The sequence below is a fragment of the Marinovum sp. 2_MG-2023 genome, from assembly GCF_030548265.1.
In the GTDB taxonomy this organism is placed as follows: Bacteria; Pseudomonadota; Alphaproteobacteria; order Rhodobacterales; family Rhodobacteraceae; genus Marinovum.
The window spans coordinates 56,386-171,728 of record NZ_JAUOSD010000007.1; the positions used below are offsets into that span (position 1 = coordinate 56,386).

At 60.0% G+C, this 115,343-nt stretch carries 100 protein-coding genes and 5 tRNA genes (2 of these 105 only partly in view); 53 read left to right on the forward strand and 52 right to left on the reverse strand.

The annotated features are described in order from the left end of the window. The 3 genes from Q4577_RS10175 to Q4577_RS10185 all read right to left on the reverse strand — a co-directional run. A protein-coding gene (locus Q4577_RS10175; RefSeq protein WP_244689804.1) for a TRAP transporter large permease subunit crosses the window boundary here: on the reverse strand, positions 1–1,400 show its 5' portion. 955 nt of this gene lie to the left of the window's left edge; only the first 1,400 of its 2,355 coding nucleotides appear in the window; the start codon lies at positions 1,398–1,400; its stop codon lies beyond the left edge, outside the window. Positions 1,401–1,412: 12 nt separating this feature from the next. Then, positions 1,413–2,336 carry a TRAP transporter small permease subunit gene (locus Q4577_RS10180; protein ID WP_303467680.1) on the reverse strand — a complete coding sequence of 308 codons (924 nt, stop codon included), beginning with the start codon at positions 2,334–2,336 and terminating at the stop codon, positions 1,413–1,415. A gap of 98 nt (positions 2,337–2,434) precedes the next feature. Further along, positions 2,435–3,517: a TRAP transporter substrate-binding protein gene (locus Q4577_RS10185; protein WP_244689808.1), complete on the reverse strand. Its 1,083-nt coding sequence runs from the start codon at positions 3,515–3,517 to the stop codon at positions 2,435–2,437. A 237-nt stretch (positions 3,518–3,754) separates the two neighbouring features. On the opposite strand from Q4577_RS10185, the gene Q4577_RS10190 reads away from it, so the two are divergent. From Q4577_RS10190 to ilvN, 4 genes are all read left to right on the forward strand, one after another. Continuing rightward, the gene (locus Q4577_RS10190; protein WP_303467683.1) at positions 3,755–5,209 is read left to right on the forward strand and encodes a cache domain-containing protein; all 1,455 of its coding nucleotides are present in this window, start codon (positions 3,755–3,757) and stop codon (positions 5,207–5,209) included. Beyond that, positions 5,206–5,844, forward strand: a complete 639-nt coding sequence (locus Q4577_RS10195; RefSeq protein ID WP_303467684.1) for a response regulator transcription factor — start codon at positions 5,206–5,208, stop codon at positions 5,842–5,844. The genes Q4577_RS10190 and Q4577_RS10195 overlap by 4 nt, the downstream gene beginning before the upstream one ends. Before the next feature lie 301 nt (positions 5,845–6,145). After that, on the forward strand, positions 6,146–7,900 hold the full coding sequence (locus tag Q4577_RS10200; RefSeq protein WP_303467686.1) for an acetolactate synthase 3 large subunit: 1,755 nt from the start codon (positions 6,146–6,148) through the stop codon (positions 7,898–7,900). A gap of 89 nt (positions 7,901–7,989) precedes the next feature. Beyond that, positions 7,990–8,553, forward strand: a complete 564-nt coding sequence (gene ilvN, locus Q4577_RS10205) for an acetolactate synthase small subunit (protein ID WP_303467688.1) — start codon at positions 7,990–7,992, stop codon at positions 8,551–8,553. A 284-nt stretch (positions 8,554–8,837) separates the two neighbouring features. Here the strand turns inward: ilvN and Q4577_RS10210 are convergent, their stop codons facing one another. Next, positions 8,838–9,224 (reverse strand): hypothetical protein, encoded by a 387-nt coding sequence (locus Q4577_RS10210; RefSeq protein WP_244689819.1) that lies wholly within the window; start codon positions 9,222–9,224, stop codon positions 8,838–8,840. A 294-nt stretch (positions 9,225–9,518) separates the two neighbouring features. Here Q4577_RS10210 and Q4577_RS10215 point away from each other — a divergent pair, with 294 nt between their 5' ends. Then, a complete protein-coding gene (locus Q4577_RS10215) occupies positions 9,519–10,280 on the forward strand; it encodes a helix-turn-helix domain-containing protein (protein WP_244689821.1) in 762 nt (253 codons plus the stop codon). A 98-nt stretch (positions 10,281–10,378) separates the two neighbouring features. On the opposite strand, the gene Q4577_RS10220 is transcribed toward Q4577_RS10215, so the two are convergent. Continuing rightward, positions 10,379–12,241, reverse strand: a complete 1,863-nt coding sequence (locus Q4577_RS10220) for a divergent polysaccharide deacetylase family protein (protein ID WP_303467691.1) — start codon at positions 12,239–12,241, stop codon at positions 10,379–10,381. Between the two features lie 184 nt (positions 12,242–12,425). Here Q4577_RS10220 and Q4577_RS10225 point away from each other — a divergent pair, with 184 nt between their 5' ends. The 7 genes from Q4577_RS10225 to lexA all read left to right on the forward strand — a co-directional run bounded on the left by Q4577_RS10225 (position 12,426) and on the right by lexA (position 17,948). Further along, entirely contained in the window at positions 12,426–13,007 is a 582-nt protein-coding gene (locus Q4577_RS10225; protein WP_303467693.1) for an aminodeoxychorismate/anthranilate synthase component II, read from the forward strand. Next, complete coding sequence (trpD, locus tag Q4577_RS10230) at positions 13,004–14,020, forward strand: anthranilate phosphoribosyltransferase (RefSeq protein WP_303467695.1); 1,017 nt, start codon at positions 13,004–13,006, stop codon at positions 14,018–14,020. Before Q4577_RS10225 ends, trpD begins: the two co-directional genes overlap by 4 nt. Next, on the forward strand, positions 14,017–14,670 hold the full coding sequence (locus Q4577_RS10235) for a uracil-DNA glycosylase (protein ID WP_303467697.1): 654 nt from the start codon (positions 14,017–14,019) through the stop codon (positions 14,668–14,670). The genes trpD and Q4577_RS10235 overlap by 4 nt, the downstream gene beginning before the upstream one ends. Continuing rightward, positions 14,667–15,476, forward strand: coding sequence for an indole-3-glycerol phosphate synthase TrpC (gene trpC / locus Q4577_RS10240; RefSeq protein WP_303467699.1), 810 nt, complete (start codon positions 14,667–14,669; stop codon positions 15,474–15,476). The genes Q4577_RS10235 and trpC overlap by 4 nt, the downstream gene beginning before the upstream one ends. Continuing rightward, a complete protein-coding gene (moaC, locus tag Q4577_RS10245) occupies positions 15,469–15,945 on the forward strand; it encodes a cyclic pyranopterin monophosphate synthase MoaC (protein WP_244689829.1) in 477 nt (158 codons plus the stop codon). Before trpC ends, moaC begins: the two co-directional genes overlap by 8 nt. Beyond that, positions 15,942–17,120: a gephyrin-like molybdotransferase Glp gene (gene glp / locus Q4577_RS10250; protein WP_303467701.1), complete on the forward strand. Its 1,179-nt coding sequence runs from the start codon at positions 15,942–15,944 to the stop codon at positions 17,118–17,120. The genes moaC and glp overlap by 4 nt, the downstream gene beginning before the upstream one ends. A gap of 135 nt (positions 17,121–17,255) precedes the next feature. After that, positions 17,256–17,948: a transcriptional repressor LexA gene (lexA, locus tag Q4577_RS10255; protein WP_303467702.1), complete on the forward strand. Its 693-nt coding sequence runs from the start codon at positions 17,256–17,258 to the stop codon at positions 17,946–17,948. Here lexA and Q4577_RS10260 read toward each other — a convergent pair. Next, positions 17,945–19,990 (reverse strand): ComEC/Rec2 family competence protein, encoded by a 2,046-nt coding sequence (locus tag Q4577_RS10260; RefSeq protein WP_303467703.1) that lies wholly within the window; start codon positions 19,988–19,990, stop codon positions 17,945–17,947. The two genes, lexA and Q4577_RS10260, sit on opposite strands and share 4 nt — an antisense overlap. A gap of 76 nt (positions 19,991–20,066) precedes the next feature. Here Q4577_RS10260 and gltX point away from each other — a divergent pair, with 76 nt between their 5' ends. Further along, complete coding sequence (gene gltX, locus Q4577_RS10265) at positions 20,067–21,488, forward strand: glutamate--tRNA ligase (protein WP_303467704.1); 1,422 nt, start codon at positions 20,067–20,069, stop codon at positions 21,486–21,488. 75 nt (positions 21,489–21,563) lie between these two features. Continuing rightward, a complete protein-coding gene (gene gltA, locus Q4577_RS10270; protein ID WP_303467705.1) occupies positions 21,564–22,859 on the forward strand; it encodes a citrate synthase in 1,296 nt (431 codons plus the stop codon). Positions 22,860–23,024: 165 nt separating this feature from the next. On the opposite strand, the gene lpdA is transcribed toward gltA, so the two are convergent. The 5 genes from lpdA to Q4577_RS10295 form a co-directional block, all read right to left on the reverse strand. Further along, the gene (lpdA, locus tag Q4577_RS10275) at positions 23,025–24,419 is read right to left on the reverse strand and encodes a dihydrolipoyl dehydrogenase (RefSeq protein ID WP_303467706.1); all 1,395 of its coding nucleotides are present in this window, start codon (positions 24,417–24,419) and stop codon (positions 23,025–23,027) included. Between the two features lie 93 nt (positions 24,420–24,512). Continuing rightward, positions 24,513–25,088 carry a DUF924 family protein gene (locus Q4577_RS10280; RefSeq protein ID WP_244689837.1) on the reverse strand — a complete coding sequence of 192 codons (576 nt, stop codon included), beginning with the start codon at positions 25,086–25,088 and terminating at the stop codon, positions 24,513–24,515. A gap of 92 nt (positions 25,089–25,180) precedes the next feature. Then, the gene (locus tag Q4577_RS10285; protein WP_303467708.1) at positions 25,181–26,437 is read right to left on the reverse strand and encodes an MFS transporter; all 1,257 of its coding nucleotides are present in this window, start codon (positions 26,435–26,437) and stop codon (positions 25,181–25,183) included. A gap of 102 nt (positions 26,438–26,539) precedes the next feature. Further along, on the reverse strand, positions 26,540–27,589 hold the full coding sequence (queA, locus tag Q4577_RS10290; RefSeq protein ID WP_303467709.1) for a tRNA preQ1(34) S-adenosylmethionine ribosyltransferase-isomerase QueA: 1,050 nt from the start codon (positions 27,587–27,589) through the stop codon (positions 26,540–26,542). 5 nt (positions 27,590–27,594) lie between these two features. Then, positions 27,595–30,948 carry a DUF3971 domain-containing protein gene (locus tag Q4577_RS10295; protein WP_303467711.1) on the reverse strand — a complete coding sequence of 1,118 codons (3,354 nt, stop codon included), beginning with the start codon at positions 30,946–30,948 and terminating at the stop codon, positions 27,595–27,597. Between the two features lie 115 nt (positions 30,949–31,063). Between Q4577_RS10295 and Q4577_RS10300 the strand changes: the two genes are divergently transcribed. The 7 genes from Q4577_RS10300 (at position 31,064) to Q4577_RS10330 (ending at position 37,471) form a co-directional block, all read left to right on the forward strand. Then, positions 31,064–31,537, forward strand: a complete 474-nt coding sequence (locus Q4577_RS10300) for a peroxiredoxin (protein ID WP_244689847.1) — start codon at positions 31,064–31,066, stop codon at positions 31,535–31,537. After that, on the forward strand, positions 31,534–32,367 hold the full coding sequence (locus tag Q4577_RS10305; RefSeq protein WP_303467714.1) for a ferritin-like domain-containing protein: 834 nt from the start codon (positions 31,534–31,536) through the stop codon (positions 32,365–32,367). The genes Q4577_RS10300 and Q4577_RS10305 overlap by 4 nt, the downstream gene beginning before the upstream one ends. 211 nt (positions 32,368–32,578) lie before the next feature. Continuing rightward, entirely contained in the window at positions 32,579–33,892 is a 1,314-nt protein-coding gene (locus tag Q4577_RS10310) for a M23 family metallopeptidase (protein WP_244689852.1), read from the forward strand. Further along, the gene (locus Q4577_RS10315) at positions 33,882–34,379 is read left to right on the forward strand and encodes a polymer-forming cytoskeletal protein (protein ID WP_303467716.1); all 498 of its coding nucleotides are present in this window, start codon (positions 33,882–33,884) and stop codon (positions 34,377–34,379) included. The genes Q4577_RS10310 and Q4577_RS10315 overlap by 11 nt, the downstream gene beginning before the upstream one ends. Before the next feature lie 251 nt (positions 34,380–34,630). Then, positions 34,631–35,482, forward strand: coding sequence for a delta-class carbonic anhydrase (locus tag Q4577_RS10320; protein ID WP_303467717.1), 852 nt, complete (start codon positions 34,631–34,633; stop codon positions 35,480–35,482). A 139-nt stretch (positions 35,483–35,621) separates the two neighbouring features. Further along, on the forward strand, positions 35,622–35,972 hold the full coding sequence (locus Q4577_RS10325) for a hypothetical protein (RefSeq protein ID WP_303467718.1): 351 nt from the start codon (positions 35,622–35,624) through the stop codon (positions 35,970–35,972). Positions 35,973–36,112: 140 nt separating this feature from the next. Further along, positions 36,113–37,471: a PepSY domain-containing protein gene (locus Q4577_RS10330; protein WP_303467719.1), complete on the forward strand. Its 1,359-nt coding sequence runs from the start codon at positions 36,113–36,115 to the stop codon at positions 37,469–37,471. A gap of 62 nt (positions 37,472–37,533) precedes the next feature. On the opposite strand, the gene Q4577_RS10335 is transcribed toward Q4577_RS10330, so the two are convergent. From Q4577_RS10335 to Q4577_RS10355, 5 genes are all read right to left on the reverse strand, one after another. Continuing rightward, the gene (locus Q4577_RS10335) at positions 37,534–38,118 is read right to left on the reverse strand and encodes an HNH endonuclease (protein WP_244689862.1); all 585 of its coding nucleotides are present in this window, start codon (positions 38,116–38,118) and stop codon (positions 37,534–37,536) included. A gap of 251 nt (positions 38,119–38,369) precedes the next feature. After that, entirely contained in the window at positions 38,370–38,672 is a 303-nt protein-coding gene (locus Q4577_RS10340) for a hypothetical protein (protein WP_303467720.1), read from the reverse strand. A gap of 113 nt (positions 38,673–38,785) precedes the next feature. Further along, positions 38,786–39,451: an alpha/beta hydrolase gene (locus Q4577_RS10345; RefSeq protein WP_244689866.1), complete on the reverse strand. Its 666-nt coding sequence runs from the start codon at positions 39,449–39,451 to the stop codon at positions 38,786–38,788. Further along, positions 39,448–40,140: a DNA-3-methyladenine glycosylase gene (locus Q4577_RS10350; protein WP_303467721.1), complete on the reverse strand. Its 693-nt coding sequence runs from the start codon at positions 40,138–40,140 to the stop codon at positions 39,448–39,450. Before Q4577_RS10350 ends, Q4577_RS10345 begins: the two co-directional genes overlap by 4 nt. Beyond that, complete coding sequence (locus Q4577_RS10355) at positions 40,128–40,862, reverse strand: precorrin-6A/cobalt-precorrin-6A reductase (protein ID WP_303467722.1); 735 nt, start codon at positions 40,860–40,862, stop codon at positions 40,128–40,130. Before Q4577_RS10355 ends, Q4577_RS10350 begins: the two co-directional genes overlap by 13 nt. A gap of 127 nt (positions 40,863–40,989) precedes the next feature. On the opposite strand from Q4577_RS10355, the gene Q4577_RS10360 reads away from it, so the two are divergent. Next, a complete protein-coding gene (locus Q4577_RS10360) occupies positions 40,990–42,222 on the forward strand; it encodes an MFS transporter (protein ID WP_303467955.1) in 1,233 nt (410 codons plus the stop codon). A gap of 222 nt (positions 42,223–42,444) precedes the next feature. Here the strand turns inward: Q4577_RS10360 and Q4577_RS10365 are convergent, their stop codons facing one another. From Q4577_RS10365 to Q4577_RS10385, 5 genes are all read right to left on the reverse strand, one after another. After that, complete coding sequence (locus Q4577_RS10365; protein WP_303467723.1) at positions 42,445–43,212, reverse strand: squalene/phytoene synthase family protein; 768 nt, start codon at positions 43,210–43,212, stop codon at positions 42,445–42,447. Continuing rightward, a complete protein-coding gene (cimA, locus tag Q4577_RS10370) occupies positions 43,209–44,822 on the reverse strand; it encodes a citramalate synthase (RefSeq protein ID WP_244689875.1) in 1,614 nt (537 codons plus the stop codon). The genes Q4577_RS10365 and cimA overlap by 4 nt, the downstream gene beginning before the upstream one ends. A gap of 126 nt (positions 44,823–44,948) precedes the next feature. After that, positions 44,949–46,310, reverse strand: a complete 1,362-nt coding sequence (gene cysS, locus Q4577_RS10375) for a cysteine--tRNA ligase (RefSeq protein ID WP_303467724.1) — start codon at positions 46,308–46,310, stop codon at positions 44,949–44,951. 139 nt (positions 46,311–46,449) lie between these two features. Beyond that, a complete protein-coding gene (locus Q4577_RS10380; protein WP_303467725.1) occupies positions 46,450–47,361 on the reverse strand; it encodes a DMT family transporter in 912 nt (303 codons plus the stop codon). Continuing rightward, positions 47,354–47,737, reverse strand: coding sequence for a VOC family protein (locus tag Q4577_RS10385; protein WP_303467956.1), 384 nt, complete (start codon positions 47,735–47,737; stop codon positions 47,354–47,356). Before Q4577_RS10385 ends, Q4577_RS10380 begins: the two co-directional genes overlap by 8 nt. Positions 47,738–47,830: 93 nt before the next feature. Between Q4577_RS10385 and soxR the strand changes: the two genes are divergently transcribed. The 3 genes from soxR to Q4577_RS10400 are packed head-to-tail and all read left to right on the forward strand — an operon-like array spanning position 47,831 to position 49,005. Next, on the forward strand, positions 47,831–48,289 hold the full coding sequence (soxR, locus tag Q4577_RS10390) for a redox-sensitive transcriptional activator SoxR (RefSeq protein WP_244689883.1): 459 nt from the start codon (positions 47,831–47,833) through the stop codon (positions 48,287–48,289). A 36-nt stretch (positions 48,290–48,325) separates the two neighbouring features. Next, the gene (locus tag Q4577_RS10395; protein WP_303467726.1) at positions 48,326–48,679 is read left to right on the forward strand and encodes an MmcQ/YjbR family DNA-binding protein; all 354 of its coding nucleotides are present in this window, start codon (positions 48,326–48,328) and stop codon (positions 48,677–48,679) included. Continuing rightward, a complete protein-coding gene (locus Q4577_RS10400) occupies positions 48,676–49,005 on the forward strand; it encodes a TfoX/Sxy family DNA transformation protein (RefSeq protein ID WP_244689888.1) in 330 nt (109 codons plus the stop codon). Before Q4577_RS10395 ends, Q4577_RS10400 begins: the two co-directional genes overlap by 4 nt. 9 nt (positions 49,006–49,014) lie before the next feature. Here the strand turns inward: Q4577_RS10400 and Q4577_RS10405 are convergent, their stop codons facing one another. Next, a complete protein-coding gene (locus Q4577_RS10405) occupies positions 49,015–49,557 on the reverse strand; it encodes an NUDIX hydrolase (RefSeq protein ID WP_303467727.1) in 543 nt (180 codons plus the stop codon). Positions 49,558–49,637: 80 nt separating this feature from the next. Continuing rightward, on the reverse strand, positions 49,638–50,060 hold the full coding sequence (ndk, locus tag Q4577_RS10410) for a nucleoside-diphosphate kinase (protein WP_244689893.1): 423 nt from the start codon (positions 50,058–50,060) through the stop codon (positions 49,638–49,640). Between the two features lie 278 nt (positions 50,061–50,338). On the opposite strand from ndk, the gene Q4577_RS10415 reads away from it, so the two are divergent. The 5 genes from Q4577_RS10415 (at position 50,339) to Q4577_RS10435 (ending at position 56,199) form a co-directional block, all read left to right on the forward strand. Beyond that, on the forward strand, positions 50,339–52,207 hold the full coding sequence (locus Q4577_RS10415) for an ABC-F family ATP-binding cassette domain-containing protein (RefSeq protein ID WP_303467728.1): 1,869 nt from the start codon (positions 50,339–50,341) through the stop codon (positions 52,205–52,207). A gap of 117 nt (positions 52,208–52,324) precedes the next feature. Next, positions 52,325–52,957, forward strand: a complete 633-nt coding sequence (locus Q4577_RS10420; protein ID WP_303467729.1) for a MarC family protein — start codon at positions 52,325–52,327, stop codon at positions 52,955–52,957. 42 nt (positions 52,958–52,999) lie between these two features. Then, positions 53,000–53,581, forward strand: coding sequence for a TIGR02281 family clan AA aspartic protease (locus Q4577_RS10425; RefSeq protein WP_303467730.1), 582 nt, complete (start codon positions 53,000–53,002; stop codon positions 53,579–53,581). Between the two features lie 124 nt (positions 53,582–53,705). Then, positions 53,706–54,077, forward strand: coding sequence for a VOC family protein (locus Q4577_RS10430; protein ID WP_303467731.1), 372 nt, complete (start codon positions 53,706–53,708; stop codon positions 54,075–54,077). 196 nt (positions 54,078–54,273) lie between these two features. Beyond that, positions 54,274–56,199, forward strand: a complete 1,926-nt coding sequence (locus Q4577_RS10435) for a hypothetical protein (protein WP_303467732.1) — start codon at positions 54,274–54,276, stop codon at positions 56,197–56,199. Between the two features lie 12 nt (positions 56,200–56,211). Here Q4577_RS10435 and Q4577_RS10440 read toward each other — a convergent pair whose 3' ends face one another. Beyond that, positions 56,212–57,249 carry a Gfo/Idh/MocA family protein gene (locus Q4577_RS10440; RefSeq protein ID WP_303467733.1) on the reverse strand — a complete coding sequence of 346 codons (1,038 nt, stop codon included), beginning with the start codon at positions 57,247–57,249 and terminating at the stop codon, positions 56,212–56,214. A 222-nt stretch (positions 57,250–57,471) separates the two neighbouring features. On the opposite strand from Q4577_RS10440, the gene Q4577_RS10445 reads away from it, so the two are divergent. Then, positions 57,472–57,747 carry a hypothetical protein gene (locus Q4577_RS10445; RefSeq protein WP_244689906.1) on the forward strand — a complete coding sequence of 92 codons (276 nt, stop codon included), beginning with the start codon at positions 57,472–57,474 and terminating at the stop codon, positions 57,745–57,747. A gap of 114 nt (positions 57,748–57,861) precedes the next feature. On the opposite strand, the gene Q4577_RS10450 is transcribed toward Q4577_RS10445, so the two are convergent. Together Q4577_RS10450 and Q4577_RS10455 are read right to left on the reverse strand one after the other, a co-directional pair. Continuing rightward, complete coding sequence (locus Q4577_RS10450) at positions 57,862–58,524, reverse strand: L,D-transpeptidase (protein ID WP_303467734.1); 663 nt, start codon at positions 58,522–58,524, stop codon at positions 57,862–57,864. A gap of 198 nt (positions 58,525–58,722) precedes the next feature. Continuing rightward, positions 58,723–58,798: transfer RNA gene (locus Q4577_RS10455), tRNA-Val, on the reverse strand. A gap of 159 nt (positions 58,799–58,957) precedes the next feature. On the opposite strand from Q4577_RS10455, the gene Q4577_RS10460 reads away from it, so the two are divergent. Next, positions 58,958–59,182, forward strand: coding sequence for a hypothetical protein (locus tag Q4577_RS10460; protein ID WP_303467735.1), 225 nt, complete (start codon positions 58,958–58,960; stop codon positions 59,180–59,182). Positions 59,183–59,447: 265 nt separating this feature from the next. On the opposite strand, the gene Q4577_RS10465 is transcribed toward Q4577_RS10460, so the two are convergent. After that, positions 59,448–59,522, reverse strand: a tRNA-Val gene (locus Q4577_RS10465). A 211-nt stretch (positions 59,523–59,733) separates the two neighbouring features. On the opposite strand from Q4577_RS10465, the gene typA reads away from it, so the two are divergent. After that, positions 59,734–61,551 (forward strand): translational GTPase TypA, encoded by a 1,818-nt coding sequence (gene typA, locus Q4577_RS10470; protein WP_244689912.1) that lies wholly within the window; start codon positions 59,734–59,736, stop codon positions 61,549–61,551. A gap of 155 nt (positions 61,552–61,706) precedes the next feature. Here the strand turns inward: typA and Q4577_RS10475 are convergent, their stop codons facing one another. The 3 genes from Q4577_RS10475 to recA all read right to left on the reverse strand — a co-directional run bounded on the left by Q4577_RS10475 (position 61,707) and on the right by recA (position 65,962). After that, positions 61,707–61,991, reverse strand: coding sequence for a DUF1330 domain-containing protein (locus Q4577_RS10475; RefSeq protein ID WP_244689913.1), 285 nt, complete (start codon positions 61,989–61,991; stop codon positions 61,707–61,709). Positions 61,992–61,994: 3 nt separating this feature from the next. Then, positions 61,995–64,655 carry an alanine--tRNA ligase gene (gene alaS, locus Q4577_RS10480; protein ID WP_303467736.1) on the reverse strand — a complete coding sequence of 887 codons (2,661 nt, stop codon included), beginning with the start codon at positions 64,653–64,655 and terminating at the stop codon, positions 61,995–61,997. A gap of 230 nt (positions 64,656–64,885) precedes the next feature. Then, positions 64,886–65,962, reverse strand: coding sequence for a recombinase RecA (recA, locus tag Q4577_RS10485; RefSeq protein WP_303467737.1), 1,077 nt, complete (start codon positions 65,960–65,962; stop codon positions 64,886–64,888). 214 nt (positions 65,963–66,176) lie between these two features. Here recA and Q4577_RS10490 point away from each other — a divergent pair, with 214 nt between their 5' ends. After that, positions 66,177–66,770: a gamma-glutamyl kinase gene (locus tag Q4577_RS10490; RefSeq protein WP_244690407.1), complete on the forward strand. Its 594-nt coding sequence runs from the start codon at positions 66,177–66,179 to the stop codon at positions 66,768–66,770. 86 nt (positions 66,771–66,856) lie between these two features. On the opposite strand, the gene Q4577_RS10495 is transcribed toward Q4577_RS10490, so the two are convergent. From Q4577_RS10495 to guaB, 3 genes are all read right to left on the reverse strand, one after another. Beyond that, positions 66,857–69,178 (reverse strand): ATP-binding protein, encoded by a 2,322-nt coding sequence (locus Q4577_RS10495; RefSeq protein WP_303467738.1) that lies wholly within the window; start codon positions 69,176–69,178, stop codon positions 66,857–66,859. A gap of 120 nt (positions 69,179–69,298) precedes the next feature. After that, positions 69,299–70,450 carry an RsmB/NOP family class I SAM-dependent RNA methyltransferase gene (locus tag Q4577_RS10500; protein WP_303467739.1) on the reverse strand — a complete coding sequence of 384 codons (1,152 nt, stop codon included), beginning with the start codon at positions 70,448–70,450 and terminating at the stop codon, positions 69,299–69,301. After that, entirely contained in the window at positions 70,451–71,899 is a 1,449-nt protein-coding gene (guaB, locus tag Q4577_RS10505) for an IMP dehydrogenase (protein WP_303467741.1), read from the reverse strand. A 143-nt stretch (positions 71,900–72,042) separates the two neighbouring features. Here guaB and Q4577_RS10510 point away from each other — a divergent pair, with 143 nt between their 5' ends. Beyond that, complete coding sequence (locus Q4577_RS10510) at positions 72,043–72,954, forward strand: 3-keto-5-aminohexanoate cleavage protein (RefSeq protein ID WP_303467743.1); 912 nt, start codon at positions 72,043–72,045, stop codon at positions 72,952–72,954. Between the two features lie 22 nt (positions 72,955–72,976). Continuing rightward, entirely contained in the window at positions 72,977–74,419 is a 1,443-nt protein-coding gene (locus Q4577_RS10515; RefSeq protein ID WP_303467744.1) for a carnitine 3-dehydrogenase, read from the forward strand. 185 nt (positions 74,420–74,604) lie between these two features. On the opposite strand, the gene Q4577_RS10520 is transcribed toward Q4577_RS10515, so the two are convergent. From Q4577_RS10520 to pdxH, 5 genes are all read right to left on the reverse strand, one after another. Further along, positions 74,605–78,267, reverse strand: a complete 3,663-nt coding sequence (locus Q4577_RS10520; protein ID WP_303467745.1) for a vitamin B12-dependent ribonucleotide reductase — start codon at positions 78,265–78,267, stop codon at positions 74,605–74,607. Between the two features lie 603 nt (positions 78,268–78,870). Further along, positions 78,871–78,947 (reverse strand) — tRNA-Pro (locus Q4577_RS10525). A gap of 175 nt (positions 78,948–79,122) precedes the next feature. Beyond that, the gene (locus Q4577_RS10530) at positions 79,123–79,575 is read right to left on the reverse strand and encodes a DUF192 domain-containing protein (RefSeq protein ID WP_303467746.1); all 453 of its coding nucleotides are present in this window, start codon (positions 79,573–79,575) and stop codon (positions 79,123–79,125) included. Then, on the reverse strand, positions 79,575–80,105 hold the full coding sequence (locus Q4577_RS10535; protein WP_244689922.1) for a cold-shock protein: 531 nt from the start codon (positions 80,103–80,105) through the stop codon (positions 79,575–79,577). Before Q4577_RS10535 ends, Q4577_RS10530 begins: the two co-directional genes overlap by 1 nt. Before the next feature lie 111 nt (positions 80,106–80,216). Then, complete coding sequence (gene pdxH / locus Q4577_RS10540; RefSeq protein ID WP_303467747.1) at positions 80,217–80,822, reverse strand: pyridoxamine 5'-phosphate oxidase; 606 nt, start codon at positions 80,820–80,822, stop codon at positions 80,217–80,219. 147 nt (positions 80,823–80,969) lie between these two features. Here pdxH and fabI point away from each other — a divergent pair, with 147 nt between their 5' ends. From fabI to trpE, 5 genes are all read left to right on the forward strand, one after another. Further along, positions 80,970–81,776, forward strand: coding sequence for an enoyl-ACP reductase FabI (gene fabI / locus Q4577_RS10545; protein WP_244689924.1), 807 nt, complete (start codon positions 80,970–80,972; stop codon positions 81,774–81,776). Between the two features lie 5 nt (positions 81,777–81,781). Further along, the gene (locus tag Q4577_RS10550) at positions 81,782–82,432 is read left to right on the forward strand and encodes a LysE family translocator (protein ID WP_303467748.1); all 651 of its coding nucleotides are present in this window, start codon (positions 81,782–81,784) and stop codon (positions 82,430–82,432) included. 117 nt (positions 82,433–82,549) lie between these two features. Then, entirely contained in the window at positions 82,550–83,053 is a 504-nt protein-coding gene (gpt, locus tag Q4577_RS10555) for a xanthine phosphoribosyltransferase (protein WP_303467749.1), read from the forward strand. Positions 83,054–83,193: 140 nt separating this feature from the next. Continuing rightward, entirely contained in the window at positions 83,194–85,038 is a 1,845-nt protein-coding gene (locus Q4577_RS10560) for a peptidylprolyl isomerase (protein ID WP_303467750.1), read from the forward strand. A gap of 23 nt (positions 85,039–85,061) precedes the next feature. Continuing rightward, complete coding sequence (gene trpE, locus Q4577_RS10565) at positions 85,062–86,573, forward strand: anthranilate synthase component I (RefSeq protein ID WP_303467751.1); 1,512 nt, start codon at positions 85,062–85,064, stop codon at positions 86,571–86,573. A 223-nt stretch (positions 86,574–86,796) separates the two neighbouring features. On the opposite strand, the gene prfB is transcribed toward trpE, so the two are convergent. The 5 genes from prfB to Q4577_RS10590 form a co-directional block, all read right to left on the reverse strand. After that, positions 86,797–87,924: a peptide chain release factor 2 gene (gene prfB / locus Q4577_RS10570; RefSeq protein ID WP_303467752.1), complete on the reverse strand. Its 1,128-nt coding sequence runs from the start codon at positions 87,922–87,924 to the stop codon at positions 86,797–86,799. 183 nt (positions 87,925–88,107) lie between these two features. Further along, positions 88,108–90,624, reverse strand: a complete 2,517-nt coding sequence (locus Q4577_RS10575; RefSeq protein ID WP_303467753.1) for a penicillin-binding protein 1A — start codon at positions 90,622–90,624, stop codon at positions 88,108–88,110. Positions 90,625–90,737: 113 nt separating this feature from the next. Then, on the reverse strand, positions 90,738–91,973 hold the full coding sequence (locus Q4577_RS10580; protein WP_303467754.1) for an N-acetylmuramoyl-L-alanine amidase: 1,236 nt from the start codon (positions 91,971–91,973) through the stop codon (positions 90,738–90,740). A 109-nt stretch (positions 91,974–92,082) separates the two neighbouring features. Beyond that, positions 92,083–92,640 (reverse strand): tetratricopeptide repeat protein, encoded by a 558-nt coding sequence (locus Q4577_RS10585; protein ID WP_303467755.1) that lies wholly within the window; start codon positions 92,638–92,640, stop codon positions 92,083–92,085. Between the two features lie 132 nt (positions 92,641–92,772). Then, entirely contained in the window at positions 92,773–93,915 is a 1,143-nt protein-coding gene (locus tag Q4577_RS10590; RefSeq protein WP_244689932.1) for a pyridoxal phosphate-dependent aminotransferase, read from the reverse strand. A 69-nt stretch (positions 93,916–93,984) separates the two neighbouring features. Between Q4577_RS10590 and Q4577_RS10595 the strand changes: the two genes are divergently transcribed. Continuing rightward, entirely contained in the window at positions 93,985–95,298 is a 1,314-nt protein-coding gene (locus tag Q4577_RS10595) for a M48 family metalloprotease (protein WP_303467756.1), read from the forward strand. Positions 95,299–95,324: 26 nt separating this feature from the next. After that, positions 95,325–96,080, forward strand: a complete 756-nt coding sequence (locus Q4577_RS10600) for a DsbA family protein (protein WP_303467757.1) — start codon at positions 95,325–95,327, stop codon at positions 96,078–96,080. Positions 96,081–96,149: 69 nt separating this feature from the next. Here Q4577_RS10600 and ispG read toward each other — a convergent pair whose 3' ends face one another. The 3 genes from ispG to hemA form a co-directional block, all read right to left on the reverse strand. After that, a complete protein-coding gene (ispG, locus tag Q4577_RS10605; RefSeq protein ID WP_244689935.1) occupies positions 96,150–97,274 on the reverse strand; it encodes a flavodoxin-dependent (E)-4-hydroxy-3-methylbut-2-enyl-diphosphate synthase in 1,125 nt (374 codons plus the stop codon). 117 nt (positions 97,275–97,391) lie between these two features. Next, a complete protein-coding gene (locus Q4577_RS10610; protein ID WP_303467758.1) occupies positions 97,392–98,666 on the reverse strand; it encodes a helix-turn-helix domain-containing protein in 1,275 nt (424 codons plus the stop codon). A gap of 128 nt (positions 98,667–98,794) precedes the next feature. Beyond that, positions 98,795–100,018: a 5-aminolevulinate synthase gene (hemA, locus tag Q4577_RS10615; RefSeq protein ID WP_303467957.1), complete on the reverse strand. Its 1,224-nt coding sequence runs from the start codon at positions 100,016–100,018 to the stop codon at positions 98,795–98,797. A gap of 235 nt (positions 100,019–100,253) precedes the next feature. On the opposite strand from hemA, the gene Q4577_RS10620 reads away from it, so the two are divergent. Beyond that, on the forward strand, positions 100,254–101,648 hold the full coding sequence (locus Q4577_RS10620) for a M20/M25/M40 family metallo-hydrolase (RefSeq protein WP_303467759.1): 1,395 nt from the start codon (positions 100,254–100,256) through the stop codon (positions 101,646–101,648). 57 nt (positions 101,649–101,705) lie between these two features. Next, complete coding sequence (locus Q4577_RS10625) at positions 101,706–102,089, forward strand: VOC family protein (protein WP_303467760.1); 384 nt, start codon at positions 101,706–101,708, stop codon at positions 102,087–102,089. A 91-nt stretch (positions 102,090–102,180) separates the two neighbouring features. On the opposite strand, the gene Q4577_RS10630 is transcribed toward Q4577_RS10625, so the two are convergent. Next, on the reverse strand, positions 102,181–103,065 hold the full coding sequence (locus tag Q4577_RS10630; protein ID WP_303467761.1) for an aldose 1-epimerase family protein: 885 nt from the start codon (positions 103,063–103,065) through the stop codon (positions 102,181–102,183). Between the two features lie 159 nt (positions 103,066–103,224). Continuing rightward, positions 103,225–104,097, reverse strand: a complete 873-nt coding sequence (locus Q4577_RS10635; protein WP_303467763.1) for a glycosyltransferase family 2 protein — start codon at positions 104,095–104,097, stop codon at positions 103,225–103,227. A 96-nt stretch (positions 104,098–104,193) separates the two neighbouring features. Between Q4577_RS10635 and Q4577_RS10640 the strand changes: the two genes are divergently transcribed. Continuing rightward, positions 104,194–104,955, forward strand: a complete 762-nt coding sequence (locus tag Q4577_RS10640) for a hypothetical protein (RefSeq protein ID WP_303467764.1) — start codon at positions 104,194–104,196, stop codon at positions 104,953–104,955. A 50-nt stretch (positions 104,956–105,005) separates the two neighbouring features. On the opposite strand, the gene Q4577_RS10645 is transcribed toward Q4577_RS10640, so the two are convergent. Both Q4577_RS10645 and Q4577_RS10650 read right to left on the reverse strand, forming a co-directional pair. Beyond that, positions 105,006–105,082: transfer RNA gene (locus tag Q4577_RS10645), tRNA-Asp, on the reverse strand. Positions 105,083–105,459: 377 nt separating this feature from the next. Further along, positions 105,460–105,536: transfer RNA gene (locus Q4577_RS10650), tRNA-Asp, on the reverse strand. Between the two features lie 243 nt (positions 105,537–105,779). Here Q4577_RS10650 and Q4577_RS10655 point away from each other — a divergent pair. Further along, the gene (locus Q4577_RS10655) at positions 105,780–106,538 is read left to right on the forward strand and encodes a polysaccharide deacetylase family protein (protein ID WP_303467765.1); all 759 of its coding nucleotides are present in this window, start codon (positions 105,780–105,782) and stop codon (positions 106,536–106,538) included. 32 nt (positions 106,539–106,570) lie between these two features. Here Q4577_RS10655 and Q4577_RS10660 read toward each other — a convergent pair whose 3' ends face one another. Both Q4577_RS10660 and Q4577_RS10665 read right to left on the reverse strand, forming a co-directional pair. Further along, positions 106,571–107,029, reverse strand: a complete 459-nt coding sequence (locus tag Q4577_RS10660) for a DNA polymerase III subunit chi (protein ID WP_303467766.1) — start codon at positions 107,027–107,029, stop codon at positions 106,571–106,573. Between the two features lie 4 nt (positions 107,030–107,033). Beyond that, positions 107,034–108,509 (reverse strand): leucyl aminopeptidase, encoded by a 1,476-nt coding sequence (locus Q4577_RS10665; RefSeq protein WP_244689951.1) that lies wholly within the window; start codon positions 108,507–108,509, stop codon positions 107,034–107,036. Positions 108,510–108,639: 130 nt separating this feature from the next. Between Q4577_RS10665 and lptF the strand changes: the two genes are divergently transcribed. The 6 genes in view from lptF to rsmA are tightly spaced (at most 30 nt apart) and all read left to right on the forward strand, a layout consistent with a single transcriptional unit that may run on beyond the window. Next, on the forward strand, positions 108,640–109,809 hold the full coding sequence (gene lptF, locus Q4577_RS10670) for an LPS export ABC transporter permease LptF (protein ID WP_336623639.1): 1,170 nt from the start codon (positions 108,640–108,642) through the stop codon (positions 109,807–109,809). Continuing rightward, positions 109,806–110,900 carry an LPS export ABC transporter permease LptG gene (gene lptG, locus Q4577_RS10675; RefSeq protein WP_303467768.1) on the forward strand — a complete coding sequence of 365 codons (1,095 nt, stop codon included), beginning with the start codon at positions 109,806–109,808 and terminating at the stop codon, positions 110,898–110,900. Before lptF ends, lptG begins: the two co-directional genes overlap by 4 nt. Beyond that, on the forward strand, positions 110,900–113,035 hold the full coding sequence (gene lptD, locus Q4577_RS10680; RefSeq protein WP_303467769.1) for an LPS-assembly protein LptD: 2,136 nt from the start codon (positions 110,900–110,902) through the stop codon (positions 113,033–113,035). Before lptG ends, lptD begins: the two co-directional genes overlap by 1 nt. Continuing rightward, the gene (locus Q4577_RS10685) at positions 113,032–114,255 is read left to right on the forward strand and encodes a peptidylprolyl isomerase (protein WP_303467770.1); all 1,224 of its coding nucleotides are present in this window, start codon (positions 113,032–113,034) and stop codon (positions 114,253–114,255) included. Before lptD ends, Q4577_RS10685 begins: the two co-directional genes overlap by 4 nt. Beyond that, positions 114,252–115,217, forward strand: coding sequence for a 4-hydroxythreonine-4-phosphate dehydrogenase PdxA (gene pdxA / locus Q4577_RS10690; protein WP_303467772.1), 966 nt, complete (start codon positions 114,252–114,254; stop codon positions 115,215–115,217). Before Q4577_RS10685 ends, pdxA begins: the two co-directional genes overlap by 4 nt. A gap of 30 nt (positions 115,218–115,247) precedes the next feature. Further along, a protein-coding gene (gene rsmA / locus Q4577_RS10695; RefSeq protein WP_244689964.1) for a 16S rRNA (adenine(1518)-N(6)/adenine(1519)-N(6))-dimethyltransferase RsmA crosses the window boundary here: on the forward strand, positions 115,248–115,343 show its 5' portion. The gene runs 765 nt beyond the window's last position; the window shows 96 of its 861 coding nt (coding positions 1–96); its start codon is at positions 115,248–115,250; its stop codon lies off the right edge, out of view.

Sequence of the window (115,343 nt, forward strand, 5' to 3'; positions counted from 1 at the left end):
AAAGCATCCGCCAGCAGTGCCAGCACAACACCCGCCCCGCCAATCAACAATGGCAGCGGGTTTGCCGTCGGCGACACGCCGCGCGCCGTGGTCAGCACCAGCGCCAGCATCAAGAAGCTGATGGCGATACCGGTGCCAATGGGGGCTGCGGTTGCCAGCTTGTCCTGAAGTGCCGCGGCGCGTTCGTCTTCGTTCAACGCACGTGCCTCGGTCACGCCACCGGCCTCGTCGATTGTCTGTTGTTCAGCGACCGCAGTATCCCAGGCCTCTTGCCCATGCAGGTCGATCATCGCAACCTTACAGTCTTCGCTGACGTTGGTGCGCAGGCTTGCGGTTTGTCCCGCGTCAGAGAAGCTATCGACGATCACATTCTGGGTGCCGATGACATTCAACTGACCCAGGCCGATCATGGCCACGATCAACAGAACAGGCACACCCAGGAACCATGTCAGTGCCTCGTTGCGGGTCACAACCTCGCCGGTGCTGTCGTCAAGTTCGACCGCCGGCGCCTTGGACGGATTGAACATCGCAAAGCCAAAGGCATAAAGCCCATACAGCACGGCCAACATGATGCCGGGCAACAAGGCCGCCTGAAACAGCGTGCCAACCGACACAACCGCCGGTTCACCAAGGAAGGTCAAGGCGTCGGAACAGCCCGCGAGATTTGCGCGTTCTTCCTGAGCGGCGGAATAAAGATCGCCAGCCAAGGTGCCCAATAGGACGATCACAATCGACGGTGGAATGATCTGGCCCAAAGTGCCCGAAGCAGCAATCACACCGGTGGCGAGTTGCGGCGAATACCCTGCCTTCAACATTGTGGGCAGCGACAACAGGCCCATGGTCACCACAGTGGCGCCAACGATGCCGGTCGAAGCGGCAAGAAACGCGCCGACGACCACAACCGAAACCGCCAAGCCACCGGGCAGCGGGCCAAACACCCGCGACATGGTGGTCAACAGATCATTGGCGATCTTTGACCGTTCCAGCGTGATGCCCATCAGGACGAACATCACCACCGCGAGCAAGGTCTCGATTGATTGCCCCGCCAGAACCCGTTCGTTCATCCGATTGACCACAAAGGAAATATTGCGGTCCATCGCGGTTTCCCAGCCCTGCGGGAACACCGGTTCGGCGTATCGTGGAAGATCGGGAAAGCGGAATTTGCTTATGGCATCAGGTCTGACGCCCTCGCGGATAAGATCCGCATACATGGCTGAACTGGTGTCAATTGCCTGGTGGATCAACAGCCCCGCGCTGTCCAGCGCGGCAATGATCGCAAAGGAAATGATCCCCGCGCCACCAATGGCAAAGGCCACTGGAAATCCCGAGAGAATGCCCCCGAAAAGGCACATGAAGACGATGATCAGGCCGATCTCGACGCCATCAAGTCCGAATAACATGTCGCGCGCCCCTTAGTGCTTTTCTTCGATTGCGTGCACAAGCTCGGCTTCTTCGCTGCCAAGTTGGTCACGGTCGAGGTATTTGTGTTCCGATGCTTCGCCTTCGCGGAACTCCAGATAGGAGCGGCAGAAGAAAGCCCAGGAATGAATGAAGACAAGGCCGGCGTAAGCCACCAAAAGCACCTTGAACAGGAAGTAGGCGTCAAAACCATTCGGCGAAAAGCCGATTGTTTCCACATTCCAGCGCAGCGCGCGTGCCTTGGTGATCAACCGGTCCAGCGTGTCACTGGCCGAGGGTTTCGGCACAACCAGATGCCGCCACAGGAAGAACCAACCATACATCCAGGTCAGCACCGCCGCAGGCAACATGAAGATCATGCTGCCGCACATGTCGATAATGCGTTTGGTCCGGAAGGACACCGCAGAATACACCAGATCAACCCGCACATGTCCGCCCTGCACAAATGTGTAGGTGGCGCAAAGTGCGACGATCATCGCGTTATAGAGTTTCAGCTCCTCGGCCCACCAGCTGACATCCCGCGACAGGACGCTGCCAAACCCGAGCGAAATCTCTGCCGCAGCAAAAATCCGCTGCATGAAGACAATGACGATCTGTTGCAGCACCATAAGCAGGCCAGCCCAGGCAAAGAAGCGGCCAATCGCATTGGCGAACCCTTCCAGCACGCGGGTCACGCCCCACATGAACTGGTTGTTCCAGATGCCAAAAGCAATGATGACTAGAAAGACCGTAAAAGCGGCAAAGAAAAACTCGATTGAGCCGCCGTAGTAGATAAAGCGCATAAGCGCCTGTTTATCCTCGGTTGTTTCAAGCCCGTCGACCCAGCCCAACCAAACCCCAGGCTGCACAATCGCCAGCCCCAGGTTGTAGAAAGCCAGCGCAATGTTCTGGAAAAACCAGACAAGACCGTCCAGCATCCTTTCCCCCTTCGATATTCCCGCCGGGCAGTTGCCCGATACATCAAAGCCCCCGGCACTCTGTGCCGGAGACTTCTATTTATTGGTTTGACAGGGACTTAGCCCAGAACACGGGTCCGCTGACGCGCGAATGCGTTGATCGACTTGTCGATCCAACCGTTCGAGGCCTGCATGGAGGTGTTGGCGCTTTCACGGATTTTGACGAAGAGTTCGTCATCCATGTATTCGTCCAGCGTATCGCTGGCCGCCTGGCCAAAGGCATCCCAGACGCTGTCAGGGAATTCCAGAACCTTGACGCCCGATGCTTGCAGACGCTGAAGCGCGGCACCGTTGTTGGTCAGGAACTGCGACAGGTTCCAGGCATGTGCCTCGGCCGACGCGATCTCGATGATCTTCTGGTGCGCGGGCGACAGGCTGTCGAACACGTCCCGGTTGGTCGCCAGCGACAGTGTCGCTGCGGGTTCGTGGAAACCGGCGGTGTAGTAGAATTTGGTGATTTCCTGGAAACCGGCCTTTTCGTCCGCCCAGGGGCCAATCCACTCGGTGCCGTCAATCGCACCAGAGGCCAGCGCCTGATACACTTCTGCGCCGGGAAGGTTCTGGATCGATGCACCCAGTTTGCCAAGCGCCTGACCACCCATGCCGGGCATACGGAATTTCAGACCCTGGAAATCTTCCGGGCTGGAAATTTCCTTGTTGAACCAACCGCCCGCCTGGGCGCCGGTGTCACCCGCGAGGAAGGATTTCAGACCAAAGATTTCGCCAAGCTCGTCATGCAGCGCCTTGCCGCCGTCCTGGTAGTACCAGTTGGCCGCTTCCTGCGAGGTCATGCCAAAAGGCACAGCTGTAAAGAACTGATAGCCCGGGTGTTGGCCGGTGAAATAATAGTCGGCACCATGATACATGTCAGCCTGGCCCGCGGTGACGGCGTCAAACACCTCAAACGCGCCAACCAGTTCGCCGGCGGCTTTCAGGTCGATGGTCAAATCGCCACCGGTCATGGCTGTGATCGTGTCGGCGCAACGCTGTGCCGCGTCATGTACCCCCGCGAGGCCACGGCCCCAGGTTGTCACCAATGTCAGGGTCCGCTTGCCCTGTGCATATGCCGGGGCCGCAAGGCCGGTCGCTGCGGCAGCCGAGCCGCCAAAAGCCGAAGTTTTCAGAAAAGAACGACGATCCATTAAATGGTCCTCCCATGTCGTTGTGCCCGTCCCTGCCCCTTGCTCATCTCGAATGCAGGTGCGGGCGGATCGTTTGCAACGGGTTGACCCTAGCGGTTGCTGTCCGATGTGGAAATACCAACAAACACGTAGTCGACCACGGTTTGGGCGAATATTTTTGCCCAATTGTTGTCCGAACCACCATTTTGACCGGGCAACCCTAGGCAAGCCCCCCGGATTCGGCGTATCGAATCATCCATGTTTCGCAGGCTCACCATTTTTCGGCTCAGCTATGGGCAAAAGCTGTTCCTGATTGCGACAGTGCCATTGGTGCTGGCGGCGGCGGCAATTGCGGTTTTGGTTGCTGCGCAGTCGCGGCAACTGGCCGACCGCGAGATCGCCGCGCTGGAGGTCCAGTTGATCGAAGCCAAGAAAGAAGAGCTGAAAAACTATATCTCCATCGCCCGCACCGCATTTGTGAATATCTATGGTCGCGCCGCACCAGAAGACGCCGCCGCCAAGCTGGAGGTGACCCGCATTCTGGCATCAATGCTGTATGGTCAGGACGGCTATTTCTTTGTCTATGATTATGACGGCAACAATCTGGTTGCGCCGCGCCAAACCTATTTGATCAATCGCAATTGGTCGGGGCTGACGGATCTGAACGGCACGCCAATCACGGATGAGCTGATCCGCATTGCGCGCTCTGGCGGCGGTTATCACAGTTTTGACTGGCCCAAACCATCGACCCGCGAAACCGCGCGCATGGTGACCTATTCCATCGGGTTGCAGGATTGGCGCTGGGTTGTCGGCACCGGCGTCTTTATCGACGACGTTCTCGAAACCGTGGCTCTGGCCCGGGCCGAAGTCGAGGCACGAATTCGTGCGACCTTTCTCTATATCGGGGGAATCACGCTGGCCGCACTTCTGGTGGTTTACCTCTGGGGCATCCTGCTGAACATCCGCGAACGGCGGCTGGCAGATGCCAAGTTGAAGGCCCTGACCCAGCGGGTTCTGGACGCCCAGGAGGAAGAGCGCGGTCGCATCGCACGTGAATTGCATGACGGCATCAGCCAGATTCTGGTGGCCATCCGCTATGCGCTGGATATTACCAAACGGCGGCTGGACAAGGGGGACACCCGCGCCGGTGAAACCCTGGACAAGGGTATCGACACCCTGGCCGGCGCCATTCAGGAGGTCCGCCGCATCAGCCGCGATCTGCGCCCCGGCGCGCTGGACGATCTTGGCCTTGGGCCGGCCTTGCGCACATTGGTCGAAGATTTCGGCATTCGCACCGGGATGGAAACCTATTTCGAAACCGTCCCCTTCCGCAACCGATTGGAAACCAACGCCAAAATTGCGCTATACCGGATCGCACAAGAGGCGTTGACCAATGTGGAACGCCATTCCGACGCGACAGAGCTGGCGGTGGATGTGCGCGGCCATAAACATGGTGCGACCTTAAGGATAAGTGACAATGGCCGCGGTTTTGCCCCTAACGACAATCTGAGCGGCGCCGGGCTGGGCCTGCGCAATATGGCAGAACGGGTGGAACAGCTGGGCGGGACGCTGCGCGTTCTCAGCGCCAAGGGCAGCGGTACGGTGATCGAGGTCGAAGTGCCCCTGACCCAAATGCTGCCGGCCGAAGCCCGCGGGGACGGCGCGCCAAACGACGCACCGGACGACGACAAGGAAAGGAAAGCGAGCGCATGAACACGACCATCAAAGTGGTGATTGTTGATGATCATCCAATGGTCGCCGAAGGGATCGAAGCGATTCTGGAGAGCTATGATGACATCGAGGTTGTGGCGACCCTGTCGAACGGCCGCGAGATCGTGGAACAGGCGGCGACGCTGATGCCGGATGTGATCCTTCTGGATCTGAACATGCCCGGCGTGGGCGGGTTGACCGCAACCGAAATGCTGTTGGAACAGCGCCCCGACACCAAAATCCTGATCCTGTCGATGCATGACAGCCCGGAATATATCTCCACCGCTCTGGGGCACGGCGCCATGGGCTATGTGTTGAAGGACGTGCCGACGGATGAAATCAAACATGCGATCGACGTGGTGAATTCGGGCGAACGCTATCTTTGCACCGGGGCGCGCGGATCGCTGGCGCCGACGCCGGGCCGGGACCAGTTGACCAACCGCGAACAGACCATCCTGTTGCAACTGGCGCAGGGCAAATCAAACAAGGATGTCGCCATTCAATTGGACATCTCGGTGCGCACCGTCGAAACCCACCGCAAGAACATCAAACGCAAGCTTGGCATCGCATCGACCGCCGGTTTGACACGTTATGCACTGGAACATGGGGTGCTACAGGGCACCGGCGTGGATTTGTGACCGCGCCGTTTTCGCAGCCATTCGCCCCGCTTTACGGTAGGAAATTTCCAAAAACCGCCGCCCTCCGCAACTTTTGCAAAGAAAACCGGTCAAACAGTGGTTGACGCCCCAATTCACCTCACCTAGTGTCGCGGCCACGCATGAAGAAGGATTCACTTCAATGACACAACTAGTGGTCGTCGTAAGAAAATGGCGCATGGGCCGGTAACGGACACCCTGAACGGTACCCCATGCGCCCCCGAAACTTCGGGGGCTTTTTTTATGCGTAATGAAAATATGACGTCTTGATCGGAGCAACAAAATGACACGTCAGATGACCGGAGCAAAAATGGTGGTTCAAGCCCTGAAGGATCAGGGTGTGGACACGGTATTCGGATATCCCGGCGGTGCTGTGCTACCGATTTATGACGAGGTCTTTCAACAGAACGAGATCCGCCATATTTTGGTGCGCCATGAACAAGGTGCGGTGCATGCCGCCGAAGGCTATGCCCGGTCGACTGGCAAGCCGGGTGTTGTTCTTGTGACCTCGGGCCCCGGTGCGACCAATGCGGTGACCGGGTTGACCGATGCGCTGATGGATTCGATCCCGCTGGTGGTTCTGACCGGCCAGGTGCCAACCTTCATGATCGGCTCTGATGCCTTTCAGGAGGCCGACACCGTTGGCATCACCCGCCCCTGCACGAAAATGAACTGGCTGGTGAAGGACACCAACGAACTGGCCTCGACCATCCACGAAGGATTCCATGTCGCCACCAAGGGCCGCCCCGGTCCGGTGCTGATCGACATTCCCAAGGATGTGCAATTTGCCAGCGGCACATATGTTGCGCCCGCCAAGGCCGATCTGGGCCATTATCAGCCGCGCGTCAAAGGTGACATGGAGACCATCACCGAATTGGTCGAGGCACTGGAAACCGCGGAACGCCCGGTGTTTTACACCGGCGGTGGCGTGATCAATTCCGGGGCCGCGGCCAGCCAGCTTTTGCGCGAACTGGTCGAAGCGACCGGCATTCCGATCACCTCGACCTTGATGGGTCTGGGCGCCTATCCCGCCAGCGGGCGGCATTGGCTGGGCATGTTGGGCATGCATGGTCTCTACGAGGCCAATCTTGCGATGCATGGCTGTGATCTGATGATCAACGTCGGCGCACGGTTCGACGACCGGATCACCGGGCGGCTGGACGCGTTTTCGCCCAACAGCCGCAAGGCGCATATTGATATCGACCCCTCGTCCATCAACAAGGTGATCCGGGTCGACATGCCGATCGTGGGTGACGTCGCCCATGTGCTGGAAGACATTCTGAAAGTCTGGAAAGCCCGTGGTCGCAAGGTGAACCGCGAGGGGCTTCAGAAATGGTGGGCGCAGATCGAGGATTGGCGCACAACGGATTGTCTGAAATTCAAACAGTCCGGTCCCAACATCAAACCGCAATATGCGTTGCACCGGTTGGAAGAACTGACCAAGGGCCATGACCGCTATATCACCACCGAAGTGGGCCAACACCAGATGTGGGCGGCGCAATACCTTGGGTTCGAAGACCCCAACCGCTGGATGACCTCTGGTGGGCTTGGCACCATGGGATATGGCTTTCCGGCATCCATCGGGGCCCAGGTCGCCCACCCCGACGCGTTGGTGATCAATGTCGCAGGCGAGGCCAGCTGGCTGATGAATATGCAGGAAATGGGCACTGCGATGCAGTTCAACCTGCCGGTAAAGCAATTCATCCTGAACAATGAACGTTTGGGCATGGTGCGCCAATGGCAGGAATTGCTGCACGGCGAGCGGTATTCGCATTCCTGGTCCGAATCCCTGCCCGATTTCGTCAAATTGGCCGAAGCTTTTGGCGCGAAGGGGATTCAGGTCTCTGATCCGGCCGATCTGGATGATGCGATCATGGAAATGATCAATTACGACGGGCCGGTGATTTTCGACTGCCTGGTCGAGAAACACGAAAACTGTTTCCCGATGATCCCCTCGGGCGAGCCGCATAACAAGATGCTGCTTGGCGCGGCATCGACCAAAGACGCGATTGGCACCAAAGGCGCGGTGATGGTGTGAGACATGAGCGGTGCGCCGGATCGGCGCACCCCACCCCAACCCTCTGTTGGGTGCGCATTGCCCGCGCACCGTCTTAAAAGGAAATCGCAATGTCTGCGCTAAAAATCAAAAAAGGTTCCAACAAACATTCCGCATACAACCTGCGGCCGAATTTTTCCGATGTGCAGGAACGCCATACGCTTGCGGTCATCGTTGACAACGAACCGGGCGTGCTGGCGCGGGTCATCGGTCTGTTTTCCGGTCGCGGTTACAACATCGAAAGCCTGACCGTGGCCGAGGTTGACCATACCGGCCATCTGTCGCGCATCACCGTCGTCACCACCGGCACGCCGCAGGTGATCGAACAGATCAAGGCACAGCTGGGGCGGATTGTCCCGGTGCATCGGGTGCATGATCTGACTGTCGAGGGGCCATCGGTCGAACGCGAATTGGCGCTGATCAAGGTCACCGGCAAGGGCGATGACCGTGTCGAGGCGCTGCGGCTGGCTGATGTGTTTCGCGCCCATGTGGTGGACAGCACGCTGGAAAGCTTTGTGTTTCAGATCACCGGCGCACCGGACAAGATTGATGCGTTTGCCGAATTGATGCGCCCGTTGGGATTGGTCGAAGTGGCGCGCACCGGCGTCGCCGCCATCAGTCGCGGACCGGAATAAACACAACCGGCCTCCCGCCGGTTTCACGAACACCAAAACCGCCGCCAAAGCACAAGCCTTGGCGGCGGTTTTCGTTCCTGACCCCGGCCCGTAAAGCGATCGGCGATCGTCCGTTGAAATTGCGCCTGATCAAACTGCGCCGGACATGAGTGTGCCCGACTGGATTGGACCTGACTAGAATAGGCCTGAAATAGACCCGACTAGATTAGACCTGACTGAATAAAACCTGACAGAAATGGACCGGGCCAGATTGAGCCAGTCGAAACTGGCCCAATCAAATTGGCCTAGGCAATAACGTGTTTCCCCGAAGTGCGCGGCGTGGCCCAATCACGGGTGCGCGGGAATTGTACGATATTTGTGGCCCATCCATCGGTCCGCGTGCCATCGCGGCGGGTGGCATCATCGATATTGGCGCAATTGCCCAATTGGCGGGCAAGTTCCGGGGCATGATCCTCGACCAATAGAACGGGGTTTGTAACCCGCCGGAACTGACGCTCTTCGCGCAGTTCGAATTCTATTAGATCACCTGCATCCAGCGCAACGCCGGACATGGCGCTGTCTTCTGGCTCGACATAATAGGCAAGGCTACCCTGGTCTTCGCACCAGATCACCGCTTTCTGATCGTCAGGATTGCTCCACAGAACGACTCCGCACATGCGTCTGAGTGACATTTATTCAACCTTTATTTCGTCCCGTCCTGTTAAATGTGGCACAAATTTCGCCCTTGCGAATGCACCTTGAACGCCTGTCGGGCTTGTAATTTGTGCCAGTCTGGGTCAAATCTGTAGCTAATGAGCGTCGGATGACGTGAAACAGCATCAAACATGCGTCAGAACGACCAAGTTCGTGAGTTGATTGAACGTTTCGCGCCAGAAATGACCAAAGAAGACGGAGTGCGAAACAAAGTGCCGAAAACTGTCACATCTAATTCCGGCTCATCCGCCTCTCCTGCGGACCTGCGCGCCATGTTTGGTGCGAATCTCAAACATCTGTGTCGTAATGCAAAGTCGATTTCGGCCCTCTGCCGGGATCTCGGGATCAACCGAACGCAATTCAACCGGTATCTCAGCGGCGAAAGCTTTCCGCGCCCCGACGTTTTGCATCGGATCTGCGCCTTCTTTGACGTTGATGCGCGCATATTATTGGAACCGGTTGAAGAAATAGCAACAACTTCGGGATTTGTGATGCATCACCCGGAACTCGCAGGGTTCCTGGGGCCGGACGTGACGCAAATTCCACAGGAGCTTTTGCCTGATGGATTTTATCGTTTCATCCGGCGCTCGTTCATGGATCAGCAAAAATTTGTCGAGGCGCTGGTCTATGTCTATCGGCTTGGCGATTTCTGTTTCATCCGTGGCCATGAGGCCCGCGAGGCGATGACCCGCGTCGGCCTGCCCGAAAGCCCGCGCACCCGTGAATTCGGCGGCTTCTTTTTCCGTCAGGAACGCGGTGTGGCGGCGATGGTGGCACGGCGCGGCGCAACAACAGGGTCGTTCACCTTTTTGCACCGGGTGCCGTCGGTCAAAAACAACACCTGGACCGGATATACCGCCCGCATCACCCACGAGAGTGAGAACAGCTATCGCATGACCCGCATCGTCTGGGAACATCTGGGGCGCGGCATGGGCGCGGCGCTCAAGGTGGGGCGCAACGCCGGATTTCGCGGTTATGGCCAATTGTCGGAAAGCGATCAGGCGCTGCTCAGACCGGACAAACCGTTTTCCTGATCTATGTCGGGGTCATGGCCCCATATGACCCCGCCGAAAGGCGGGTGCAGGAAGGCATGGGATGTGCAGGCCGCGATGGCCCGCAGTTACCCCTGTGGTTACCCCTCTTGCGCGTCCGCCAGAAGCACCTTGGAGACCGGGACAAGCGTCACCCGGCTGGCCCGGTCCTGTAGCCCCCAAATCAGCAGCGCCGAAATGGTTTCTGCCCGCAGCCGTCCCAACATGATAACCGCGCCTTCCTGTCCGGCCTTGAAAGCCGCCTGATCGAGAAACCGGCGGATCACGGTGGCGGTCTGGCCGTTGCTGTCAAAATCGCGGAACAGCGTGGCAGACGGCACACCGGCCCGCGCCGCCAGCGCCTGACCGGTGTTCAACCCTTTGGGATAAAGAACAAGCCCGTGGCCGGTGTCGGCCAGAATGCGCGCCACCTGTTCAGATGTGCCACGGTTTTCCTGCAACCCGCTGTTGCCACCTTCCAGCACGCCGACGGCCTCGGGCACCAGATCCAGCGCGCTGGCCAGGGTCACTTCGGCATCCTGGGCCTGGGCCCCCGGCGGCAGATCCGCCAGCGCCATGACCTCGAACCCGGCATCACGATAGCTGCGCATGGCGGCCGCCGCCCCCGACCAACCGGTATCGACCGCAAAGGTGATCGGATAGGGGAAGCTTTCCAGCGCCTCCAGCCCCAGCGGGGTCTTGCCATCGTCAATCAGGATGATCGACATCATCGGTTTGTCCGGCGCGACATCCATGTCGACGGCAAAGGCCTCGATCGGGCGTTGGGTGGCCTGCGATGTGTCGGGGTTTGTACCAGCGCCTTGCTCCGCCGTGGCATCCGGCCCGCCCAGCGTGGGCAACCGCCCGGTGCGCACCGTCGGGGCAAGGTTGCCCAATGTGCCAACCGGGGTGCCAACCGATGGGCGATCCTCGTCCCGATCGACCGGGTCGCGATCAATCAGCGCGGTCACAAGCGGGCGGCGCGGAGTTTCCTCTTCGCGCGGGATTTCCTCGTCACGTGGTGTTTCAAGGTCACGCAGGGTTTCAGTGTTGGGCGAGGTTTCAGTTTCGGGCGCGGATTCAGTGACGCGCAGGGGGGCAGGTTCGCGCGACGCGGAGTCTGGCAGAACGGAGCCCGGCAAAACAATGTCCGGCAATATGCCGGGTTGCATCACCGACGGCGATCGGGGCGGTTCGACGCTTTGCGGCGTCATGACCTCGGTTGTGACAACCGGGGGGATGTCAGCCACGATTTCCGGCTCTGGCGTCACCTGGATCGGCGCGGCGACCACCTCGGGCGGGGCGGCCGTTTCGCCGCTGGTCACCGCTGGGTCCGCCGCATCTTCCGCCAGAACTGGATCTGCCTCTTCGGAATCTGCTGTTGCAGGCAGGTCAACCACGGGGCTTTCGGCCTCGGGCGCTTCCGCCTCGGCATCCGCCACCGGCGCCGCGCCCCCAAGACGCGGTGCAACCTCTTCGACCAACGGCGCGGGAGGCTGCGCAGGATTGCTAGAAATTGACAATTCATCCGCCGCCGGCAGATCCGGCTGCACAACATCGCCCCCCAGCGTGATCGGGTTTTCCCCGGCGGTCAGACCCGCCCCGGCGCGATCCGGGGCCGACTCCAGTTCCGGTGCCGCATTCAACGCCACCGCACCGCCGGTTTCCGGCAAACCGGTGCTGGCAGTATCGGCCACCGCCACGTCATCAACGTCGTTTTCCGGTTCCGGGATGCCCGGCGACGGCGTCTGGGGCGACGCATCATCGCCCTGCTCCGCCAGCGGCACAGATCGCGGCAGCGCATCCGGCTCATTGGCCGGTGGTGCCGCGGGCGTGTCGGTCGTTGCCGCAGTGACCTCTGGCTTTGGGGCCACAACCGGGCCCGTCAGAACAGACAATGTGCCCGCCCCAAGACCGGCCACCACAACACCCCAAAGTGCCCCTGCGAAAAAACCCTGTGCCATGTGCCCACTCCTCACCAAACGGGATCGGGACTCTTTTGGTCCGGGCCCGCGCCGATGTCCTGCCTGTCGATGTTCCTGCCCGTCCACCCCTTGACGATCCGGGCCAAGCCTGAACATGTATACCCCGATCTCTATACCCCGGTGAAGGCCTCGGCCTCCAGCCCATAACGGCAAAGTTCATTCCATGCTGCTGCTCATCGATAATTACGACAGTTTCACTTACAACCTTGTCCACTATCTGGGCGAATTGGGCACGGATGTGCAGGTGCATCGCAATGATGCGCTGAACGTGCAAGAGGCGATGGCGCTGAAACCCGCCGGAATCCTGTTGTCCCCCGGCCCCGCCACCCCGGATCAGGCGGGAATTTGCCTGCCGCTGGTGCTTGCGGCGGCGGAAACCGGCACGCCCCTGATGGGTGTCTGTCTTGGCCATCAGGCCATAGGCCAGGCGTTCGGCGGCAAAGTGGTGCGCTGTCATGAAATCGTACATGGCAAGATGGGCACCATGCATCACAACAATCTCGGTGTCTTTGCCGGCCTGCCCAGCCCCTTTGCCGCCACGCGCTATCATTCGCTGGTGGTCGAACCCGAGACATTGCCAGATTGTCTGGAGGTGACCGGCGCATTGGAAGACGGCACGATCATGGGGCTGCGGCACCGGGAACTGCCCATTCATGGCGTGCAGTTCCATCCAGAATCGATCCGGTCCGAACATGGGCACGCCCTGTTGAAAAATTTCACCGACCTGATGAAAGTGCCCGCATGAGCAATGCCATTAAACCGCTGATCGGGGCGGCCGCCGACCGGCCGCTGACACGCGAAGAGGCCGAGGCCGCCTTTCAGATCCTGTTTGAAGGCGAAGCCACCCCAAGCCAGATCGGTGGCCTGTTGATGGCCCTGCGCACACGTGGCGAAACGGTTGCGGAATATGCCGCCGCCGCCGCCGTGATGCGCGCCAAATGCAACAAGGTCACAGCCCCCGAGGGCGCGATGGACATCGTCGGCACCGGGGGGGATGGCAAGGGCACGCTGAACATCTCGACTGCGACAGCCTTTGTCGTGGCGGGGGCCGGTGTGGTGGTGGCCAAACATGGCAACCGCAACCTGTCGTCGAAATCCGGCGCGGCGGATGCGCTGACCCAGATGGGGATCAATGTGATGGTCGGCCCAGAGGTCGCGGAACGGGCGCTGGCGGAATGCGGCATCTGCTTCATGATGGCGCCAATGCACCATCCGGCCATTGCCCATGTCATGCCCACCCGCCAGGAGCTGGGCACGCGCACGATTTTCAACATCCTTGGCCCGCTGACCAATCCCGCCGGTGTCAAACGTCAGCTGACCGGCGCATTTTCCCGCGATTTGATCCGGCCCATGGCCAAAACCCTGGCAGAACTTGGATCGGAACGGGCATGGTTGGTGCATGGCTCTGATGGCACGGACGAGCTGGCGATTTCCGGCGTCAGCTGGGTCGCCGCGCTGGAAGACGGCACCGTGACCGACCGCGAAATCCACCCCGAAGATGCGGGACTTCCGGTGCATCCGTTCGAGGATATTCTTGGCGGCAGCCCAGAGGACAACGGCCGCGCCTTTGCCGCCTTGTTGGACGGCACGCCGTCGGCCTATCGCGATGCGGTGTTGCTGAATTCTGCCGCCGCGCTGGTGGTGGCGGGCAAGGTCGACGACCTGAAAACCGGTGCCGCACTCGCCGCGCAATCCATTGACAGCGGCGCAGCCAAGGCGCGGATTACCGCATTGGCGATGGCGACACAGACCACGTGACCATCGCCGCCCCGCCAAAGGCCTGGGCCCATCTGCGGTTTTTCGACCGCGACTGGCCCAAAGTTGAGGCGGCCTTGGCGGCAGAAACCCGACCGATCCTGCCGCCCGCACCGCAGATTTTTGCCGCGCTGGACGCCTGTCCACCAGAGCGGGTGCGGGTGCTTGTGCTGGGACAGGACCCCTATCCCACACCGGGCCATGCACATGGTTTGGCGTTTTCCGTCGCCCCGGATGTGACGCCCTTGCCGCGATCACTAAAGAACATATTCGCCGAAATGAGTGATGACCTGGGCACCTGCCCGGTCAACGGCGATCTGCGTGCCTGGGCGGATCAGGGCGTGTTGCTGTTGAACAGTGCGCTGACGGTGCCCGCAGGCCTGGCTGGCGGACATTTGAAACTGGGCTGGGCCGCGCTGACCCGCGACATCCTTGCCGAACTGGATCAAAAACCACGTGCGCTGTTGCTCTGGGGCAAACCGGCGCAAAAGCTGGGCACAGATATGACCCACCCCGACCACCTGCGGATTGAAACCGCTCATCCCTCGCCGCTTTCGGCGCGACGGGGATTTTTCGGATCACGCCCCTTTAGTCGCGTCAACGACTGGCTTATGAACCAAGGGGAAAGCGCGATAGACTGGACTGGCAGATGACTGAAACCGTTCTCGACAAGATCAAAGCCTATAAACTGGAAGAGATTGCCGCCGACAAGGCCGCGATCCCCCTGGCAGAGGTAGAGGCCGCCGCCCGCGCCGCCAGTCCGACCCGTGGCTTTGCCGCGGCGTTGCAAACAGCCTCGGCCACCGGTTACGGCCTGATCGCCGAAGTCAAAAAAGCATCACCCTCCAAGGGGTTGATCCGGGCGGATTTTGACCCCGCCACCCTGGCCCGCGCATATGAGGCCGGCGGGGCAACCTGTTTGTCCGTATTGACCGACACCCCGTCCTTTCAAGGAGCGAAATCCTTTCTGACCGCGGCGCGCGATGCCACCAGCCTGCCGGCATTGCGTAAAGATTTCATGTACGACATCTATCAAGTGGCCGAAGCCCGCGCCCTGGGCGCCGATTGCATTTTGATCATCATGGCCTCCGTCTCTGATGATCAGGCGCAAGAGCTTGAAGAAGCGGCATTTTCCTGGGGTATGGATGTTTTGGTTGAAGTGCACGATGCGGTCGAACTGGACCGGGCATTGGCGTTGAAATCCCCGCTGTTGGGGGTGAACAACCGCAATCTCAAAACCTTTGAAACCACGCTGGATACCACGCGGCAATTGTCGAAACGCGCCCCGGCGGACAAGGTCCTGATCTCGGAAAGCGGTTTGAACAGCCCTGCTGACCTCGCTGACATGGCCAGTTTTGGCGCCCGCAACTTCCTGATCGGGGAAAGCCTGATGCGGCAAACCGATGTCGAAACCGCCACCCGGACGCTGTTGGCCCAACCGCTGGCCGCCCATGGCTGACCTTACCCATTTCGACGCCAAGGGCGATGCCCATATGGTCGACGTCTCGGACAAGGCGGTCACGTCGCGTATCGCAATCGCCCAAGGCTACATCAAGATGTCACCTGAAACCTTTGATATCATTATCAAAGGAACGGCAAAAAAGGGCGACGTCATATCGGTTGCCCGTTTGGCCGGGATCATGGGGGCAAAGCACACCTCAACCCTTATTCCGCTTTGTCATCCGCTGCCGATTACCAAAGTGGCGGTCGATCTGACCCCGGATCCCAACCTGCCCGGCCTGCGGTTGTCCGCCACGGTCAAGACCACCGGCCAAACCGGCGTCGAGATGGAGGCGTTGACCGCCGTATCCGTAACTGCCTTGACCGTCTATGATATGGCCAAGGCGGTGGACAAAGCGATGGAGATTGGCGGGATCTGCGTCACATTGAAAGATGGCGGAAAATCAGGGCGTTACGAAGCGACATGATTTCAGTTTCCCAAGCGCTTGACCACTTGTTCGCGCTGGTGCGGCCGCTGGGCTGCGAAAGCGTTCCGCTGTTGAATGCCGTCGGCCGCGTCTTGGCCGAAGACGCCATATCGCGCAGCAATCAACCGCCTTTCCCCGCCTCGGCGATGGACGGCTATGCCGTGATACGGGCAGAGGCCCTGCCCGGCGCACGCTTCGACGTCATTGGCGAAGCGGCCGCGGGACATCGATTTGACGGCCAAGTTAACCCGGGCCAAGCCGTGCGCATTTTTACCGGCGCGCCGGTGCCCACTGGCGCGGATCGCGTCGTCATTCAGGAAGATGTGACGCGCGACGGCAACCACATCCAACTGAAAAACACCTTGGGTTCCGGCGACAACATCCGGCCCGCCGCCGGAGATTTTCGCCTAGGTGACCGCCTAACCGCCCGGCGACGCTTGTCGCCACAAGATGTGGCCCTGCTTGCGTCGATGAATGTTGCCCAGGTTTGCGTCGCCAAAAAGCCTGACATCGCATTGATTTCGACTGGCGATGAATTGGTCATGCCCGGCGAAGTTCCCGGTCCGGATCAGATCATTGCCTCCAACACCTTTGGTCTTTTCGCACTTCTAGGCGAACTTGGCGCAGCGCCCCGGCTTCTGCCAATTGCCCGCGATACGCCACAGTCGCTCGGCCAAATCCTGGATCTGGCCGCCGATGCCGATCTGATCGTGACCATCGGTGGCGCAAGTGTCGGCGACCACGACATCGTGTCCCGTGTCGCCAGTGACCGGGGCCTTGACCGCGCGTTTTACAAGGTCGCCATGCGCCCCGGAAAACCGTTGATGGCCGGTACAATTGGCAACGCCATGATGCTCGGCCTACCGGGCAATCCGGTGTCCGCCATGGTTTGCGGCCACATATTCCTTGCGCCGGTCGTCCGGGCCATGATGGGCCTGCCTGCCGCCGCCGTTACCAGATATTCAGCAAGGTTATCAGTCGATTTGCCACTTGGCGGGCCGCGCGAACATTATATGCGTGCCACATTGGTGGACAATGAAATTGCTCCTTTCGATAATCAGGATTCCTCCCTTCTGCGAATGCTATCACAAGCAAACGCGTTGTTGATCCGTCCGCCGAATGACGCGCCACGCAGAATCGGCGATGTCGTCGAGTATATTCCGCTGGGAAGTTAACAACTTATTATCGTGGCAAATATATTTTGGCGCCCACCCCAAATTGACCTGCAACGACGGGCCAAGACGACCGTTGACACAAAACGAGAACATGAGTAGAACAAAATAAAACCACCACCGCGAAGGCTTGAACGCATGCTGACCAAAAAGCAACTCGACTTGCTGGAATTCATCAATAAGCGCATTCAACGAGATGGCGTTCCGCCGTCCTTCGACGAAATGAAGGTTGCTTTGGATCTTCGGTCCAAATCCGGCATTCACCGACTGATTACAGCGCTGGAAGAACGCGGTTTCATTCGGCGTTTGGCCCATAAGGCACGCGCATTGGAAATTGTGAAGTTGCCGGAATCCATGGGCGGTGCGCCGACAGCTGCGAACCAGGTGTCGCAGCCCCGCCTGATGGATGGCGCAGCCGCGCATAGGGCACCCGCCGTCCCGCTGCATGTTGCAGAGCTGCCGGTGATGGGAAAGATCGCGGCCGGTGTCCCGATTGAAGCGATTTCCCATATGTCGCATTCTGTGGCCGTACCGGGGCAAATGCTGCGCCAGGGCGCGGAACATTACGCGCTTGAGGTCAAAGGCGATTCCATGATCGACGCCGGTATCAATGACGGCGATGTGGTGGTGATCCGGGAAACCGATGTTGCGGACAATGGTGACATCGTCGTGGCATTGATCGAAGATCAGGAGGCCACCTTGAAGCGCTATCGCCGCACCGGTGGCGTTGTCGCGCTTGAGGCCGCGAACCCAGCCTATGAAACCCGAATTGTTCCCGAGGACAAGGTCAAGGTCCAGGGACGATTGGTCGGCCTGATCCGCACCTACTAGGGCGAGCCGGACGGATTTGCCCCTGTCCATAGCCGCCAACCGCTGCGCGCCGCAGAGGTTTCAATCAAAGGCGCACCATTGGCAAAGGTGAGTGCCAGGGCACCGGTTCTGCGCAGGTCGCGTGGTGTGTATGCTGTGCACCCCCCCGTTGGGGGCGCACCGTCGGTGTTGAAAATGACCACGTCATTTTCGGCGCACTCGGAAAATACAGCGCGGGCCCGCTTGCCCGAAATATGCCAGAGTCTTGCGCCGCCCGGAAAATCCGCAAACGCGATACCAGCTTCTGCCGCCTGCCATCGCGCCGCCGCCCCTGCCTGATCCGCGCCATCGCCATCGTTTTCCAGCCAAACCCGCGCGACAAATCCTGAGCCACGTTCCCGGCTAAGGGCGCGACCGTTCTCGCGATTGATCCCAACCAAAGATCCGTTCTCCGCGATCAAAACCTCTGGTCGGGTCGTTTGAAACCACAGCATGAGACCAAATGCCACCGGCAGCACGCCCAAAACACAAACCCGCCCGCGCCAGAGAATCACGAACAAGAGACCCAGGGCAATCATCGGCAACACCAATGGATCGGGCGCCACGACGTACCGCAATGCACCCTCCCAGGTGGAAATTTCATGGGCGACCTTCAATACCCAGGCCAAGCCGCGCCCCAGCACCCAAAGTGCCGGTGCCTCAAGCCCAAAAGGCGCAAGGCAAGCCGCAACCACCGCCGCGGGCATCACCAAAATTCCCATCAAGGGCACGGTCAGAAGGTTGGCCACCAATCCGAATTGCGCGATGCGGTTGAAATGCGCGGCGGCCACCGGTGCGGTGGCAAAACCGGCAACGGCCGACGAGAGGATCACCGCCAAGACCGCCCAAAGCCAACGCGGCACCACCTCTGGCGCCCCGCGCAAATGGTTGAACACGGCAACCAGGGCGGTGGTCGCGGCGAATGACATCTGAAACCCCGGTCCCAACAGCGCCTCGGGGCGCAGGACCAAGACAATCAATGCAGCCAGCGCCACTGCACGCAGGCTGATCGCACGGCGGTTAAACACCACCGCGATCAACGCCACGGCCACCATGATAAAGGCGCGTTCGGTGGCAACATTTCCGCCCGAAAGCGCCAGATACCCCGCCGCCGCGATCAAGGCAAAAACTGCCGCGATCCTGTGGCCCGGCAAACGCAATGCCACAAAGGGCACCATCGAAATGGCCAGACGCACAACGGAAAACACAAACCCGGCCAAAAGCCCCATGTGCAGCCCGGAAATCGCCAATAGATGCGCGAGGTTTGTGTCGCGCAGCGCCTTTAACGTCCCTTCCCCCATGCCAGAGCGGTCGCCGGTGGTGATGGCGGCGGCAAAGGCCCCGATTTCGCCCGGAAGGGCGTCCTGCATCGCGCGCGACAGATAGATTCGCAGGGCGAAAATACGGTTGCCATTGCCGGGCAATGCGCTGGCCAGGACCGGCACGCGGGTATAGCCCACCGCACCGATTTTCAAAAACCAGGCATGGCGGCGAAAGTCGAAGCCCCCCGGCTCCACCGGCCCTTGGGGCGGCGAAAGATGCCCGGTGGTCATCACCCGCATACCCGGTTGTGGCACGACACCCTGTCCCGGCGGCCCATGCAAGGAGATCCGCACACGGTTGGGCACATCTCGCACGCGCCGCAACTGAACCTGATCCAATGTCAGCCGCAAAGCACCGCTGGCGGACCGGTCAATGCCAACGATCCGCCCCTCAACCGGGCCATAATAGCGGAAATCCAACACCGGCCCGGACAGGATATGCGCACGAGCCCCCGCAAGCGCCATACCAGCGGCCAGAAGCCCCAGCGCAATCAACCCCGGACCAACCAGGGGCCCGGACCGCCACGCCACATAAAACGCCCCCCCAGCGACAAGAGCCAAGACAACCAATGCGGCGACCGGCGGTTCCCGCAACAGCGAGAAATATCCCCCAATGCCCAATGCCAGAAAGACCGGTGCCCAGGGCATCAGCCCGCCACGCTGCGCCAACAGCGCGTCACCGACAGCTTGTAACATCCTCATGCTTGTTCCCGCTCGCTGGCGAGGGTAATCAGGCGGCCAAACTATCCCGCCAAAGTTATCGAAAGGTTAACGCCCCATGTCCGACGTTTCTCAGGTGGTGACCCGTTTTGCCCCCTCGCCCACAGGTTACCTTCATATTGGCGGCGCGCGCACAGCGTTGTTCAACTGGCTTTTTGCCCGCGGCCACGGCGGGAAATTCCTGCTCAGGATCGAAGACACCGACCGCGCCCGCTCTACCCCCGAGGCCACCGACGCGTTGCTGCGCGGGCTGGAGTGGCTTGGGCTGGATCATGATGGCGAGGTGATCAGCCAATTCGCCCGCGCCGATCGCCACGCCGAGGTCGCCCATCAATTGCTGGCAGACGGCAAGGCCTATAAATGTTTTGCCAGCCAGGACGAAATCGCGGCCTTTCGCGATGCGGCCCGCGCGGCGGGCACATCGACGCTCTATCAATCGCCCTGGCGTGACGCCGATCCGGCCAGCCACCCGGACGCGCCATACGTCGTGCGGATCAAGGCACCACAGGATGGCGCGACGGTGATCCGCGATCAGGTGCAGGGCGATGTGACCATCCGCAATGATCAGCTCGACGATATGATTTTGCTGCGCTCGGACGGCACGCCGGTCTATATGCTGGCGGTGGTGGTCGATGATCACGACATGGGTGTGACCCATGCGATCCGCGGCGATGACCACCTGAACAATGCCGCGCGCCAGATGATGATTTATGACGCGATGGGTTGGGACGTGCCGGTCTGGGCCCATATTCCGCTGATCCATGGCCCGGACGGCAAGAAGTTGTCCAAGCGGCATGGCGCGCTTGGGGTCGAGGAATACCAAAAGATGGGCTATCCTGCGGCCGGTATGCGCAATTATTTGGCACGCCTCGGCTGGAGCCATGGCGATGACGAATTTTTTTCCGATGCCCAGGCAAAAGAATGGTTTGATCTGGACGGAATTGGCAAATCGGCGGCGCGATTGGACTTCAAGAAGCTGGAAAACCTGTGTGGACAGCAGATTGCGGCTGCAGAGGATGCTGCGCTGCTGCATGAACTACAGGCGTTTTTGGCAGTAAGCGGTGGCACCCCGCTGACGGAAAGCCAATCCGAGGGGATGTTGCGGGCGATGTATTGCTTGAAGGAACGGGCAAAGACATTCCCGGAACTCATTGAAAAAGCGCACTTTGTTCTAACCCCCACCCCCATCACCCCGGATGCCAAAGCGACCAAGAACCTTGATCCAGTATCCCGTAGTATACTGGATGCATTGACGCCGCAGTTGCAAAATGCTAGCTGGAACCGAGACGAATTGGAGACGGTCACATCCCAGGCCTGCGACACGCTTGGGATAAAATTCGGCAAGATGGCAGGCCCCTTGCGCGCCGCTCTTGCCGGGCGTTCCGTAACCCCGAGCGTATTCGACATGATGCTGGTATTGGGCCAGGAGGAAACAATTTCCCGACTGGCCCGGGCCGCTGAGACACCGATTGAAGCATAGATTTATCAATTGACGTCACTGGAATGTTAGACCGCCGCGGCATCCTGGCCCGGCTTGCAAGACGAAGGGAACACCATGGCAGACAGCAAGAAGACCGCGAACCTGACGATTGGCGATCAAAGCTATGAGCTTCCGATCCATAGTCCGACCGTTGGCCCGGACGTACTCGATATTCGCAAACTCTACAGCCAGGCAGGTGTGTTCACCTATGACCCCGGCTTTACCTCAACCGCGGCCTGTGACTCGACCATCACCTATATTGATGGCGAAGAAGGCATTCTTTTGCACCGCGGGTATCCGATTGATCAACTGGCCGGCAAATCGCACTATCTCGAGGTGTGTTTCCTTTTGCTTTACGGCCATTTGCCGACCGGCAAGGAATTGGAAGATTTCGAAAACCGCGTGACCAACCACACGATGTTGCATGAACAGATGCAGCATTTCTTCCGTGGGTTCCGCCGCGATGCGCATCCGATGGCGATCATGGTTGGCGTGGTGGGCGCGATGTCCGCGTTCTATCACGATTCTACCGACATCAATGACCCGTGGCAGCGCGAAGTGGCCTCGATCCGGTTGATCGCCAAAATGCCGACCATCGCGGCCTGGGCCTATAAGTATCACATCGGCCAGCCGTTTGTGTATCCGCGCAACGATCTGGATTATGCGTCGAACTTCCTGCGCATGTGCTTTGCCGTGCCTGCCGAGGAATATGAGGTCAATCCGATCCTCAGCCGCGCGATGGACCGGATCTTTACCCTGCATGCCGACCACGAACAGAACGCATCGACCTCGACCGTGCGTCTGGCGTCGTCGTCGGGTGCGAACCCGTTTGCCTGTATTGCCGCTGGCATTGCCTGTCTTTGGGGGCCGGCACATGGTGGTGCCAACCAGGCCTGTCTTGAAATGCTCAAGGAAATCGGCACGCCCGAGAATATCCCCGAGTATATCGCCCGCGCCAAAGACAAGAATGATCCGTTCCGTCTGATGGGTTTTGGCCACCGGGTTTACAAGAACTTTGACCCGCGCGCGACCGTGATGAAACAGTCGGCGGATGAGGTTCTTGAACTTCTGGGTGTGGAAAACAACCCGATCCTGGCAACCGCCAAGGCGCTGGAAGAGGCCGCATTGGCCGATCCGTATTTCGCGGAAAAGAAATTGTTCCCGAATGTCGATTTCTATTCCGGCATCATTCTGGAGGCGATGGGTTTCCCGACGTCGATGTTCACCCCGATCTTTGCGCTGTCGCGCACCGTGGGCTGGATTTCGCAGTGGAAAGAAATGCTGGATGATCCGCAGAACAAGATCGGCCGCCCCCGTCAGCTCTATCGGGGTGAAACCGAGCGCGATTATGTGGACATCGAAAACCGCTGATTGCTGCGGCAATTGCAGAAATAGAAAAGCGCCCCCAGGTGACCGGGGGCGCTTTTGCTTTTGGTGGTTGTGCATTTGGCCGGGGCGGGAGCCTCCGGCGGGGATATTTCAGGTCAGATGAAAGCGCAGGCCAGCGCGACCGATGCGCAACATCACGAGGCCGCGTCACATGTGCAGGGCACGGCCAAAGGCGTCGAGCACGCTTTCATGCATCATTTCGCTGAGGGTTGGATGCGGGAAGACCGTGTTCATCAGATCCTCTTCCGTGGTTTCCAGCTGACGCCCGACGACGTAGCCCTGGATCAATTCGGTGACTTCGGCGCCGATCATATGCGCGCCAAGCAGCGCGCCGGTTTTGGCATCGAATATGGTTTTGACCAGCCCCTCGGGTTCGCCAAGCGCGATCGCCTTGCCGTTGCCGATAAAGGGAAACCGCCCGACGCGTATGTCATGGCCGGCCTCTTTGGCCTGATCCTCGGTCAGACCGACCGAGGCGATCTGCGGCTGGCAATAGGTGCAGCCGGCAATGGCGTTCGGGTCTACCGCATGCGGTTTTTGGCCCGCGATCAGCTCGGCGACCATCACCCCCTCGTGTGAGGCTTTGTGCGCCAGCCACGGCGCGCCTGCGAGATCGCCAATCGCATAAAGCCCCTCAACCCCGGTGCGGCAGTATCTGTCGACCACCACATGGGTTTTTTCGACCTTCGCGCCAAGCGCTTCGAGACCGAGATCCTCGGTATTGCCAACAATTCCGACCGCGAGGATCACGCTATCGAATGTTTCCTCGGTGACCTTGCCCTTGGTTTCGATATGGGCGGTTACCTGTCCGTTGCCGCGATCAAGCTTTTTGACCATGGTGTTTTCGCGGATCGTCATGCCCTGTTTTTTAAAGGCCTTTTTGGCCAGGCCTGAGATTTCGGCGTCTTCGACCGGCAGGATGCGATCCATCACCTCGACCACGGTCGTGTCGGCGCCAAGGGTATTGTAGAAACTGGCGAATTCGATGCCTATCGCGCCAGAGCCGATCACCAGCAGTTTTTTCGGCATTCTGGGCGGGGTCAAGGCGTGTTTGTAGGTCCAGACCAGATCGCCGTCGGCCTCGAACCCTGGCAATTCGCGGGCCCGCGCGCCTGTGGCGAGGACGATGTGTTTTGCCGTGATCTCCTTGACCTCTGTGTCGGTCGCAACAGAGACCCGGCCCGGTGCAGAAATCTTTGCCCGGCCCATAAAGGTTGTGATCTTGTTCTTTTTCATCAGATGGCCGATGCCGGCGTTCAGCTGTGCCGCGACCCCGCGCGAGCGTTTGACAACCGCGTCCAGATCATAATGGACCGCATCCGCGCCAAGACCATAGGCCCCGGCATTCTGCATCAGGTGATAAACCTCGGAGGAGCGCAGCAGCGCCTTGGTCGGGATGCAGCCCCAGTTGAGGCAAATGCCGCCCATATGTTCGCGTTCGACGATCGCGACCTTCAGCCCCAGTTGCGCGCCGCGTATGGCGGCCACATAGCCCCCCGGCCCCGCACCGATCACAATCATATCAAAGCTTTGCGTTGCCATGGTCAACCTCCCTGTCAATGTCAGGAAAGGCTAACCGATGCCCCCGCAAGCATCAATGCACGCTGCAATCGACGGGCGATATTGCCGCCGACCTCAGCTGGCTTTCTGCAAATTCTGCAGCGTTTCGCCATAGCCGCCATTGGACATGAAATCCTGCTCTGGTGCGGTGTCATGGCGGGCCAAGGCGGCATTGCGATACGGAAACCGGCCGAATTTGCGGATAATTTCACGATGAACCCGCGCATGCAGCAGATTGCCGTCGGCCTCTGGCATCCGTTCCTGCATCAACCGCACACAGCGGTCCTGATCACAGAGGTTTTCCGAATGCATCAGTGGCAAATAAAAGAATTGCCGTGCCGGGGCGTCGATCTTTTGGTCATAGCCTTTGGAGATCGCGCTTTTGGCGGCGGCCAATGCAACCCTGTCAGATTTGAACGCCATGCCAGATCCACGGAACATGTTGCGCGGAAATTGATCCATCAGGATCAGATAGGCCAACGTGCCAGAGGGATAGGTCAGCCAAAGCGCGTGCCGCCCCTCCATTGCGCCCTGCCAGACGGTTTCAAATTTCTCGCGAATTTGCGTGTCGAGCGCATCACTGGCCTGATACCAACCGGCGGGGCCAATTTCATCCAGCCAGAATGCCAGAATTTCATCGGGTTCAACCATCTCTGGTCTCCTTGCAACTGTCCCCCAGTAAAATCATTTTTACAAAACCTTTACTGAAAAGAAACATCACGAATTGCGACAAAGTTAACAATTTACGGGGTTTGCTCGGATTCCTCGGCTTCATCGGCTGCAAATTCCTGGGCAAATTCAACCGCAACCGGCGTGGCGGTTGGGGTCACCGGCGCATAGCTTGTGGTGGTGACATGTTGATTGGATGGCCGCACCAAGGCCCGGTAACCGGCATATCCCGCCAGCGCAAAGGTCAAGATCGCGATATAAAGGAAATAGCCCGGAGGCCCGAAAAACCCCATCGCCCAACCGGTGATCAGCGGGCCGGAAATGGCGCCAACACCATTGATGAAAATCATCCCGCCCGAGGCTGCGGCCATATCCTCCAGCTCCAGAAAGTCATTGGTATAGGCCAAAAGCAGCGAATAAAGCGGGTTTGACATGCCGCCGATGATCAGGGCGGACATCAGCAAGGCGACAAAGACATGCCCCGCGATCATGCCCAGCACCGCGCCGGTGCCACAGACCGCCGCCGCAATCAGGATCAGCATCCGCCGGTCCATCCGGTCCGACAACCAGCCCAGCGGATATTGCACCACCAAGGCCCCGATATAAAACGCCGACACAAACATCGAGATCTGGCCAAGCCCCAAACCGGCCTCCGCGCCATAAACGGCGGCCATGCCAAATTGTGATGCAAACACCCCGCCCAGCAGGAACATACCGACACAGCCCAGCGGTGAAATGCCATAAAGCGCCTTCAGGCTGAGCGGTTTGGTGGTGCCAAACGACGGTGTTGGTGAAATCGACAACAAGATCGGCGCAAAAGACACCGAAACCAGAACCGAGATAATCACAAACAGGGTAAAGCCGGATGGATCAGCCACCAGCAGAAGCCCCTGCGCGATGACAATCCCCAGCACCTGAACAATCATATAGGCCGACAGCGTCTGACCGCGTGTTTCGTTGCTCGAGGCATTGTTCAGCCAGCTTTCGGCGGTGACATACACACCGGAAAAGCAAAACCCGATGATCACCCGACCAATCGTCCAGGCAATCGGATCGGTCAGCGTCGGATAGAGGATCAGCACCGCAGAGATAAAAGAGCCCAACGCCGCAAAGACCCGCACATGGCCGACCCGGCGGATCATTTCCGGCGCAAGCCGCGATCCGCCAAGAAAGCCGACGAAATAAGCCGACATGATGATCGACATTTCCAGCGTGCTGAAACCTTCGATCTGGCCCCGCACACCCAACAATGTCCCCTGAAGCCCGTTCCCGACCATCAGCAGCAGCATGCCCAACAACAGCGCCCAGGCATTTGAAATCACGGTTTTCATGCAGAAATCCTTTGCTGCGCTGTTTCTACGACGCGTATTGCGCATGTGCTGGCCGCTTTGCGATTCGGGTCGCGGCCTGAACAAACGCCTTTCACGGGTGCGTCACGGGATCAAGAGCGAGGCATCCCCATAGGAAAAAAACCGGTAATTCCGCCGAATGGCATGGTCATAGATCGCAAGAATCCGGTCCCGCCCGATCAGCGCCGAAACCAGCATCATCAATGTCGACCTTGGCAGGTGAAAATTGGTCATCAGCGCATCGGTGACGCGAAAGGTAAAACCGGGATAGATGAAAATATCGGTCTCCCCCTGCCAGGGTTGAATGGCACCGCTGTCGCGCGCGGCGGTTTCGATCAGCCGCAACGCTGTGGTTCCAACCGGGATCACCCGGCCACCGGCGGCCTTGGTGGCGGCAATCTCTGCGGCGGCGGTATCGCTGACCTCGCCCCATTCGGCATGCATCTTGTGGGTCGTGACATCATCGACCTTGACCGGCAGGAAGGTGCCCGCGCCGACATGCAGCGTGACCTTGGTGAATTCCACGCCTTTGGCGCGCAACGTGGCCAAGAGCGCATCATCGAAATGCAGCGACGCCGTGGGCGCGGCAACCGCGCCTGTGCGCGCCGCCCAAACCGTCTGATAATCTTCGACGTCCTGTTCATCCGCCGGGCGCAGCGCCTCGATATAGGGTGGCAGGGGCATGGCACCCGCCGCCGCAAGCGCGGCGTCAAAATCATCGCCAATCAGGTTGAACCGCAAATGCCCCTGCCCGTCGGCCCGCCCCTCCATCACCGCAGACAGCGTTTCGGAAAACCGGATCTCCTCGCCATCGGCAAGCTTTTTCAACGGTTTGATCAGCGCCGACCATGTGCCATCGGCACGTGGTTCCAACAGGGTGACGCCAATCCGCGCTTCGGTCACGCCCTGGGCGCTTTCGCGACGCCGCAGACCGGACAGGCGCGCCGGGATCACCTTGGTGTCGTTAAGCACCAATCGGTCGCCGGGGCGCAGCCAATCCGGCAAATCGCCGACCGTCGCATCGGTGATGGCACCGGCCTCGGCCACCAACAATCGGGCAGAGCTGCGGGGACGTGCGGGGCGGGTGGCGATCCGCTCTTGTGGCAGATCGAAATCGAAATCGGAAAGTTGCATGATGTCTATTGCTGTACCTTGGGCGGTGGGCGGCGGAATATCTCGCGGAACATGCCGGGTGTCAAAGCGGAAAGCGGATTGACCTGAATGCGGGGATTGTCCGATTTGCCCTTGAGGTTGAAATTGAACCCGATCAGCCCCTCGCCCTTGCGCGAAAAGATCTGGCCGACGAAGTTCACCACATAGATCGGTGACACCACCCCCTGCATGTCCATCGTGCCGCTGCCAAGATCGTAATAGCCGTCCAGCGAAATGCCCATCGACGGGCCGGTTGCGCTGGACCGGGTCAGGATCACCTGTTTCGGGGTCAGCCGGAATCGCGCCTCGACCTCGCCAAAGGCGATGCCCTGGCCGCCTAGTTGATCCAGCAGGCCGATCACCGAAATCGCATTCAGCAATTCCGCCATCACCGGGGCGTTGCGGATGCGGGTGTCGCGAATATCCAGTTCCCCGTCAAAGGTGCCGGTCGCCCCGGTCGGCAACAGTTTCAGTACGAAACTGCCGCCCTGCACATTCTTCAACAATCCCGCATCGCGCAGCGTGCCGCCCGCGTCGTCGGATTTGATGACGAATTGGCTGCCCTTGTTTGTCGGTTCCACCGTGCCGCGCACCGGCGTGCCGCCGTTCAGCCGGGCGCTGAAATTGCCACGCATTCCGGTCTGGGTGGTGAAATCGCCGCGAAAATCGGTCAATATGATGCCATCGGAAATCTGCAACCGATCCGGTGCCAAGGTCAGCGGCGAGGTGCCGCCACCTGTTGCCGATGCGCCGCCACCGCCGCCCTTGGTCGAGGTAAACGGCGCATTGCGCATGTCGATCTTGCCGCCGCCGACCAGCACCGCCGGTGCCGCGCCAGCGCCACGCCCGGTCAGGGTCACCGGCGCATCCAGCCAGCCCCCCACCCGCAACCGCGAAATCGCCAGCGACCGCAGACCGCCGCCTTCGGCCAGCGCCAAACTGCCCTCCATATCCAGCCCCGGTGCCGACAATGACAGCCGGTCAAGCCGGGCCGGCGTGCCAAGCGTGCCATTGATCTGCAAGGCCCCTTTGGCCCCGGTCGGTTTGGACCAGCCGATCGCATCCAGTTTCAGCCCCAACCCGACAAGATCGGAGCTGAGTGAGAATTCCGGCGTCACATCTTTTTGCAGATCCATCGACAACCGACCGCTGCCCCGCCCCGACAAGGATCCTGGCGGCAGGGTGATGGCAAAGGCCTCAAGGAATTCCTGCGAAATGGCAACATCGGCTTCGACCCGGCCAACGGGGTTTTCCTGCTCTGCCGCAATCGGGGTCTGCCAGAAACCGTCAAAGGGCACGCCTTCGACCGTGCCAGCCCCGGCAATGCGAAATGTCTGGTTGTCGGCAGACACCCGAAGCACATCCGCCGCCAGAACCTTGTTCGGGATCATTTCGGTGCTGATCACGTCAAACACACGGCCCTGAACCGCGAATTCAACATCGGATTTCAACACCTTCTTCTTCAGCGGCAGTTTGATCTTGCCACCAACCCGAAGCGTGCCGCTGGCCAGATCAAGTGTCTTGCCGCCCCGATCCAGCACCTCAAGCGGTTTCTGGTTCAACAGCCACAGCGCCGCCTGAATTGGGCCTTCGGCCGCAATATCGACTTCGGCGGGGCTGTCGGGAATGCGCACGTCGGGAATTGTGAACACCGTGCCGCCCGCCGCCATCTGGCCGCCCTGACCGGCCACCAAATCGCCCTTGTCAATGCTGACAACCAATCGGTGGTCTTCCAGTTGCAACAATCCAGAGGCGCCAGTGACCGGCGGCATATGTTTCATGAACTGCACACGGGCCTCGGCCACTTCGCCGCTGGCATAGAGATCGGGCTTGGTATCGCCGGGCCGGGCCCGCAGCCGCACCGCCACATTGCGCAGGGCCCCGTCCAGAACATTGTTCGAAATCCAGCTGCGGGTGCCCGGTTTGATATCGGCCGGCCAGAATTCCAGCAGCCGCCCGGGCTTGATCTCATCCGCCTGGGCCATCATCGAAATGTCCCACCCCAGCGGCAATGCCGCAATCCGCCCCCGCAGCCGCAGCGGCTGGCTTTTGTCCACCAAGGTCAACCGACCGATGCGCAACACAAACGGATTCAGCGCCAAATGAAAGTCGAGATCCGCCGACGACAGGCTGCGCGGCGCATCATAGATATCGCCGGGATTGGCACTGATCTCACTCAGCTTGACCTGCCCCTGCAAGGCCGACGGCAGCCCCGCCGTCACGTTTTCCAATACGGCAGAGCCCTCGCCCTTGGCGTTGACCCATTCGCTGACCACTTCGAATTCGGAAAACCGCAAGGTGTCTTCCTGCGGATCATAGGTGAAAAATGCCCGCGCGTCGGAAAACGGGATCGGGCGGGTGGCATCAGTCGGCTGGACCACCCCGGCGCCAATGCCCAGCGTGGCCGACAACGGTCCCAAGGCACCATCTTCGTTAAAGGAGGTGCGCAAAGCCCCGGAAATCGGCGCGCGCAACACCCCAAGCCAGGCCAGCGCGGCGCTTTGGCTGGCAATGTCGCCGGAAAACACATCCGTCACCGCCACCCCAAGGCTGACCGCGTTGGACCCGATGGCGCTTTCGCCAAAGATTTCCAGCGTCGACGCATAGGACCGCCCGCTCAGCAGAGCGAAATCACCACGCAGTTGCAGGATTTCATTTTCGCGGCTGAGATCGAGATGCCCGCCATCCACCGTCCAGGATTGCCCCGCCCGCGCATCCTGATAGGCCAATGTCACCGCATTGACGTCAACGGTTCGCAAGGCAGAGAACCGGGGCTGAAATACGATTTCATCAATCTGCGCAATCAGCCCGTTGACGCCAAGCCCGGTCTGCCCCAACCCATCCCCAAACGCGAGATCGAATTCCCCCGTCGGGGTTCGGTTCAGCTGAAGGAACACACCAGACACAGAGACCGAACTCGGCTGGATCTGGCCCTGCAACAGCGACCGACGCGCAAAGGCAATGCCGACCTGCGACACTTCCAACAGCTTGCGATCATTCGCTCCATCATACAATTCCACATTGGACAGCGCGATTTCCGGCCGCAGATCCGGTTGCACAAACAGCGTCATATCGGAAAAGCTGAGCGCATATCCCGGCATCTGTTCCGCCAGCCGCGCGGCAATTTCCTGGCGCAGCCAATCGGGCGCGCGCAGCGGTTTGCCCAGGAGCGACCAGCCAATCACCGCAAGGATCGCCACCGCCAGCGACATTGTCGCAATCAGCCATATCCCGGCCCGCGCCGCCCGGGCGCGACGGCGTCCGCGGGGCCTACCCCGATCCTTGGCGGGCGTGTCGGCGTCCGGGTCCGGCACGTCATCTGCTTTGGTCGCGTTACTCACCTGTGGTCGTATTCTCCCGACGAAAGCGCCCTGGTATTTGACAAACAGCCATTTTTCTGGCCTCCCATGCTCTCATATTGCGAAGTGTGCCGACAACCAAGGGATAGCAGATCATATGACCCAAAGAGTCATTCAAACCGGCGAAAGCGTGCCGGAAATCGCCCTGCCACGTGATGGTGGCAACGTCATTTCCCTGCAAGGGCTGCGCCCGTCGCCGGTGGTTCTGTTCTTTTATCCCCGCGATCTAACGTCTGGTTGCACCAAAGAGGCGATCGCCTTTTCCCAATTGCGCGCGGAATTCGACGCGCTTGGCGCCAAGGTTTTCGGCATTTCCAAGGATACGGTGGCCAGCCACGACAAATTCGTCGCCAAACACGATCTGACGGTTCCGCTGCTGTCCGATGCAGAGGGCGACATCGCCGAACAATTTGGCGTGTGGCAGGAAAAGAAGATGTACGGCAAAACCTTCTTTGGCATTGTCCGCTCCACCTTTTTGATCGACGGCGCGGGGGTGCTGGTGCGCGAATGGCGCAAGGTCAAGGTCGACGGCCATGCCGAAGACGTGCTCGACGCGGTCCGCGCGCTATGAGCAAATCCCTGGCGGAGATGGCGGTAGAGGTGCTGACCACCGCAGATGGCCGTGAAAAAACCCGTCTGTCGCGCGCACATGCGCAAACCTGGTTTGCAGCACGCGCCACCGGAACGGCGTTGACCGTCGGCCATGCCACGCCGCCATTGCGACCGGCCCGCCCGGACAAACCCGAACTTCTGTCGCCAAGGGATGTGCCGAAACGCAAGCCCGGCAGCCCGGCCGGGCGTATTGCGCTGCTCCATGCGGTTGCACATATCGAATTGAATGCGGTGGATCTGCATTGGGATCTTCTGGCGCGTTTTACCGACACCGACATGCCGATGGGATTCTATGACGATTGGGTCAAGGCCGCGGATGAGGAATCGAAACATTTCAATCTGGTCTCCGATTGTCTGGAGGCCGCAGGCAGTTTCTATGGCGCCCTGCCCGCCCATGCCGGCATGTGGCGCGCGGCCGAAGACACGGTCGACGACATCCTTGGCCGGTTGGCGGTGGTGCCCATGGTGCTTGAGGCGCGTGGATTGGACGTAACCCCCGGCATGATCGAAATCTTTCGCAACGCCAAAGTCACCCAGGCCGTTGACGCGCTGGAGGTGATTTACGGCGAAGAGGTCGCGCATGTGGCCTATGGATCGAAATGGTTCCACTTCTTGTGCGGCCGTCACAATCTTGATCCAAAAGAGGTGTTTCACCAGCTGGTCACAAAGTATTTCAAAGGCCCGCTAAAGCCCCCCTTCAACGAAGAAAAGCGCGCCGAAGCCGGGCTGCCGCCGGATTTCTATTGGCCACTGACAGAAGAAATCAACACCAAGCCCCCAGCGTCCTGAGCAACAATCGCCCAAAATTAACCACGTTATCTCGTGCAAACCCTTCGATTGTCGGCGATTTTTCGCGCATCGGCGGGTTTCGGCGGGACATTGCCGAATCAAAACAATTGCAAACTTGCACCAATGTTTCTGTCTGGTTAAGGAAACTGCGGGGACAGGTGCCGCGCGACTACGCACCGTGACTGGAAGAACAATACAAGGGGCGGCTGCGGTGCGGACACGGCTGGCAATCAAAATTCACGCGGTGCTGGAAAAGTTTTTTCCCGAACGGCGCGTATTCCTGAGATCTGATACGGACACTCGCTTTATCCGTCTTCGGTCGGAAACCCAGTTGATTGCTTTTACCGGCAGTGCACTTCTGGTTGGATGGACCATCATTGCAACCGCGATCCTGTTGATGGATTCCATCGGCGCCGGCAATTTCCGCGAACAGGCCAAGCGCGAACAGATGACATATATGTCACGGCTGAACGCGCTGAGCCTTGAACGCGATTCCCGCGCGGCAGATGCGGTCGCGGCACAACAGCGGTTCAATTCGGCGCTGGAACGTATTTCCGTGATGCAATCGGAGCTTCTTAATTCCGAAGTGCGCCGTCGCGAACTGGAAACCGGCATCGAGGTGATTCAAACCACGCTGCGCGACACGATGACCAAGAAAAAGGGCATCGAAGCCGAATACGCCGAGTTGCAAACTGCGGTTGAGGCTGGCGGCGCCCTGCCCGGTCAATCGGATATGGCGGATGGCGACACCGTTGATCTGCTGGCCACTGCGCTGGAACGCACGGCACAGGAACGCGACAAAGTGGTCGCAGACGCCCAGGATGCGCTTGTCGCTGCTGACAACATGGCCGCTGAACTGCGCCAGATGGAAGAAAAGAACGACGCGATTTTCCGCCAGCTTGAAGAAGCGATGACCATTTCCGTGTCGCCGTTGGACAAGATGTTCAAAGCCGCCGGCATGAACCCCGATACCATTCTTGACAAGGTGCGCGCCGGATACTCTGGCCAGGGCGGGCCGTTGATGCCGCTCAGCTTCTCGACCAAGGGTGAACAGCCTGCGGCAGAAACCCTGCGCGCCAATCGCATCCTGAACCAGATGGACCGGCTGAACCTCTATCGGATCGCCGCATCCAAGGCACCGTTTGCCTCGCCGCTGAAAGATGCCTATCGCTTCACCTCGGGCTTTGGCTATCGCTGGGGTCGTCTGCATGCCGGGGCGGATTTCGCCGGCTCTCATGGCACGCCGATCTATGCCACCGCCGATGGCATCGTGGTGCATTCGGACTGGCAGTCCGGTTATGGCAAATTGGTTAAAATTCAGCACGAATTCGGAATTGAAACCCGTTACGCCCATATGTCGAAAATCCGCGTGAAGAAGGGCCAAAGGGTCTCGCGCGGGGATCGTATCGGTGATATGGGAAACACAGGACGCTCAACCGGCACACATTTGCACTATGAGGTGCGTGTCGGCGGAAAAGCCGTCAATCCAATGATATATCTTAAGGCAGCTAAAGATGTTTTCTAAGAGCAAGATCAACGAGCCCGGTCATAAAGCAGACGACGCTGCATCCACCGCAGCAGCCGATGCCAAAAAACCGATGATGCCGGCCCAGCCGGAATACAAACCGTCGACCGCCCCCAAGGCGAAGCCGCCCGCATCGGTTCTGTCATCGGATCTGCACGTTGTGGGCAACATGAAAACCACCGGCGACATCCAGGTCGAAGGCACCGTCGAAGGTGACATCCGGGCGCATTTGCTGACCATCGGTGAAACCGCAACCATCAAAGGCGAATGTGTCGCTGATGACGTGGTGGTCAATGGCCGTATTGTGGGCCGTGTCCGTGGTTTGAAAGTGCGCCTGACCGCAACCGCGCGGGTCGAAGGTGACATCATCCACAAGACCATCGCAATCGAATCCGGCGCCCATTTCGAAGGCTCGGTGCAGCGTCAGGATGATCCGCTGAACGCCAAGGGCAAGGCCCCTGTTCCGCGTCCCGCCGGCGCAGAATAAACCACCCGCTAAAAACAGATCGAAGGCCCCGCAATTTGCGGGGTTTTTTCGTTTCAGGGCCATCGTATTGGTTCATTGCGGCGGCATTCCCCCCGCTGCGCCGCCCGGTTGCACCGTTCCTGGGCAGATTGGCAAATCTGGCGGAATTTGCCGGTTTTGTGCGGGATATCACACTTTCTTTTTCACCCGGCATGTATGTATAAATTAGTGTCAACCCATTGTTGGCGTTACATTCTTTGTCTGGAAACCACATGACTCACTCAATTTTTTCACTTGGTGCAACTCTTGCGATTATCGGCTCTTCGGCTTTGGCCTCTGGGGCGACACATGCCGTTTCGGACGCGGTGATCGCAGAACAACGCGCCGCATTGGCCGCCGCCACCGATGGCAAGGGCTTTGGCCCGCAATCGCCGCGCGATATCGATTCCCCGGCCGGTTCGAACAGCCGCGCCTTTGGCGCCGCGCCCGCAGCAAGTGAAATGGCGCTTTGCGATATCCATTTCCATGAAAACGCAGAACACAAAGGCGGCCAGTTCACAAATTACGCCGGCAATGGCGATGGCGAGGGCTATGGCACCGGGTTCCAATTCACCGGAACATTGACCGAAGAAGAACTGGCACCGATCGGCATGGAAATTGGCAAGACCGAGCATGGCGATCTGGTGCCCGGCGACACCATCGAAATCCACTTTGTGCATTCCACCGCGCAGGCCACATTGGGCAACAGCCTGGGCACCTGCCTCACCGACTCTATCGGCAACCCCCAGTTGCGGGTCGAAACCGTTGTTGGCGTTCTGGTGGCCACGGGCGGTGCGGATTTCACCGAAATGGCCGACATTCAAATGATCAACGGGCTGAACCAGGTACCGAACCTGCCGACCGATCTGGGCGATCCGGTTGTCTATGACGGTTCGACAACCGGTCCGGGCTATAACAAAAAAGGCTCGCCCTACCAGGTCACGTGGAGCGTTCGTCCCCAAGTCGCCAAGATCAATCTGAAATCGGTTGGCGCATGGCTCGACGATAATCCATTTTCGGAAAATCATGCCCATGGCGTGCGCAATCTGGTGACCAATCCGGATCTGCTGTCCGAAATCGACTGATCCGAAAGGATCACTTCGGGTGGGGCGCAATCCCCACCCGGTTTGCTGGTATCTACCCCGCCCGCGCCTACAAAAGGTCGCAGGCATCGCTTGCTAAAACGGGCTTTTCCAGCGCATTCAATTCCCACATAAAACACGCATGCGTGATCGTATCACCCCCTTGGTGTTCAGCCTGCTGATCGTCTGTATTCTTGCGGTGTCCAGCGTGACATCCGCCGGTCTGCTGGCACCTGACCGCAATGATGCGGCATTGGCCGAGGCGACAGCGATCTTTGGCGCGCTGCCGGGGGATTACTGCGGCACAGAGGGCCATCACGAGCACAATTGCCCCTATTGCAACCTGTTGCCGACGGCACCGACCACGGATTTGCCGTCGCTCACGGCGGTTCTGACACCGCATTCTGCGTGGCAAATGCTTGCGGATTTGACCCGCAAGGCCCAGGCCCGAAATCCCCACCATTCCGCAAGAGCGCCACCGCATCGGATTTGACCCGCTGACAGTCTGAGACTTTCTGAGACCAACAGCGAAATCAAATCTCATCGACCACGGGCGGCGGGCGCATGTCGCGCCGCGTGGTTTGCGCTTTTTAACCCGACCGGCGAACCGGCGGGACTTTCCGGGATATTTTCATGTCTGAAACCACCAAACGCGCAGCGTCATCTGCCCTCTACCGCGCCATTTGGCGCTGGCACTTCATTGCGGGATTGCTGATCCTGCCCTTTGTTCTGATCCTTGCGGTCACCGGCGGCATTTACCTCTTCAAGGATGAAATCAACGACGCGGCTTATGCCAAGCTTCGGTTTGTCACGCCCACCGGCGCAGCGATGTTGGCGCCCTCGGCCCTCAGCGCTGCGGCCCTGAGCGAATTCCCCGGCACGATCAAAGCCTATGCGCCCCCCGCCGCAGAAGACCGGGCGGCACAGGTCAAGGTTCAGGCGGAAAACGGCATCACCGACACCATTTTTGTGAACCCTTATGATGCCAGCGTGATCGGCAGCCTGTGGGATGCGGGGGCGGCAGGCAGCACGCCAATGTATGTGGTGCGCAAGCTGCACTCGCTGGAATATGTCGGCTGGTTCGGCAATCGCCTGATCGAAGGCGCGGCCGGATGGATGGTGTTACTTGTGGGCAGCGGGATCTTCCTGTGGTGGCCACGGGGCCGCAAGCTGGGCACCACAACGATCAAGGCGACGCGCGGGCGGCCATGGTGGCGCGATCTTCATGCGGTGACCGGGATCTATACCGGTGCCTTCATTGTCTTTCTCGCGATGACCGGGTTGCCGTGGTCTACGGTCTGGGGCGGCAAATTCTATGATTATGCCTATTCCCTTGGGCTTGGGATGCCGGATGGCTATTGGTCCCATGTGCCGAAATCCACCGTGCCCACCGGCGACGTGGTCGATCACGCGCCGTGGATCATGGAAAAACAGCCCCTGCCGCTGTCTTCGGCGCACTCTGGCGTTCCGGTTGGATTGGATCAGATCATACAAACGGTCGAAGATCGCGGCATTGTGCCGGGATATGCCGTGTCGATGCCACGCGGCGATCAGGGGGTTTTCACCGCCTCGGTCTATCCCGATGACATTACATATGAGCGGGTGATCCACCTCGATCAATATACCGGCGCGGTGCTTTATGATGCGGGTTTGGCCGATCTTGGCACCCTGGGGCGCTGGGCCGAATGGGGGATCAGCGTGCACATGGGACAGGAATTCGGGCGGATCAATCAGGTCGTTTTGTTGCTGGCCTGCCTTGCCATGGTGGCGCTTTGCGTCTCGGCGGCGGTAATGTGGTGGAAACGCCGCCCCGTGGGCAAGATCGCTGCGCCCTCTCTGCCGTTGGATTGGCGTATCCCGCGCACCCTGTTGCTGATGGCCGTGGCGGCGGGCGTGTTCTTTCCGCTGGTTGGTCTGTCGATGCTGGTGATTGTCGCGGTTGAACTGGTGATCCATGTCACCGGGCGAGGCCGGCGCATGCAAAGCGCCTGAGCAAGTCCCCGAAACCGGGGCGATGTCCGGGAATTGCGCCGGGCATCGCCATATTGGCGCAATTACGCCTCCAGCTCTGCATCCCAATACAGGAAATCAACCCAGCTTTCATGCAGGTGATTGGGCGGAAACCGGCGTCCCATATTGCGCAGCTCTTCGGCGCCGGGCTGGCGCGGCGGTTTGCGCAGGGCCATTCCCGCCCGTGTCAGTGATTTCGACCCTTTGCGCAGGTTGCACGGCGCACAGGCCGCAACCACGTTCTGCCAGCTTGTGACCCCGCCTGCCGCGCGCGGCACCACATGGTCAAAGGTCAATTCGCTCTTTGCGCCGCAGTATTGGCAGCGAAATTCGTCCCGTAAAAAAAGATTAAAGCGCGTGAAGGCCACGCGCTTTTGAGGTTTTACATAATCTTTCAGAACAACCACACTGGGAATTCTGATGATGGTAGAGGGGCTTCGGACCTCGTGGTCATATTCGGCCACGATATCCACCCGGTCCAGCCAGGCCGCCTTGACCGCATCCTGCCAGGGCCATAGCGACAGCGGATAGTAAGACAAAGGCCGATAATCGGCATTGAGCACCAGAGCCGGGTATTGTTTCAGCGCCGAGGGCTCTCTGACAAAGTCCGTTCTGAATTCACCGTCCATCTTATCTCACGTCCTTCCACTCACCTCAAAAACGTGCCGGCCGCACTCCTGCGGGTGCCCATGGTCATCGCCACTATATATCGCGTTCCCAATCAGGCAAGCCTCTAGAATTGGCCCCATACAGGCAGGCCTAAGACAATTTCGTAACGGCCACATGACGTCTGCAAGATTGGTCATTTTCCGGCGGTCAACTGACCCTGATCGTCCACAGCAATACACAGAAGTTGAGTGTCGTTTTCCAGGAATTCAAGTTATATCGCACCGCTTTTGCCCCGATTGGCAAAGCTGGGGTTCAAAGTGCTGAAATTCGTGCCAAATTTGCGCGCCCACAGCGACCGGCATGTCGGCAACCGTGCCGAACCATCGCGGGACGCATCCGCCGGCAAAAGATAATTGATGCCCTGATAAGACCGGCCATGGCCGGCATAGAAAAACACGATGTCGTCGTCGGGGCCGATGGACTCAAGGAAATTCGACAGCGCCTGATCTGTGTCGGCTTCACCCGGATCCTGATGATGGCTGTCGAGAATAATCGGGACAAATCTGACCGTCACGAGGCACCCCTGTCGCAGAAAGCCCGGATCATCTCAGATTGCCATGGTCAAGGGCAAGCGTTTCGGCGCGTGCCGCCGAAACGTGATCTGTCATTGCGGTTGCGGCGCGGGGATCAGAACCCGCATTTGTCCCGCAAAAACGCCAGCGACACGCCCAGCCCATCGGGGTCGATGCCATGGGCCGTGCCCTTCATGATATGGGCAAAAACCTCTTTGAAACCGGCCTGTTGCAGCGCCTCTGCCGCTTCGGGCAGCGATTGCGGCGGCACCACGTCGTCCTGATCACCATGCACCAGCAGGATCGCAGGAAAGCTCACGGCCTCATCCTCCAGCAATTCCGGCGCCAGCAACCGCCCGGAAAACCCGACCAGACCGGCCACCGCATCTTCGCGGCGTGGGGCCACATGCAGGGCGATCATCGTGCCCTGGGAAAAACCGAACAGCGCGACCTGTTCCGGCAGCACATCTTCGTCCACCATGACGGAATCAAGATAGGCATTCAGATCCTCTGCCGCCCGCGCCATGCCGGATTCAGCTTCTTCTTGCGATGATCCGTCGATCCAGGGGATTGGAAACCACTGAAATCCCATCGGGGCCCCGGCGCAATCTTCGGGCGCATCCGGCGCCAGGAACAGCGTGTCCGGCAGATGTTCCGCCAAAGGATCAGCCAGCCCCAAAAGGTCAGCCCCATTGGCGCCATAGCCATGCAAGAACACCACAATCGAGCGGGTTTCACCCGAGACGGGTTCCTTGCGGCCGGATTTCAAAACACGTGTCATCGAATACCTTCCCTGTCCTTGGCATGTCTGTAGTAGGCCCAGAGCGCACGCGCCGCAACCGACCTCCAAGGCGCCCAATCAAGCGACATGTCCCGCAACGCGCGCTCTTTCGGGCGCTCTGGCAAATCGAACAACAGGCGCGCGGCCTCTTGCAGCGCCAGATCGCCGGGGGCAAAGACATCCGCCCGCCCAAGCGAGAACATGGCATAGATTTCCGCCGTCCAGGCGCCAATGCCCTTGACCGCCACCAACCGGGCGATGACATCCTCTGTCGGGGCCACGCGCAGGGCGTCAAAGTCGATCCCGGCTGCGGCCAGCGCATGCGCATAGGCGGCCTTTTGTCGACTGAGGCCAAGGTCGCGCAACGCCTGTTCGTCAACAGCGGCGATCGCAGTCGCGCTAGTCATCCCGGCCTCCTGCAACCGGGTCCAGATCGCATTGGCCGAGGCCACAGATACCTGCTGGCTGACAATTGCGCTCAGCAACTGGGCAAATCCATCTGGCCTGCGCCGCAATGGCAATGGGCAACAGGCGTCCAGCGCGGTCACAAACCGTGGATCGGCCGCGCGCAGCCAGTCAACACCTTCGGCGACACAGGCATCGGTTTCAATGATCCGCCCGACGTCCCCGTTTGATCCAGCCCCGTTTAGTCCAGCCCTGCTTAATCCAGCCCGGTTTAATCCAGCCATTCCGACACCTTTTTCATTGCGCTGGCAACATCGCGCACCACCACGGCATCCGGCAGTTTCGGCCGGTCGATCATGCCCACCCGAAGCCCCAGATTGCGTGCGGCCTGAAGCTTGGGCCAGCCGCCCGGCCCGCCGGCATTGCGCAGGATCACCCAATCAATACGCAATTGCCGCAGCAGGGCCATTTCCTGTGCCACACCAAAGGGGGCCGCGCCCTTCAGGAACCGGCCCCGTGGCAGGGGAAAGACATCATTGTGGTCGCTGATCTGGCGGCAATAGATGTAACAGCCGTTGAGGCAGGCAAACCGTTTGAGCCCTTCGCGCCCGGTGCCCAGAAACACCCGCGCCCCCGGCGCCACATGATGGCGTGCATCCCTGTCACGCCGCAAAGCCACCCAATGGTCCCGCCGCCCGGGACGCCAGGGCGCGCGTTCCAGCCGCAGCACCCTGATCCCGGCAACCCTGGCCGCCTCTGCCGCAATCTGCGATGCCCGCCAATCATTGGGATGAGAGGCATCAATCAAAAGCCGAATGCCGTGCCCCAACCGCTCTGCCAGACCTGCGGCTGTGAAGGGCTGCGGTGCAACGGCAATCGGCCAGCTTCGCGGCATGCGTTCCGGATCGGGCAAGATGACACTGGCCCGCCCCGTGATCCGCAACGCCATCGCACGCGCTTCGGCAGCGCCGCCGATCAACAAGATATCTTTGCCAGCCCCAAACATGGCAAAGATCTAGCGCAGACCCGGCCTGCTTGCACCCCACTTATCGCGCCATTGCGACCAGATGCACACTGGGATGTGCAGGAATGTGGTCTTGCTGTCGCCGCGCGCCGTCTATACCGATTTCGCCATGAGCGATACACTCCCCCACACCCCCGCCGCGCCGGACACCCGCGCCAAACGCAATGTATTTGTGTTGGTGTTGGCCCAGGCCATTCTTGGCGCACAGATGCCGATGATTTTCACCATTGGCGGCTTGGCGGGGCAATCGCTGGCGTCGAACTTGTGCTTTGCGACCCTGCCGATTTCGATGATCGTGATCGGATCAATGGTCACTGCGACGCCGATATCGGCCTTCATGCAGCGCCACGGCCGCCGCGCCGGTTTCTTTATTGGCGCGCTTGGCGGGGCCCTGGGCGGGGTGATCGGGGCCTATGGTCTTTATCTGCAAAGCTTTCCGATCTTTTTGATCGGCTCGTTCCTGACCGGGGTTTACATGTCAGCGCAGGGTTTTTACCGCTTTGCCGCCGCAGATACCGCCACGGATGATTTTCGCCCCAAGGCGATTTCCTATGTCATGGCCGGTGGTCTGGCCTCGGCGATCATTGGTCCGCAACTGGTGAAGATGACCGCCGATGCCTATGTGATCCCCTTCCTTGGCACCTATGCGGCGGTGATCGCGGTCAACCTTGTCGGGGCCTTGCTGTTCCTGTTCCTCGACATTCCCAAACCGCCGACACCTTCGGCCGATGCCCCCAAGGGGCGCAGCAAATGGCAGCTGATCACAACGCCGCGGATCGCCGTAGCAGTGATCTGTGCCATGGTGTCTTATGCGCTGATGAACCTTGTCATGACCTCGACTCCGCTGGCGGTGGTTGGCTGTGGCTTTGACAAGAATTATGCCGCCGATGTGGTGACCGGGCATGTGCTGGCGATGTTTGCACCGTCGTTTTTCACCGGCCACCTGATTGCCCGTTTCGGCGCGGAACGGATTGTCGCCCTGGGGTTGGTGATATTGGCAACGGCGGGTGGTGTCGCCCTTTCCGGTGTCGCGCTGGAGAATTTCTTTGTCGCCTTGATCCTGTTGGGACTTGGCTGGAATTTCGGCTTTATCGGTGCGACCACAATGCTGGCCAGCGCCCATGCCCCCGAAGAACGCGGTCGCATGCAGGGGATGAACGACCTGATCGTGTTTGGCGGTGTCTCGGTGGCGTCGCTTGCCTCTGGCGGATTGATGAATTGTTCCGGTGGCACGGCCCAGGCCGGCTGGACCGCGGTGAACCTGGCGATGGCACCCTTCCTGTTGCTGGCGGGGGCGGCGCTGATCTGGCTGGTGATGCGGCCCAAAGATGCTCCGGTTTGATCTTGGGTCTGATGTGACTGGGTCTGCTGTGACTGGCGTGATGTCACTGGTTTGATGTCTCTGGCCTGATTTCACTGGCCGGATGTCACTGGCCGGATGTCACTGGCCGGATGTCACTGGCCGGATGTCACTGGCCGGATGTCACTGGACTGATGTCTCTGGCCGGATCACACGGCCAGAGCAGACAACCTGCCAAACCCCGCCTACGGGGTTTGGCCGCGCCTAAAATCCCCCGAACCAGGTGCGGCGAAGCAACAGCGCCCGTTTGCCAAAACCGGACAACCCCAACGCGCCCTCAGCCACCAGACGCGGGTCGGAAATCGCCTGTGCCAGGATCGCCTCTGCCTGCCATGTGGCGCGCAGGGGCTCTCGGACTGCGGGCATGAAATACGTGGCCTTGCCCCGCTTCAACCGGTCAAGCGCGTCCTGCGCCAGCGCCTGCACCGCCTCTGGCCGACCATCCACCAGGGGCACCCGCCCCCGCGCCTCCAGCTCTGGCACCGCAGACAGATATTGCGCCACCCCGGCACCATAGGCGATATCGCGCACCGGTGTTTCCTGGGTACAGCCAAACCACTCTGCCGCCACCCAAAGCAGATTGCCGGCAGTGGCGTCGATATAGCTGTCGAAATCAGCGCGATCCTCAAACGGATCACGCCCGATATCCCACCTGCGGGCGTCAATCAGCGCATCCAGCGGCCCGACCTGAGCGCGCCGCAACACCGTGGCCAGCGGCGTGACCACCTCATGGCGCCGCACCTTGTCACCGCCTGCAATCTCTTCCAGCGCATCGCGCCACCATTGCAGCCGCATTTCGGCAATCATCGGTTCTTCGGTCACCCAGGGCGCACGCGAGACCTCGACGTTGAAGGCATAAAGCGGAAACAGCCTTTGCCGCGCCACGACACGGGTCGACATCGTCGCCATGAACCGATCCGGGTCGCCCTTTTCGACAATCGCCGCGCAGGCCTGCCAACCGTCGACTGTCATGCGCCGGTATCGCGGATCAGCTTCCAGCGGATCGCATCCAATAGCGCCTCCATCGACGCATCAACGATGTTGGGCGACACACCCACCGTGGACCAACGCCGCCCCTTGCCATCCTCGCTGTCGATGATGACGCGGGTCACCGCCTCGGTGCCGCCCTGGGTGATGCGCACCTTGAAATCCACCAGATGCATATCGTCGATCGAGGTCTGATACTTGCCCAGATCCCGCTTCAACGCCTGTGACAAGGCGTTGACCGGCCCGCGATCATTGCCCTCGTCATCATGGCTTTCACTGACCGACAGGATCTGTTCATCGCCAATCGTCACGGCGACCACGGCCTCAGAGGCACTGACAATCTGGCCCAGCGCATTGCGCCGCCGCTCCACCGTGACCCGGTAGCGATCCAATTCGAAAAACCGATGGCTTTTCCCCAATTCGTCCCGCGCCAGCAATTCGAAACTCGCCTGCGCCCCGTCATAGGCATAGCCGTCGGTTTCGCGTGCCTTGACCCGTTCAAGGATACGACCCAGCGCCGGATCGCCCTTCTCCACCGCCAGCCCGGCATCGGCCAAACGCTGGCGCAGGTTCGACTGCCCCGCCTGGTTCGACATCGGAATGACGCGTTCATTGCCCACCAGCGACGGCTCGATATGCTCATAGGTCGCCGGATCTTTCAGGATCGCACTGGCGTGCAAACCGGCCTTATGCGCAAAGGCCGACGCCCCGACATAGGCCGCTTGCCGCATCGGCACCCGGTTCAGGATCTCGTCCAGCATCCGGCTGATCCGCAACAACCCCGACAACGCCTCGCGCTTCACCCCGATCTCGTAATCGCTGGCAAAAGGTTCCTTCAACAGCAAGGTCGGGATCAGGGTCGTCAGATTGGCATTGCCACAACGTTCGCCCAATCCGTTCAACGTGCCCTGCACCTGGCGCGCACCGGCCTCGATCGCCGCCAAGGTGCCCGCCACCGCATTTTCGGTGTCGTTATGGGTGTGAATTCCCAATGCGCCGCCGGGAATACCCGAGGCAATCACCTCGCGCACAATTCCGCCAATCTCCCCCGGCAGCGTGCCCCCATTGGTGTCACACAGCACAACCCAACGCGCCCCCGCATCCAGCGCCGCGCGCAGGGTCTCCAGCGCATATTCCGGGTCGGACTTGTAACCGTCAAAGAAATGTTCGGCATCAAACAATGCCTCACGTCCATTCGCGGTGATATGCGCAATCGACCGCGAGATATTCTCGGTGTTCTCGGCATTGCTGATCCCCAGCGCCGCCTTCACATGATAAACATGCGCCTTGCCCACCAGACACACCGCACTGGTGCCGGCATTCATCACCGCCGCCAGCACATCGTCATTCTCGGCGCTGATACCTGCGCGCTTGGTCATGCCAAAGGCCGTCACCTTGGCCCGCGTCTTGGGGGCCGTATCAAAAAACGCGCTGTCTGTCGGGTTCGCACCGGGCCAGCCGCCTTCGATGTAATCAATCCCCAAACCGTCCAGCGCCTCGGCAATCCGCACCTTTTCAGCGGTGGAAAACTGCACGCCCTGGGTCTGCTGCCCATCGCGCAAGGTGGTGTCATAAAGATAAAGCCGCTCAGCCATGACTGTGCCCCTTGCTTCTTCTGTTCAAAAATATCCTCGGGGGGAGTCTGCATCCGCAGACGGGTTCAATTTGTCTGCATCCGCAGACGGGGGGCCGACAGCCCCCCTTGCAACATCCGCCAGACATCACAATGCCTCCAACTTGGCGGCGTCAAACCCCGGACCGGGCACCAATTCGACCCCGGCCTTGCTCATCCGCACCTCGACACCGGCGGCAATCAGCGCCTGTTTCATCGCATCCACACCGGAAAAATCTTTATTTTCCATCGCTTTGGCCCGCGTTTCATTGAACCGTGTCACATAATCCGACAGATCCACCGCAACACGGTCCCAACCGCCCAGATCCTCGCCCAACAACCCGAGCAGCGCCGCCCCGGCCTTTAGCGCCGGGGCCTCTCCGGCCGTGGCAAGCCGGTGCAATTCGGCAATCGCACCCGCCGTGTTCAGATCATTGGCCACCGCAGCCAAGACCGCCGCAGGCACATCAGAGGCCTCAACGCCCGCAACCATGCCGCGCCATTTACGCAAGACCGCTTCGGCCTCTGCGGCCTTCTTCTCGGTCCAGTCCATCGGCTTGCGGTAATGCGTCGACAGGAACACGAACCGGATCACCTCGCCCGGAACGCCCTGTTCCAGCAGATCGCGCACGGTAAAGAAATTGCCCAAGCTCTTGGACATCTTCTTGCCTTCGACCTGCAACATCTCGTTGTGCATCCAGACCTGGGCAAAATCGCCCTCAGGATGGGCGCAGCAGCTCTGGGCAATTTCGTTTTCATGATGGGGAAACATCAGATCGTTGCCGCCGCCGTGAATGTCAAACGACGCGCCCAACAGCGCAAAGGACATCGCCGAGCATTCGATATGCCAACCGGGACGTCCCCGACCCCAGGGGCTGTCCCACCCCGGCAGATCATCGCTGGACGGTTTCCACAACACGAAATCCATCGGATTGCGTTTATAGGGCGCAACCTCGACCCGCGCACCGGCGATCATGTCATCAACCGACCGCCCCGACAACGCGCCGTACTCTTTGTAGCTTTCGACCGAAAACAGCACATGACCCTCTGCCGCATAGGCATGGCCGCGCGCGATCAGATCGGCAATCATCTCGACCATCTGGGGGATATACGCCGTGGCGCGCGGCATATGTGTCGGCTCCAGCGTGCCAAGCGCGGCCATGTCATCAAGATACCATTGGCTGGTCTCTGCGGTGATTTCGGCAATCGACCGCCCGCTTTCGGCGGCACGTGCGTTGATCTTGTCATCCACGTCGGTGAAATTGCGCACATAGGTCACGTGACCCGCACCATATTCATGCCGCAACAGCCGGAACAGCACGTCGAACATGATCACATTGCGTGCATTGCCCAGATGGGCCCGGTCGTAAACCGTTGGCCCGCAAAGATAAATGCGCACGTTGTCGGGGTCGATCGGGGTGAACAGCTGCTCCCCCCGAATCTTGGTATTATGCAGTTTGATCTCGGCCATGGTCTCTCCTCGACACGCGCTGTGATGGGCGCACGAACGCTCGCGGCGGGCATAGCAAGATCAGTTCACAAAGGAAAGAAAGAGCAGGCCCGCCGAAAAATTCAGCGGGTAATGCAGCAAATGAGGGTTGCAAGCGTGCTCATGCGATCCGTTTAACACGGGTTGGCGCCCGCGCCAAGCGCGGTTTGCGCTGATCCAGCAAAGTAAGTGCCACGCCAACCGCAATCAGCCCGGCACCGCCCCATGTCAGCGGCCCGTATCGTTCCCCCAGCAGCAGCACCGCCGCCGCCATGCCGGTCGCCGCCGCGACATAGCCGATCTGGCTCAGCATCACCGGCCCGCCCAACCGTTGCAGCCGGAAAAAGGCCGGGAATGTTGCGCCGGCCACCAGAAATTGCGCCAGCGACACGCCGGGAATCTCGGCCAGGGTTTCCAGCGGGATACGCCCGTAATTGACGGTCAACACCACGGCAAAGACCACGGCGGCGGTCAGATGGCTCCAGAATGCCAACACCACCGGTTCGCCGCCTTCGGGCCAATCCAGCGTGCGATAGACATTGCCGATCGCCAGGATCACCGGAATGCCAAGCGCCGCCAGCGCCCAGGGCGACAGCCCCGCCAATTCACCCCGCCCAAGGGCCACCAAAATGGCCCCCGACATGCCAAATGCGATGCCGGCCAGGCCGAACGCCTTGGGCGCGCGCAGGCCGAACACCAGCGAAAACCCCAAGGTGAACACCGGCGACAATGCAAACATCATCCCCACCTGCCCGGCCCCGACATGGGGAATGGCGGCAAACACCAACAGATTGGCACCCACAAAGGTGATCAACCCGGCCAGCACCACATAGCGCAGCATTGGCCCGCGCGGCACCACCAGCGCCCCCCGCGCCAAAAGCCCCGGCACCAGTGCCACCGACGCCCCGACCGAAATCACCAAGGCCCAAAGCGCAGGCGGCACATGTGCCGCCCCCGCAAGCTTGCCCAAAGGAAAGTTCAACCCGGTCATCACGCCGGTGTAGATCAACAGAAACGGGATCGCATTAGGCATAGCTGACCACCTCGTATTCCACGCCATCCGGCCCTTCGAAGTAAAACCGCCGCCCCGGTTCGTAATCGGCGTGGTTGATCGGCACATAGCCTGCGGATGTCACCTTAGCTTCGATCGCGTCAAGATCATCCACCACGATGCCGATATGGTTGAGCGCCCCAAGATGGGTATAGCGCGTGGTCTGGCCTTCCATCCGATCCTTGGGGGCATAAAGCGCCAGATAGCTGCCATCGGTGCCGACATGCACCGTATAGCCTTTGCCGCCCAGGCCCTCGCCCTCCCAGCGGATGTGCCAGCCAAACAGATCGTGCAGAACGGCCGCGGTGGCGCGCGGGTCGTTGACGGTGATATTTGCGTGTTCCAGATAGGCCATGATTGGCTCCCTTTCAATTTATCTGGACGCAGGCTAATCCCTCAACTATGGTTCAGATCAACCTCAAAGTTTCGTTTGTTTTCAATGGATACGAATATGGCAACACGTGGATTGGGCATCGGGGTCGTGGCCGAACGCACCGGATTGGCGGTGTCGGCGGTACGGTATTACGAAGATCAGGGGCTGGTGCATCCCGGGCGCAATGCTGGCGGCCAGCGGGCCTTTGAACGGTCCGACATTCGCCGGCTGAGCTTTGTGCGCATCGCCCAGGGCCTGGGGTTTTCCATTGCCGAGATTCGCGCCGCCTTGGCCGAATTGCCAGAGGGGCGCACACCGACAAAATCGGATTGGGAGCGGATTTCCAATGATTTTGGCCGCATTCTGGACGCGCGGATTGCCCAGATGCAGGCCCTGCGGCGCAATCTGGATGGCTGTATCGGCTGTGGCTGTCTGTCGCTGGAGCGCTGCAAGCTGTATAATCCAGAGGACCGCGCAGCAAAGCTGGGACAGGGGCCAAGATTTCTGCTGGGGGACACCCCCAGCGACGCCGAATGACTTGCAGACCCGGCACGACCCCGGCAAAGTTGGCCCATGTCACGTGAATTGGTAAATCGCATTTGCGCCGCCCTGCCCGGTGCCGAAGTCTCTGACCCCTGGGGCGGTGGCCATGATGCCTGGAAGGTCAGCGGCAAGATGTTTGCCAGCATCGGTGCGGTGGGTGACGGTGTGTCGCTGAAAACGCCGGATATTGACTCTGCGGCCATGTTGATTGACCTGGGGCGCGCGATCAAAGCGCCGTATTTTCACCGGTCCTGGGTGCATGTGCCGTTCAGCATGATCGAAAACGGCGAGGTTCCCGAAGACGAGCTGCGCGACCGGCTGGAAAACTCCTATCACTTGATCCGGTCAAAATTACCGAAAAAGATACAGGCATTATTGAAATGAGCGAGCCGGTCAGCACGATCCGCAACCTTGGCCCGGCAATGGACGAGGCCTGTGCCCGGGCAGGGATTCACAGCGCCGAGGCCCTGCGGGAATTGGGGGCCGATGCGGCCTATGCCAAGCTGCTGGCCAGCGGCACGCGCCCGCATTTCATCGGCTATTACGTTCTGGTCATGGGGTTGCAGGGGCGGCCGTGGAATGATTGTCAGGGCGACGAAAAAGCCGCCCTGCGCAAAAGATTTGATGCGCTGAAATCCGCAAATCAGCCCAAAACCCACGCCGGTATCGAAAAGATCCTGAACGAAATCGGCGTGGTCGAACGGCGCTGATCGCGGGGATCAGAGTTTCATCCGCGCAAAGGCCCAGGCCGCGGCCATATGGGTGATCGCAAAACGCGGCGTGCCCAAAGCGCCGTCCAGCTCTTCCGGTGTGGCAAAGCTGACTTCCATATCTTCCAGATCACCGGAATCGGCCTCGGTCACTTTTTCACAATCCAGCGCCAGGAAATAGCTGCCGAAACATCCGCGCTGGTTGCCGTTGTCGACATATTGGCCCAGGGGAATGAATTTCCCGGCACTATATCCGGTTTCTTCGATCAATTCGCGCCGACCGGCCTCTTCCGCTTCTTCGCCTTCGTCGACGAAACCACCGGGAAAGGTAATCGAAACCCGGCGCGGCCCGTGTTTGTATTGTTCGAGAATCATGATGCGCCCGTCTTTGGTGACCGGCACCACCGAAACGAAGGGCCGCAGGTGCACCTGATAGAAATCATTGATTTGCTGGCCATTGGGCAATTCAACGGTTTCGCAGGCCACCCGCAAATAGGGCAGCGCCTCGAATACAAAATCCTGCTTGATGGTTTTCCATGTTGTGTCTGTCATTTTTGCCACCTCATTATACTTGATACGAAAATGCCGCCCCTTTCGGGACGGCATATAGACTTATCGGAAGGTTCCGACAGTTAGCCCACCAGTTCGAGACCGGCGAAGAAATATGCGATTTCTTCGGCTGCGGTTTCCGGAGCGTCGGACCCGTGAACCGAGTTTTCGCCAACGGATTCGGCGAATTCGGCGCGCACTGTGCCCGGTGCCGCGTCCGCAGGGTTGGTTGCGCCCATGACTTCGCGGTTTTTGGTGATGGCGTTTTCGCCTTCGAGCACCTGCACGACAACCGGCTCGGACGCCATGAATTCGCACAGTTCGTCATAGAACGGACGCTCGGCGTGCACCGAATAGAACTGACCTGCCTGCGCTTTGGTCAGGTGGATGCGCTTTTGTGCGACGATGCGCAGACCTGCGTCTTCGAATTTGGCATTGATCTTGCCGGTCAGGTTGCGGCGAGTGGCGTCGGGTTTGATGATCGACAGCGTGCGTTCGGTTGCCATTGGGGCTACTCCTATTCATGGACCGGAGGAAAGCCCCGGTCAGGCCATGTTAAATCGCGGCTGCGATAGCATGGGTTGCAGCACTTGGAAAGGGCGGGTTTGCTTCGCCAGGCCCGTCACACGCCCGCCGCACACCAGCCACACGCACGGCATGGGGGCGCTGCCCCCAAACCCCCGGGATATTTCCGAACAGAAGAAGTTTGGACATCGCCCCCTTGGCGCGTGCTGGGTGTTTTCTGGTGCTGGCATGTGGGGCGCAGCTCTGTTAGAGCGCGGCCATGCTGAGAATTGATGACATTTCGTATTCGGTTGAGGGGCGCCCGTTGTTTGACGGGGCCGGCGCAACCATTCCTGCCGGCCACAAGGTCGGGCTTGTCGGGCGCAACGGTACGGGCAAAACCACCCTGTTCCGCCTGATCCGGGGGGAATTGACCCTGGATGGTGGCACGATCTCCTTGCCGCAGCGCGCGCGCATTGGCGGGGTCGCCCAAGAGGTGCCCGCCAACGAGGTGTCACTGTTGAATACGGTGCTTGCGGCGGACACTGAACGTGCCGCATTGATGGCCGAGGCCGAAACCGCGACAGATCCCGGTCGCATCGCCGAGGTGCAAACCCGCCTGGCGGACATTGACGCCTGGTCGGCAGAGGCGCGGGCGGCTTCGATCCTGAAGGGGTTGGGGTTTGACCATGCCGAGCAACAGATGCCCTGTAGCGATTTTTCCGGCGGTTGGCGGATGCGGGTTGCGCTGGCGGGGGTGTTGTTTGCCCAGCCGGATTTGTTGTTGCTCGATGAACCGACCAACTATCTCGACCTTGAGGGCGCGCTGTGGCTGGAAAGCTATCTGGCGAAATATCCCCATACGGTGATCATCATCAGCCACGACCGTGGGCTTTTGAACCGGGCGGTGGGCGCAATCCTGCATCTGGAAGAGCGCAAATTGACCTTTTATCAGGGCCCCTATGATCAATTTGCCCGCCAGCGCGCCGAACAACGCGCCGTGCAGGCGGCGATGGCGCGCAAGCAACAGGCGCGCAAGGATCACATGCAGAGCTTTGTTGATCGGTTCCGCGCCAAGGCCTCGAAGGCGAAACAGGCGCAGGCCCGGCTGAAGATGATCGAAAAGATGGACATGATCGCCGCGCCGGAGGAAATTGCGCGCCGGGTGTTTTCCTTTCCCCAGCCCGAGGAACTGTCGCCGCCCATCATCGCAATTGAAAACGGGACAACCGGATACGGCGAGACGGAAATCCTGCGCAAGCTTGACCTGCGGATCGACCATGACGACCGCATTGCCCTGTTGGGCAAGAACGGTCAGGGCAAATCGACCCTGTCCAAGCTGTTGTCGGATCGTTTGCCGCTGATGTCGGGCAAGATGACCCGGTCCAACAAACTGCGGATCGGCTATTTTGCCCAGCACCAGGTGGACGAATTGTTCATCGACGAAACGCCCTTGCAGCATTTGCAAAGCGCGCGCCCCGGTGTGTTGCCGCCCAAACTTCGGGCGCAGCTGGCGGGTTTCGGGCTTGGCGCCGATCAGGCCGAAACCGAAGTCGGCCGCCTGTCCGGTGGCCAGAAGGCCCGGCTTTCGCTGCTTTTGGCGACGCTGGATGCGCCGCATTTGTTGATCCTTGATGAACCGACCAACCACCTGGACATCGAAAGCCGCGAGGCGCTGGTCGAGGCCTTGACCGCCTATAGCGGCGCGGTCATCCTTGTCAGCCATGACATGCATTTGCTGAACATGGTGGCGGATCGCCTGTGGCTTGTGTCTGATGGATCGGTGAAACCGTTTGAGGACGACCTTGAGGCCTATCGCAAGGTGTTGTTGTCGGTGGACAAACCGGCGCGCACGCCCAAGGCGGAGAAAGCCGAAAAATCCAAATCCGAAAAGCCCAAACGCGCGCCGCGTGATCACATCCTGGCGCTGCGCGCCGAGGTGCGCAAATGCGAAGAACGGGTGGAAAAGATTACATCCATGCATGAAATCCTGTCCAAGAAGCTGGCCGATCCATTGATCTATGAGGCGGGCCGCGCCAGCGAATTGGAACAATGGAACCGCAAATTTGCCGAGGTCGAAAAGGGCATGGCGCGGGCGGAAAAGCTGTGGATGGCGGCGCTGGAAAAACTTGAGGCGGCCGAGGCCTGAAACTTGGCCGGGGGCTTGGCCTGAGGTTTAGCCTGGCGCGTGAATTGACGCTTGGATTTTTGACAAATGGCTGGGCTGCCCCTTGCCAAGTTTGCTTTGGCATGGTGCTTGTGATCTATGGATAGTGCATTTCTCATCTCTGCTTTTGTCACGCTGTTTGTGGTGGTTGACCCGATTGGGCTGACGCCATTGTTTGTCGCCATGACCCAAGGCATGTCCCCCAGCCGGCGGCGTGCGATCGGGATACGCGCCTGTTTGGTGGCGGTGGTCCTGTTGGCGTTGTTTGGCGCAATGGGCGAGGCGGTGTTGGGATTCATCGGGATTTCCATGCCGGCGTTCCGCGTGGCGGGCGGCATTTTGCTGTTTATCACCGCGCTCGACATGTTGTTCGAACGCCGGACCAAACGCCGTCAGGATCAGGCAGACAACGACGATGATCATGATGATCCTTCGGTGTTTCCGCTGGCCATTCCGCTGTTGGCGGGGCCGGGTTCGATTGCCTCGATCATCCTGTTGACCGGGGAAAAACCGGGGATCGAAGGTTATTTTCTGGTGATGGGCGTGTTGCTGGCGGTGATTGCCATTGCGCTTTTGCTGTTCATGGCGGCCGGGTTTCTGGAGCGGCTTCTGGGAAAGATCGGCATTGTCGTTGTGACCCGGTTGCTTGGCATGTTGCTGGCGGCGCTGGCGGTGCAATTCGTGCTGGATGGGTTGCGCGCCTTTGGCTTTGCGGCGGCGCTGACCTCGTAAACCGGCCGCCCTGCCCCTATCTTGGCATCAGGAGAGCGCGAAATGAATGCCATGGACACCGGAAACCTGATCTACCTTGTTGTGCTGTTGGGCGCAGTGGTGTTCTGGTTCGCCATCTCCAACCGAAATTCCCTCGGCAAGATGTTGCAACATGCGATGGTGTGGGGGCTGATTTTCATCGGCGCGATTGCGGCTGTGGGGCTTTGGGGGGATATTCGCCAGACCGTGATGCCGCAGCAATCGGTGTTTGCCGATCAGGCCCGGATTGAAGTGCCGCGCAGCCCCGATGGCCATTATTACCTGACGCTGGAGGTCAACGGCACGCCGACCCGGTTTGTTGTCGACACCGGCGCGACGTCGATTGTGTTGCTGGAACGCGATGCCGCCGCCGCCGGGATTGATCCGGCGACGCTGAACTTTGCCAGCACGGCGATGACCGCAAATGGCACCGTGCGCACCGCGCGTGTGGTGCTGGACACGATTGGCCTGCCGGGAATGGAAGATCGCGGCGTGACCGCCTTTGTCAATCAGGGCGAGATGGCCGAGAGCCTGTTGGGCATGTCCTATCTGCAACGGTTTGAGCGGCTGGAAATATCAGGCGGGCAGCTTATCCTGGAGCGATAGCCACCGGGGATCCGCTTTTGCCCGCCCCGTGGGGTGTCGCGCACCGTTGAACGGCGCAACGTGATACTTTGATTTTCCAGATCCTGCGCCATACTCCCTCGACACATCTCAGGGAGGGGTTCCCATGCAACTTGGCGCATTTTCCGTCAGCCTCGCGGTCAAGGATCTGGCTGCATCCAAGACGTTTTACGAAACGCTCGGGTTTTCCGACATGGCCGGGACGATGGAGCACGGCTATCTGATCATGAAAAACGGCGACGCGCTGATCGGCCTGTTTCAGGGCATGTTCGACCGAAATATCCTGACCTTCAATCCCGGTTGGGACCAAAATGCCCAGCCGGTAGAGGGGTTTACCGATGTGCGCCAGATTCAGGCGCGGCTAAGGGCCGACGGGATGACATTTGAGCAGGAGGCCGACCCAGAAGGCACCGGTCCCGCCAGTTTTGTCGTCATCGACCCGGATGGCAACCCGGTGTTGGTGGATCAACACGTCTGACTGTCTGGCGCGAAGCTGTTGGCCACGATCCCGTCGGCCACTACCCAGCCAGTCGTCACGTTGTGGGCGTTGACCGTTGCGAGCCAGTCTTGCCGGTTTTCCGGTTTTGCCGGTGGGGGTTCCTGACGGTCTGTGCTGGGCCACGCGGATTTCATCTGATATGATGACTATATCAGAACGGAAAGCGACCCAGACCATGGCATATCCCGACATCCAGACCCGTCTTTATGGCACCCAAGATCCCGCCGATGACCTGCGCCAGATTGCGGTTGGGCCGTTGTCGTTTCTGTATTCCGGCGATGGTTTGCGGCGGATTTCATGGCAGGGCACGGAATTGGTCCGGGCCATTGCCTGGCCGATCCGGGACGCGAATTGGGGCACCTATCCGCCAGAGGTTCTGTCCGAAAGCCTTCAGGAAACGCCGGATGCGGTCACCTGTGCGCTGAGTTTTGCGGTGGCGAGCGGTGGGCTGCGCTGTGATGTGACGGTGGTTGCCGGGGCCAATGGCGAGATGCGGGCCGATATGGTGATGACACCGACCGGCGCGGGGTTTGCCACCAATCGCGCCGGTTTCACTGTGCTGCATCCGATCCGCGGCGTCGCTGGCGCGCCCCTGACCGTGACCCATTCCGACGGGCGCCGCGACAATGTCACCTTCCCCGACCTGATTTCACCGGGCCAGCCGGTGTTTGACATTGCGGGTCTGGCCTATGGCATCGACGGGGCGGCCGTCGACATCCGATTTGAGGGCGAGGTGTTCGAAATGGAGGACCAGCGCAATTGGTCCGATGCCTCGTACAAGACATATTGTGTGCCGCTGGTGCATCCGTTCACCTATGAGATCACCGAACCGGTGACCCAGACGATCCATGTGACCCTGACGGGGGATGCGGCCAAAGACCGTGCCGCCGCGGCATCGGGGCAGCTGGTGATTGGGGCAAGTCCCGCCCGCGCCCCCGATCTTGGGCTGGCAATCGAGCCGGGGTGGCTTGGAGACGGGGCGGCGCGTGAGGCCATCCTACAGGCCGGGGCGGCGCATCTGCTGGTGCGCATACCTTCGGACCCGCCCGCCGGCTACCTTGTCGAATGTGCCGCGCTGGCGCGGGATCTGGGGGCTGCGGTCGATGTGGAAATCATTCTGGCCGATGCCGCCGATCCGGAAACAGCCCTGCGCGAAATCGCGCAAGCCATGGCCAAGGCCGGGTTGACGCCGAAACGGGCGCTGGCCCTGCGCGCGGGATTTCTGGCCAGCCATCAGCCCAGCGGCCCCTGGCCCAAAGGCCCCACCCCCGACGACGTGATACGCGCGGCGCGATCCGCCCTGGCCACCCCCCCGGATGGTCCGGCGATCGGCGGCGGCATGATGACAAATTTCACCGAATTCAACCGCTGCCGCCCCGACACCAGCCTGTGCGACTATGTCACCCACGCAAATACCGCAATCGTGCATGCGGGTGACGACATGTCGGTGCTGGAAACGCTGGAAACTCTGCCACAGATTTTCGCCAGCGCAGCGGCGCTTTCGGCAGGGCTGCCTTACCGGCTGGGGCTGGTGTCCATCGGCATGCGCACCAACCCCTATGGTGCGGCGGTGGCCGAAAACCCCGATCAAATTCGCCGCACCATGGCCCGGATTGATCCGCGCCAGCGCGGTTTGTTCGCGGCGGCCTGGGCCGTCGGTGTTCTGGCCGCAACCGCAGACAGCAAGGTCGACGCCCTGTGTCTGGCGGCGCCCACCGGGCCCTTCGGCATCATTTACACCGCCCAAGACCATCCGCAGGTCGGTTATGACGCCACAACGGCGGTCTATCCGCTGTTCCATGTGATACGCATGGCGCACAGCATGGCGGGCGCAACGCGGTTGACCATGACCGGGCTGCCCGCGCCACTGGTGGCCTATGGTGTGCGTGACGCTGCGGCGGACCGGATGATGATTGCCAACCCATCGGCCAATGCGCAAACCCTGACATTGCCGGCACCAGCCCGGATCAGGCAGTTGGATGCCAATAGTTTTGACCAGGCGATCCGCGATCCGCTCTGGCTGGACACTGCGCCAACGACCGAGACGGCAGAGATTGATCTACCGCCTTTCGCGCTGGCCTTTGTCCACTCAGGCCACTGACATCAAATGCTTTCAGGCGGGATCGCTGAATTCCGCCACATCCACCACCCGGCCCTCGGCGGCGGACAAATAGGCCGCTTCGACAAGGGTAAAGGTCTTGAGGTTGTCGGCCCCGGATGTTTCCGGCTCTGCCCCAGAGGCGAGGCAATCGACAAAATGCTGTTGGATGATCGCGACGCTTTCCTGAATGTTGTGCCAGGGCCGTTCAGCCCAATCCAACAGCGGCGGCGCGACATCCTGCACCTCTTGTTCTGCACCAATTTGCAGCGTCAATTTATAGCCTGCATCCAACCGCAAGGTGCCCCTGTCCCCGTCGATTTCCAGCAAGGTTTCGGGAAAGGTTTCGGGCCTGCGCCGCGTGGCATAAGAGCAATCCACAACGCTGGTCATGCCGCTTTCATGTGTCAGCAACATGGTTGCCACGTCTTCGCCTTTGATCTTTGGGTTGATGCGGGTGGTGGTCGCGGCCAGCCGGGTGACATCGCCCATCAACGCCCGCGCCACATCCAGAATATGAATGCCCAGATCCTCGATGATGAAACGGTCGCCCTCTGCCAGATAGGGCTGGCCCGAAAACACGTCATAGCCCGAGCGGAACGAAGCCCGACAGAAAAACGGCGTGCCGATCCGACCGGCGCGCAGGGCATCAATCACCGCGCGAATTGCCGACTGCCAGCGGAAATTCTCGTGCACCATCAGTGTCTTGCCTGCCGCTTCTGCGGCGTGCACCATGGCGCGGGCATCGGTGATGTTTTCGGCAAAAGGTTTCTGACAGATCACATGGACATCCTGCGCCAGCGCCAGTTCAACCAAAGAACGATGCGACGGCGCGGTTGTGATCACATCGACAAAGTCGAGCTTCTGTTCGGCCAGCATGGTTGCCATATCGGTATAAAGCGCGTCGATGCCAAAAGCCCCGCCAGTGGATGTGAGCCGGGTCTTGTCGAGGTCGCAAATCGCAACAATTTCGGCGCCGTTGACCATCTTCCACGCGTTCAGGTGGTTGCCTGCGAAAAACCCTGTCCCAATCACTCCGCCGCGTAACGTCATATGCCTGTCTCTCCCATTGGATCTGTATTGCCGCTGATCGCGGGGCAATCCCGCAACGTCACAAACTGGTATGATAACTATATGATCGCTATGTTAGCGGTGCAAGTCGCGAATGCCACAGGTTGCCCCGCCTTTGCCCGATCGCCGCGTCCGGGTGTTGCGGTGGCAGACGTCGGATGACAAAGTGGTGGCGGAACAAGCCTGTACAGTAGGAATGGTATTTTGAAGACGACAGTGAAATTGAGCGCGGTGGTGATCGCGGCATTCGGCCTTGCTGCCTGTGAACCGGTTGATGGCAGCACCTCTGCCATGCCCAACACCACCACAGCCCCGGAGTCGGTTCAGGCCATTGCCGCCCCTTATCAGGATCTGACTGCGGTACGCTGGAACCCTGACGATGGCTGCTATTGGTATCGTCACGTGGGTCCGGTCGAAACCACGATGCTGCCGCTCCGCACCGTCAACGGCAATCCGATCTGCACAAAACCTGCCGCCTGACTCAGCCGCCGGGGCCCAGATTCGATTCGGTTTCGGTTCGGTTTCGGTTTCGGAATAATAAATACGCCACGGACCCCCGCCAGCCACCGCTGGCCGGGGTCCGTTTGCATTGGATCAGATGCTGATCGGGCCCTGCCCGCCGGTCGGGTAAAGATAGGCAGTAACGCCGGTTTCCACCTGATCGTAAAGCGCGTTGATATGCGGCATCACCATGCGCACACAGCCAGAGCTTGCCCGCGTGCCAATCGACCGGGGCGCCGGCGTGCCGTGAATCCGCAAATAGGTGTCGCGATTGCCGACATAAAGATAGAGCGCACGCGACCCAAGCGCGTTTTCCGGGCCGGGAGGCATGCCATCGGCCCAGCGGGCGTATTTGCCCGGCTCGCGCTCGATCATCGCCGGGGTTGGCGTCCAGCGCGGCCATTTCGCCTTGCGCTTGATGGTATAGGTGCCCGGCTCGTACAGCCCGTCACGGCCAATGGCGACGCCATAGCGCATCGCGGTGCCGTCGTCCTGAATATGATACAGATACCGCGCCACCGCATCGACGTGGATATCACCGGGCGTCAGCCCCGCATTTGCCTGAACCCGGACCGGCAACAACCGCGGGTGCAGCCCCCAGGGGTTGGTCGACGTCAAATCGAAATCTGCGGGTGTCACGCGGGCATCCCAACTGTCCCAGGTGCCGCCCGATGCGGCCTGTGCCAAAAGAGGATTGGCAAGCGCCGGCGTGCACAGCGCGGCAGCGGTTCCGATAAAGTGTCGTCGTGTCAGCATTTTACTCTTCCAAACTTGCGGGTGCGATTCGCAGAATGACCGCAATCCGCCCGTAAACAAAGGGATTCCCCCAGAGATTCGCCATCGCAGAACGTGATGACCCACCATGTTGTGGCCCAGTGTTGCGCGCCAGTGCAACACGGCGCAACAATTGACACATGCGCTGTCGCGTTTTTGTGACTGTAAACCTGTAGGGAATGGTGGGTGATGAGAGGCTCGAACTCCCGACATCTTCGGTGTAAACGAAGCGCTCTACCAACTGAGCTAATCACCCGCTGGCCGTGCTTTTAGTCCGGCATTCGCGGGGCTTCAAGGCTCAAAATGGGGTGATTTCCGATAGATTTGCAAATTTCTGAAAAAAATTCTTGACCTAAAGTATACTTGAGGTCGCAATTTCATCCGCGTCACGAAAATCAACCCAAGGAGACGCGACATGACACAGCTGACAGACACCACATCAACACAGCCCCGCACGATCCTGGCATCCACGGGGCGCGTCCTGTTGCGCGCCTTGATCAGATCGCTGCGCGCCCGGCAGACCCGCAAGGGGTTAGAGGCCTATCGCGGCAATCCGCATCTGGCCCGCGATATCGGCGTTCCAGCGGCACCAAGCCAGATCACCGCAAAATTGCCCGCATCGACAAAGCCACTTTGGTAGGCCCATTATCCAGCGGCGGGCATTGAGGCACGGGCGCACCCGCCCTGCCCCTATGGCCGCCGCTGCACCACGGGCCGATGCACATATTTGCCTTACCCAGTCCTGAACAGCGACCAGAGCAGAAAAAAGCGTATTCGAAATACGGCGAAGATTTTGTTGTTTGAACGAACAACTGCCGCCCGACGATTCCATGCAGGGCCGGTCCAGGAAATGAAGCGCGGATCTACCGCTAAACCGGTGGCTCGCTGACCATATAGAAGAAGGATGGTGGGTGATAAGAGATTTGAACTCCTGACATCTTCGATGTGAACGAAGCGCTCTACCACTGAGCTAATCACCCGGTAGCGCGTCTATTAGCCTTCCTTGAAATGACGTGCAAGGGGGGTGTAAAAATTTCCGCACCGGACGTGCATCACCGGATTTTCCATGTCGGCGCTTGCGCAGAAACCGGCGCAGGAACCGGCGGAATTGCCACAGTTCCCACATTAGCACTGGCCATTTCGCGCCACGGACGCTAGGTGGCGCGCAACTCCTAATACAAGGTATCTCCGATGGACCTTCGCAATATCGCGATCATCGCGCACGTTGACCATGGCAAAACCACGCTGGTGGACGAGCTTCTGAAACAATCCGGTGCGTTCCGTGCCAATCAGGCCGTCGACGAACGCGCCATGGACAGCAACGACCTGGAACGCGAACGCGGCATCACGATCTTTGCCAAACCGACCTCGGTCGAATGGAAGGGACACCGCGTCAATATCGTGGACACCCCCGGCCACGCCGATTTCGGTGGCGAGGTCGAACGCATCCTGTCGATGGTCGACGGTGTTGTTCTGCTGGTCGACGCCGCCGAAGGCCCGATGCCGCAAACCAAATTCGTGACCTCCAAGGCGCTGGCGCTGGGCCTGCGTCCGATTGTGGTTCTGAACAAGGTCGACAAACCCGACGCCGAGCCTGATCGCGCGCTGGATGAATGTTTTGATCTCTTTGCCTCGCTTGATGCAAATGACGATCAGCTCGACTTCCCGCATATGTATGCCTCGGGCCGCAATGGCTGGGCCGATCACGAGCTGGACGGCCCGCGCAAGGATCTGACCGCCTTGTTCGATCTGATCATCAATCACGTCCCTGCCCCAAAGCAGGTCAAGCGCCAGGACGAAGATTTCCGCATGCTGGCCACCACATTGGGGTCCGACCCGTTTGTCGGTCGCCTGCTGACCGGTCGGGTTGAAACCGGCAAGCTGAAGGTCGGCGCAACCGTGCAGGCCCTGTCGCGCGTCGGTCAAAAGATCGAACAGTTCCGCGTGACACGCATTCAGGCCTTCCGGGGTCTGGCGCAACAGGACATCGAAGAGGCCCAGGCAGGCGACATCGTTTCCATCGCCGGCATGTCCAAGGCCACCGTGGCCGACACCATCTGTGCGCTGGCCGTGGACGAACCGCTGGACGCCCAGCCGATTGACCCGCCCACCATCACCGTGACCTTTGGCATCAACGACAGCCCATTGGCCGGTCGCGAAGGCAAAAAGGTCCAAAGCCGCGTCATCCGCGAGCGTTTGATGAAAGAAGCCGAAAGCAACGTCGCGATCAAAATCGCCGACACCCCCGGTGGTGATGCCTTTGAGGTGTCGGGCCGTGGCGAATTGCAGATGGGCGTTTTGATCGAGAACATGCGCCGCGAAGGTTTCGAGCTTTCGATCTCGCGTCCGCAGGTGATCATGAAAGAAGTCGACGGCGTGCGCATGGAACCGGTCGAGGCCGCCACCATCGACGTCGATGACGAATATTCCGGCGCGGTGATCGAAAAGCTGACCGGCGCACGCAAGGGCGAATTGGTCGAAATGCGCCCCGCCGGTGCGGGCAAGACCCGCATTATCGCCCATGTGCCGTCGCGCGGGCTGATCGGCTATCACGGTGAATTCCTGACCGACACGCGCGGCACCGGGGTTCTGAACCGGGTGTTCCACGGCTGGACCCCGCACAAGGGGTCGATTCCGGGCCGTCGTGCCGGTGTTCTGATCTCGATGGAGAATGGCGAAGCGGTGGCATTCGCCCTGTGGAACCTGGAAGATCGCGGCAAGATGTTCATTGGCGCCCAGGCCAAGGTCTATACCGGCATGATCATCGGCGAACATTCGCGCGAAAACGATCTTGAGGTGAACCCGCTGAAAGGCAAGAAGCTGACCAACGTGCGGGCCTCTGGCACCGACGAAGCGGTCCGGCTGACCACGCCTGTGACGCTGTCGCTCGAAGAGGCGATTGCCTATATCAACGACGACGAACTGGTCGAAGTGACACCGGAATCGGTGCGCCTGCGCAAACGCTACCTCGACCCGCATGAACGTAAGCGGATGGCAAAAACCGCCTGATCGCGGCACATGGATTAACGAAAAAGGCCGGGCAAATTGCCCGGCCTTTTGCTTTTCAACGGTTGGGTAGATGTGTCACCCACCCTGGCGATCAGGCACCTTACCAAACAGGCACCCTGCCGATCAGACGCCTTGCCGATCAGGCGCCTTGCCGATCAGGCACCTTCGACGATGATCAGATCGCGTTCCGACGCGCCCTTGGCGTGGCTCAGCGCCTCTTGATAGGCATCGGAATGGTAACAATCATGCGCCGCCTGCAGGCTGGGGAACTGCGCCAGCACATGACGTGCGCGATCTGTCCCTTCCAGCGTTTCATAGGCGCCACCACGGGCCAGAAATTCGCCGCCATGGGCCGCAATCGCCGGTCCCGCCAGTTTCGCATAACGGCCATAGGCCGCTTCATCCGTCACATGCACATGGGCGATCCAATATGCGCTCATCTCTCAGCCTCCCAATACGGCCTTGGCCGCTTCTATTGCCTTGTCCGCACCGGCCGCATCCGATCCGCCACCCTGCGCCATGTCAGGACGACCACCGCCGCCCTTGCCGCCCAGTTCGGCCACCGCCGCGCGCACCAGATCGACCGCCGATACCTTGTCGGTCAGATCCTTGGTCACACCTGCCGCCACGGCGACCTTGCCGCCGGTGTCCGCAATCAAAAGGATCGCGGCAGAGCCCAGTTTTTCCTTCTGCGCATCAATCAACGGCGGAAGATCCTTGCCCGTCACACCGGTCAGCACCTGCGCAACAAAGGGCACGCCATTGATCTCTTCCGCATCGGCCCCCGGCCCCGCAGATCCACCCGACATCGCCAATTCACGGCGCAGCTGTGCCACTTCGGATTGCAGCGATTTGCGTTCTTCCAACAGGCTGCGCAACCGTTCCGGGACATCCGCCGCCTGTGCCTTCAGCTCCAATGCGGCCTCGGCCAGCAATTGGTCCTGACGGCGCAGAAAATCCATCGCCGCCTTGCCAGTCAACGCCTCGATCCGGCGCACACCCGCGCTGGAGGCGCTGTCGCCCAGCATCACGAATGCACCAATGTCGCCGGTCTGACGCACATGGGTGCCGCCGCAAAGTTCCAGCGAATAGGTTTCGCCATTGCTGCCTTTGCCGGACCCGGGTTTGCGCCCCATCGACACAACCCGCACTTCGTCGCCGTATTTCTCGCCAAAGAGCGCCTGTGCGCCAATCGCACGGGCATCATCCGGCGTCATTATCCGGGTGTCCACCGCGCCGTTCTGGCGAATATAGGCGTTCACATCCTGTTCGACCGCCTGCAATTCACTTGGGCTCAACGCCTTGGCATGGCTGAAATCAAAGCGCAAACGATCCTCGGCATTCAACGACCCTCGCTGCGCCACATGATCGCCCAGCGTTTCGCGCAGCGCCTCGTGCAACAGGTGGGTGGCCGAATGGTTTGCGCGGATCGTACTGCGCCGCGCATGATCGACCCGCAGTTCCAGCGCATCACCAACCTTCAACCCGGCCTTCTCAGGCGTGACGCGGTGGGCAAACAACCCGCCCGCCATCTTGCGCGTGTCAGCGACAACCCCATTGCCGTCGGGTTTCAGATAGCTGCCGCTGTCGCCAACCTGGCCACCGGATTCGGCATAAAACGGCGTCTGGTTGACCACCATCCAGCCTTCTTGCCCGGGTGCAAGCGTTTTGACCGACACGCCATCGCACACCAGCCCAACCACCTGGCCCTCGGCAACCTCGGTATCATAACCCAGAAAATCCGTCGGGCTGTTGGCCTCTGCCAGATCGAACCAAACCTCGGCATCTGCGGTTTCGCCAGAACCCGACCACGCGGCGCGGGCCTTCGCCTTTTGCGCGGCCATGGCGGTGTCAAAGCCGTCTGTGTCGACCGCACGATCCTTTTCGCGCAGCGCATCCTGGGTCAGATCAAGCGGGAACCCATAGGTGTCGTATAGTTTGAACGCCGTCTCGCCCGGCAGGGGCGCGTCATCCGGCAGGGCCGCCAGCTCGTCATCCAGAAGCTTCAGGCCACGATCAAGGGTCGCCTTGAACCGGGTTTCTTCCAGCTTCAATGTCTCTTCGATCAGCGCCTGCGCCTGACCCAATTCGGGATAGGCCGCACCCATCTGGCGCACCAATGCAGGCACCAAGCGGTACATCGTCGGATCTTTGGCCCCCAGCAGATGCGCGTGCCGCATCGCCCGACGCATGATCCGGCGCAGCACATATCCCCGCCCCTCGTTCGACGGCATCACACCATCGGCCAACAAAAACGATGTCGAGCGCAAATGATCCGCAATCACCCGGTGATGCACATTGCCCGGCCCATCGGGATCGGTCGAGGTCACATCGGCGCTGGCCTCGATCAGGTTGCGCATCAGATCGGTGTCGTAATTGTCGTGTTTGCCCTGCAACAGCGCGCCGATCCGCTCCAGCCCCATGCCGGTGTCGATCGACTGCATCTTCAGGGGCGTCATCGAGCCGTCTTCGAATTGCTCGTTCTGCATGAAGACCACGTTCCAGATTTCGATGAACCGGTCGCCATCCTCATCCGCGCTGCCCGGAGGGCCGCCCCAAATGTGGTCGCCGTGATCATAGAAAATCTCGGTACAGGGGCCACAGGGACCGGTTGGCCCCATCTGCCAGAAATTGTCCGAAGTGGCGATGCGGATGATCCGATCCTCTGGCACGCCAACCTTTTTCCAGATTTCGAAAGCTTCGTCATCCGTATGATACACTGTGGCCAGCAACCGCTTGGGATCAATGCCAAATTCGCGTGTGATCAGCTCCCATGCAAAGGGGATCGCATCCTCTTTGAAGTAATCCCCAAAGCTGAAATTGCCCAACATTTCAAAGAATGTGTGGTGGCGCGCGGTATAGCCCACATTGTCGAGGTCATTGTGTTTCCCGCCGGCGCGCACGCATTTCTGACTTGTGGTGGCGCGCTGATAATCGCGGGTTTCAACCCCGGTAAACAGGTTCTTGAACTGCACCATGCCGGAATTGACGAACATCAACGTCGGATCGTTGCGCGGCACCAGCGGGCTGGATGGCACGATCTCATGGCCGTTCTTGGCAAAGTAATCAAGGAATGTGGAGCGGATGTCGTTCAGCGTGGCCATGGCGTCGGTATCTTCTTGTATCGGGCGGGTTTTCCCGCGGTCCGAGAAGATGTACCGAACCGCCCCGGTCCTGTCCATGGGGCGATTGCCATTCTGTCAGCGCCCGGTGGCAAAGCCCAAGGACTGCGGCATCTGACATCCGAATCGGCGTTCGGGATTGGCGTCGGCCCGGCGCATTCAATCGCGCCGGGTTTCATGTATCGGCAATTTGGGCCGCAGCCCGCAGCGCCCTAGGCCTCGACGATATCGTCGTCGCTTTTTTCTTCCGGCGGCATGTCAAAATCCAACCCGTGCGCCGCACGGATCTTGTCTTCGACTTCCAGGGCCATGCGTTTGTTTTCCCGCAGGAAAGTCTTGGCATTTTCACGCCCCTGACCGATCCGTTCATCGCCATAGCTGTACCAGGCACCGGATTTATCAACCACCCCGGCCTTGACCCCAAGATCCAGCAATTCGCCCATCTTGGAAATGCCTTCGCCATACATGATATCGAATTCAACCTGTTTGAACGGCGGAGCAACCTTGTTTTTCACGACCTTGACGCGTGTGGCATTGCCAACGACCTCGTCACGATCCTTAATCGAGCCAATCCGACGAATGTCCAGACGGACCGAAGAATAGAATTTCAAAGCATTGCCACCGGTGGTGGTTTCCGGGCTGCCAAACATCACGCCGATTTTCATCCGGATCTGGTTGATGAAGACAACCATGCACTTGGATCGGTTGATCGAGCCGGTCAATTTGCGCATTGCCTGGCTCATCAGGCGGGCATGCACGCCAACCGAACTGTCGCCCATGTCGCCTTCCAACTCGGATTTCGGGGTCAAGGCCGCAACGGAATCGACAACAACCATGCTGACCGCGCCGGAGCGCACCAGCGTGTCGACAATTTCCAGCGCCTGTTCACCAGTGTCCGGCTGCGAGATCAGAAGCTCGTCAAGATCGACCCCAAGCTTGCGGGCATATTGTGGGTCGAGCGCATGTTCGGCATCCACAAAGGCACAGACCCCACCCTTTTTCTGTTCTTCCGCGACGCAATGCAGGGTGAGTGTGGTCTTGCCCGAGGATTCCGGGCCATAGATCTCGACAATCCGTCCCTTCGGCAGGCCGCCAATACCCAACGCGATGTCCAAGCCCAGGGATCCGGTCGAAGTCGATTCGATTTCCTGAATGGGGTTGTCCCCGCCCAGCTTCATGATGGACCCTTTGCCAAATTGGCGTTCAATCTGGGCCAAGGCACTGTCGAGCGCCTTTTGCTTGTCGGGATTGCTTTTTTTGCTCATTGAGAGAAGATCTGCCGTTGCCATTGCGTTGAATCCCTTATTTCACACCACCTGCGGGGCGGCAATGCTGCCGATATGTTCACCACTTGTTCCCTTGTGCGATCAAAGGGGGAACATTTCAAGAAAATTTTTAATAATTTCAGTTTTCCGCAGAAGTATTAAAGAGTGGTTTACGGATCGAACATCGGCGCTTATGCTTTTCCAAACTGTCGCAAGCTGCATTAAAGGTGTCATACAAGTGCTTGTTTTTTGGAAAGAAAGACTTGCCTTTATGGCAGTGCCTAAAACCGGCAGCACCGCTTATGAGGCGGCCCTGGCGGGCCGTGCAGATATGGCGATCTTGAATCCACCTGAGCTGAAACATGCGCCGGTGTATCGCTACAATAGATTTTTCCGGCCAATGTTTGAAAAAATGGGGGCCGAGGATATGGAGACACTGGCGGTGATGCGCGAACCCATCAGCTGGCTGTCCAGCTGGTATCGCTATCGCCAGCGCCCCTTCATGTCGGGGCGGCCAAATTCGACCGAACATCTTGATTTTGATACCTTTGTTGAAGGCTACTGCAAAGGCGACCGACCGGGTTACGCCAATGTGGGAAGTCAGGCAAAATTTCTGGAACCGCGCCCGAATGGCACCAAGGTCACCCATCTGTTCCGCTATGAAAATCAGGCGGGTTTGATCGCATTTCTTGAGAATCGTCTTGCCGTGACATTGGATCTGCCACGCGCGAATGTATCGCCGACCTCGGATGTCACGCTATCGCCCAAGGTCGAACAGAAACTGCGGCGCAAATGCGCTGCTGAGTTCGAACTCTACGACTCGATTACCTGACCCATTTGGTGCCCCGGCAGCACGCATCGAAACATGTGATTTTCCTGCATTGCCGCGCCGGTTGACGCGACACAGTCGCAGCATGATCAATGCAATTGACGTTGCACCGTGTCCGTCAGCTCTACCAGTGAAAACGGTTTTGGCAAGAAGGTCGAATTGGGGATATTCGATTGATCGTCATGAAAGCTTTCCTGGGCATAGCCAGAGACAAAGACAACTTTCACGTCCGGGCGATCCTCCAGCGCTTTGCGCACCCAGCTGGGACCGTCGAGGCCCGGCATGACGACATCGGTGACAAAAACGTTCACTTCCATCTCCGGGTCCTGCAACAACTCCAGCGCTTCTTCGGCGCTGGCCGCCTCCAGCACTTTGAAACCACGCATTCTCAGAGCGCGGCTGGCGAAGGCCCGTACCGGGGCTTCATCTTCGACCAAAAGGATGACGGCATCATGTCCGGCGGTCCCATCTGTGGTCTCTTCGGCCGCTGCAATTTGCCCGTCTACTTCGGCAACTTCGTTGTGCACCGGAAAGAGTAGCGAGAAGCAGCTGCCCTGGCCCACCACCGAATCGACAAATATGAAGCCGCCGGTTTGTTTCACAATGCCATAGACCGTCGACAGACCGAGGCCGGTGCCCTCTCCGGTGCGTTTGGTGGTGTAAAAGGGTTCAAAAACCTTTTGCAGCATATCGGGTGCAATCCCGACGCCCTGATCCTGTACTTTGACCAAGACGTAATCCCCCGGGGAAACCGCCGCGCGATCCCGCTTTAATGGGGAATTGAGGGTCAGCCCCTCGGTCGTGACCCGAATTTCGCCGCCCTCGGGCATGGCGTCGCGGGCATTGACCACCAGGTTCATCATCACCTGCTCTAACTGCCGCTTGTCCGCACGGATCGTGCGCAGCACCGGATCATGTTCCAGCACCAAGGTGACCCTCTCGCCGACAAGACGGTTCAGAAGATGGGTCAAATCCGACAATGTGTCACGCAGATCAAGGATTTCCGGGCAAAGTGTCTGCTTGCGGGAAAAGGCCAGCAATTGCCCGACCAGCGCCGCGGCGCGGTTGGCATTCTGATTGATTTGAACCAGATCGTTGTAATCCGGATCCCCCTGATCGTGACGCAGCAGCAAAAGGTCACAATGGCCGGAAATTGCCGTCAGAAGGTTGTTGAAGTCATGGGCGACACCGCCAGCCAACTGGCCAATCGCCTGCATTTTCTGGCTTTGAACAAATTGCGCCTCCAGGGTTTTTAATTCTGTTGCGTCATTCAGGACCGCCAGAAGCGACGGCGTGCCGTCTTCGAACACCCGGTTCAACACCACCTGCACAAAAACCTCGCGGTCGCGGCGTGAGATGCGCAAAAACTCTGACTGGTTCGGGCTGCGCCCGGCGGCAGTATCTTGCAGCCAATCGGTGACGGGACGGCCCAGCCCCTCCATCAAATCGGCCAGCTTGACGCCGGACACATCGTCACGGTTCAACAATTTCAGCGCTTCTTGGTTGGCCCGTAAAACCGCACCGTTCTGTGAAATTTTCATCAACGGCACATTCAAACCGTCGAAACTGGTGCTGCCGGCGGTATCCGCAGGCGGCGGCAGGAAGAACACTTCCTTGCGCCCACCATTCAATTCAACTTCGCAAATGAGGCGCGGCAAGGGGCCGGTCGCCGCATCCAATGTGACCACCTGGCCGCTGACCAAGGGCGATGCGCTGAGCCGGTCCAGCGCCGACACGCGTTTCCCGATAAGTTTCCGCGCCGCCGCATTCATGAAAAGAATTGTACCGCCGCGCCCAACGGTCACCCGGGGCAGCAGCCCGTTGTCGGCCTGTTCCGTGGGGGAGGCCCGGCTTTCTTCGATCCGCCAAAGCTGTAATCCGGCGCCGATATCATGCAGTGACAGGGCCACATGGCCATTGCGGGTCGTCACCACATCCGCGGCATTCCCATCCACATCGGCCTTTTTCTGTAACCGGTACATCACACTGGCGGGATTGGCGATCATGCCACGCAGCAGGGTCGCCATCGTGCCGCCCTCAACCTCGCCCGCGGCGCTGTTGCGCATATCTATATCGCGAAACCGGTTTTTCGCCGCCGGGTTCAGGAAACGCACCGCACCGTCCTGGCCGGTCAAAATCGAAACCGCTGAATCACATGCCAATAGTGTTGCGGCCTGTTGAATGCGCCGGGTTTCACCAAGTCGTTGCCGGAGCTGAAACCACTGAAGCACAAGGGCCGCGGCAAACATCCCCGCCCCCATGGCCAAGACCGCCAGCGCAGCTGCCCCGTGTAAAAAGGTGCCTGCCACCGCAATCAACAGAACAGATACCGCGATCAGATAGGTCGGGCGTCGGTCCCGCTGCACCAACGTGTCGCCCCCTGCAATGTGCCCAACGTTGATTTCGGCCAATTCTGCTCTCCGCACTTCGAGGTATCAAAGCGCATTACACCCATTGGTCGTTAATAGGCGGTTAAGACCCTTTCGTCACTCTACACCCTATGCGGGAAATCATGCAACCCATGCGGAAGCCTACGATTGAACCAGCAGCGCGACAAAGAACCCATCACCGCCATCGGCCAGGGTAAATTGATGGGTCCGCTCCAGTTTCCAATCGGGGGAGCGCGACATAAAGCTTTGAACACGCGCGCTATTTTCCGATTCCAGCACGGAACAGGTGACATAGGCCAAATAGCCGCCCGGTGCGACACGCGCCGCGCCGGAGTCAAGGACCGCATCCTGCATTTCATGCAATTCGTTCAGCCGATCCGGGGTCAAACGCCACTTCGCCTCGGGCGCGCGCCGCCAACTTCCGCTGCCGGAACAGGGCGCATCACACAGCACCAGATCAAAGCGCCCCTGCGGTGCGGGATCAATGGTGATGTCCGCCCCTGCCAGCGCCGCGCGCGGGGCAATATCCTGCATCCGGGCAGTGTCGATATCATGTGCGGTCACCGGCCCGCCAAGACGCGCGGCCAGCGCCAGCGCCTTGCCACCGCCACCGGCACAGAAATCCAGCACCGATTGACCGGATTTCAGCGGCAGAAAATCCACCACCGCCTGTGACGCAGCATCCTGAAGCTCGACCATACCGTCACGATAGGCCGCCCCCAGATGGACCCGCCGCGCGCCTTCGACGACGCGCAGGGCGGTAGAGGACAAGGGGTGTGCCTCGGTGACAATCCCCTCGTCCGCCAAGGCGTTCTTGGCGGCTTCGAGGTCCGTTTTCAGAAGGTTGACGCGCAAGAAGACATCTGCCCGCGCGCGCAGGAATTGCGCCTCGGCCTCGGCCTTGTCGCCCAGCGACGCCGAAAACTCTGGCCAAAGCCAATCGGGAAGGTCGCGGGCCTCGGCGGCCTCGGGCTCGCGGCTGCCCTGACGTTCCTCATCGGTCAAGGGCGCGGGCGCATAGCCCTGCCCCGTGAACAGCTGATCGGGTTCGCGCCCTGCGGCGCGCAACGCGCCAATCATCAGACCGCGCCCGGTCAAACTGCCGCCAAAAGCCGCATAAGACCGCTTGCACCGCAGCGCATCAAACACCAGATCGCGGATCGCGGCCCGGTCCTTGGACCCGGCATAGCGATTGCCACGCGCCCAACGGGTCAGGGCCTGCTCTGCGGCCTGCCCGTCCAATACAGCATCCAGCAACTCTGCGGCTGAGTGAATGCGCGCCTCGGGCGTCATTTACCCGACACGATAGTTGGGGCTTTCGCGGGTGATCTGGACGTCATGCACATGGCTTTCACGCAGGCCGGCACCGGTGATTTTCACGAATTCACAGTTTCGGCGCATTTCTTCGACGGTGGCACAACCGGTATAGCCCATCGCGGCCCGCAGCCCGCCGACCAATTGGTGGATGACCGCACCGGCCGACCCTTTGTAGGCAACCTGGCCTTCGATCCCTTCGGGCACCAATTTGTCGCTGGCGGCGTCCTTCTGGAAATACCGATCGGCCGAGCCACGCGCCATGGCGCCAAGACTGCCCATGCCGCGATAGGCCTTGAATGAGCGGCCCTGATAGAGGATCACCTCGCCCGGGCTTTCATCGGTGCCGGCAATCATGCTGCCAACCATGGCACAGGAGGCACCGGCGGCAATCGCCTTGGCAAAATCGCCAGAGAATTTGATACCACCATCGGCAATCACCGGCACATCGCCGGCCGCCGCCGCGCAGTCCATCACTGCCGTCAGCTGTGGAACGCCAACACCGGCCACCATACGTGTGGTACAGATCGACCCAGGCCCGATCCCGACCTTGACCGCATCGGCCCCGGCATCAATCAGCGCACGGGTCGCTTCGCCGGTGGCGACATTGCCCGCAATCACCTGTACTTCGTTCGACAGTTGTTTGGCGCGTTTCACCGCTTCGATCACGCCAGCGGAATGGCCATGTGCGGTGTCAATCACCACAATGTCGACCCCGGCATCCACCAGCATTTCGGTCCGTTCAAACCCGGAATCGCCAACGCTTGTCGCTGCCGCAACCCGCAACCGCCCCAACCGGTCCTTGCAGGCCGTCGGGTTCAACACCGCCTGTTCCGTATCCTTCAGGGTCAGCAATCCGGTCAGCTTGCCCTTGCCATCATGCACCAGCAGCTTTTCAATCCGGCGCGCCCGCATCAGGCTTTTGGCTTCTTCCAGATCCGCCGGTTCGGCCAGCATTGCCAGATCCTGCGATGTCATCATCGCCTTCACCGGCGTGTCATCGGACGAGGCAAACCGCATATCCCGGTTGGTCAGGATACCCACCACATGGCCGCGTTCATCGACCACCGGGAAACCGGTGAAATTGTAACGCTCGATCAGGGCCTTGGCATCCGCCAGCGTCTGATCGACCCGCAATGTCACCGGGCTATAGACAATGCCGCTTTCAAAGCGTTTCACCCGCCGCACTTCGCGGGCCTGTTCTTCGGCATTCAGGTTCTTGTGAATCACGCCCATGCCGCCGGCCTGGGCCATGGTGATCGCCATGCGGCTTTCGGTGACGGTATCCATCGCCGAGCTGAGCAACGGAATGTTCAGCGCAATGGATTTCGTCACATATGTGGCGGTGTTGGCAGTGGATGGCAAAACATTGGACGCAGCCGGAACCAGCAGCACATCGTCAAATGTCAGCGCCTCGCGAATCTTCATGGGCGAACCCCCTTCGAGCAGCAGCATTTGACGCCTCCCTATTTCACGGGTCCGGGCGAAAGGGAAGAGCCAAAGGAGCAAACTGCGGCTTTGCGTCCCGACTGTGTCCCCCCTAAGCTTTCCCAAACCAGAGGGAGGATTCCATGCCGCTTGCCATGAACCAAGAGGTGTTCATCACCTGCGCTGTGACCGGCGCGGCCCAGACCCAGGACAAAAGCCCAGCTGTCCCGCGGTCACCGCAACAGATTGCCGACAGCGCCATTGCCGCCGCCCGTGCCGGGGCCGCCATTGTGCATTGCCATGTGCGCGATCCCGACACCGGTGCGCCGTCGCGGCGCCCGCAATATTTCCGCGAGTTGACCGACCGCATTCGCGCGGCGGATGTCGATGTGGTGCTGAACCTGTCCTGTGGCATGGGCGGCGATGTGGTGTTCGGCCCGCCCGACGCGCCCTTGCCGCTGGATGCCAAAGGCACCGATCTGATCAGCACCGAGGAACGTCTGGCGCATGTGATCGAATGTCGGCCCGAGATCTGCACCCTGGATTGCGGCACGATGAATTTTGCCGAAAACGATTATGTCTTGACCAACACCCCCGGCATGTTGCGCGCCATGGGGCGGCGGATGACCGAATTGGGGATCAAACCGGAAATCGAAGCCTTTGATACCGGCCATCTCTGGCTGGCAAAACAATTGGCAAGCGAAGGCGTGCTGGAAGATCCGGCATTGGTTCAGCTTTGCATGGGCGTGCCCTGGGGCGCACCGGACGATCTGACGACCTTTCTCGCGATGGTGGCCGGCATCCCGGAGGGGTGGACATTTTCGGCCTTTGGGCTGGGCCGCAACCAAATGCCCTATGTCGCGGCATCCGTTCTGGCGGGCGGGAATGTGCGTGTCGGGCTGGAAGACAACCTGATGCTGGAGCGCGGCGTTCTGGCCACCAACGCCCAATTGGTGGAACGCGCGGTCGGCATTATCGAACGGTTGGGCGCGCGCGTCATCGGACCACAAGAGGTGCGTGACAAACTTGGGCTGGTGAAACGTGCGCCGGTTTAACTTTTGATGGCAAGGGATTGATATGAAAGCAGCAATCATTGGCGGCGGCGTGATTGGCGGCGGTTGGGCGGCGCGGTTCCTGTTAAATGGCTGGGACGTGGCAGTCCACGACCCAGCCCCCGATGCCGCCGCCAAAATCAACGCCGTGCTGGAAAATGCCCGCGCCTCGCTTCCGGCTTTGTATGACGTGGCCCTGCCGGTTGAGGGGCAATTGACCTTTGCACCCGATATACAAACCGCAATCCAGGGCGCCCTGTGGATACAGGAGAGTGTGCCGGAAAACATCGACCTAAAGCGACGCGTTTACAAAGAGATAGAGCAAAGCGCAGATGTGGGCGCCATTGTGGGTTCTTCGACCTCTGGCTTTTGTCCCAGTGACCTGCAACAGGGGGTGCGCCGCCCCGGGCAATTGATTGTCGCGCATCCGTTCAACCCGGTTTACCTGTTGCCATTGGTGGAACTGGTGCCCTCTGCCGCCACCGCGCCAGAGGTGACGCAGCGCGCCACCGAAATCCTGACCAGTCTGGGCATGCATCCCCTGTTGGTGCGCGCGGAAATCGACGCTCATATCGCCGACCGGCTGTTAGAGGCGGTCTGGCGCGAGGCGCTTTGGCTGGTGCATGATGGTATCGCCACCACGGCGGAAATCGACGATGCGATCCGCTATGGCTTTGGCCTGCGCTGGGGGCAGATGGGGCTGTTTGAAACGTATCGCATTGCCGGTGGCGCGGCCGGGATGCGCCATTTCATGCAGCAATTCGGACCGGCACTGGCCTGGCCCTGGTCGAAACTGACCGATGTGCCAGAGTTCACGCCAGATCTTGTCGATCTGATCGCCAGCCAATCAGATGCGCAATCCGGCCACCTGACGTTTCAGGAGCTTGAGCGCCAGCGCGACGGCAATCTGGTGGCGATGATCCGGGCGCTGAAACAGGGTGGCACGGCGGCGGGCGGCACGGTGGCGCAACATGAGAAAACCCTGACACGCAAACAGGTTACAGACTCTCCCCAAACCGTTGATCGAAGCGTTCCGCCGACCTGGACCGATTACAACGGCCATATGAACGAAACCCATTATCTAGAGGTCGCGGCCCAGGCGACCGACCGTTTTATGGAAATGGTCGGGGTCGATGCCGCCTATATCGCCGCGGGGCGAAGCTTTTTCACTGTGGAAACCCATATCCGCCATCTGGACGAGGTCACCGCAGGCGACCGCATAAGGGTCACGACACAAGTCATTGCTGGTAAAGGCAAAAAGATGCATCTCTTTCACCGGCTTTTGGCCGGGGCGGATCGACGGCTGGTTGCGACGGTGGAGACATTGGTGATCCATGTCGACCTGACCACACGGCGCAGCACGCCGCCACCGCCAGAAATTGCCAGCGCATTGGCGCAATACGCCGCCGATCACGCGGCGCTGGCCCTGCCGGATGGGGCCGGACGCGCAGTGGGCCAGAAAACCTGATGTGTGAGGCAAAAGAGCTGTGACGGCAAAGAAAAGGGGCGCCAAGGCGCCCCAGTTTCACAAACCAAGCTCATCGTTACACCGCTCTACTATTTTTGCCTGCGGCCTGGGTTGCGCCGGGGCGAGCGCACCCGCCCCCGAACCTCTTGTCGATGCCAGATCCCCGAAAGGATCTGGCGGCGTGCTTAGCTACAGCCGCTTGTGCCGCCGCAGGTGTTGCACTTCATGCAAGTCCCGTTGCGCACCAGCGTGTAGTTGCCGCAATCGCCACAGGCTTCGCCCTCATAGCCCTGCATCTTGGCCTTGGCGCGGGCATCCATCGACATGCCGCCGCTGGCGACCGCCGTTGTTGTCGTCGTCACCGCGGTGGCAAGGCTGCCATCCTGCGAAAGTTCCGGTACCAGGGTCTGGAGGGCCGTGACCGGATCTTCGGATTGACCGCCACGCAGCACAACAAGCTCCTGTGGCAGACGTTTGCGCAGGTATCCGGTCGAGCTGATCTGCTTCAGCACGGCCAGAGATTTGGTGGCGGCAGTTTCGCTCACCTCGGTGACGTTGCTTTGCCCCTCTTCGACACCGCGACCCAGATCGTCAAAGCTGTGGCCTTCGGGTTTCACATGCGCGAGGTCGGTGCGGTCCAGATAGCTGACCGCCAGTTCGCGGAAGATATAGTCGAGGATGGAAGTGGCATTCTTGATTGAATCGTTGCCCTGCACCATGCCGGCGGGTTCGAATTTGGTAAAGGTGAAGGCGTCGACGAATTCCTCCAGCGGCACACCATATTGCAGGCCCACCGACACGGCGATGGCAAAGTTGTTCATCATGGCGCGGAACCCCGCACCTTCCTTGTGCATGTCGATAAAGATTTCGCCAAGGGTGCCGTCGGAATATTCACCGGTGCGCAGATAGACCTTGTGACCGCCAACAATCGCCTTTTGGGTATAGCCCTTGCGGCGCTCTGGCATCTTTTCGCGTTCGGTTTTGATGATCTCTTTGACGATGATCTTTTCCACGATCTTTTCGGCCAGCACGGTGGCCTTTTCGTGTTGCGATCCGCTTTCCAGAACTTCGGCCGCTTCGTCATCATCTTCGACCAGCGCCGCCGCCAGAGGCTGCGACAATTTCGAACCATCACGATAGAGCGCGTTGGCCTTGACCCCCATCTGCCAGCTGCGTTCATACGCGGCCTGACAATCTTCGATTGTGGCGTCATTGGCCATGTTGATGGTCTTGGAAATCGCACCCGAGATAAAGGATTGCGCCGCCGCCATCATGTCGATGTGGCTGTTGACCGACAGGAACCGCTTGCCCTTTTTGCCACAGGGGTTGGCACAGTCGAAAATGCCGTAGTCCGCTTCTTTCAGGAACGGCGCGCCTTCCAGGGTCATGGTGCCACAGACATGGTCATTGGCAGCATCAATGTCGGCTTTGGAATAACCAAGATGGCGCAGCAGATCAAAAGTCGGATCGTTCAGTTTCTCTGCCGGAATGCCCAGCACGTTCTGGCAGAACTCTTCGCCCAGCGTCCACTGGTTGAACACAAAGCGGATATCAAACGCCGAGGCCAATGCGCCTTCGACTTTTTCAATCTCGTTCGAGCCAAACCCATGGCCGATCAACGAAGTATGGTTGATGCCCGGTGCATTGCCCAATGTGCCGTGACCCACAGCATAAGAGACAATCTCTTCAATCTGAGACGAGGAATATCCAAGCTTCTCCAACGCTGCCGGAACCGAGCGGTTGATGATCTTGAAGTATCCGCCACCGGCCAGTTTCTTGAACTTCACCAATGCAAAATCGGGTTCAATGCCGGTGGTGTCGCAATCCATCACCAGACCAATTGTGCCGGTTGGCGCAATCACTGTGGTTTGCGCGTTGCGGAACCCGTGTTTTTCACCAAGCTCCAGCGCCTCGTCCCAGGCGGATTTCGCCAGGTCGATCAGGGTCGCATCCGGGCAATTGCTGTGATCCAAGGCAACAGGGTTAATCGTCAGCCCCTCATACCCTTTGGTTTTGCCATATGCGGCGGTGCGGTGATTGCGGATCACCCGCAGCATGTGTTTGGCGTTGCGCTTGTAGCCGGAAAACGGCCCCAGCTCTCCGGCAACCTCGGCCGATGTGGCATAGGCCACGCCGGTCATGATCGCGGTCAAAGCCCCACAAAGCGCCCGGCCCTCTTCGCTGTCATAGCTGAGGCCCATGTTCATCAGCAATCCGCCGATGTTGGCATAGCCCAGACCCAGCGTGCGGAAGTCATAGGACAGCTGCGCGATTTCCTTGGACGGGAATTGCGCCATGGTGACCGAGATTTCCAGCGTCAGCGTCCACAGACGTGTGGCGTGCATGTATTCATCGGCCTGGAACTTGCCATCACGGAAGAAGGTCAGCAGGTTCATCGACGCCAGGTTACAGGCGGTATCGTCAAGGAACATATATTCCGAGCACGGGTTCGATCCGCGGATCGCGCCGTCTTCGGGGCATGTGTGCCACTGGTTCACGGTGTCATGATACTGAATGCCCGGATCGGCACAGGCCCATGCGGCATGGCCCACTTGTTCCCACAGGTCGCGCGCCTTGATGGTCTTGGCAACCTTGCCGTCTGTCCGGTTCAACAGCGCCCAGTCTTCGTCCTTTTTCACCGCTTCAAGGAAGTCATTGGTGACGCGGATCGAGTTGTTCGAGTTCTGGCCCGAAACACTCGCATAGGCTTCGCTGTCCCAATCGGTGTCATAGGTCGGGAATTCGATGCTGGCATAGCCCTGACGGGCGTAATCCAGCACGCGTTTGATATAGGTCTCTGGGATCATCGTGCTTTTGGCCGCACGGATCGCGCCCTTCAGCGTGTCGTTTTTCGCCGGGTCATAGGCATCTTCGACTGTGCCGTCCCATGCGGCAATCGCCTCGAAAATACCGTTCAGCATTTTCTCGTGCATTTTCGAACCGGCCACGATCGAGGCGACCTTTTGTTCTTCCTTGACCTTCCAGTTGATGAATTCTTCGACATCCGGGTGGTCGGCGTCACAAATCACCATCTTGGCCGCGCGGCGAGTGGTGCCGCCGGATTTGATGGCCCCCGCAGCGCGATCGCCAATTTTCAGGAAGCCCATAAGCCCAGAGGATTTGCCACCGCCCGAGAGCGCTTCGCCTTCGGCGCGCAAGGACGAGAAGTTGGTGCCGGTGCCGGAGCCGTATTTGAACAGACGCGCTTCGCGCACCCAAAGGTCCATGATGCCGCCATCACCCACCAGATCATCTGCCACCGACTGGATGAAGCAGGCATGTGGTTGGGGATGTTCATAAGCCGATTTCGATTTGGTCAGCTTGCCGGTCTTGTAATCCACATAGTGGTGGCCCTGCCCCGGGCCGTCGATGCCATAAGCCCAGTGCAGGCCGGTGTTGAACCACTGCGGGCTGTTCGGCGCGGCGCGTTGCGTCGCCAGCATATGGCGCATTTCGTCAAAATAGGCGAGCGCATCTTCTTCGGCGGTGAAATAGCCGCCCTTCCAACCCCAATAGGCCCAGGCCCCAGCAAGGCGGTCAAAAACCTGCTTGGAGGACGTTTCGCCGGATTTTGTGGTCTCGTCCGAGGCAGGGACAGAGCGCCACAGGAATTCAGGCACACCTTTTTCGCGCACTTTCTTCATTTCCGTTGGCACGCCGGCCTTGCGGAAATATTTCTGCGCGATGACATCGCTTGCGACCTGGCTCCAGGATGCGGGAACCTCGACATCGTCCAGACGGAATACAATGGTGCCATCAGGATTGCGGATTTCGGACGCGGTCGTCACGAAATCGATATCTGCATAAGCATCCTGGCCTGCTTTGGTGAACCGTCTTTCGATTTTCATCTTTGCCTCTTTGACCTTTTGTGTTCGCGCCCGGACCTGCGTTGGGCCCTTTGTCGATGGCAGCACCGCCGCCCGTTTGTAACGTACGCATATGACCAGCCGTCCGAATTTGGCGCCGCAGCAGCGGATACGCCCGGACCATGACCGGATATGTATGAATGAGCGGCAGAACGCCCGAGTGAGTGGTTGTTGTCCCCGAACTGCCAGCCGACACAACATGTAGTGTATCCGTTAGCAGCAACCACAATTTGACGTATCCGAACATAGACCGCAACAAGGTTTTTTTAGATAAATTCCACAAAATTATCTTGACCCGCCCGCCACCGGGGGCCCGGCCGATTCAGCCCCGGAATACCCACAGATTTGCCCACAGGCTGTACCCGCGAATTTTCTATGTTTCCGGCATGTTTAGTGGACTGGCGTCACAAACCGCCGTCGCGCGCCCTGCATAAATCCGCGCAAATTGGCTGTGGATAACTTGAATGTTGCAGAAATACGACGGACGGTATGTCAGAACCACAAATGCCGCAGAAACGACCAAAGCGGCCACAAAATGACCGCTCTGCCCCGGTGGGGGCTACTATATATTGTGTGCTGGTGAAGTGGTCGGGACGGCAAGATTCGAACTTGCGACCTACGGTACCCAAAACCGTCGCGCTACCAGGCTGCGCTACGCCCCGAAACCGAGGCTGTTCTTAATCCGGCTTTGCGGTAATGAAAAGCGTTTTATGACGCTTTTTGGAATGTTAATTCACAACATCGAATTTAGTGTCGAAATCGGCGGTGAAATCTATCCACAACCCCGCTCTTTCCACAATGTCGCGCTGGCGCCATGGCGCGCGACAATGGCAGCCTTCAGCAGGGATAGGCCGCCCCGGCCTGTGGCAGTTCGCTGTGACGGACCAAAGTGCCGGGTTTGATGCCGATACGTGCCGCCAAGCCGCCATTGATCTCCAGCACGCTCAGCACGGGAAAATCGCTGGAAATGCCGCGCAGATCGCCGGGCACCGCTTTGGCATGGACCTTTTTGACCACGCCGCGCGCGTCAATGAATATCATGTCCAGGGGAATCAGCGTGTTTTTCATCCAGAAGCTGACTTTGTGCGGTTCCTGATAGATGAACAGCATCCCGGTGCTGTTCGGCATGTCCTCTACGAACATCAGGCCGCGGCCTCTTTCGTCAACGTCATCCGCGACGCTGACGTCGAACGACACTCTTCCGAAATCCCCGGCCAGCTCCACCTTGCCCGGCTCACAGGCGGCAAGCGCCGCCCCGGCCCAAAGAATCGCAGCGGCCGCAATGGCCATTACTCGGGTTTCAAAGCACTTTCCCATGGACAAACCTCAACCGCCATCAATCCGCGTTTGCCATCTATGGCACGCACGCACAGGGCTTCGCCAGCCTGAACATCAGCCAGACCGGATCGGCGCAGCACTTCGACATGCAGGAAGACATCCGCCGATTTGCCAAACACATTGGCAAACCCGAACCCCTTCCCCTTGTCGAACCATTTGACCCGCGCGGGTTCCAGCGGTGCAGCTGCGATCAATGTTGGATCGAAAGCTTCGAAATCGGCCAGTGGCGGCGTACCGTCGTCCTCGGGGGGTTCGATGGTCACAACCGTGACCGCCTGAACGCCGCGCGGGGTTTCCTGAACCTCGACAACAATCCCGGCGCCATCCGCGACAGAGCTTTGGCCATAGTTGCGCAATACGTTTGAATGCAAAAGGATATCCGGGCCGCCCGTCTCGGCGACGATAAACCCGAACCCCTTCAGAGGATCAAACCATTTCACGCGCCCTTCGACCCGATCAGGATAGATAATTTCTTGTGTCAAGTCAGACTCTAGCTCGTTCACTTCCATGTTAACACTTGCAAGCAAGACCCATGAGATTGCAAGTGCAAATGCCTGTTTTTTTAGAGAATTGCATTTCGCGTTACGGGAAATCTACGGGCAAAGTCGCTGAATTTCCCAAGCAGACTCGGCATTTTTTCGCCGCCAGACGAAACGATCGTGTAGCCGAAATGCGCCATCTGCCCAAAATTCAATTTCGACCGGAGTGATTCGCCAGCCACCCCAAAATGGCGGCCGATCCGGGTTCGGACCCTTCTGAACCGTGATCTTGGCAACCTCGGCCATCAATGTGCTGCGCGCATCCAGTGGCCGTGACTGGGCCGATGCCCAGGCGCCCAGCCTGCTCTTTAATGAGCGCGAGTTATAATAGCGATCCGCCTGCGCCCCGTCCTCGCGGGTGACATGACCCCGAACCCGGATCTGACGGCGCAGAGATTTCCAATGCATGACAAAAGCCGCTGTGCCGCTGGCGGCGATCTCATTGCTCTTGGCGCTTTCGTAATTGGTATAGAACACGAACCCTGCATCTTCGATGTCCTTGAGCAGGACCATACGCACATTCGGCATCCCCGCCGCATCAACAGTGGCCAGCGCCACCGCGTTGGGATCGTTGATTTCCTGTGCCTCGGCCTCGGCCAGCCAGCGCCTTGAGATCGCAAATGGATCATCCCCGGCAAAGATCCCGTTTCTTTCCGTCATCTGTCATGCCCTTTTCGCCATGACGGCCAGATCGAATGTTTCCTGCATCCTTCTGTCTGACCGCCCGTTTTGTGCGCTGCGCGCACTTGATGCGCTGTTATGGATGCCATAAAGCCATAGGGAAAGACAGCGGGCGAAGGGTGCAACATGTCAAACACTTTGATGGCAGGAAAACGTGGCCTGATCATGGGTCTGGCCAATGACAAATCAATCGCCTGGGGGATTGCACGTGCGCTCTCCGATGCGGGGGCTGAGCTTGCGTTTTCCTATCAGGGGGATGCGTTGAAAAAACGTGTTGATCCCCTGGCGGCGCAATTGGGCAGCGACATCGTTCTGCCCTGTGATGTCAATGACGAGGCTTCGATTGATGCTCTGTTTGCAGAGCTGAAAGAGCGCTGGGGCGAGCTTGATTTCCTGGTCCATGCCATTGGGTTTTCGGACAAGAGCGAACTGCGCGGTCGGTACGTCGATACCACGCGCGGCAATTTCAACATGACAATGGATATCTCGGTCTATTCCTTTACTGCGGTGATGCAGCGGGCCGAAAAGATGATGAAGCCCGGCGCATCGGCGCTGACCATGACCTATTACGGTGCCGAGCAGGTGATGCCGCATTATAATGTCATGGGTGTGGCCAAGGCCGCGCTGGAGGCTTCGGTGAAATATCTGGCCGAGGATCTGGGCAAAGACGGCATTCGCGTCAATGCGATCAGCGCCGGCCCGATCAAGACGCTGGCCGCCAGCGGCATCGGCGATTTCCGCTACATCATGAAGTGGAATGAGTACAATTCGCCGCTGCGCCGCAATGTCACCATCGACGATGTCGGCAAATCGGCGCTTTACCTGCTGTCCGACCTTGGCTCGGGTGTGACCGGTGAAAACCTGCATGTCGACGCCGGCTATCATGTGGTCGGAATGAAGGCGGTTGACGCCCCCGACATTTCCAAAGGCTGAGGACCATGGGCTGGGAACATATCCTTGCCTTTAACCTGACGCTGCTGGCGGCGCTTGCCTCTCCCGGGCCTGCGCTGCTTTTGTCTTTGCGCAACTCCTTGCTGTTTGGCACCCGGGTCGGGATTGCCACCGGATTGGGTCTTGGGGCGATGGCGGGGTGCTGGACCGCGCTGGCGCTTTTGGGGCTGGATGCGATATTCGTCGCGATTCCATGGGCTTATCTCACGATAAAGATCGCGGGGGCGCTGTACCTTCTGTATATCGCCTGGGGGATGTGGCGGGACGCACGCAAGCCGCTGATCGCCGCCCCCACCGATCAGACCCAGACCCAGACCCAGACCCAGACCCAGACCCAGACCCAGACCCAGACCAGAGCGTTTCGCATCGGCTTTCTGGTCAACCTCGGCAATCCGAAATCCGTACTTTTTGCCTCGGCTGTTTTGCTGGTGATTTTCCCGGTCGATCTGACTTTAGCGCAAAAGGCGCTGATTGTGGGCAACCATCTGGCAGTGGAATGGCTTGTCTATTCGGGCTTTGCCCTGATCCTGTCGACCCGCCCGGCGCGCGATGGATACCTGCGGATGAAACATCTGTTTGACCGGGTGGCGGCGCTGGTGCTGACGGCCCTTGGCCTGCGCTTGATTTTCGGGCGCTGACCCCGGCACCGCCGGCCCCAAACACATCTGCCAAACGCAGTTGGGCGGCAAATGCGATCTGCCAGCTTTCTTTTGCCGATCACATCGGCTAAATCCAAAAAAAACGGAGAGACAGCCATGAGCGACCGCCTGCCGCATGAAAAAGGGTTTCACGTCAGCTGGGATCAGTTGCACCGCGATGCACGGGCGCTTGCCTGGCGGCTTGACGGGCATGGACCGGACGATGGTGCCTGGCGCGCGGTGGTGGCGATCACCCGTGGCGGCATGGCCCCGGCCATGATTGTCGCACGTGAGCTTGACGTCAGAATCGTCGATACAATCTCGGTCAAAAGCTACAACCACCAATCGCAATCCGAACCCAAGGTGATCAAATCCCCGGATATGGATGTGATTGGCGATGGCACTGGTGTGCTGGTGATCGACGATCTGGTGGATACCGGCAAGACAATCGAAACGGTGCGCGCCCATATGCCAAAGGCCCATATCGCCACGGTCTATGCCAAACCCATGGGCCGCCCGCAGGTCCAGACCTTTGTGACCGAGGTCAGCCAGGACACCTGGATCTTTTTCCCCTGGGACATGGCCTTGCAATATGTGGAACCCTACCGCGGCAAGGACTGATCGACGCCAGTCTTCCAAGGTGGCAGCGAAGCGGCCCACAAGGGCCAAAGAGCGGCCAAAGAGCCGCCCTGCCCCTTGCTCCTGTCCCGGCCTGCGCGTAGATACGTCCGGCAACAGATGCGGTAATTTCGGGGACGATCATGGCCAAAGGCAAAAGCATTTCCAAGACATTGGTCTGGATTCTCATGGGTCTGCTGTTTGTTGGCCTCGCCGGGTTTGGCGCGACCAATCTGTCCGGCACCATCCGCACCGTCGGATCGGTCGGGGATCATCCGATTTCGGTCGATGATTATGCCCGTGCCCTGCAACAGGACATCAACAGCTTTCAGGCCCAGACCGGCCAACCGCTCAGCTTTCAACAGGCCCAGGCACTTGGCCTGCCGCAACAGGTCCTCAGCCGCCTGATCACCACCGCGGCCTTTGACAACGAAGCCGAAGATCTGGGCATTTCCGCCGGTGATGATACCGTCGCACGCGAATTGATGCAGATCACCGCCTTTCAAGGGCCGGGTGGCGCATTTGACCGCGAAACCTATCGCTTTGCGCTCGACAATGCCGGGTTGAACGAATCCGAATTTGAAGAAGACCTGCGCCGCGAAACCGCGCGTGCCCTGCTTCAGGCCGCCGTCGTTGCCGGCAACAAAATGCCAACCACCTACACCGAGACATTGTTGGGATTCGTCGGCGAGACCCGCGATTTCAGCTGGGCGATCCTCGACCCAAGCTTCCTGACCGAAGATCTGCCCACCGCGACAGATGCCGACCTGGCCGCGTTTCACGAAGAAAACATTGCCGCCTATACGCTGCCGGAAAGCCGCGACATTACCTATGCCTGGCTGACACCTGCGATGCTGTTCGACACCGTCGAAATCGACGAGGCCAGCCTGCGCAGCGCCTATGACGAACAGACAGAGCGTTTCAATCAGCCCGAACGCCGACTGGTGGAACGTCTGGTGATGCCCGATTCCGAAGCCGCCGACGCGGCAATCGCACGGATCACTGCGGGCGAAACCACCTTTGAGGACGAGGTGACCAGCCGTGAATTGGCACTGGCAGATGTTGATATGGGCGATGTGACCCGTGGCGATCTTGGCGACGCGGCGGATGCAATTTTTGCCGCCGAGGTTGACGCCGTTGTCGGCCCCCTGCCCAGCGATTTCGGCCCTGCGCTGTACCGGATCAACGGCATTCTTCCGGCGCAAGAAACCTCTTTCGACGATGCGACACCGATCCTGCGCGAAGAATTGGCCCAGGATCGCGCCCGCCGGGTGATTGAGGCGCAGGTGACCGATATTGACGATCTTCTGGCCGGTGGCGCCACGCTAGAGGAGCTGGCCGCAGAAACCGACATGCAGCTGGGCCAGATCGACTGGACCGAAAACAGCGATACCGACATCGCGGGCTACGATACATTTCGCGACGCCGCCGCCGCTGTGGCGGACGGCGATTATCCCGAAGTGGCCGAACTTGGCGATGGCGGCATTTTTGCGCTGCGTCTGAACGCGGTGAAACCGCCGCAGGAACAGCCGCTTGCCGACGTGCAGGACCAGGTTGAGCAGGATTGGATCAGCGCAGAAACCGAAACCCGCCTCTTGGCGCGCGCAACAGAGCTGGCCGCCGAAATTGGCGAGGGCAAAACCTTTGCCGCCGTTGGCCTGACCGCGGATCAGCAAACCGGCCAGACGCGCAATGGCTTCCTGCCGGGACTGCCCGCCAATACGCTGACCCAGGTCTTTGCGCTGGACGCCCCCGGCACGCTGACGCTGCCGTTCAACGGCAATGCCGTGGTCCTGCGGCTGGATGCAATCCACGCCCCGGATATGACAAGCGCAGAAAACGCCACGATCCTCGACGCGCTGGCATCACAAGTGTCCAACGGCATTTCGAACGATCTGTTTCAGGCCCTGTCGCAGGACATTCAATCGCGGGTTGGCATCAATATCGACCAGCAGGCGCTCAACGCCGTGCATGCGAATTTCCAATAAGGCCGAACAAAAGGACCGTGACCATGGCTTTGACGCCCGGATTTGACGATTTTGCGCGTGGCTATGCGGCGGGCAGGAACCAGGTGGTCTATACCCGTCTGGCTGCTGACCTCGACACGCCAGTGTCCCTGATGCTGAAACTGACCGGCGCGGCCCAGGATGCCTTTGTTCTGGAATCGGTAACCGGCGGCGAGGTGCGCGGGCGTTATTCGATCATTGGCATGAAGCCCGATCTGGTCTGGAAATGTCACGGCCCAAAGGCCCGGCTGAACCGCCAGGCGCGTTTTGACAACGAGGCTTTTGTCGAAGAAAGCGCCGATCCGTTGACCTCATTGCGCGGCCTGATCGAAGAAAGCCACATCGACCTGCCCGATGACCTGCCGCAATCTGCCGCCGGGCTGTTCGGCTATCTTGGCTACGACATGATCCGTCTGGTGGAACATCTGCCAAATGTGAACCCCGACCCGCTGGGTCTGCCGGATGCCGTCTTGCTGCGCCCTTCGGTGGTGGCGGTGCTTGACGGGGTCAAGGGCGAGGTCACGGTCGTTTCGCCGGCTTGGGTCACTGACGGTCAATCGGCACGCGCCGCCTATGCCCAGGCGGCTGAGCGGGTGATGGATGCGGTCCGCGATCTGGAACGTTCGCTGCCCTCGGAAAGCCGCGATCTGGGCGATGCCACCGACATCGGCGAGCCGGTGTCGAATTTCGCCAAATCCGACTATCTTGCGGCGGTGGAAAAAGCCCGCGATTACATTCGCGCCGGCGATATCTTTCAGGTGGTGCCGTCACAACGCTGGAGCCAGAATTTCCCCCTGCCCCCCTTCGCCCTGTATCGGTCGCTGCGCCGAACAAACCCGTCGCCGTTCATGTTCTACTTCAATTTCGGCGGCTTTCAGGTGGTCGGCGCCTCGCCCGAAATTCTGGTGCGGGTCTTTGGCAAAGAGGTCACGATTCGCCCGATCGCCGGCACCCGCCCGCGTGGCGCCACGCCAGAGGCGGACAATGCCCTCGCCGAAGATCTGCTGTCTGACCAAAAGGAACTGGCAGAGCATCTGATGCTGCTGGATCTGGGCCGCAATGACACTGGCAAAGTGTCAAAAATCGGCACTGTGCGCCCAACAGAAGAATTCATCATCGAACGCTACAGCCATGTGATGCATATCGTGTCCAACGTGGTTGGCGAATTGAACGACAATCAGGATGCCCTGTCGGCTCTGTTGGCTGGCCTGCCTGCGGGCACGGTTTCCGGCGCCCCAAAGGTCCGCGCGATGGAAATCATCGACGAGCTGGAACCGGAAAAACGCGGTGTCTATGGCGGCGGTGTTGGCTATTTCAGCGCCGGGGGCGATATGGATATGTGCATCGCCCTGCGAACAGCGGTGGTGAAGGACGAAACGCTCTATATCCAGGCCGGCGGCGGCGTGGTTTTCGACAGCGACCCGGAAGCTGAATTCCAGGAAACGGTCAATAAATCCAAAGCGATCCGCAAAGCCGCAGAAGAAGCCGGCCGTTTCACCGGCTTCACCAACCGCTGATTCCGGCCCTTTCGGGACAACTTTTCCCGGCCCTTTCGGGCAAGGCGCCTGTCTTTCATCTGACGATAAATATCCCGGGGGGTTTGGGGGGCTGGCCCCCCATCTGTCCTGCGGTTTGGGGGGCTGGCCCCCCAACTGACCTGTGGTTTGGGGACTGACCTCATCGACCCTGTGGTTTGGGGAACTGTGCGCCCCCAGTTAACCGACAAAGGTGCAGATCAACCTAGTCTTCGCTCTGCGCCTCTGCCCGGCTCTTGCCGGACACATCCATCGCCAATGTTGCCGCCATGAACCCGTCAAGATCACCGTCCAAGACGCCCTTGGTATCGCTGGTCTCGTAAGAGGTGCGCAGATCCTTGACCATCTGATAGGGCTGCAAGACATAAGACCGGATCTGGTTGCCCCAGCCTGCATCGCCTTTGGCCTCATGCGCGGCATTGATGTCGGCGTTGCGGCGGTCCAATTCCAATTGATACAGCCGCGATTTCAATGCCTTCATCGCAATGTCGCGGTTCTGGTGCTGGGATTTCTCTGAGCTGGTCACCACAATGCCGGTGGGATTGTGGGTGATACGCACCGCGGAATCGGTGGTGTTGACGTGCTGGCCACCGGCACCCGACGACCGATAGGTATCAATGCGAATGTCGGACGGGTTGACCTCGATCTCGATATTGTCATCCACCACCGGATACACCCAGACCGAGGTGAAGGAGGTGTGCCGCTTGGCCGCGCTGTCAAACGGCGAAATCCGCACCAAGCGGTGCACGCCGCTTTCCGATTTCAGCCAGCCATAGGCATTGGGGCCGGAAATCTTGTAGGCGGCGGATTTGATGCCCGCCTCTTCGCCGGGGCTTTCCGATTGCAACTCGACCTTGTAGCCATGCGATTCGGCCCAGCGGACATACATCCGCGCCAGCATGTTGGCCCAGTCACAGCTCTCGGTGCCGCCCGCGCCGGCGTTGATTTCCAGAAAGGTATCATTGCCGTCGGCCTCGCCGTCGAGCAGCGCCTCCAGCTCTTTCTTGGCGGCGCGTTCGACCAATGCGGAAATCGTCGCTTCAGCGTCGCTCACCACCTCGGCGTCATCTTCCATTTCGCCCAGTTCGATCAACTCAAGACTGTCAGACAGCTCCTGTTTCATCGATTCGTAGGTCTGGACCTTGTCCATCAGGGTCTGACGCTCGCGCATCAGCTTCTGGGCCTTTTCCGGATCATTCCAAAGGTCGGGGTTCTCCGTCATGGCATTGAATTCCTCAAGCCGGTGCGGAGCGGTCTCATAGTCCATCCGCTGGGCCAGCAAAGCCAGCGACTTCTCGATTTCAACAACCTTGTTCTGGATTTCCGCGCGCATTTTATGTCTTTCGGATAAGGCACATCAGTCCTGCCTGATACCAAGGCAAGACTGGCTGAGCAAGGCGAGACCGATCAAGCAGGCCGATCAACCGGGCTGACCAAGCGCCGGGATGACGCGCATCCCGGGGCGAACACCGGTCAAACTATGGCTGACCGGTGATATTGGGGATCGTGGCGGCGATTAATACAGCCCGCCCGCCGACAGGGTGCCAAAGCTGGCTTTGGGTCCGACCACGGCCTTTTTGCCGGTGGATGTCGTGACCTGCTTGGCGGTCTGGCCGTCGGACGAGATGACCTCGAAATTCGATCCCATGGCAAAGCCACCGTCGAACATGATGCCGAACACCGGCTCTTCGCCGCGACGGAAACATTCATTTACCACATTGGCACCGGATGCATCCGATCCCAGCCGCGCCCCGGAGAAGCGGTCAATCTTGATGAATTCGCATTCTTCGGGCACGCGGAATTTGCCGCCGCCGTATTTCTGCACCGCTTCGGACATGAAACGCTGGAACACCGGGCCACAGAACCCGCCGCCCGATGCCCCACGGCCAAGGCTGCGCGGCTGATCAAAACCGATGTAACATCCGGCCACCACGTTAGAGGTAAAGCCGACAAACCACACATCCTTGGCGTCATTGGTGGTGCCGGTCTTGCCTGCGGTGGGCACCGGCAGGTTGACATATTTCGACGCGGTGCCGCGTTCGACCACGCCCTGCATCATCGAGGTCAGCTGATAGGCGGTCACCGGGTCCATCACCCGTTGGCGGTCCGACAGGATGCTGGGCCCGCGCGACGCGGAAATGGCGGGATCGGCACAATCAACGCAATCGCGGGTGTCGTGGCGATAGACGGTCTTGCCGTAACGGTCCTGCACCCGGTCGACCAATGTCGGCTCGACCCGTTCACCACCGTTGGCGAACATCGCATAGGCGGCCACCATCTTGAACAATGTGGTTTCCTGCGACCCCAGCGCATTGGCCAGAACCGGGCTCAGCCGGTCATAGACGCCGAAACGTTCGGCATATTGGCCAACCACATCCATCCCGACCTCTTGCGCCAGCCGGATCGTCATCAGGTTCCGCGACCGTTCAATCCCGGTGCGCAGCGGCGTCGGGCCATAAAACTGGTTCGAGGCGTTTTTCGGCCGCCACACACCCTGGGGTGTGTTGATCTCGATCGGGGCGTCGACCACGATTGTCGCCGGGGTATAGCCGGAATCAAGCGCCGAGGCATAGACAAAGGGTTTGAATGACGACCCCGGTTGACGCCGCGCCTGAGTGGCGCGGTTGAAGACCGAATTCTGATAGGAAAACCCGCCCTGCATCGCAATGACCCGGCCGGTGTTGACGTCCATCGCCATGAACCCGCCCTGCACCTGCGGCACCTGGCGCAGGGTCCAGCGGATGAATGCACCGGTGCCATTGTCGCCTTCGGTCATGCGGCGCACATGGACAACATCACCAACCTTGAAGTTGTCGACAAAGCTGCCCCGGACCCAATCAATATCCTTGCGCGGCACCACATGCGGGGCGTTGACGTTGGCGTCCACGCCTTCGATGCCCAGGCGCATCTGCTGATCGCCGATCTCCAGCACCACCGCCGGGAACCATTGGCTCTCTAGCGTGACGTCGCGCGCGACGCGGACATTGGCCAGTTCCTCGGCCCAATTGTCGATCTTGGCGACGTCGATCTTTTTGCCCGTGCCACGCCAGCGGCCCAATCCACGGTCATATTGCTCCAGCTGCTTTTGCAGCGCATGGGCGGCAATCACCTGCATGTCCGGGTCAATCGTGGCGCGGACGGTCAAACCGCCCGAGAAGAATTCGCCCTCGCCAAAATCCTCAGACAGCTGACGGCGAATTTCATCGGTGAAGTAATCCCGTGGCGGCAGCGTATTTTTGAAGCTTTCGAAATCCCCGTTCTGCACCGATCGCAGCGGTTGCGCCACTTCCTGGGTGTAGACGGCGTTGCTGATATAGCCATTTTCCTGCATCTCGCGCAGCACGAAATTGCGCCGTTCCATCAACCGCTCCTTGCGGCGCACCGGATGGAAATCAGACGGCGCTTTGGGCAGGGAGGCCAGAAAGGCGGCCTCATGCGGGGCCAGTTCGCCAAGCGTCTTGTTGAAATAGGTCTGCGCAGCGGCCGCCACGCCATAGGAATTCTGGCCGAGGAAGATCTCGTTCATGTAAAGTTCGAGAATGCGGTCCTTCGGCAGGGTTTCTTCCAGCCGGGTGGCCAGAATGATTTCCTTGATCTTGCGCTCGATCCGGCGGTCACCAGAGAGCAGGAAGTTTTTCATCACCTGCTGGGTAATTGTCGACGCCCCGCGCACATTGCGGCCACGCGACTGCACAGCCTGAACCGCAGCGGCCACAATGCCGCGCGCGTCATAGCCGCCATGTTCATAGAAATTCTTGTCCTCGGCGGAAATGAACGCCTGTTTGACCAAGTCGGGGATTTCATCCGCCGGGGCAAACAGCCTGCGTTCCTTGGCAAATTCGTCGATCATCCGCCCCTCGCCGGAATAGATCCGGCTGATGGTCGGCGGGGTATATTGCGCCAATGATTCGTGGCTCGGCAAATCCCGGCCATAGACCCAGAAGATCGCGCCAACCGACAGCGCCACAACCGCACCGCCCATAGTCACAAGGGTGAATATGCCGCCAAAAAAAGAAAGGATGAACCTCAGCACCGCGCGCTCCTGCTGTCTAGGGGGCCTATATAGGCCGCAAGTTCGACCCCGTCAAAACACAACATCCGTTATATTAGCTGCCTGCGGAATTCAGCCCACAGGCGGCAAAACCCCTATTTTCGCCGCAGGGGTTCAATGGTCGCATCCGCCATCGACCAGGCCAGAACGCCGTCGCGAATGCCCTGGGCCATTTTCGCCCGCCATTCCGGGTCTTGCAGGTTTTGCAGGTCACGGTCGGTCGACAGAAATCCGACTTCGACCAGAACACTGGGAATATCGGCGGCCTTCAGCACCGAAAAACCGGCTTGGCGCAGGGGACGTTTATGCACCTGACCGACCCGGTTCTCTATCGACTTTACCATCGCCTTGGCCAGCATGGTGGATCGTGGGCCGTTGTCATGACGGGCAAGATCCATCAGCACCTGCGCCACCGCATCATCCGATCCGGTCAAATCGACACCGGCCAGAAGATCCCCCCTGTCATGGCGTTCTGCCAGCGCGGAACTGGCCTCGTCGGTGGCGGTTTCGGACAGGGTATAGACCGTGGCACCATGGGCCACCCCCTCCTCCAGCGCGTCGGCGTGCAGCGAGATGAACAGATCCGCCCCGGCATGGCGCGCAATCGCAACCCGCGCTTCGAGCGAGACAAAGACATCTTCCTCGCGGGTCATGATGACCTCGATCCCGCCGGCGCGCAGCAGCGCCTCCTTGATGTCCCGCGCCAATTGCAGGACCAGATCAGATTCCCGGAAATTGTTGCGCAGCGCACCAGGATCAATGCCGCCGTGACCGGGGTCGAGCACAATTGTGATCGTGCCTGGGCCCTCGCTCGACGTGTCATTTGCAGCAGTGGTCAAACTGGGATTTGGCAGCACCCAACGGGCGTCCGGCGTGCTGCCGATAGCGGCATCAAACGCCGCGCGATCCACGGATTTCAGCGTGACGGTCAATTGCGCCCCGGCCTTGTCGTCGGCCACATCCAGTGCGGCAGTCTGCACCGCAAGCGGCGCAGTCAGCTCGGCAACGAAGCGCGACCAACCGGGTTGCAATGCGCCAAACCGAACGGTGCGAAACGCATCAGAGGCAAAGCTGTCCGCCGAGAGGCCGGTCCAATCAACCTCTTGAAAGTCCAGCACAAACCGGTCCGGGTTACCCAAGGTATAGGCGCGCCACGGCACGCCCTGGCTTAGCCCGAGGGACAGCGTCACACCGCCCGCCCTGTGGTCGTCAAAACCGCTTTCATCCGGCAGAACCCGCGCCAAGGCCCCGAATTCCTGTGCCATCGCGCCGCCCGGCGCAACCAGACAGCAAAGCGCGACAATGCAAAGTTTGAGAAATGAACCGCTCATGTGCCAATAACCTTTTGGCCGGGTCTGGTGCCCGGCTTACGCCCCGAAAGGTATCATTTTCCGGCGCGGCCTGCATCCCCAATTGCGGGGGGACCGCGCCGAATTATGCTTAATAGGAATAGGTCACGCCGGTCACAATTGACTGGGCCAGCGCGAATTCGGCCCATGTGCCGGCCCCGCCACGGGCACGAATTTCCTGTAATTGCGCCTTGGCCCCGGCAAAATCACCCTGCTCCAACAACCCCTGCCCCATATAAGAGCGCGCCAGAAAACTGTCGGGGTTCTGGTCCAGTGCCATGGCGTAATGCGCCATCGCCGCATCCCAATCGCCCAATTTGCGCGCCGTGAACCCAAGATAGGTCTGCGCCCGCCCATCGCCCTGCAATTGCATGGCCAAGGCGGCATTGCGCGCCGCGCCATATTGCCCGGCATAGGCAAATTCGCGTGCCGCGGCAAAGCGGTCGTTATCATTCAACAGATGGCTTTCGACTTCGACACAGGCCTCGGTCTCTTTGTCCCAGACCATGCCGTCGTCACATTCCATGGTGGTTTCGGTGGCTTCGGGCGGCGCGGTCTCTTCAACTTCGGTTTCGGTGGGGGTTTCTGTCCCTACAGCAAAGGCCGCAAACGGCAACAAGGCCAAAACAAACACAGCAGACCGCAACATGATCAGAATCCTTTTGTGAGAATGATGATCAAAGCCTAGCACGGGGCCGGCCTGTTTCGGCCAGCAGATTTGTCAAAACTTCGTCAGCACCGCCCCCCAAAACACGGGTCTTCCGTGGCAAGGTGCCGTCGGCTAGCGACCGGCCATGAACGTCTTGAGCCGCGCCAGCCCCTCGCGGATGTCGGACGTGGCCCGCGCATAGGAAAACCGCACCGTTCCCGCGCCGCGCACCGGATCAAAATCCAGCCCCGGTGTCACCGCCACCCCCGCCTGATCGAGGATTTCGCGGCAAAATGCGAGGCTGTCATCGGTCAGATGGCTGACGTCGGCATAGACATAAAACGCCCCATCCGGCGGCGCGATCCGATCGAATCCGGCCTCTGGCAACCCTTCAAGCATCAGCCTGCGGTTTTCGGCATAGACCCGCAAGTTGGCCTGCAATTCATCCTTGCATTCCATCGCCGCAAGCGCCGCAACCTGGCTGACATGCGGCGCGCAGATGAACATGTTCTGCGCCAAACGTTCGATTTTGCGCACATGATCCTCGGGCACCACCATCCAGCCAACCCGCCAGCCCGTCATGCTGAAATACTTGGAAAAGGAATTGATCACATAACATTCATCAGTGATTTCCAGCGCGGTGACCGCCTTGGCCTCATATTCGATGCCGTGGTAAATCTCGTCAGAGATAAAGGCCGCGCCCTTGGCATGGGTGGCCTCGATCAGCGCCGTCATCGCCTTGTGGTTCAGCATCGTGCCGCTGGGGTTGGCGGGTGAGGCCACCAAAAGCCCCTGAATATCCAGTGCGGCAAAGTCATCCGGCACCGGCTGCAACCGGTTTTCCGGCCGGGTTTGCAGATCCACCGGCGCAAGCGACAGCCCCTTCAGGATCTGGCGATAGCTGGGATAGCCCGGCGCGCCAATCGCGACACGGTCCCCGGCGTCAAACAAGGCGGTAAAGGCCAAAAGGAACGCGCCTGACGAGCCCGGTGTGACAATCACCCGCGCCGGATCGAGCGTGATTCCGTACCAATCGGCATAAAGCCGCGCAATGCGGTCGCGCAATTCTGGCAGCCCCAGCGCCACCGTATACCCCATCGCGTCATCCCGCATGGCCCCGGAAACGGCGTCCAATGCACCTTGTGGGGCTGGCGTTCCGGGCTGGCCGACCTCCATGTGAATGATATGGCGGCCTGCGGCCTCGGCACGGCGTGCGGCCTCCATCACATCCATCACAATGAAGGGATCAACCTCTCCGCGGCTTGAACCTCGCATCTATCTCTCCCAAACTCTGCGCCATACCGTCGTGTCGTGCGGTTGTCCGGGATCATGACAGGCAGGTCAATGCAGATACTTACGCGCCTTGTGACAACGATGCTGGTCTGGGCCATGCTGGCCCTGCCCGCCGCCGCGCGTGGGTTGATCCGCGATGCGGATGTGGAATACGCGCTGAAACAGATCGCCGCGCCGATCCTGCGCGCAGCGGGCCTGCCGTCTTCGACGCGAATCATTGTGATCAACGATTCCTCGCTCAATGCCTTTGTGGCGGACAATCAGCATATCTTTTTGCACTCTGGTCTGATCATGAAGCTGAAAAGCGCCCCGGCCCTGCAATATGTCATTGCCCACGAGGCCAGCCATATCAGCAACGGCCATATCGCCCGCCGCACCGGCAATGCGCGGGCCGCCAGCACCGCTGCGGGCCTTGGGATCATCATTGCAACCGCTGCCGCCGCCGCTTCGGGCAATGCAGGCGCCGGCGCCGGTGTGGCGATCGGATTGCAAAGCTCGGCCTTGCGCAATTTTCTGGCCCATTCCCGCGCCGAAGAAAGCTCGGCCGATATCAGCGCCCTGCGGGCCATGGTGCGCGCCGGCATCGACCCCAAGGCGGCCATCGAAGTGCATGACATCTTTCGCGGGCAAGAGGCCCTGAGCCTCGGGCGGCAAGACCCCTATATGCGGTCCCATCCGCTGACACGTGACCGGCTGCGCGCCGCTCAGGCCTTTGTCGCGGGCAACAAGGTGAAAACCCAATCCGACCCTGCGGCGCAATATTGGTTTGCCCGCGCCCAGGGCAAACTCTCTGCGTTTTTGCGCGCCCCCAGCTGGACCCTGCGGCGGGCCAATGCCAGCGCGACCAAGGACATCACCCTGATGCGACAGGCCATTGCCCACCACCGATCCTCGAACCTGAAAAAGGCATTGCAGGCCATGGATGGCGCGCTGTCGCTGCGCCCGCGTGATGCATTTTATATGGAGCTGAAGGGCCAGATCCTGCTGGAAAACCGCCAGTTTTCAAATGCCGCACAGGTTTACCGCGCGGCGAACCGTCTGGCCCCGAGCGAGCCGCTGATCCTTGGCGGGTTGGGCCGGGCGGAACTGGCATCGGGCAACCCGCGTGCGGCGCTCGACTCGCTGGAAAAGGCCCGCGCCCGCGATTTCCGCGATCCGCGCATCCTGCGCGATCTGGCGGTGGCCAATGCCAAACTTGGCAACAATGGCATGGCCTCGCTTCTGACTGCCGAACGCTATGCCCTTTTGGGCAAGGCCAAGGACGCCCGACTTCACGCCACCCGCGCCGAAGCGCTTTTGCCGCGGGGTTCCGGCCCTTGGCGGCGGGCGCAGGATGTGCTTTCTGCCACCAAGAACCTGCGCTGAGCCGCCCCATGATAACAGGAACCGCCATGACCCGCCTTTTCAAGACAATCACTTTGACCAGCGCCCTTGCCCTTGCCGGCCCAGCATTGGCCAGCGACCTGACCGCGATGACCGATCCGGAACGCGATGCGTTTCGCGCCGAGGTCCGCGCATATCTTCTGGACCACCCCGAGGTGATTTTTGAAGCCGTGGACGAGATGAAACGCCGCGATGCCGCCGCTCAGGACAACATGGATGAAACGCTGGTGCGCAACAACGCCGAGGCGATTTTTGACGATGGTTTCAGCCATGTCGGCGGCAATCTGGACGGTGACATCACCCTCGTCGAATTCATGGATTACCGCTGTGGCTATTGCCGCAAGGCGCATGACGAAGTGAAGGAATTGATCGCTTCAGACGGCAACATCCGCTTCATCACCAAGGAATTCCCGATCCTGGGGCCTGACAGCCTCGAAAGTTCGAAATTCGCCATCGCGGTGCGCCGTGTGGCTGGCGACGATGCCTATGTTGCGGCCTCCGACACCTTGATGACCTTCAACGGCAGCGTAAGCGACACCACGCTGCGCCGCCTGGCTGATGGGCTGGGGCTGGACAGCGATGCCGTGCTGGCCGAGATGAAAAGCGACGAAGTCGCGCGCATCATCGCCGACACCCGCGCCCTGGCGCAAAAGCTGCAAATCAACGGCACGCCGACCTTTGTGATGGGTGACACCATGCTGCGCGGCTATCTGCCGTTGGATGCCATGCGCCAGGTCGTCGAACAGACCCGCGCCGACAGCTAAAGCCGAAACAAGCGGCCTCGCACCACGACCCGAGAGCGGTTCAAATGGTGCGGGGCCGTATTTTGCGACTTATTCCGCGGCCTTCACTTCGGCGGCGTCAAGTTGCGCTGCCTTCTTCTCGACCTCTTCGACGATATGATCGATCATCTGGTCGTTTGACATTTTGTGGCTGGCCTTGCCCGCAAGATAGACCATGCCGCTGCCTGCCCCGCCGCCGGTGAAACCGACATCGGTCATCAGCGCCTCGCCCGGACCATTCACCACACAGCCGATGATCGACAGGCTCATCGGGGTTTTGATGTGTTCCAGCCGCTGCTCCAGCGTTTCAACCGTCTTGATCACATCGAACCCCTGCCGCGCACAGGACGGGCAGGAAATGATGTTCACGCCCCGGTGCCGCAGGCCGAGAGATTTCAGAATTTCAAAGCCAACCTTGACCTCTTCCACGGGATCCGCCGACAGGCTGACGCGGATCGTGTCGCCAATCCCCATCCACAACAGATTGCCCATGCCAATGGCGCTTTTGATGGTGCCGGATGTCAGCCCGCCAGCCTCGGTAATCCCGAGGTGGATCGGCGCATCTGTCGCATCTGCCAGCGCCTGATAGGCGGCGGCAGCCATGAACACGTCAGAGGCTTTGCAGGAAATCTTGAACTCGTGAAAATCGTTGTCCTGCAAGACCTTGATATGGTCGAGACCGGATTCGACCATCGCCTCGGGCGTGGGTTCACCGTATTTGTCCAACAGGTGCTTTTCCAACGACCCGGCATTGACCCCGATCCGCATCGAACAGCCATGATCGCGGGCCGCCCGGATCACTTCGCGCACCCGGTCTTCGGAACCGATATTGCCGGGATTGATCCGCAGACAGGCAGCGCCGGCCTCGGCCGCTTCGATGCCGCGCTTGTAGTGGAAATGAATGTCGGCCACGATCGGCACCGGGCTTTCGCGACAGATTTCCTTCATCGCGCGGGCCGAATCCTCGTCCGGGACCGAAACCCGCACAATATCCGCCCCGGCATCTGCCGCGCGAATGATCTGCGCCAATGTCCCTTTGACATCGGTGGTCACGGTGTTGGTCATGGTCTGCACCGAAATCGGCGCATCCCCGCCAACCGGCACTGTACCGACCATCACCTGACGGCTCTTGCGGCGGTAAATATTGCGCCACGGGCGGACGTGATTAAGGCTCATATCGGACATCCCTGCAACAGCGGTGATTTGTCCTGCAACCTAGTCAAGATTGTCGGTTTTGCAATGTGTCAATGTCGCCGGATCCGCATGGATCCGCACAAGCCGGGCAGAGACCGATTATTCGCCGACCGGCGCAGCAGGAACAGAGCCCACACGCAGGTTCAATTCTGCCACCATCTTTTCAAGATCGGCATCTTTGGTCGGATCGGCCGGCTGATACCGTTCGGTCAGGCTGGCAGCGGCCAGAACCACATTCGACGTCACCGCGCCACGTGGGCCTGCGGGGCCAAATGTCTGGCCGTTGACCGCGAAATAGATCGCGCCGGACGCCCCAACCCGCAGAGTCGCAGGATCGTCGGTCTGCGGCACATCATAGGTGTCGCCGGCATTCATCACCGCCTCGAAGACCACCGATCCATCCGCGCCACGCACCCGAACCCAGGCCGGGCGCACCGCCACCAGTTGAACCCCCGGCGTTGCCGGTTCCAGAACCTGCGGCAGAATATTGGCAATCGCCTGCTGCAGGGGCACATCGCCCGACGCCGCGGCGCTGGCCGTGGCAATTGTCGGCGCGCGTTCGCGCGACGCATGGGCGAAACTTCCGACCCGCGAAGGATCCAGCGTTGAAATCGGCGCATCCCGCGCAATCAGCACAGGCACATCAAGAGCTTGCGGGCGGTAAAGCCGGTCCAGCGGCTCCTCGGACGGCGGGGTAAAGACCCCCGATGCGCGCACCTCATCCGGGTCGGACTCCCCGGCCTGCGGCGCAATACGCCCTGCCCCTTCAAGCGGATCAAGCTCGGCCAGGGCAATTGGTGTCTGATCCACCGGGGTCAGTTGCACCCGTTGAATTTCCTGCAAAACGCTCCACCCGCCATAGCCGATCCCGGCGATCAACAGCAGCAAAACCATCATCGACCCGACGGCACCGGGTTCGATGCGCGACAGAATGCTGTCGTTTGCCGGGGTGAACGGCATGTTGGGGTCTTTGAAAATATCCCGCTCGCCAGAGGCTCTGGTCGTCAACGGCGCAGAGGGCTTTCGCGCGCTCGATGCATCGGCGGACATGCCATGGGCGGTGATGAAACCGCTTTCGGCGCAGAATTTCTGAAACGTGGAATCCGGGTCCATCCCAAGATACCGCGCATAAGACCGCACATACCCGGCGATGAAACCGGGGGTGTCAAATGCTTCGGGATCACAGTTTTCGATGGCCGCGATATAGGCTGCCTTGATGCGCAATTCGCGCTGCACATCCAGCAGGGACTTGCCCATGGTGGCGCGTTCGCCGCGCATCAAATCACCAAGGCGCAGATCAAAATCGTCAAAACCGCGGGGGCCGACATCTGTCTCTGGTAAAGCTTTATCGCGCCGCGATTTGCGCCCAATCATACGTCTCTGCCCCGTCTTTCCGCTGCCCTGACTTATGCCTTACCCCTAAGGCGTAGGGCGATTCGTGCCGCCCCACTTGTTGCGCTAACGTTAGCACGGAACAAGAGAAATTGCAGTGACAAAGAAAATCATGCGGATAGGTCGGCGCGATTCAGCGCACAATGCGACCAAAGATCGTCCATCGCGTTGACAAGTGCATCCATTTCCCGCGGTCCATGGACCGGCGACGGCGTAAAGCGAAGCCGCTCGGTGCCGCGGGGCACGGTGGGGTAATTGATGGGTTGAACATAAATCCCATAGCTTTCCAAAAGCATATCACTCAGCTTTTTGGTGTGCTTGGGATCGCCAACGATGACCGGCACGATATGGGTGCCGTGATCAATGATCGGCAAGCCCATGCCCTTCAGCCGCAGCTTGAGAATGCTGGCCTGGGTCTGGTGACGTTCGCGCAGCGCCTGATCGGTTTTCAAATGCCGCACAGAGGCCGCAGCCCCGGCAGCAACCGCAGGCGGGATCGACGTGGTAAAGATGAACCCCGGCGCATAAGATCTTATGGCGTCACACATTTTGTCGCTCGCGGCGATATAGCCGCCCATCACGCCATAGGCCTTGGCCAGGGTGCCGTTGATGATATCCAACCGATGCATCAGCCGATCACGTTCCGCCACGCCACCGCCGCGCGGGCCATACATGCCCACCGCATGGACCTCATCAATATAGGTCAGCGCACCGAATTCATCCGCCAGATCACAAATCGCCTCGATCGGACCGAAATCGCCATCCATCGAGTAAATTGATTCAAATGCGATCAACTTTGGCGCGTCCGGGTCGTCGGCCGCCAGCAGCTCACGCAGATGTGCGATGTCGTTATGACGAAAGATCCGCTTGGCCCCACCGTTGCGCCGGACGCCTTCGATCATCGATGCATGGTTCAATGCATCGGAATAGATGATCAGACCCGGGAACAATTTGGGCAATGTGCTTAATGTTGCATCATTTGCGATATAGGCCGAGGTGAACAGCAGCGCCGATTCCTTGCCATGCAGATCGGCAAGTTCAGCCTCAAGTTGCTTGTGATAGATGGTCGTGCCGGAAATGTTGCGCGTGCCGCCCGAACCGGCGCCGGTGGCGTCAATCGCTTCGTGCATGGCATCCAGCACAACCGGATGCTGCCCCATCCCAAGGTAATCATTGCCACACCAAACGGTGATCGGTTGTTCGCTGCCATCGGGTTTGCGCCAGATGGCATGCGGGTATTGACCCTGCTTCCGTTCGATATCGATGAACGTGCGATAGCGACCTTCTTCGTGAAGACGGTTCAGAGCAGTTTCAAGCTTCTCGGTAAAATCCACTTTATGGGTCACCGGGTCACCTCCGTTTGCGTGGGGCGGTCTGCCCTGCGTTGGAACCGGACCGTGGCGGATTTCCCGTCGCGGTCAAATTCACGATCATGAATAAATACAGCGGGGCCCCCCGCCTGACAACCTATGTAATACCTGACCCCATCTTCGGGCATTGATCCAAATCAAAGGTCACTGGACAGTCGTTTCCGCATCGTTAGGGTCTGACGCAAAAAGGAAACTGCCCATGGATATTTCGCCTGTTCTGACCCGAATCGATTCCGATCTCAATGCGGCATCTGACCGCTTGCTGGAACTTCTGCGGATTCCGTCGATTTCAACCGACCCGGACTATCGCGAAGACTGCCAGAAAGCGGCGGATTGGCTGGTTGCGGATCTGCAATCTCTTGGCGCCGAGGCGCGCAAATGCCCCACACCGGGGCATCCGATGGTGATCGGCCATCTGGGCGACACCGGGCCGCATTTGCTGTTTTACGGCCACTACGATGTGCAACCGGTTGATCCGCTGGATCTGTGGGATGCAGATCCGTTTGATCCCAAGATCGAGGAGACCCCAAATGGCCGGGTCATTCGCGGCCGCGGCGCATCGGATGACAAAGGCCAGTTGATGACCTTTATCGAGGCCTGTCGCGCCTATATTGCCGTGCATGGCAAATTGCCCTGCCGCATCACCTTCTTTTTCGAAGGCGAAGAAGAAAGCGGCTCGCCCTCGCTTATCCCCTTCATGAAAGAGAACGCCGCAGAGCTGACCTCGGACATTGCCTTGATCTGCGACACCGGCATGTTGAATCAGGACACCCCTTGTATCACCACCATGTTGCGCGGGTTGGTGGGCGAGGAAATCACCATCACCGGCCCGGACAAGGATCTTCATTCCGGCATGTTCGGCGGCATTGCGATGAACCCGATCCGGGTGTTGTCGCGCATTCTGGCGGGGCTGCATGATGATATGGGGCGCGTCACCCTGCCCGGGTTTTATGACGATGTGCCAGAGCTGCCCGAGGCGATCCGCGACCAATGGGCGGCCCTGGGCGATCCATCGGAACGGGCACGGGACTTCCTGTCGGCGGTGGGCCTGTCGGAACCAGCGGGCGAATCGACGCGCACCGGATTGGAAATGATCTGGTCGCGCCCGACCTGTGACGTGAACGGCATCTGGGGCGGTTATACCGGCGAAGGGTTCAAAACCGTGTTGCCATCGCAGGCGCATGCGAAATTGTCGTTCCGTCTGGTCGGGCAACAAAACCCCGAAACCATCCGCGACGCATTGCGCGCCTATGTGACCGCACAACTGCCCCCCGATTGCAGCGTGACGTTCAAGGCACATGGCGCATCGCCGGCCGCCACGATGGACACCTCTTCCCCGATGTTCGAAGCCGCCCGCCAGGCGCTTTCGGACGAATGGCCCAATCCGGCGGTCTTTGCCGGTTGTGGTGGCTCGATCCCGATTGCGGGCTATTTCGGCGATTACCTGTCGATGCCGGCGATGCTGATCGGCTTTGGTCAGGATGATGACCAGATCCATTCCCCGAACGAGAAATATGATCTGGCCAGTTTCCACAAAGGCACCCGCAGCTGGGCGCGGGTATTGGAAAAAATCGGGGCCCAGGCGGGCTCCTGACGAAAACTGTCAAGGGTGGTCAGTAAGACGGTCAGGCAGAAACACAGGAGACCTGCCATGATCGACCATTCCGGCCTTAGCGTGTCGAACTTTGACGCGGCCCGCGCCTTTTACGATGCCGCCCTTGCCCCGTTGGGCGGGGCGGTGATGATAGAGATCCCGCTGGAACACACCGGCGGGGTCAAGGTCTGTGGCTATGGCACCGATCGCCCGACATTCTGGCTCAGCGAGGGCGCGGCCCAGACCCCGCCCTGTCATTTCGCCTTTGTTGCGGCCGATCATGCCCAGGTTCGCGGGTTTTATGACGCTGCACTGGCGGCGGGCGGCACCGACAACGGCGCCCCCGGCCCCCGCCCGCATTATCACGCGGATTATTACGGTGCCTTTGTGCGCGACCCGGATGGAAACAATATCGAGGCCGTCTGCCACGCGCCGCAGTAACCGGCGGGGTGCGCATCCGTTGCGCACCCTTTGCCCATCGCAGGGCGCAGTTTTCTGTCCCGGTGTCCGGCCCAAGTGACCGGGCAACCAATCACAGCGCCACAGTGACCGAATAGCCGAATTCGATGCTTTGGCCCGGGTCCAACGCAACGGAATTGGGCCGATCTGCGATTTGGTGCCCGTCACCGACATGGGGTGCGGTGCCATGCCAGGGCTCTATGCACAGAAACGGTGCGCCGGTGGGGCGCCAAAGGGCCAGATCCGGCAGGTTCGTGAAGTTGAATTCAAGGCCCCTTCCGTCCGGCAGCCCGTAAAACAATGCATCCGAACCGTTGGGGAACACCAGGGCATCGTCGACAAACAGCTCTTCGCGAATCTCCAGACGCCCATTCACAAATGGACCGGGGATCGGATCGCGACGCAGCAATCCCCCCTCCAATCTTCGCATGTCCGGCGCGCCGCCCGACGCCAGCGACACATGGTGAACTGCATCCCCATCTCCGGCCCCGGTCCCAGCACCGGGCAGTGGCCAACAGAACGCCGGATGAAACCCAAAGCCAAAGGGCATCACCCGGTCGCTTTCGTTTTCCACCCGTGCGGTCACATGCAGCGTCGCCCCGTCCAGCCGGTGCGAAATTTCCAATGTAAATGCATAGGGATAGACCGCCCGGCTGTCGTCCGTGTCGCGCAGCACATGGCAGCACATCTCATCACTCTGCTCCTTGAGCGCAAAGTTGCTGCGGCGGGCAAAACCGTGTTGAGCCATCTTTGCGCTGAAGTCATCCACGGCAATAATGTCGTCGACCGCACGCCCGACAATCGGAAACAGGACCGGGGCCCGCCCGCCCCAGAACCGGGTGTCGCCATGCCACAGAAGGTCGTCGCCATCGTGGGTGCGCAGATATTGCATCTCGGCGCCAAGCGGCGAAACCGACAGGCTGAGTACCGTGTTTTGCAGATGGAGTTCACTGGGCATGGGGTGTTTGTCCTCTTCAGACTTCAATCCTTATCTACGGACCGACTATCCCAATCCATCAATAGAGAGAACCAAAGGCGAGCCCCCCCAGCCCGAATTTGACCGGAAAAGCCCAAAATTTATGCCCGCCGCCAAAGCGGTCCAATCAATGCAGCGCCCTCAAACATGCCCGATGAATCGCTCTGGCAGCAGCATTTGGCGCGTGTTTTCGCGCCGGTCGAATTGCCAGAACCCGGTTTCGCCGCGCGCCTTCCATGTTCGGTGCATCCGCTTGCGCACCCCGGTCAGGTCAAATTCCACCATCTCGCGCGTGGCAAAGGCGTCAAATACCGCCCGATCCTCGCCACGGGCCTCGGCAAACCAATGGCGACCGATCGAGGCCTCCTTGACCCCGGCCCCGACATCCGCCGTCACCGCATTGCGGCGGTTCATCGTGTCGACGTAATTGCCGAAATCACAGAATTTCAGATGAAACAGCAACAAGGCCTCTGGCGTCCGCAGCTTTTCGGCCTGGGTGAAATGCCCGCCCCGCGCGATTTTGGTGCCCAGCGACACCACACAGGGTTTGGAATAATGCGGCGCGACCCGCACATGACGGCGCGGCCCGAGGATGTGATCGGCGATCGGCTGATCTTCGATATCAATCCGGTGCAGCACCTCCAGCCCCACGGGCGTCAAAACCTGGCGCAGAGGTTGATCGCGCAGGAAATCCAGCAGCCCCCCGGCCACCGCCGGGTCAACCACCACCAATTCATCCACATCGCCCACAATCACATGATCGTAATAACAGCGCAGCCCCTGCACCGTATTGTTCAGCATCCGCCAGCGTTTCATATCGAAATTCGGGTGCGGATCGCCGGGAATGCCAATGATATTGCAGCCCTGCGCCAGTTCGGCGACCTCCGTGCCGCGGCCGTGATTGACGATGTAGCAATTTTCCCGCCCCAGTTGGTCACCGTAATGGCGCAGCCAGGCGCGCAGGAAAAAGGCGTCGTCGCGCACCATGGTCAGTGCGGCGGCTGTTGTTTGCATCTGCGTGTCCTGCTCTTGCACGGGCTTTACCACCCGGTTACCACTTTTCCATAGAATAAAGCGTAAACGCCTTTCAGCAAACGGCAAAGGGCCGCGATGACAGTTTCGATCCTGGATGATCTGCGCACCGATGGCTGGTCCATCCGCCACCAGGGCCCCGCGCCCAAACGGTTTCAGGTCATGGGCGAGCGGTCGTCGGGGACCAATTTCATCAAGCGGTTGATTGATGGCAACAGCGGATTGGCAAACTCGGACGTGCTGGGCTGGAAACATGGGGTGCCGGCGATGTTGGCGATCCCTGGCGATCTGGTGGTGGTCTGTGTGTTTCGCGGCGCGGAAAAATGGGCGCTGTCGATGCATGCCAAACCCTGGCACTGTCGCCCGCCAATGCAGGAAATGGCGTTTTCCGATTTCATCCGCGCGCCCTGGGACACACGTGTTGACCGGCCGCGCTATTTCCCATGGGCCGACGGGCCGGAATATCGCGGCCAGGATTTGCAGGCGGATCGCCATCCGATCACCGGCGACATGTATCGCGATCTGTTTGAGCTGCGGGCGGTCAAGATGGCGGCCTTGCTTGGGTTTGCCAACCGCCACCCAAATGTTGTTTTTGTCCGTCTGGAGGCCGTGCAAGCCGCGCCAGAGGCGTTTTTGGCGGGTTTGGCTGCCGGGTTGGGATTTGCGGGACTTTCCCGCCCCTATCAGCCGGTGACCAAACGTCTGGGGGCAAAATTCAAACCCGCGGTGGCACATCGCCCGCTGACACCGGAAAAGATGCCCGAGGGCGATCGCGACTGGATGATGTCACGACTGGATCAGCCGTTGGAAACGGCGATGGGATATCACATTCAGGGATGATGTTTGGCGCGTGATGATCGCAATTTTGCGATCATTCTGAAGAAGGTAAGTGGCGCGGTTGACGGGGCTCGAACCCGCGACCTCCGGCGTGACAGGCCGGCACTCTAACCAGCTGAGCTACAACCGCGCGTGAGGGGCGGAATAGGATAAGCGCCGCGGGCCGTCAACGACAAAAAGCACCTTTGGCCGGGTTTTTTATCAATTGCGTCGCGTGATTGGTCTTTGTGGGTTTGGCGGCAAAAATTGCAGGTTCTGATTTGGTGCAATCACACAGTCGCCCCGCCGGAGCGGGCCGACTGGCTTTGTGCAAAACTGGGGGCCAGCCCCCAGACCCCCGGGATATTTTGACCAAGAAGAAATGGAGAGGCCGGAGGTGCAGCGGCGCAAGACCGCAGGAGATTTGCAGGAACGGAATTGAGGAATACTGGCGGCCGGATCGGCGCAGGCCAAGCACCCAATGTGTCACGAAATTGGGCAATGTCGTTTCAACGACTTTGGGGTAAGTGGCGCGGTTGACGGGGCTCGAACCCGCGACCTCCGGCGTGACAGGCCGGCACTCTAACCAGCTGAGCTACAACCGCGCGTTCGGGCTGATTAGGCCATGGTGCCGGGCGCGTCAAGCGGCTTCGCTGCAATTAATGCAGCTTTTTCGCCACAGGCGCCTGTGAAAAACCACAAGATGATGTGGGATTCAGGCTCTTTGGCCATAGGGCAAAGGGCGTTTTATAAATTTTCCTTTGATATTAGCGGCTTGCCGGGCTTTGTTGTTTGGAACTGAATTTTTTGCGCGGTCTGCCAGCCGTGACCCCTGGGGAGGGATTATTTTGTTGATTTCGAGACGTGAGGCCCTGATCCTGGGGGCCGGGACAGCGGCGGCTGGTGTATTTCCCGAAATGGCTGCGGCCAAACCTGTCATTCGGCTGCCAAATGACATTGTCGCACGTGATGCGGCCACCATCACCGCCGTGCGCACGCCGTCGCCGGTGGTGGCGATGACCTTTGACGATGGGCCGCATCCGAAGAACACCCCGCGCCTGTTGGACATGTTGCGCGAGCGCAAGATCAAGGCGACCTTTTATGTGATTGGCAATCGGGTGAAGACTTGGCCGCAGATTGCCCGCCGGATTGCCGACGAGGGCCATGAGGTTGGCAACCATTCCTGGTCGCATCCCGATTTGTCGCGCTATTCCAACGCCAATGTACTGAAAGAGATCGACAACACCACAATGGCGATCTGGAATGCCACCGGGCGGCCGCCGGTGACCTTTCGTCCGCCATATGGAGCATTTACCCGCCGCCAGCGGACCTGGCTGAACAGCCAGCGCAATTTGCCCACCATCCTGTGGTCGGTGGATCCGGTGGATTGGCGCAGGCCGGGGGCCAATGTGGTGGCGCAACGTATTTTGCAGCATTCCCACAAGGGCGCGATCATCCTGAGCCATGACATCCATCGCGGCACGATTGATGCCATGCCGCGCACACTGGACGGATTGACGGGGCGCGGCTTGCGGTTTGTGACCGTCAGCCAGATCCTGGGCTGGCCAACCTGGCAGAACCGGCGGTTTGCCCGCGCCACATCTTAGGGTCAGGACCCTTTAATCGTGTGCCTAGCGCATCAGCCGCTTTCGGCCTTTTTTTCCCAGCGGCCCGATTCCTCGGACCAATATTGCGCGGCGCAGGCGGCACCGGTCAGGGTTTTCCATTGGCCGCGCGCCTGATCCACGGCCTGGGGATCGTTGCCATCGAACAGAATACATGTGCGTTCCATCCGCTGCACCTCGTCCGGGGTCAGGGTCGCGCCGTCAATCGACATGATGCATTGCGGATCATTGCCAGCCGCGCCGGAGGTCAGCAAAATCGGTTGCAGCGCATCATGCGGACCGCCCGCGCGACCATGCGGCAGGAACCCGTCTTCCGGCTCCAGCCACAGTTTTTCATCCAGCCAGTCCAGCCGCCCCTCGTCCGGGCCGCGCACCGCCACGCGCCAACCGGCCCCGCGCGCCCGGTCCAGCAGCACCGGCAGGGTCATTTCCAGCGGCTTGCGTGTCAGGTGATAGAAATAGACCGCGCCCAAGGGGTTACTCCGTTTCGAACCGATCACGCACCAGACGGTCCAGCGCCATCACACCCCAACCGGTTGCGCCCTTGGGGGCAAGGTCGGTGTCTTTGCTGACCTGGGCCACCCCGGCGATATCGAGGTGAATCCATGGCGTTTCATCGCGCACAAACCGTTTGAGGAACTGCGCCGCCGTAATCGAACCAGCGGGGCGACCACCGACGTTTTTCATGTCTGCCTTCATCGACTTCAGCTGGTCATCATAGCTCTGCCCCAGGGGCAGACGCCAGGCGCCCTCGCCCGTGGCGGCGGCGGATTTCAGGAAATCATTGCAGAAGCTGTCGTCGTTGGAAAACACGCCCGCATTGTCATGGCCAAGGCCGATGATGACCGCGCCGGTCAGCGTCGCAAGGTCGACCATCGCGGCGGGTTTATAGGTCTCTTGCGTGTACCAAAGCACGTCGCAGAGCACCAAACGCCCCTCGGCATCGGTATTGATCACTTCGATCGTGTCACCCTTCATCGAGGTCACGATGTCGCCGGGGCGCACCGCATTGCCAGACGGCATGTTTTCCACCAACCCGACAAGGCCGATCACATTGGCAGGCGCTTTGCGCAGGGCCAGCGTCTTCATCACGCCGGACACAACCCCGGCGCCGCCCATATCCATGGTCATGTCTTCCATGCCTGCGGCGGGTTTCAGGGAAATGCCGCCGGTGTCGAACACCACGCCCTTGCCAACCAGCGCCAGCGGCGCGTCGCCGGATGTGCCCCCCATCCATTTCATCACCACAACCTTGGACGGGCTGTCGGACCCCTGCCCGACACAGAGCAGCGCGCCCATGCCAAGCTCGGCCAGTTTGTCTTCTTCCAGAACCTCGACCTCGACCCCCAGATCGCGCAGGCCTTCCAGCCGGGCAGCGAATTCGGTGGTGGTCAGCACATTGGCAGGTTCGCTGACCAGATCGCGGGTAAAGAACACGCCTTCGGCCACCGCCGCCATGGGCGCAAATTCCTGCTCCAGTTCGGCGGGTTTCGAACACATGATGGTCAGGGTGGCGGCGCGCGGCGTATCCTTGCCGGTCTTGTGATCGCCAAATTCATAGCCGCGCAGCGCCAGACCCATCGCCAGATCGGCGATCTTGGCGCGGCCACCGGCCAAAAGCAGAAGGTCGCTGTCACCGCGCAGTTTCGCCAGGGCCGCCCCGGCGCGTCGTGCGGTAGCGGGATCGGGGCGGCGCGTCAGCTTGATCACATCCAGCGCCTCAGCCTCGAGCCCCGAGGGCGACAAAAGCGAGACGACATCGCCGTCCTTCATCTTGTCGAACGCGGCACTTTCGGAAAACCGCTTCAACGCCTGACGCGTCAACCGGTTGATCCGGCGCCCGCCGGGATCCATCTTGGCCTCTTCATCCAGGATAACGACAACCCTGCCGGTGACGTTTTCAATGGTGTCCAACGCGGTTTCGGCAAATGTAATGGCTGCGGGTGTGGTCATGTCTGCTGCTCCGTGACATCGCGAATATTTCGGGTCTGACACTAGTCCTAGTGCGCGGGACCCCGCCAAACCACCCCCTAACGTGGCACGCAGGCGAATATCCAGTTTTCCCGCCCGACAAAATCTTCTAGTGTCGGGCAAATCCAGAAGGTTGGGGGACCTGTTGGCCAGATTCGACAGATATCTCATTTCGCAGCTTTTCATGCTCTTCGGCTTTTTCGCATTGGTGCTGGTGGCGGTGTACTGGGTCAATCAGGCGGTGATCCTGTTTGACCAGTTGATTGCCGATGGCCATTCGGCAAGCGTCTTTCTGGAATTCACCGCCCTGTCCCTACCACGGGTGATCGGCATGGTTTTGCCGATGGCGACCTTTGCGGCGGCGGTCTATGTCACCAACCGGTTGTCAAATGACAGCGAGCTGACGGTGATGCAGGCAACCGGATTTTCGCCCTGGCGGCTGGCGCGTCCGGTGTTGATCTTTGGGTTGTCGATGGCGCTGATGATGTCGGTGCTGACCCATTTCCTGATTCCGGCCAGTCTGGAACAGCTAAAAGAACGCGAGCGCGAGATTTCGGGATCGGTCAGCGCGCGGCTGTTGCGTGAAGGCGTGTTCCTGCATCCCGCGGATGGCGTGACCTTCTATATCCGCGACATCTCGCCCGAGGGGGAATTGGCCGATGTCTTTATGTCCGACGAACGCAACCCGGATCGCCATGTGACCTATACTGCGGAACGCGCCTATCTGCTGCGCGATGCGGATGGCCCGAAGCTGGTGATGGTGGATGGCATGGCCCAGGTGTTCGTGCCGGACACTGCCCAGCTGTCGACCACGAACTTTGCCCAGTTTTCGCGCGATATCAGCGGATTGATCACCGATGGTGGCCAGGGGCGGCGCAAATTGCGCTATGTGCCGACACATGAATTGTTGTGGGATACTGCCGCCGTGTCAGAGGAAATTCGCGAAGACCCCGGCGATGTCGTGCTAGAAGGGCACAGCCGCATTGCACAGGCGCTGGTCTGTATCGTGGCGGCCTTGATTGGTCAGGCGGCGCTACTGGTCGGTGGCTTCAGCCGCTTTGGCCAGACGCGTCAGATCGTGCTGGCGATTTTCATCCTGGTCCTTGTGCAATTAGTCGAAGGTGCGATGACCGAACCGGTGCGCGGCAATCCGGCATTGTGGCCGCTGGCCTATGCGCATGTGTTCATCGGGCTTTTGGTGGCAACGGCGCTTTTGTGGCGCTCTGCCCACCCCGGCGCCATACGCCGTCGCCCTGCCCCGGCGCTTGAGGGCACATCATGACCCTGCACTTTTATTTTGCCCGCCGGTTTACGGTGATCTTTGCCGGAATGTTTGCGGTGTTTTTCCTGTTTGTCATGCTGCTGGATCTGATTGAACAGCTGCGCCGCTTCGATGAAGAGGTCGGATTTTCCCAGGTTCTGCGCATCACCCTGCTGAACACGCCACAGGGGCTTTACCAGATGTTGCCGCTGGTGATGATTCTGTCCTCCATTGCGCTGTGCCTTGCTCTGGCGCGGTCGTCGGAATTGGTGGTCAGCCGCGCGTCGGGGCGATCGGGGCTTTCGGCCTTGTTCGGGCCATTGGCGGTGGCGGCCCTGGTCGGGGCAATTGCCGTGGCGGCGTTCAACCCGATCGTGGCCGCGACCTCGCAACGCTATCACGATCTGCGCGAACTTTATGACAGTGGCGGCACATCCACCCTGTCCATCGGGCGCGAGGGGCTGTGGCTGCGTCAGGGCGATCTGCGCGGCCAGACAGTGATCCATGCGGAACGGTCCAATCCGACGGCCACGGTGCTGCATGATGTGACCTTTATTGCCTATGCGGCAGAGGGTGGCCCGGTGCGCCGCATCGCCGCCGAAGAGGCCGCATTGGGCACCGGCGAATGGGTGCTGACCAAGGCCAAGGTCTGGCCGCTGGTGACCGGATTGAACCCGGAAACCAATTCCTTTGTTCACGAAGAGCTGCATATCCCGTCGACCCTGACCCAGGAACGTATTCGCGACAGTTTCGGCAAACCCTCTGCGGTGTCGATCTGGAACCTGCCGGCCTTTATCCGCCAGCTGGAAACCGCCGGATTTTCCGCCCGGCGCCATAGCGTCTGGTTACAGATGGAGCTGGCCCGGCCGGTGTTCCTTGTGGCGATGGTGCTGTTGGGCGCGGCCTTTACCATGCGCCACGCGCGGTTCGGACGGACCGGTCTGGCGGTGTTGACCGCATTGATGCTGGGGTTCGGGCTTTACTATGTGCGCAATTTCGCGCAAATCCTTGGCGAGAATGGCCAGATTCCCGCATCCCTTGCGGCTTGGGCCCCGCCGGTGGCGGCGGCGCTTATCGGGCTGGGATTGATTTTGCAGATGGAGGACGGGTGATGCTGCGCCGCCTGTGGATCCTTTTACTGGCCTTGATGCCGCTTGCCGTATCTGCGCAGACCAGCGCAGATCAAGGCAGTGTCGATCCGGCCCTTCTGGTCGCCGATACGGTGGTTGTGACGCCGGATCAACGGTTGATCGCCGATGGCAATGTCGAGGCGCTGTATAATGGCACCCGGCTATGGGCCAAACGCATCATTTACATAAGCGACGCCGACCGTCTGGAAATCCAGGGTCCGATCCGCATTGACGATGGTCAGGGCATCGTGGTGCTGGCCGACAGCGCCGATCTCGACACCAATCTGGAAAACGGATTGTTAAAAGGCGCGCGGCTTGTGCTGGATCAGCAACTTCAACTCGCCTCGGTTCAGATGGCCCGTGTCGAGGGGCGTTATGCCCAGTTGAGCAAGGTCACCGTGACCTCGTGCCAAATCTGCGGCAAGAACGGCCGGGCGCTCTGGTCGATCCGGGCACGCCGGGTGGTGCATGACCAGGAGGAACAGCAGCTCTATTTCGATGGTGCGGTGTTCCGGGTGCTGGATGTGCCGCTGATGTATCTGCCGCGGCTGCGGCTGCCAGATCCGACGCTGAAACGCGCGCATGGCCTGTTGTTCCCGACGATCCGCACCACAACAGAGCTGGGGACCGGCATCAAGCTGCCCTACTTCATCCCGCTTGGCGATCACGCCGATATCACGGTCACGCCCTATTTCTCGCAGGAAACCAGCACCGTCGAGCTGCGGTATCGTCAGGCCTTTCGGCTTGGGGATATCGAGTTGAACGGCGCAATGACCCGCGACACCCTGCGCCGGGACGAAACCCGCGCCTATCTGTTTGGTGAAGGCCAATTCGATCTGCGCGACAATTACATTCTCAGCTTCGATTTCGAGGTCACCAGCGACGAATCCTATCTGTCGGAATATGATTATTCCGGCAAGGACCGGCTGGACAGCGAGTTGAGCCTTGGCCGGTCGACACGCGAAAGCGACATGCAGGCCAGTTTGGTGCTGTTCAACACGCTGCGTGACGACGAATTGAACTCGACCCAGCCGACGATCATTCCCGATCTGCGCTATGAACAGCGGTATCAGCTGGACAATGCGCTTGGCGGCGAATTGCGGCTGGCCTTCGAAGGGCATGGTCATGTGCGCTATTCGTCGAACGATGTTGTCGGGCGGGATGTGACACGGGCCGGTGTGTCGGCGACATGGCTGGATCAATGGACCTTTGCCTCTGGTGTGCAGCTCGCGGCGCAGGCCGGTGTGGCCTTTGATCAATTCTGGACCGGCGACGATTCGACCGTGGCCAGCACAGACAGTTCCCTGACCCCCAGCGCCGCAGTGACCCTGCGCTATCCGTTCCTGCGCATCACCGCCGGCGGCGCGCGGCAATTGATTGAACCGGTGGCCCAGATCGGTTGGGTCGGCGGCGAAGATGCCGATGTGGCCAATGATGAAAGCACCCGTCAGGAGCTGGACGAAGGCAATCTGTTGGCGCTGTCGCGCTTTCCCGAGGCGGACCGGCGCGAACGCGGCAGTTCGACCGTGCTGGGGTTGCGGTTTGTCCATCACGACCCGCGCGGCTGGTCCGGCGGTCTGGCGCTGGGCCGGGTGTTGCGCACCGATACCCTGGATGATTTCACCGCCACATCCGGTTTGAACCTGGCCGAATCCGACTGGCTGATTGCGGCGCATCTGCGCAATGTTGACGGGCTTTATATTCTGTCGCGCACGCTGGTGGGCGACAATGGCGAAGTCTCCAAATCCGAGGCGCGCGGTGCCTGGTCAAATGACACCATCGACCTTGGCGCGTCATTCTTGTTGTTGCCCGCCGACAGCGAAGAAGACCGGGCAGACAAGGTTGCGGAATGGTCGATCGACGGTGCGTACCGCGTCAACCGTCACTGGACCGCCAGCGCCAGCGCCAGTTATGATATTGTCGACAAACGCGCCTCTGAGGCCGGGCTTGGGCTGGCGTATCGCAACGAATGTATCGAGGCGGCCTTTACCGCCGAGCGCAAGTTTGCCGATTCATCCAATCTGGACCCTTCTACCACTTATGGGCTAACCATAGCCCTAAAAGGATTCAGCACGGGCGGCGACGCCGGAGGCTATAGCAGGACATGCAAACAATGACATTCGCACCCATTCGCGCCCTGGTGACGGCCCTGACCCTGACACTCGCCACCACAGGCCCCGCATTGGCGCAGGGCTTGTTCTCGCCTGCGGTCAAGGTCGGCGATCAGGTCATCACCACCTATGAAATCAATCAGCGGGCCCTGTTTCTTCAGATTTTGCGGGCGCCGGGCAATCCACGCGAAACCGCGCGTGACCAGTTGATCGAGGACCGTCTGAAGGTTGCAGCCGCCGAAACGGCGGGGGCTGCACCGTCGGACGAGGCCATTCGCGGCGGTATGGAAGAATTCGCAGCCCGCGCAGATTTCACCGCGGAACAGTTCATCGGCGAATTGGGCAAGGCCGGGATTGCACCGGAAACATTCCGCGACTTTGTGCGCTCCGGGCTGGCCTGGCGCGAGCTGGTGCGGGCGCGTTTTGGTGCGCAAACCCAAGTGTCCGAAGACGAAATCGACCGCGCGCTTGCCTCCGGCAACGGTGGGTCTTCCGTGCGGGTCTTGCTGGCGGAAATCATCATGCCCGCCCCGCCGCAAGAGGCGCAATCGGTTCTGGCCCGCGCACAACGCATCGCCAAATACACCTCGGAATCGCAATTTGCCGCAGCCGCGCGGCAATATTCCGCCACCAAGACACGTGGATCGGGCGGCAAACTGCCTTGGCAGAAAATCGAAGACCTGCCGCCGGTTCTGCGGCCATTGGTTCTGGCGCTTGGCGAGGGCGAGGTCACCGAGCCGATCCAGATCCCCAATGCCGTGGCCTTGTTCCAGCTGCGCGCCATCGAGGAAACCGAATATACCCGCCCCAGCTATTCCGCCGTGGAATATGCCGCCTATTACCTTGCGGGCGGGCGCAGCCCCGACACGCTGGCAAAGGCCAACAAGATTGCCGAAAGTGTCGACACCTGTGACGACCTTTACGGCGTGGCAAAGGGCCAGCCGGAAGAGGTGCTTGACCGTGCCGCATTGCCGCCCGCCGACATTCCAGCCGATATCGCCATGGAACTGGCCAAGATGGACGCAGGCGAGGTTTCGACCACATTGACCCGCGCCAATGGCGAGACATTGGTGGTGCTGATGCTGTGTGGCCGCAGCCCGGTGACCGAGGAAGCACAGGACCGCGAGGCGGTGATCGCCGGATTGCGTGCCCGCAAGCTGAACGGTTTGGCCAATTCCTATCTCGAACAATTGCGCGCCGAAGCCCGCATCATCGTCATCGAATGAGCCCGCAGCCCCCCGCCCCCGTCGCGCTGAGTTGTGGCGAACCGGCGGGTGTCGGCCCGGAATTGGCGGCAAAGGCCTGGAATGTGCTGCGTGAGCGTGTGCCGTTCTTTTTGATTGGCGATGCCCGTCACCTGCCCGCTGATACGCCCCATGTGCGGATCACGGATCCCGCCGAGGCCCCCGGCGCAATGGCGCATGGGCTGCCGGTTCTGCATCGTGATTTTGGCCCCGCAGTCACCCCCGGCGTGGCACAGGCGGCACATGCCCAACCGGTGATCGACGCCATAGCCGAAGGTGTGTCCATGGCGATGTCGGGGCGCTCTGCCGCGCTTTGTACCGCGCCGATCCACAAGAAGGCGCTGGCCGATGGTGCCGGGTTTGCCTATCCCGGCCACACCGAATTTCTGGCGGCACTGGCCGGGGTGGACCGGGTGGTGATGATGCTGGCCTCACCCCTTTTGCGGGTGGTGCCGGTGACCATTCACATCCCGCTTGTCGAAGTGGCATCGGCGCTGACGCCGCAGCTGTTGCAAGACACGATCCGGATCACGCATCGGGGGCTCATCCAGCGCTTCGCGCTGTCTTCGCCCCGGATGGCAATTGCCGGGCTGAACCCGCATGCCGGCGAAGGTGGGCGCATGGGGCGCGAAGAGATCGAAGTGATCGAACCGGTCCTCGCGCAGTTGCGCGTTGAGGGGATAGAGGTCGTCGGGCCGATGTCGGCAGACACGATGTTTCATGACGCGGCACGTGGGCGCTATGATGTGGCGATCTGCATGTACCATGATCAGGCGCTGATCCCGATCAAGACCCTGGACTTTGACCGCGGTGTGAATGTCACACTGGGCCTGCCGTTTCTGCGGACCTCGCCCGACCATGGCACCGCTTTTGATATTGCCGGGCGTGGCATTGCCAACCCGACATCGATCATCGCCGCGCTGGAGATGGCAGGCGGCCATTAAGATGCGTATTTTAGAAAGAGAAGAAGCGACATGGCGACGATAGACGATCTTCCGGCGCTGCGCGATGTGATCACCACCCATGAATTGGTCGCCAAAAAGTCGCTTGGCCAGAACTTTCTTCTGGAT

Coding starts and splice junctions, on each gene's coding strand:
- Q4577_RS10550 (WP_303467748.1), top strand. CDS start 81,782: ATGGGCTGGGAACATATCCTTGCCTTTAACCTGACGCTGCTGGCGGCG.
- Q4577_RS10280 (WP_244689837.1), bottom strand. CDS start 25,088: ATGGTTGAACCCGATGAAATTCTGGCATTCTGGCTGGATGAAATTGGC.
- moaC (WP_244689829.1), top strand. CDS start 15,469: ATGGCTGACCTTACCCATTTCGACGCCAAGGGCGATGCCCATATGGTC.
- Q4577_RS10335 (WP_244689862.1), bottom strand. CDS start 38,118: ATGGACGGTGAATTCAGAACGGACTTTGTCAGAGAGCCCTCGGCGCTG.
- Q4577_RS10415 (WP_303467728.1), top strand. CDS start 50,339: ATGCTGAGAATTGATGACATTTCGTATTCGGTTGAGGGGCGCCCGTTG.
- Q4577_RS10285 (WP_303467708.1), bottom strand. CDS start 26,437: ATGAAAACCGTGATTTCAAATGCCTGGGCGCTGTTGTTGGGCATGCTG.
- lptG (WP_303467768.1), top strand. CDS start 109,806: ATGACCCTGCACTTTTATTTTGCCCGCCGGTTTACGGTGATCTTTGCC.
- Q4577_RS10640 (WP_303467764.1), top strand. CDS start 104,194: ATGACAGTTTCGATCCTGGATGATCTGCGCACCGATGGCTGGTCCATC.
- cysS (WP_303467724.1), bottom strand. CDS start 46,310: ATGGCCGAGATCAAACTGCATAATACCAAGATTCGGGGGGAGCAGCTG.
- Q4577_RS10500 (WP_303467739.1), bottom strand. CDS start 70,450: ATGACGCCCGAGGCGCGCATTCACTCAGCCGCAGAGTTGCTGGATGCT.
- Q4577_RS10520 (WP_303467745.1), bottom strand. CDS start 78,267: ATGAAAATCGAAAGACGGTTCACCAAAGCAGGCCAGGATGCTTATGCA.
- Q4577_RS10305 (WP_303467714.1), top strand. CDS start 31,534: ATGAGCAAATCCCTGGCGGAGATGGCGGTAGAGGTGCTGACCACCGCA.
- typA (WP_244689912.1), top strand. CDS start 59,734: ATGGACCTTCGCAATATCGCGATCATCGCGCACGTTGACCATGGCAAA.
- Q4577_RS10400 (WP_244689888.1), top strand. CDS start 48,676: ATGAGCGAGCCGGTCAGCACGATCCGCAACCTTGGCCCGGCAATGGAC.
- Q4577_RS10685 (WP_303467770.1), top strand. CDS start 113,032: ATGACATTCGCACCCATTCGCGCCCTGGTGACGGCCCTGACCCTGACA.
- Q4577_RS10320 (WP_303467717.1), top strand. CDS start 34,631: ATGACTCACTCAATTTTTTCACTTGGTGCAACTCTTGCGATTATCGGC.
- ndk (WP_244689893.1), bottom strand. CDS start 50,060: ATGGCAACCGAACGCACGCTGTCGATCATCAAACCCGACGCCACTCGC.
- Q4577_RS10590 (WP_244689932.1), bottom strand. CDS start 93,915: ATGCGAGGTTCAAGCCGCGGAGAGGTTGATCCCTTCATTGTGATGGAT.
- prfB (WP_303467752.1), bottom strand. CDS start 87,924: ATGCGCGCGGAAATCCAGAACAAGGTTGTTGAAATCGAGAAGTCGCTG.
- Q4577_RS10440 (WP_303467733.1), bottom strand. CDS start 57,249: ATGACGTTACGCGGCGGAGTGATTGGGACAGGGTTTTTCGCAGGCAAC.
- Q4577_RS10420 (WP_303467729.1), top strand. CDS start 52,325: ATGGATAGTGCATTTCTCATCTCTGCTTTTGTCACGCTGTTTGTGGTG.
- Q4577_RS10225 (WP_303467693.1), top strand. CDS start 12,426: ATGCTGCTGCTCATCGATAATTACGACAGTTTCACTTACAACCTTGTC.
- Q4577_RS10355 (WP_303467722.1), bottom strand. CDS start 40,862: ATGTTTGGGGCTGGCAAAGATATCTTGTTGATCGGCGGCGCTGCCGAA.
- Q4577_RS10580 (WP_303467754.1), bottom strand. CDS start 91,973: ATGAGCGGTTCATTTCTCAAACTTTGCATTGTCGCGCTTTGCTGTCTG.
- Q4577_RS10600 (WP_303467757.1), top strand. CDS start 95,325: ATGACCCGCCTTTTCAAGACAATCACTTTGACCAGCGCCCTTGCCCTT.
- lexA (WP_303467702.1), top strand. CDS start 17,256: ATGCTGACCAAAAAGCAACTCGACTTGCTGGAATTCATCAATAAGCGC.
- Q4577_RS10330 (WP_303467719.1), top strand. CDS start 36,113: ATGTCTGAAACCACCAAACGCGCAGCGTCATCTGCCCTCTACCGCGCC.
- trpD (WP_303467695.1), top strand. CDS start 13,004: ATGAGCAATGCCATTAAACCGCTGATCGGGGCGGCCGCCGACCGGCCG.
- Q4577_RS10345 (WP_244689866.1), bottom strand. CDS start 39,451: ATGACACGTGTTTTGAAATCCGGCCGCAAGGAACCCGTCTCGGGTGAA.
- Q4577_RS10475 (WP_244689913.1), bottom strand. CDS start 61,991: ATGAGCGCATATTGGATCGCCCATGTGCATGTGACGGATGAAGCGGCC.
- ilvN (WP_303467688.1), top strand. CDS start 7,990: ATGTCTGCGCTAAAAATCAAAAAAGGTTCCAACAAACATTCCGCATAC.
- ispG (WP_244689935.1), bottom strand. CDS start 97,274: ATGAGCCTTAATCACGTCCGCCCGTGGCGCAATATTTACCGCCGCAAG.
- Q4577_RS10380 (WP_303467725.1), bottom strand. CDS start 47,361: ATGCCTAATGCGATCCCGTTTCTGTTGATCTACACCGGCGTGATGACC.
- Q4577_RS10325 (WP_303467718.1), top strand. CDS start 35,622: ATGCGTGATCGTATCACCCCCTTGGTGTTCAGCCTGCTGATCGTCTGT.
- Q4577_RS10530 (WP_303467746.1), bottom strand. CDS start 79,575: ATGGCCATTGCGGCCGCTGCGATTCTTTGGGCCGGGGCGGCGCTTGCC.
- Q4577_RS10195 (WP_303467684.1), top strand. CDS start 5,206: ATGAACACGACCATCAAAGTGGTGATTGTTGATGATCATCCAATGGTC.
- Q4577_RS10515 (WP_303467744.1), top strand. CDS start 72,977: ATGAAAGCAGCAATCATTGGCGGCGGCGTGATTGGCGGCGGTTGGGCG.
- Q4577_RS10450 (WP_303467734.1), bottom strand. CDS start 58,524: ATGCTGACACGACGACACTTTATCGGAACCGCTGCCGCGCTGTGCACG.
- queA (WP_303467709.1), bottom strand. CDS start 27,589: ATGCAACTTTCCGATTTCGATTTCGATCTGCCACAAGAGCGGATCGCC.
- Q4577_RS10215 (WP_244689821.1), top strand. CDS start 9,519: ATGTTTGGTGCGAATCTCAAACATCTGTGTCGTAATGCAAAGTCGATT.
- soxR (WP_244689883.1), top strand. CDS start 47,831: ATGGCAACACGTGGATTGGGCATCGGGGTCGTGGCCGAACGCACCGGA.
- Q4577_RS10510 (WP_303467743.1), top strand. CDS start 72,043: ATGCCGCTTGCCATGAACCAAGAGGTGTTCATCACCTGCGCTGTGACC.
- lptD (WP_303467769.1), top strand. CDS start 110,900: ATGCTGCGCCGCCTGTGGATCCTTTTACTGGCCTTGATGCCGCTTGCC.
- Q4577_RS10260 (WP_303467703.1), bottom strand. CDS start 19,990: ATGAGGATGTTACAAGCTGTCGGTGACGCGCTGTTGGCGCAGCGTGGC.
- Q4577_RS10185 (WP_244689808.1), bottom strand. CDS start 3,517: ATGGATCGTCGTTCTTTTCTGAAAACTTCGGCTTTTGGCGGCTCGGCT.
- Q4577_RS10200 (WP_303467686.1), top strand. CDS start 6,146: ATGACACGTCAGATGACCGGAGCAAAAATGGTGGTTCAAGCCCTGAAG.
- pdxA (WP_303467772.1), top strand. CDS start 114,252: ATGAGCCCGCAGCCCCCCGCCCCCGTCGCGCTGAGTTGTGGCGAACCG.
- Q4577_RS10435 (WP_303467732.1), top strand. CDS start 54,274: ATGGCATATCCCGACATCCAGACCCGTCTTTATGGCACCCAAGATCCC.
- lpdA (WP_303467706.1), bottom strand. CDS start 24,419: ATGGCAACGCAAAGCTTTGATATGATTGTGATCGGTGCGGGGCCGGGG.
- Q4577_RS10350 (WP_303467721.1), bottom strand. CDS start 40,140: ATGGCTGGATTAAACCGGGCTGGATTAAGCAGGGCTGGACTAAACGGG.
- trpE (WP_303467751.1), top strand. CDS start 85,062: ATGGCTTTGACGCCCGGATTTGACGATTTTGCGCGTGGCTATGCGGCG.
- Q4577_RS10630 (WP_303467761.1), bottom strand. CDS start 103,065: ATGCCCAGTGAACTCCATCTGCAAAACACGGTACTCAGCCTGTCGGTT.
- Q4577_RS10395 (WP_303467726.1), top strand. CDS start 48,326: ATGTCACGTGAATTGGTAAATCGCATTTGCGCCGCCCTGCCCGGTGCC.
- Q4577_RS10405 (WP_303467727.1), bottom strand. CDS start 49,557: ATGACAGACACAACATGGAAAACCATCAAGCAGGATTTTGTATTCGAG.
- Q4577_RS10625 (WP_303467760.1), top strand. CDS start 101,706: ATGATCGACCATTCCGGCCTTAGCGTGTCGAACTTTGACGCGGCCCGC.
- gltA (WP_303467705.1), top strand. CDS start 21,564: ATGGCAGACAGCAAGAAGACCGCGAACCTGACGATTGGCGATCAAAGC.
- Q4577_RS10190 (WP_303467683.1), top strand. CDS start 3,755: ATGTTTCGCAGGCTCACCATTTTTCGGCTCAGCTATGGGCAAAAGCTG.
- fabI (WP_244689924.1), top strand. CDS start 80,970: ATGTCAAACACTTTGATGGCAGGAAAACGTGGCCTGATCATGGGTCTG.
- Q4577_RS10220 (WP_303467691.1), bottom strand. CDS start 12,241: ATGGCACAGGGTTTTTTCGCAGGGGCACTTTGGGGTGTTGTGGTGGCC.
- pdxH (WP_303467747.1), bottom strand. CDS start 80,822: ATGACGGAAAGAAACGGGATCTTTGCCGGGGATGATCCATTTGCGATC.
- trpC (WP_303467699.1), top strand. CDS start 14,667: ATGACTGAAACCGTTCTCGACAAGATCAAAGCCTATAAACTGGAAGAG.
- Q4577_RS10460 (WP_303467735.1), top strand. CDS start 58,958: ATGACACAGCTGACAGACACCACATCAACACAGCCCCGCACGATCCTG.
- Q4577_RS10610 (WP_303467758.1), bottom strand. CDS start 98,666: ATGATTGGGCGCAAATCGCGGCGCGATAAAGCTTTACCAGAGACAGAT.
- Q4577_RS10210 (WP_244689819.1), bottom strand. CDS start 9,224: ATGTCACTCAGACGCATGTGCGGAGTCGTTCTGTGGAGCAATCCTGAC.
- Q4577_RS10560 (WP_303467750.1), top strand. CDS start 83,194: ATGGCCAAAGGCAAAAGCATTTCCAAGACATTGGTCTGGATTCTCATG.
- guaB (WP_303467741.1), bottom strand. CDS start 71,899: ATGAAGATTCGCGAGGCGCTGACATTTGACGATGTGCTGCTGGTTCCG.
- gpt (WP_303467749.1), top strand. CDS start 82,550: ATGAGCGACCGCCTGCCGCATGAAAAAGGGTTTCACGTCAGCTGGGAT.
- Q4577_RS10315 (WP_303467716.1), top strand. CDS start 33,882: ATGTTTTCTAAGAGCAAGATCAACGAGCCCGGTCATAAAGCAGACGAC.
- Q4577_RS10425 (WP_303467730.1), top strand. CDS start 53,000: ATGAATGCCATGGACACCGGAAACCTGATCTACCTTGTTGTGCTGTTG.
- alaS (WP_303467736.1), bottom strand. CDS start 64,655: ATGGCCACGCTGAACGACATCCGCTCCACATTCCTTGATTACTTTGCC.
- glp (WP_303467701.1), top strand. CDS start 15,942: ATGATTTCAGTTTCCCAAGCGCTTGACCACTTGTTCGCGCTGGTGCGG.
- Q4577_RS10360 (WP_303467955.1), top strand. CDS start 40,990: ATGAGCGATACACTCCCCCACACCCCCGCCGCGCCGGACACCCGCGCC.
- cimA (WP_244689875.1), bottom strand. CDS start 44,822: ATGGCTGAGCGGCTTTATCTTTATGACACCACCTTGCGCGATGGGCAG.
- recA (WP_303467737.1), bottom strand. CDS start 65,962: ATGGCAACGGCAGATCTTCTCTCAATGAGCAAAAAAAGCAATCCCGAC.
- Q4577_RS10365 (WP_303467723.1), bottom strand. CDS start 43,212: ATGACAGTCGACGGTTGGCAGGCCTGCGCGGCGATTGTCGAAAAGGGC.
- Q4577_RS10300 (WP_244689847.1), top strand. CDS start 31,064: ATGACCCAAAGAGTCATTCAAACCGGCGAAAGCGTGCCGGAAATCGCC.
- Q4577_RS10585 (WP_303467755.1), bottom strand. CDS start 92,640: ATGTTGCGGTCTGCTGTGTTTGTTTTGGCCTTGTTGCCGTTTGCGGCC.
- gltX (WP_303467704.1), top strand. CDS start 20,067: ATGTCCGACGTTTCTCAGGTGGTGACCCGTTTTGCCCCCTCGCCCACA.
- Q4577_RS10665 (WP_244689951.1), bottom strand. CDS start 108,509: ATGACCACACCCGCAGCCATTACATTTGCCGAAACCGCGTTGGACACC.
- Q4577_RS10595 (WP_303467756.1), top strand. CDS start 93,985: ATGCAGATACTTACGCGCCTTGTGACAACGATGCTGGTCTGGGCCATG.
- Q4577_RS10430 (WP_303467731.1), top strand. CDS start 53,706: ATGCAACTTGGCGCATTTTCCGTCAGCCTCGCGGTCAAGGATCTGGCT.
- Q4577_RS10620 (WP_303467759.1), top strand. CDS start 100,254: ATGGATATTTCGCCTGTTCTGACCCGAATCGATTCCGATCTCAATGCG.
- Q4577_RS10180 (WP_303467680.1), bottom strand. CDS start 2,336: ATGCTGGACGGTCTTGTCTGGTTTTTCCAGAACATTGCGCTGGCTTTC.
- Q4577_RS10635 (WP_303467763.1), bottom strand. CDS start 104,097: ATGCAAACAACAGCCGCCGCACTGACCATGGTGCGCGACGACGCCTTT.